The sequence below is a fragment of the Nocardioides sp. CER19 genome, from assembly GCF_029846275.1.
In the GTDB taxonomy this organism is placed as follows: Bacteria; Actinomycetota; Actinomycetes; order Propionibacteriales; family Nocardioidaceae; genus Nocardioides.
Genome location: NZ_JARVWS010000001.1, coordinates 388967 through 503656 on the forward strand (window position 1 = coordinate 388967; position 114690 = coordinate 503656).

Sequence of the window (114690 nt, forward strand, 5' to 3'; positions counted from 1 at the left end):
TCCGGCGAGACGGGGCCCGTGACGACCGTACGGTCGTGGCCGGGGTGTCGATGCGACGTGCTGGCGTCGGCGCCGGTGACGACGACGGAGGCGACTGCGGCGGCGGCGACGAGTGCTGCGAAAGAGAGATGCATGTGTCTGCCCTCCTCAGACGATGCTCTTCCGTCAGTGTGGACCCGTCCGACCCGGATGGCGCTCCGCCGGACCGGGTGATGTCAGTGCCGGTAGGCAGGAGGGCGGCTCGCCGGCGTCGCGCGCGTCTCGAGGAGGGGAAGCTGGCGCGGGGCGATCAGCTCGGACAGCACGACCACGCTCGTGGACCGGCGCACCGACGCCGCCTGGTCGATCCGGACGAGCACGTCCTGGAGCTGGGCGTGCGACGCCGTGGCGACCCGGCACAGCACGTCGAAGGACCCGGTCGTGACATGTGCCTCGAGCACCTCGGGGATCGCGACCAGGTCGGCACGGACCTCGTCCAGGGCTCCCTGTGCGATCTCGAGCGTCACGAGTGCCTGCACCGGGAAGCCGGCCGCGGCGACGTCGACGGTCGGCGCCCAGTCGCGGACGACGCCGCCCTCGGTGAGGCGGCGCAAGCGGCTCTGGACGGTCGCGCGGGCGACCTTCGTGATCCGGGACAGCTCCAGGTCGCCGATCCGCGGATGGTCGCGGAGCGCCTCGAGCAGGGCGACGTCGAGCTCGTCAAGAGATGTCATGGGATCAAACTAGGCAACCTGCGCAGCCCCTGACAGGTGCAGGGCGACAGTTTGGGCACTTTGGCCAGCATCGGATGGGCATGTTGCCGCCATCACACGACGATCACTTGACTGTCGCTCATGACGCTCGTGGACACCCTCACCAGTGAAGAGAAGCTCGCCGACCTCGACCTCGACACGCTCAAGCAGCTCGTCGGTCTCGTCGAGCACGACCCGGCCAGCGACCCCTTCCCGGTCAACGGCTGGGACGCCGCCGTCTGGGCGGTCGGCAACGCGACGCAGAGCGCGCACTTCTTCCAGTCGGCCTTCGGCATGGAGCTGGTCGCCTACTCGGGACCCGAGACCGGCAATCGCGACCACGTCGCGTTCGTGCTGCGCAGCGGCGGCGTGCGGTTCGTCGTCAAGGGCGGCGTCACCTCGGGCAGCCCGATCGCCCAGCACCACGCCCGCCACGGCGACGGGATCATCGACATCGCGCTCGAGGTCCCGGACGTGGACAAGTGCATCGAGCACGCCCGTGCCCAGGGCGCGACGGTCGTCGAGGAGCCCCACGACGTGACCGACGAGCACGGCACCGTGCGCGTCGGCGCCATCGCGGCGTACGGCGAGACCCGTCACACGCTCGTCGACCGCAGCCGCTACGACGGTCCCTACCTGCCGGGCTACGTCGCCCGCAGCTCCTCCTTCCGCAAGCGCGACGGCGCGCCGAAGCGCGTCTTCCAGGCCCTCGACCACATCGTCGGCAACGTCGAGCTCGGCAAGATGGACGAGTGGGTCGCGTTCTACAACCGCGTCATGGGCTTCACCAACATGGCCGAGTTCATCGGCGACGACATCGCCACCGACTACTCGGCGCTCATGTCGAAGGTCGTGGCCAGCGGCAACCACCGCGTCAAGTTCCCGCTCAACGAGCCGGCGGTCGCTGCGAAGAAGTCGCAGATCGACGAGTTCCTCGAGTTCTACGAGGGCCCGGGTGCCCAGCACCTCGCGCTGGCGACCAACGACATCCTCCAGACCGTCGACGTGCTGACCGCCGAGGGCGTGGAGTTCCTGTCGACGCCCGACTCCTACTACGAGGACCCGGAGCTGCGCGCGCGGATCGGTGAGGTCCGCGTCCCGATCGAGGAGCTGCAGAAGCGCGGCATCCTGGTCGACCGTGACGAGGACGGCTATCTCCTGCAGATCTTCACCAAGCCGCTCGGCGATCGGCCTACGGTGTTCTTCGAGTTCATCGAGCGGCACGGCTCGCTCGGCTTCGGGAAGGGCAACTTCAAGGCCCTCTTCGAGGCGATCGAGCGCGAGCAGGAGCGTCGGGGCAACTTCTAGGTCTCGACAGGCTCGACCAGCGATCCGACGGCTCGACCAGCGAACAGGAAGAGCGATGGCCTACTACCGGTCGGCGGGGGACGTCCCGCCCAAGCGCCACACCCAGCACCGCTCGCCCGACGGGCGGCTCTACTTCGAGGAGCTGATGGGCGAGGAGGGCTTCTCGTCCGACTCGGCACTGCTCTACCACGTCAACGTTCCGTCGGCGATCGTCGAGTACCGCACCTGGGAGCTGCCCGACCAGGCTCTCGTGCCGAACCACCCGCTGACGCCGCGGCACCTCTCGACGCACAAGCTGTTCGAGGAGGGCGCGAGCGGCGTGGACGGGGTGACCGGCCGGCGGCTGCTGCTGGGCAACGCCGACGTCCGGATCTCCTACGTCGTGGCCGACGTGGCCTCGCCCTACTACCGCAACGCCATCGGTGACGAGTGCCTCTACATCGAGGCCGGGTCGGCGGTGGTGGAGACGGTCTTCGGCGACCTGCCGGTGGGCGAGGGCGACTACGCGATCGTCCCGCGTGCGACGACGTACCGGATCGTGCCGGACGGCAGCGTGCGCATCTACGCCATCGAGGCCAACTCCCACATCGCGCCGGCCCGGCGCTACCTGTCGAAGTACGGCCAGTTCCTCGAGCACGCCCCGTTCTGCGAGCGCGACCTGCGCCCGCCGAGCGCGCCACGGGTCGTCGAGGGCTCGGACGTCGAGGTGCTCATCAAGCACCGCAGGCCGGGCCCGGGCGGGCTGGCCGGCACCGTCCACACGCTCCCGCACCACCCGTTCGACGTCGTCGGGTGGGACGGCTGCCTCTACCCGTACGCCTTCAACGTCCGTGACTTCATGCCGATCACCGGCAAGGTGCACCAGCCGCCGCCGGCGCACCAGGTCTTCGAGGGCAACAACTTCGTGATCTGCAACTTCGTGCCCCGCAAGGTGGACTACCACCCGCTGTCGATCCCGGTGCCCTACTACCACTCGAACGTCGACTCCGACGAGGTGATGTTCTACTGCGGCGGCGACTACGAGGCCCGCAAGGGCTCGGGGATCGGGCAGGGGTCGATCAGCCTGCACCCCGGCGGCTACCCGCACGGACCCCAGCCCGGCGCCTACGAGCGTTCGATCGGCGCCGAGTTCTTCGACGAGCTGGCGGTCATGGTCGACACGTTCCGCCCGCTCGAGCTGGGGGAGGCGGCGCAGGCCTCCGACGACGGCGTCTACGCCTACTCGTGGGCCCGCGGCGACCGCGGAGCCCTTCGAGACGCCTCGTCCCTCGGCTCTTCAGGGACCGATGGGGCGACCGACGGATGAACGTCTTCCGGGGACTGCTCGACGATGCAGCGATCTTCCCGCCGGGCGACCTGCCGCTCGACCAGGCGGTGCCCGCCCACCTGTCGCACCGTCAGGCCGGGTACGGCGAGCTGGTCGGTCCGTTCGTGGTCGGCGCGGCCGCCCTCGACGAGCTGGCGCGCGTCGTCGACGTGCTGCGGCCCGGTTGCTTCGAGGTGTCCCTCGTCGCGCCCGTCCCGGCGCTCGGCGAGGCGCTGGACCGGGCCGCCGCGATCCCGGCGGTCCGGGTCGTCGCCGTCGAGGTGGCGTTGCCCGAGGACATGTCGGCGGGCGAGGCGGTCGACGTCGTCGGGCACCACACGGACAGCCCCGGGGTCTTCGTCGAGCTGCCGCGCGACCAGCGCCGGGGCCAGCTGCTCGCCGCACTGGCCGAGGTGGGCTTCGCGGCCAAGCTGCGCACCGGCGGGATGAGCGCCGACGCTCACCCGTCGGAGAAGGAGCTGGCGTCGGTGGTCGTCGCAACGGTTCGGGCGGGCGTCCCGTTCAAGGCCACGGCCGGGCTGCACCACGCCGTGCGCAACACCGACCGCGCCACCGGTTTCGAGCAGCACGGGTTCCTCAACCTGCTCGTCGCGACGGCGGCGGCCCGTCGGGGCGCCCAGCCGGCGGAGGTGGCCCGGCTGCTCGCCGAGCGCGATCCGGCGCGGGTGGTGGCCGGCGTACGGCACGTCGACGCGTCGGTGCGCCGGTGGTTCCGGTCGTTCGGGACCTGCAGCATCATCGAGCCCGTCGGGGAGCTCGCCGAGCTCGGGCTCCTCGCCGAGCCGGCCGGGGCGCCCGCGTGACGCGCCTGTCCGTGCCCGAGGACGACCTCTTCGGGCTGACCAACCTGCCCTACGGCGTCTACTCGGTGCCGGGCCGGTCACCGCGGGTGGGGACGCGGTTCGGTGACTTCGTCGTCGACCTGTGCCTGCTCCTGGACGACCCGACGTTCGCGGCGCCGTCGCTCAACCCGTTCATGGCTCAGGGGCGCGGGCGGTGGGACGACGTGCGATCGCGGCTGCGGTCGGCGCTGTCGGGCGACGTACCCGACGAGGCGGTGCACGCGGTCTCCGACGTGACCCTGCACCTGCCGTTCGAGGTCGCCGACTACGTCGACTTCTACGCCTCCGAGCACCACGCCTCGAACCTCGGCCGACTGTTCCGGCCGGACAGCCCCGAGCCGCTGATGCCGAACTGGAAGCACCTGCCGGTCGGCTACCACGGCCGCTCCGCGTCCGTCGTCGTGTCCGGCACCGACATCGTGCGACCGTCCGGCCAGCGGCTGCCCGCCGGGGCGACCGCTCCGGTGTTCGGGCCGTCGACGCGGCTCGACATCGAGGCGGAGGTCGGCTTCATCGTCGGCCGCGGCAACCCGATGGGGAGCCCCATCCCGGCGTCGTCGGCCGACGACCATCTCTTCGGCGTCGTGCTCTTCAACGACTGGTCGGCGCGCGACATCCAGGCGTGGGAGTACGTCCCACTGGGTCCGAACCTCGGCAAGTCCTTCGCATCGACGGTGTCGCCGTGGGTCGTCCCGCTGGCGGCGCTGGACGCCGCCCGCGTGCCGGTACCGCCACAGGCGCCGAGCGTGCTGCCCTACCTCGAGATGTCACCGCCGTGGGGGCTCGACATCTCGCTGGAGGTCGAGTGGAACGGCGAGGTCGTCTCGCGGCCGCCGTACGCCGCCATGTACTGGTCGCCCGCCCAGATGCTCGCCCACCTCACCGTCAACGGCGCCCCGACGCGTACCGGCGACCTGTTCGCCTCCGGGACCGTGTCGGGCCCGTCGCGCCACGAGCGCGGTGCGTTCATCGAGCTGACCTGGGGCGGGTCGGAGCCGGTCACCGTCGCGGGTCGATCGCGGACGTTCCTCGAGGACGGGGACGAGGTCGTCCTCCGCGCCACCGCCCCCGGGGTCGGTGGGACGCGGATCGGGTTCGGGGAGGCGCGGGGGCGGATCCTGCCCGCTGTCCACTGAGCGGGGAGTGGTCAACCCCCCGGGGCGGGGTGGACGGTTGATGCTGGGTGGGCGCAGCGGCGATCGGAATGGGCGGACCGCGGGAGACGACGCAGGTCTCGATACGCCCTCGCCTAGCGGCTCGGGCTACTCGACCAGCGGAGGGCTGCGGTTCGCTGGTCGAGTAGCCGTCGCGAGGGACGAGCGACGGCGTATCGAGACCTTCCTCTGCCGTCGGCAGAAGTCGCTGGCCAGCAGCGGCCGTCGAATGCTGAGGTGAGCCATGCGCATCCTCGTCCTCGGCGGCACCGTCTTCCTCAGCCATGAGATCGCCGCGCAGGCGGTCGCCCGCGGGCACGACGTCGTCTGCGCCGCCCGCGGCAGCAGCGGACACGCGCCCGACGGCGCGCGGATGGTCCCGTGGGACCGGAGCGAGGAGCCGCCGGGCGAGCTCACCGCCCTGGAGCCCGATGCCGTCGTCGACGTCGCCCGGCTGCCGTCGTACGTGCGCCGCGCGGTCCACGCGTTCCCGGACGCGCACTGGTCGTTCGTGTCGACCTGCAACGTCTACGCCGACGAGGGGACGGCCGGCGGGACCGCGCGGTCGGCGCTCAAGGAGCCGATCGACGAGGACCTCGACCCCGCGTCCTCGCCCGAGGCCTACGGCCGGATGAAGGTCGCCTGCGAGCGGCTCGTGCAGCGGGGGGCGAGGCGGGCGTTCATCGTCAGGCCGGGCCTGATCGTCGGGCCGCACGACACGTCGGGCCGGTTCGCCTACTGGCCGTCCCACGCCGCGGCCGCCGCCGCTGACGGGGGTCCGCTGCTCGTCCCGGGCGAGCCCGACGACCCGGTGCAGGCGATCGACGTACGCGACCTCGCGGCGTGGATCCTGGACGCCGCGGAGGCCGGCTGGACCGGTGCGTACGACGGCAACGCCGCGCCGATCACGCGGGAGGCGTTCCTCGCGGCGCTCGCAGAGGGCGTCGGTGCCGACCTCGACACCCGCTGGGTGCCGACGAAGCGACTGGTCGAGGCAGGTGTGCGCGAGTGGAGCGGGCCCGGCTCGCTCCCGCTGTGGATCGGCGAGCCGGGCTACGAGGGCTTCATGGCCCGCGATGTCGGCGCCTCGCTGACCGCGGGGCTGGCCCCGCGGCCGCTCGCCGAGACCGTCCGCGACACGCTGGACTGGCTCCGCGACGAGCCGGAGGCGCCGGTCACCGGCATGAGCCGCGCCGAGGAGCTCGCGCTGCTCGACCGGGTCGCCGCGGACGAGGTCAGCTGAGCGACGCCCGGATCGGGCGACCCGGGAACGCCTCCGGGTCCAGGGCTCCGTCGCGCACCACGAACGTGCCGTCGACCAGCAGGTGGCGTACGCCGACCGAGGGCCGCGTCGGGTCGACGTACGTCGCGCTGTCGCTGATCGTTCGCGGGTCGAGCACGACCAGGTCGGCGTCCGAGCCGGCGCCGACCCAGCCCTTCCCGCGGGCCGACGGCGCGAAGCCGGCGACCACCTGCGCGGGCAGGTAGGAGCAGCGGCGGAAAGCCTCCGCCCACGACCAGGCACCGGTCTCGAGGACCATCCGCCGCAGGGAGCGGGCGAAGGTGCCGGCGGTGCGCGGATGGGTCTGACCGCCCGGCGGCAGCGGCCACTCGCGGCTGTCGGTCGACCCGTCCGACCACTCGACGTGCATCGCGTCGCTCGCGACGATCGAGTCAGGGAAGGAGAGCGAGCGCTGCAGCAGGGCGGCGTCCTCGGGGTCCTCCTCGTCGAGGAACGCGACGACGCAGACGGCACCCGGGTCGGCCGCCCGGAGCTCCGCCAACCGCGCGACCGACGCGATCCGCTCGCCGGTCGCGACCATCGTGAGCGACGACGGCGTCAGTCCCCACGCGGCCAGCCGTTCGGGGGCGAGGAAGAACGCGCCGATCGCGGTGCTGCCGGCGCCGTAGGGGTAGGCCTCGACCGTGACCCGGGAGCCGTTGGACCGGGCGGTGTCGAGCAGGCCGAGCACGCGGTCGACGTGGCGGCGCGAGGTGCTGTTGACGTGGCAGTGGTGCATGGCGGCACCGGTCTCGGCGGCGGCGCGGGTGATCTCGAGCGACCCGTCGATCGGCGTCGTGGGGTCAGCCTCGACGATCTCGCGCACGTGCGTGAACGTCGCCGTGCCGGTGCGTGCCGCCAGCCTCGCCACGTCGAGGAACTCGTCCGGGTCCGAGCGCGGCGCGTAGCCCATGAGGACACCGATGCCGAGGGCGCCGGCCTCCAGCTCGGCCTCGAGCAGGCGCAGCCAGGCGGCCCGCTCGCTCGGGGAGGAGGTCCGCTGCCAGGCCGGGTCGCCCAGCATGACCAGCGAGGCCTGCAGGTCGGCGTCAGGGGTGACGCCGAGATGGACCGCCGCCCGGGCGTCTCCCCACGAGGCCGAGAAGCCGTAGTGGAGCGGGCGCCCGTCGGCCGCGGCCCGGGCGTACGCCTTCTCGACGGGCATCAGCCCGGCCTCGAGGTCGAGGGTCGCCGTCACGCCGTCCAGCGCCTGCAGGCGCTGACCCGCGATGGAGTGCACGTGGCTGTGCAGGTCGACGAAGCCGGGCCCCACCACGAGCCCCGACACGTCGACCTCGGTCGCCCCGGGGTGGGCGAGCGAGGGGCCGACGGCCACGACCCGTCCGCCCTCCACCGCCACGTCGCCAACCTGCTCTGTCCCGGAGCGCGGGTCGACCACGCGTCCGCCGCGGAGAATCAGCACCCCGCTATCCAACACTGCGCGCCATCGACCCCTCACTGGACGTTTGGACAACTCGAGGCGCCGTGGCCTGTTCGATCCGACGAATACAGGCCACGCGCGGCGGACCTACGGTGGCCGCCATGTCAACAGTGCCCGAGAGCGCGGACGCGGCCGCCCGCTGGTTGGACGACAACTTCGCGCGCCTCGTCGCGGAGCACGACGTACCCGGCGCCACCGTCGCCGTGCTCGCCGAGGGTCGCGTCGCCACCGCCGTCGGCGGCGTCACCAGCCTCGCCACCGGAGTCGACGTCGACACCGACACCGTCTTCCAGATCGGGTCCATCACCAAGATCTGGACGACCACACTGGTCATGCAGCTCGTCGACGACGGCCTGCTCGACCTCGACCAGCCGCTGCTCGACTACCTGCCCGAGCTCGTCATCGGCGACATGGAGGCGGCCAAGGCGCTCACCACCCGCCGCCTGCTCACCCACACGGCCGGGTTCGAGGGCGACATCTTCACCGACACCGGTCGCGGTGACGACGCGATCGAGAAGTACGTCGCGACGCTCGCCGACCTGCCCCAGCTCTTCGCCCCGGGCGAGACGTTCTCCTACAACAACACCGCGTTCGTCGTCCTCGGCCGGCTCGTCGAGGTCCTCCGTGGCAAGCCGTACGATGAGGTGCTGCTCGAGCGGATCGCCCGGCCGCTCGGCCTGGAGCGCGTGAGCCCCAGCCCCTACGAGGCGATCCTCCACCGCGCCGCGACGGGCCACGTCGGCGGTGAGGGTGAGGCGGTGTCCCCCGCGCCGACCTGGGCGCTCGCCCGCTCCAACGCGCCGGCGGGCTCGATGCTCGCGATGACGCCGACCGACCTCGTCGGCTTCGTCCGGATGCACCTCGACGGTGGCGCGGCGCCCGATGGCACCCAGGTGCTCAGCGCGGAGTCGGTGCGCGCGATGCAGACCCGCCAGGTGGACCTGCCGCGGCTCTCCGGGATGGGCGACGCCTGGGGCCTGGGCTGGGAGCTGTTCGACACCCCGCAGGGCACCGTGGTCGCCCACGACGGTGGCACGATCGGCCAGGCCGCGTTCCTCCGGGTCGTGCCCGAGGCCGGGGTCGCGATCGCGATGCTCACCAACGGCGGCGACTTCTTCGGGCTCTTCAACGACGTGGTCGCCCGGCTGCTGACCGACCTGACGGGCGTCGTGCTCCCGGCCCGGCCGACCCCGCCCGCCGAGCCCGGGCTCCCGGGCTCGGTCGACGTCAGCCGCTACCTCGGCCACTACGCCGACACGATCTACGACATCACGGTCAGCCAGGACGCCGACGGCAAGGTCTGGCTCGACCGGGTGCCCAAGGACATCATCGCGGAGATCGGCGAGAAGCCGATGCGCTTCGAGCTGGTCCACCTCTCCGGCGACTCCCTCATCTCGGTCGAGTCCTTCCACGGCATCCACGTCGTCTTCGCGTTCATCGGCGACGTCGCCGGGAAGGCCAAGTACGTCCACTACGGCCGCGTCGTCTCGCGCGTCGAGTGAGCACCACCCCCCACCACCCCGAAGAAAGAGGAACGCCCATGAGGCCGGTCCGCTCGAGTGCCCTCCTGGCCCTCTCCCTCTCCGTGGCCGCCGTCGGCCTCGCCGCCTGTGGCGGCGGGTCCGACGACAACAGCGCCGGCGGCGGCAGCAAGTACGTCGACGGCAAGACGTTCACCCTCGCCGTCGCGACCGACCCCGGCGCGCTCGACCCACAGGGCTCGGCGGTCAGCGCCGCCCTGCAGCTCGGCCGGTTCGCCTACGACACCCTCGTCGCGGTGAACGCCAAGGGCGAGGTCCAGCCGCAGCTGGCCTCGAAGTGGACGGTGAACGGCACCACCGTGACGTTCGACGTCGCCGACGGCGTGACCTGCGCTGACGGCTCCGCCTTCGACGCCCAGACCGTCGTCGACAACATCAGCTGGGTCGAGGACCCGGCCAACAAGAGCCCGCTCCTCGGTGTCTACGCGCCCGCCGGCGCGACCGCCACCGCCGCCGGCTCCACCGTCACCGTCAAGCTCGCATCGCCGGCCCCGTTCGTCCTCAACGGCTTCGCGAACCTGCCCATGGTCTGCGAGTCCGGCCTCAAGGACCGCGCGTCGCTCAAGGACAAGACCGCCGGCACCGGCCCCTACACGCTGAAGGAGGCCGTCCCGGGCGATCACTACACCTACGCGGTCCGCAAGGACTACGCGTGGGGCCCGGGCGGCGCCAAGACGTCCGAGAAGGGCACGCCCGCGACGATCGAGGTCAAGATCGTCGCCAACGAGACCACCGCCGCCAACGAGCTGACCAGCGGCCAGATCAACGCCGCCTCGATCCTCGGCCCCGACGCGGCCCGCCTCACCTCCGCGAACGTCCCGGCGGAAGACACCCAGCTCGTCGTCGGCGAGCAGTGGGCCAACCACGCCGACGGTCACCCGACCAGCGACCCCGCCGTCCGTACGGCGCTCATCCAGGCGCTCGACCTGGCCCAGCTGCAGAAGGTGCTCACCTCCGGCACGGGCGCCGCGGCGACCGGGCTCGCGATCCTCGCGCCGGCCTCGTGCCCCGGCGACTCGGTCAAGGGCAACGTCCCCGGCACCGACGCCTCGGCCGCGGCGTCCTCGCTCGAGGGGGCCGGCTGGGCGAAGGGCTCCGACGGTGTCTACGCGAAGGACGGGAAGAAGCTCACCGTCACCTTCCTCTACGACAGCGTCCTCGGCAGCGGCGGCTCCGCGGCCGCCGAGCTGGCCACCAAGGCGTGGAAGGACCTCGGCGTCGACGTCAAGGCGAAGGGCGAGTCGACCACCGACCTGCAGCCGGTCCTCTTCGGCTCGGGGAACTGGGACGTCGCGTGGGAGCCGATCAACGTGAGCAGCCCCGACCAGCTCGTGCCGTTCTTCTCCGGCCCCGGTGTCAAGGACGGCGGCACGAACTTCGCCGGCATCGACAACGCCGACTACTCCGCCAGTGTGAAGACCGCGATGGGCAAGAACGGTGCGGACGGCTGCGGTGACTGGCACGCCGCCGAGGGAGCGCTCTTCAAGTCGGCCGACGTGGTGCCCTTCGCCAACAACGTCATGAAGACGTTCCACAAGGGCGCCGACTTCGACATCACCGGCTGGATCGAGCCGACCAGCATCCGGATGCTGGGCTGATCCGTCCGATGGCAGCTCTGACACCAGCAGTCGTCCCGACCCGCGCAGCCTGGCTGCGGAACCGGTGGGTGCGCTTCGCCGTACGCCGGACGGGGCGGCTGCTGGTGTCGCTGTGGGTCCTGGTGACCGCCTCGTTCCTGATGATCCACTTCGTCCCGGGCGACCCGGTGCGGGCCGCCCTCGGGCTGACCGCACCGGCCGACCTGGTCGCCGCGAAGCGCGAGGCCCTCGGCCTCAACGACCCGCTCCTCACCCAGTACGTCCACTACCTCGGCAACCTGCTGCACGGCGACCTCGGCGAGTCGATCCAGAGCCAGCTCCCCGTCGCGGAGACGATCGGCCAGCGGCTCCCCGCGACCGCCTCGCTGGCGTTCCTCGCGTTCGGGGTGGCGATCGCGATCGCCGTCCCGGTCGGCGTCGCGGTCGCCGTGGCCACCCGCCGCGGTCGCCGCCGGCGTACGGAGCTCGCCTTCGCCGGGACGAGCGTCGTGCTCGGGGCCATCCCCGACTTCCTCCTCGGCGTCGCGCTCGTCGCCGTCTTCGCCGTCAACCTCGGCTGGTTCCCCGTCGCGGGCCGCGACGGTGCCTCGTCCTACGTGCTCCCGGTCCTCGCGCTGGCGATCGGCCCGGCGGCCGTGCTCGCGCGCATCGTCCGGGTCGAGATGCTCACCGTGCTCGAGACCGACTACATCCGCACCGCCCGCGCCAAGCGGCTGCCGGCGCTGCGGATCCACCTGCGCCACGCGCTGCCCAACGCCGTCACCGCGACGTTGACCCTCGGGGGCATGCTGCTCGCCTCGATGGTCGCCGGCACCGTCCTCGTCGAGAACGTCTTCGCCTGGCCCGGTCTCGGCAGCACCATCGTGCAGTCGATCGTGAGCAAGGACTACCCGCTCGTCCAGGGCACCGTCCTCGTCTACGGCGTCATCGTGCTCATCGTCAACAACCTCGTCGACGTCGCGCTGGCCGTCCTCGACCCCCGCTCGACGATCGGCGACCTGTGATGACGAACCGCTGGTCCCGTGTCCTCAAGACCCCCGTCGGCATCGCTGGTGTCGGCCTCCTGACGCTCGTTCTCCTGCTCGCCGTCTTCGCCCCGATCCTGTGGGGCGACAAGGCGAACGCCGTCGACACCGACAACCTGCTCGCGGGCCCGTCGGCCGACCACTGGCTCGGCACCGACAACCTCGGCCGCGACCTGTTCTACCGCGTGCTCGTCGCGACCCGGCTGTCGGTGTCGCTCGCCCTGCTGGCGACGGCGCTGGGCACCGTCGTCGGCGTGCTGCTCGGCACGGCGCCGCTGCTGCTGGGCCGCCGGGCCGGGCGGCTGGTCACGGCGCTGGTCAACCTGCTCGTCGCCTTCCCCGGACTGCTGCTCGTGCTGTTCTTCGCCGTCGTGTTCGGCGTCGGCGCCAAGGGCGCGGTGCTGGCCATCGGCCTCGCCGGCGCGCCCGCGTTCGCGCGGCTGTGCCAGACCCTCGTCGCCGGGGTCGCCGAGCTGGAGTACGTCGCCGCCGCCCGCATCGCCGGGGTCGGCCGGTTCCGCATCCTCCTGCGGCACGTCCTGCCCAACGTCGCCGAGCCGCTCGTCGTCAACGTGACGATCAGCGCGGGCGGGGTCCTGCTCAGCTTCGCCGGGCTGTCGTTCCTCGGGCTCGGCGTGCAGCCGCCGTCGTACGACTGGGGCCGGCTGATGCAGGACGGCCTGGCCGGCATCTACACGCACCCGCTCGCCGCGCTCGCGCCGGGGATCATGGTCATCGTCGCCGGGCTGGCGTTCAACCTCACCGGCGAGGCGGTCGCCGGAGCCTTCGGCATGTCGGCCGTCACCCGCTTCGGGCAGGCGCTGCAGGTCGACACGGGCGAGACGCCGGCCAGCGACCTCAGGCACGACGCCGACGCCGACCGTGACCTCGTGCTCGACGTGCGCGACCTCCGGGTCTCCTTCCCGGGGGCGGCCGGCCCGGTCCACCCGGTCCGCGGCGTGTCCTTCGGCGTGGCCGCCGGCGAGGCCGTCGGCGTCGTCGGTGAGTCCGGTTCGGGCAAGTCGCTGACCGCGCTCTCGATCGCGCGGCTCGTCGAGGAGCCCGGCCTGGTCGACGCCCGGCACCTGACGTTCTGCGGCACCGACCTGCTGGCCGAGAGCGACACCGACCAGCTGCTCGGCACCTCGCTCGCCGTCGTCTTCCAGGACCCGATGACCTCCTTCAACCCGGCCATGCGGATCGGCGCCCAGCTCGCCGAGGTCGGCCGCCACCACCAGGGACTGGACCGCAAGGAGGCGTCCGACCGGGCGGTCGACCGGCTGCGCGCCGTACGGGTGCGGGAGCCCGAGCGCCGGGCCCGGCAGTACCCCTTCGAGTTCTCCGGCGGCATGCGCCAGCGGGCCATGATCGGCATGGGCCTGATGGGCAGCCCCCGGCTCATCATCGCCGACGAGCCGACCACCGCCCTCGACGTGACCGTGCAGAGCCAGGTGCTGGCGCTGCTCCAGGACGTCCGGCGCGAGGAAGGCGCGGCGCTCCTCCTCATCAGCCACGACGTCTCCGTCGTCTCCGACGTCTGCGACCGCGTCCTGGTGATGTACGCCGGCCGGATCGTCGAGGACCTCCCGACCGCCGACCTGCACACCCGGGCGCAGCACCCCTACACCCGCGCGCTGGTCGCCGCCGTGCCCGACATGGCCACCGCTCTCGACGCGCCGCTCGCGACGATCCCCGGCCATCCGGTGGACCCCGCGCAGATGCCCGTCGGATGCGCGTACGCCGCCCGCTGTCCGCTCGCCACCGCCGTCTGCCGCGAGCAGGACCCGGCGCTGGTGGCCGACACGAGCGGCCGCCGGGTCGCCTGCTGGCACGCCGGTGAGCCCATCGAGATGGTCACGGCAGAGGAGGCCACGGCATGAGCGAGCTGGTCTTCGACCACGTGACGGTCCGCTACGGCACGAGCACGGTGCTCGACGAGGTCAGCCTGACGGTGCCCGACGGCGAGGTCGTCGGCCTCGTCGGCGAGTCCGGCTCCGGCAAGTCGACGCTCGCGAAGGCGGCGGTCGGCCTGACCCCGGTCCAGGGCGGCCGGATCCTGCTCGACGGCGAGCCGATCCGGCAGCGCGGCCGACGACGCCCGGTGAGCATGGTTTTCCAGGACCCGTTCTCCTCGCTGGATCCCCGTATGACGATCGGGGAGAGCATCGCGGAGGCGATCCCCGAGCGGCTCTCGCGTGCCGACCGCCGCGCCGAGATCGTGCGGCTGCTCGAGCTGGTCCACCTCGACGCCGGCCGCGTGACGCAGCTGCCCGGCCAGCTCTCGGGCGGCCAGCGGCAGCGGGTCGCGCTCGCCCGGGCGCTCGCCGGCCGGCCGCGGCTGGTCATCGCCGACGAGATCACCTCCGCGCTCGACGTCTCCGTCCAGGGCGCGGTCCTCAACCTGGTCAGGGAGATGCAGCGCGAGCTCGGCCTCTCGCTGCTCTTCATCTCGCACAACCTGGCGGTGGTCCGCTACGTCGCCAGCCAGGTCGCCGTCCTCGAGGGCGGCCGGATCGTCGAGCACGGCCCCACGGCCGACGTACTCGAACGCCCCCAGCACGCCTACACCCGCCAGCTCCTGGCGGCCATCCCCGGCAGCAACCACACTCAGACGAAGGAGAACCGATGACCACCGCGACGAATTCTGGGATCGACACTGCCCACTGGGAGGCGCGCTTCGCCGAGCTGGTGAAGAAGCACGGCATCCCGGGCGCCCAGCTCGGCATCCTCCGCCTCGGCACCGACGGCGCCGAGGACGAGCTCTTCACGACCGCGACGGGCGTCCTGCACGCCGGCACCGGCCAGCCGGCCACCCCCGACTCCGTCTTCCAGATCGGCTCGGTCTCCAAGGTGTGGACCGCGACGGTCGTCATGCAGCTGGTCGACGAGGGCAAGTTCGCCCTCGACACCCCGGTCACCGAGATCATCCCCGAGCTGTCGCTGCGCGACCCCGACGTCACCAAGAGCGTCACTGTCTGGCACCTGCTCACCCACACCAGCGGCATCGACGGCGACGTCTTCACCGACACCGGCCGCGGCGACGACGCGCTCGAGAAGTACGTCGCCCAGCTCGGCGAGGCGGCCCAGAACCACCCGCTCGGCGCCACCTGGTCCTACTGCAACTCCGGCTTCTCGCTGCTCGGCCGGATCATCGAGGTCACCACCGGTCAGACGTGGGACCAGGCGCTGAAGGAGCGGCTCTTCACCCCGCTCGGCCTGACCCACACGACCACCCTCCCCGAGGAGGCGATGGTCTTCGGTCACGCGATGGGCCACCTCCAGGGCGGCGACGACCCGCAGATCGCCCCGGTCTGGGGCCTGCCGCGCTCGGTCGGCCCGGCCGGACTCATCACCTCCCGTCCCGAGGACGTCCTCGCGTTCGCCCGCATGCACCTGACCGGTGGTCTCGCCAAGGACGGCACCCGCGTCCTGTCGGAGGCCAGCGTCGCCGCGATGGCCGACTACCAGACCGAGTGCCCGGAGAAGATCCTGCTCGGCGACTCGTGGGGCCTGGGCTGGTTCCGCTGCGACTGGAACGGCCACCGCGCGATCGGCCACGACGGCAACACGATCGGCCAGGCCGCCTTCCTGCGCCTGCTGCCCGAGGCCGGCATCGCCGTCTCGGTCAACACGAACCTCGGCAGCGCGATCCCGCTCTACCAGGAGCTCTACGAGGAGATCTTCTCCGCCCTGGCCGGCGTCCACCTGCCGACGCCGTTCGAGCTGCCGAGCGAGCCCGTCGAGGTCGACCCGACGCCGTACCTCGGCAGCTATGCCCGCGAGTCGGTGCTCGAGGAGGTCTACGTCGAGGACGGCAAGACCTGGATGCGCACCACGGTCTCCGGGCCGGTCGCCGAGGCGTCGGGCGAGTCCGAGCCCGAGGTCCACGAGCTGATCCCGGTCGGCGACGCCCTCTTCGCGGTCAAGCCCGACAAGAGCGCCGCCTACTACCCCGTCCGCTTCTACTCGCTGCCGACCGGCGAGGAGTACATCCACTTCGGCGCCCGCGCCACCCCGAAGAAGACTGCATGATGACACTCTCCGCTCCTGCGCTCGACGCGCTCCTCGCAGACCTGCGGGAGCTCGTCGAGTGCGAGTCGCCGTCGAGCGACCTGGCCGCCGTCGAGCGGTCGGCCGACCTCGTCGCGCGGCTCGGTAGCGATCGGCTCGGCGTCGCGCCGGAGCGGCTCGTCATCGAGGGCGTCCACCACCTGCGCTGGCGGTTCGGCGAGCCGTCGACGCCGGCGGCGCCCACGGGGGTGCTGGTGCTCGCCCATCACGACACGGTCTGGCCGCTCGGCACGCTCGCCCGGCAGCCGTTCACGATCGAGGACGGCGTGCTGCGCGGCCCCGGCTGCTTCGACATGCTCGCGGGGCTGGTCATGGCCCTGCACGCGATCGCTGACCTGAGCGACCGGGAGGGCGTCACCCTGCTCGTGACCGGTGACGAGGAGCTCGGTTCGGGCAGCTCGCGCGGGCTCATCGAGGAGGAGGCACGTCGCGCCTCGGCCGTCCTGGTGCTCGAGGCCTCGGCCGACGGCGGGGCGATCAAGACGGCCCGGAAGGGGACGTCCCTCTACGAGGTCGACGCCGTCGGCCGCGCGGCCCACGCCGGGCTGGAGCCGGAGAAGGGGATCAACGCGACCCTCGAGCTGGCGCACCAGGTGCTGGCCGTCGCGGCCCTCGCCGACCCGGCGGCCGGCACGTCGGTGACACCGACCGCGGCCACCTCCGGGGTCACCATCAACACGGTCCCGGCGTGGTCGCGGTTCGCGGTCGACGTACGGGCGTGGAGCATGGCGGAGCAGGAGCGCGTCGACGCCGCGCTCCGCGCGCTGCGGCCGACCCTCCCGGGTGCCGAGGTGCGGATCAGCGGCGGGATCAACCGGCCGCCGCTGGAGGACTCGGCGTCCCTGCCGCTCTACGAGCGCGCCCAGGCGGTCGCGGCCCGGCTCGAGCTGCCCCTCTTGACCCGCGCCGCCGTGGGCGGCGCCTCCGACGGCAACTTCACCGCCGGCGTCGGCACCCCCACCCTCGACGGCCTCGGTGCCGTCGGCGGCGGCGCCCATGCCGACGACGAGCACGTGCTCGTCGACCGGCTGGTCGACCGGACCGTGCTGCTGCACGGACTGCTGGAGGACCTGCTCGCCGATGGGGGAGGCGTGTCATGACGAGCGGCATGACCAGCGAGGCGTGGGCGTCGTACGACGCCGCGGCCGCCGCGTCGCGCGTCGTGGTCCGCGAGCTCGCCGAGCTGCACGAGATCCAGGAGGCCGCCGCCGTGCTCGGCCGGATCTGGGGCAAGCCGGACAACCCGCCCATGGGTGCCGAGCTGCTCCGGGCGCTGGGCAAGGCCGAGAGCTACGTCGCCGCCGCCTACGACGGCACCGGCCCGGACGCCGCCATGGTCGGCGTCTGCGTCGGGTTCCACTCGACCCCGGCCGCCCGTGCGATGCACAGCCACATCGCGGGCGTGACCACGGCGGTCGCCGGCCGCCACGTGGGGTTCGCGCTCAAGCTGCACCAGCGGGCGTGGTGCCTGGACCGGGGCATCGAGCTGATGGAGTGGACCTACGACCCGCTCGTCGCCCGCAACGCCTACTTCAACCTCGCCAAGCTCGGGGCCCGGGTCGCCGAGTACCTCCCGGACTTCTACGGCTCCATGGACGACGACATCAACCGCGACGACGAGACCGACCGGATCATGGTCCACTGGTCGCTCGCGTCGGCCGAGGTGGTCGCCGCCTGCGCCGGCGCCCCGGTGCGCCCGGTCGTGCCGACCGGGGCCGCGGCGTCCTGGGTGCACGTGCCACGCGACATCGAGTCGCTGCGGCTCACCGATCCCGAGCAGGCCCGCGGCTGGCGCACCAAGGTGCGCGACCAGCTGCATCCCGCGCTAGCCGCCGGTGGCCGTGTCGCCGGCTTCGACAAGGAGCAGGGCTACCTCGTCCTGCCCCACGAAGGAGACCCGTCGTGAACGTGAAGCTCGAGGGCGTGGAGCTGCGCCGGATCGCGATGCCGCTGGTCTCGCCGTTCCGGACGTCCTTCGGCACCCAGACCGCCCGCGACATCCTGCTCCTGCGGGCCGTCACCGCCGACGGCGAGGGCTGGGGCGAGTGCGTCGCGATGTCCGACCCGCTCTACTCCTCCGAGTACGTCGACGCGACGGCCGACGTGCTGCGGCGCTTCCTGCTCCCGGCGCTGTCGGAGGCGTCCGACGAGCTGCTCCGCCACGGCGCGCACGCCGTGTCCTCGGTCCTGCACAAGTTCAAGGGCCACCGGATGGCCAAGGCGGCGCTGGAGATGGCGGTGCTCGACGCCGAGCTCCGCGCGGCCGACCGGTCGTGGGCGCGCGAGCTCGGGGCCGTCCACTCGCGGGTGCCGTCAGGGGTGTCGGTCGGCATCTTCGACAGCCTCCCGCGGCTGCTCGACGTGGTCGCCGGCTACCTCGACGCGGGGTACGTCCGGATCAAGCTGAAGATCGAGCCCGGCTGGGACGTCGAGCCGGTGCGCGCGGTCCGCGAGCGCTTCGGGGACGACCTGCTCCTGCAGGTCGACGCCAACACGGCGTACACGCTCCGGGACGCCCGCCACCTCGCCAAGCTCGACGCCTTCGACCTGCTGCTCATCGAGCAGCCGCTCGAGGAGGAGGACGTGCTCGGTCACGCCGAGCTGTCGCGGCAGATCAAGACGCCGGTGTGCCTGGACGAGTCGATCGTCTCGGCCCAGACGGCGGCCGCCGCCATCTCGCTCGGCGCCTGCTCGATCATCAACATCAAGCCGGGCCGGGTCGGCGGCTACCTCGAGGCCGTGCGCATCCACGACCTCGCCGCCGCCCACGGCCTCGCCGTGTGGTGCGGCGGCATGGTCGAGACGGGCCTCGGCCGAGCCGCGAACGCCGCCCTCGGCGCGCTGCCCGGCTTCACGCTCCCGGGCGACATCTCCGCCTCCGACCGCTTCTACCGGACCGACATCACGGCCCCGCTGACGATCACCGACGGCTACATGGACGTCCCCACCGGGCCGGGCCTCGGCGTGACGCCGATCCCGGAGATCCTCGACGCGGTCACCACCTCCCAGGAGTGGATCGCCCTCTGACCGCGCACCTGACCTTCCGAACGATCCCCCGGTGTGTCGCTGTTCGGAAGGTCAGGTGCGCGCACGCACGGCGCACCTGAAATATCCTGAACCCGTGAACCAGCGACCCCGCGCGAGCCTGGGACGGGTGCTCGACGACCTGGGCGACTCTCTGCTCGAGCTGGTCGTCGGCGACCCGGCGCACGAGGGGGAGATCGGCGGCATCGTCATCCACGACCCGGACGACGAGCCGGTGCAGCCGCCGGCGGCGCTGGTGCTCGGCGTGGGGATCCGGGGCAAGGAGCTGCCCGAGCTGGTGCGGGACGTCGGCAAGCGAGGTGCGGTGGGGCTGATCGTCCGCGCGCCGGTCGCGGTCACGCCGGAGCTCGACGCGGCCGTGGCCGAGTCAGGGCTCGCCCTGCTCGGCCTGCGCCGCGGTGCGACGTGGGCCCAGCTGACCGCGCTGTTGCGCTCGCTGCTCGCCGAGGGCGACATCGGGCCGGCGGAGGCGGAGTCGATCGGCGGGCTCCCGTCGGGTGACCTGTTCGCGGTGGCCAACGCGGTCGGGGCGCTGCTCGACGCACCCGTGACGATCGAGGACCGCAGCTCGCGGGTGCTCGCGTTCTCCGGCCGCCAGGACGAGGCCGACCCGTCCCGCGTCGAGACGATCATCGGCCGCCAAGTGCCGGAGAAGTACGCCAAGATGCTCACCGACCTGGGCGTCTTCCGTGAGCTCTACCGCGAGTACCGGCCGGTCGTCGTCAACCCTGCCGACCTCGGCGCCGACTCGATCAGCATGCAGCGCGTCGCGATAGCGGTGCGCGCCGGGGACGAGGTGCTCGGTTCGATCTGGGCGGCCATGGACGGCGACGTGACGCCCGAGCGCACCGCAGCTCTCCAGGACGCCGCCAAGCTGGTCGCCCTCCACATGCTCCGGGTCAGGGCCGGGGCCGACGTGCAGCGCCGGCTGCGCACGGACCTGGTCAGCACTGCCCTCGAGGGCGGCGCCGGCGCGCGCGACGCGCTGAGCCGCCTCGGGCTGGCCGGCAAGCAGGTCGTCGTACTGGCCGTGGCGCTGCGGGCCGAGCACCCCGTCGGCGAGCAGGCGGCCGGCGACACCAGCGACCTCGAGCGGGTGGCCGACGCCCTGGGTGTGCACCTGTCCGCCTCGGTGCCGTCGTCGGCCGTCGCGGTCATCGGAGGCATCGCGTTCGCGCTGCTGCCGGTCTCGTCGGGCGCGCACGGCAGCGACCCCGAGGAGCGCGTCGCGCGGCTGGCCGAGGAGTTCTGCGAGCGGCTCGGCACCCGCCTCCCGGTGGTCGTCGGCATCGGCGGCACCGCGGCCGACGTCAGCGGCGTCACCGAGTCGCGGGCCACCGCCACGCGGGTGCTGCGCGTGCTGCGGGAAGGCTACGCCAGCCGTCGCGTCGCCCGGCTCCCCGACGTGCACACGCAGTCGCTCCTGCTCGAGCTGCGCGACCTCGCGGCCGCTCGCGGTGAGCGGCCGGTCGGCCCGATCGCCCGCCTCCTGGAGTACGACGAGCGCAACGACTCGGGGCTCGCCGACACGCTCGAGGCCTGGCTGGACGCGCTCGGCGACGTCAGGGCCGCCGCGGCGGCGCTCTTCATCCACCCGAACACGCTGCGCTACCGCCTGCGCCGCCTCGAGGAGGTCAGCGGGCTCGACCTCGCCGATCCGGAGCAGCGCTTCTCAGCGATGCTGCAGCTGCGGATCCTCGCCCCGCGCTAGGGAGTCGGCACGAAGTCCTGCGTGCCGATCACGCGGAGGAGCTCGAGCTTCTCGGCAGCATCGGTCCCCTCGGCGGGGAAGTAGGCGATGAACTGGATGTCGGCGTCCTCGGTGAGCAGCACCTCGCACCGCACCTCGATCGGACCGACCTCGGGGTGCTCGAACGTCTTGCGGTCGATACGGCGTACGGCCACCTCGTGCCGCTCCCACAGCTCGCGGAACTCAGCGCTCCGCTCCAACAGGTCGTGGACGAGCGAGGCGACGTCGGCGTCGCCGGAGCGGCGCGCGTACGTCGCCCGGAGGTCGCTCACGTGCGAGGCACTGAGCCGCGCGGACTGTGCCTCCGGGAACGGCTGCGACTCGGGCTGCGTGAAGCGGAGCCAGATCACGTTGCTGGCCCGGCCCTGCCCTTCGAGCAGGTGTGGCGTCAGTGCGCGGCCGAGCGGGTTGCGCCAGACGATCTCGCCGATGTCGGTGCAGATGATCACGGGAACGTCGACGAGGCGGTCGGCGAGGCTGATCAGGCCGGGTCGGACGTGCCGGCCGGCGCGCCGCGGCGGCGGCGTCAGCCCGGCCAGGTGGAAGAGGTGGTCGCGCTGGTCGAGATCGCACTGCAACGCCCGCGCCACCGCGGAGACCACCGACGCCGACGGCGCCGAGCCGCGGGCCTGCTCGAGTCGCGTGTAGTAGTCGACCGACATCCCGGCGAGCTGGGCGACCTCCTCTCGCCGCAGCCCCGGCGTGCGCCGGCGCAGGCCGGGCGGGAGGCCGACGTCTGCCGGTCGGAGCAGCTCGCGCCGCCGGCGCAGGAAGTCGGCGAGATCTCGGCGATCGGTCACGCTCCCATCCTCCGCCCGCCGACGTCGGCTATCCAGGGAGAGGCGGTCCCTGGATGAGCCGGTCCTGCCGCGCGCCGGCCGGGCGCGGCAGCGTGGTTGCCATGACGAACTCAACCACGAACTCAACCACCGACCTCATGCTCCGCCGGCTCGGAACGACCGGCCCCACCGTCACGTCACCGGGCCTCGGCGGCCTGACCCTCGCCGGGGCGTACGGCCCCGTGGACGACGACGCGGGAGCCGACGTCGTCCACGCCTACCTCGACGCCGGCGGCACGCTCCTCGACACCGCCGACTTCTACGGCGCCGGCCGCAACGAGATGCTGATCGGCCGCGTCCTCCGAGAGCGGCGTCGTGACGAGGTGGTGCTGTCGGTGAAATTCGGCGCGCTCGTGACGCCCACCGGGATGCCGTCCGCGTTCGACGGTCGCCCCGAGGCGGTCAAGTCCTCCCTGACCTACTCGCTGCAGCGCCTGGGCACCGACCACGTGGACATCTACCGCCCCGCGCGCCTCGATCCGCAGGTGCCGATCGAGGAGACGGTCGGCGCCGTCCAGGAGATGGCCGAGAGCGGCTACGTCCGCCACATCGGGCTCAGCGAGGTCGGCGCCGAGACCATCCGACGGGCGGCGGCCGTGGCTCCGATCAGCGACCTGCAGATCGAGTACTCCCTGCTCACCCGCGGGATCGAGAGAAACGGGATCCTGGACGCCTGCCGCGAGCTCGGCATCGGCATCACCGCCTACGGCGTGCTCGGCCGTGGTCTCATCGGCGGCAACGCCACCGGCGGGAGCCGGGCGAACCACCCGCGCTTCCAGGCGGAGAACCTCGAGCACAACCGGGCGCTGGTGGCACGGCTGCAGGACATCGCGGATGCCAAGGGCGCCACCCTCGCGCAGGTCGCGATCGCGTGGGTGGCAGCCCAGGGCGAGGACATCGTGCCCATCGTCGGGTCGCGTACGCCGGCCCAGGTCGAGTCGATGATCGGCAGCACCGCGGTCACGCTGGACGACGCCGACCTGACGAGGATCGACGAGCTCGTGCCCGCCGGGTCGGCGCACGGCGACCGGTACCCGACCCGGTTCATGCACCAGCTCGACAGCGAGCGGTGAGACGGGGCGGCGCCATCGTGTGAGGCCCGTCTCTTTGGATCGATCCGATCCGTTCCTGCGACGAGACGGCCCTTCCCGCCTGGGTACTTCGCTGGCATGGTGCCTTCCACCCGCTCACCGGAAGCACCCATCGACGAAGGAGCCCTGGTAGATGCGCATCGGAGTGACCCGCGAGACCCGCCCCGGGGAGACCCGCGTCGCCGCGACGCCTGCGACGGTCAAGCAGCTGATCGGCCTCGGCTACGACGTGCTCGTCGAGCGCGGCGCCGGCGAGCTGTCCAGCTTCGCCGACCAGGCGTACGCCGACGCCGGAGCGACCCTCGGGTCGACCGCCGAGGCGTGGGGTGCCGAGGTGGTCTTCCGCGTCAACGCCCCGTCCGAGGGCGAGATCGGCCAGCTGCGCGCCGGCGCCGTCTTCGTCAGCCTGCTCGCCCCCGCGCTCAACGAGGACCTGGTCGACCGCCTCGCCGCCGCCGGCGTGACCGCGCTGGCGATGGACGCGGTGCCGCGGATCAGCCGGGCCCAGTCGCTCGACGTCCTGTCGTCGATGGCGAACATCGCCGGCTACCGCGCCGTCATCGAGGCGGCCCACGAGTTCGGCCGCTTCTTCACCGGCCAGGTCACCGCCGCCGGCAAGGTCCCGCCCGCGAAGGTGCTGGTCGCCGGCGCCGGTGTCGCCGGCTTGGCGGCGATCGGCGCGGCGAGCAGTCTCGGCGCCGTCGTACGCGCCACGGACCCGCGGCCTGAGGTGGCCGACCAGGTGAAGTCGCTGGGCGGGGAGTACCTCGAGGTCGTCGTCGACGAGGTGCAGGAGCAGTCCGGCACCGGCTACGCGACGGCGACGAGCGAGGCCTACAACGCGCGTGCCGCGGAGATCTACTCCGAGCAGGCGGCCGACGTCGACATCATCGTCACCACCGCGCTGATCCCGGGCCGCCCGGCACCCCGGCTCGTCACCGCCGCCGACGTGGCCGCGATGAAGCCCGGCAGCGTCGTCGTCGACATGGCCGCGGCCCAGGGCGGCAACGTCGAGGGCAGCGTCGCCGACCAGAAGATCGTCACCGACAACGGCGTCACGATCATCGGCTACACCGACCTGGCCGGCCGGCTGCCCACCCAGGCGAGCCAGCTCTACGGCACCAACCTGGTCAACCTGATGAAGCTGCTGACCCCCGGCAAGGACGGGAAGGTCATCATCGACCTCGACGACGTCGTGCAGCGTGGCATCACCGTGGCCCGCGACGGCGAGAAGCTGTGGCCACCGCCGCCGGTCCAGGTCTCGGCGGCCCCCTCACCTTCGCCGGTCGGGGAGCGAGCCCCGGCGAGCCTCGAACCCAAGAAGAAGATGTCGCCGGCCGTGAAGCTCGGCCTCGCGGCAATCGGCCTCGTGGCCCTCTTCCTCGTCAACGCGACGGCGCCGGCGCCCATCCCGCAGCACTTCACCGTCCTCGTCCTCGCCATCGTCGTCGGCTACTACGTCATCGGGAACGTCCACCACGCGCTGCACACCCCGCTGATGAGCGTCACCAACGCGATCTCCGGGATCATCGTGGTCGGCGCCTTCCTGCAGCTGGCCATCGACGACACCGCCATCCGCGTGCTCGCGTTCGTCGCGACGCTGCTCGCCTCCATCAACGTCTTCGGCGGCTTCGCCGTGACCCGACGCATGCTCGGCATGTTCCAGAAGGGCTGATGCGCCGATGAACGCCACCTCCGTCGCCACCGCCGCCTACATCGTCGCGGCCCTGCTCTTCATCCTGTCGCTGGCCGGCCTGTCCAAGCACGAGACCGCCCGTCGCGGCGTCTGGTTCGGCATCACCGGGATGGCGATCGCCATCGTCGCGACGTTCGCGCTCGTGGTCGACCTGGCCACCGGCTCGGACACCCACGGCGGCGGCGGGTCGCTGAGCGTCGTCCTCCTGCTCGTCGCCGTCGTCATCGGCGCCTCGATCGGCCTCTGGCGGGCCCGGATCGTGGAGATGACCGGCATGCCCGAGCTGATCGCGCTCCTGCACTCGTTCGTCGGCCTGGCCGCGGTGCTGGTGGGCTGGAACGGCTACCTGGAGTACCGCGGCGAGCCGCGCGCCGGCGACACGCTGCTCCACATCCACGACGCCGAGGTCTTCATCGGCATCTTCATCGGCGCGGTCACGTTCACCGGCTCGATCATCGCCTTCCTCAAGCTCAGCGCGCGGATCAAGTCGGCGCCGCTCATGCTGCCGGGCAAGAACCTCATCAACGTCGGCGCGCTGGTCGTCTTCGCCGCCCTCACCGTCGCCTTCGTCGCCGACCCCCAGCTGTGGGAGCTGATCGCCGTCACCACGGTCGCGCTCGCGCTGGGTCTGCACCTGGTCGCCTCCATCGGCGGCGGCGACATGCCCGTCGTCGTGTCGATGCTCAACAGCTACTCGGGCTGGGCGGCGGCCGCCTCCGGCTTCCTGCTCGACAACGACCTGCTCATCGTGACCGGTGCGCTCGTCGGGTCGAGTGGTGCCTACCTGTCCTACATCATGTGCCAGGCGATGAACCGCTCGTTCATCTCGGTCATCGCCGGCGGCTTCGGCATCGAGGCGACCGGCGGCGCCGAGATCGAGGGTGAGCACCGTGAGATCGACGCCGAGGGCGTCGCCGACCTGCTGACCTCCGCGTCGTCGGTGGTCATCACGCCCGGCTACGGCATGGCGGTCGCCCAGGCGCAGTACCCGGTCGCCGACCTCACGCGTCGGCTGCGGGAGCGCGGGGTCGACGTACGGTTCGGCATCCACCCGGTCGCCGGCCGCCTCCCCGGGCACATGAACGTGCTGCTCGCCGAGGCCAAGGTGCCCTACGACATCGTCCTCGAGATGGACGAGATCAACGACGACCTCGCCGCGACCGACGTCGTCCTCGTCATCGGCGCCAACGACACGGTCAACCCGGCCGCCGCCGAGGACCCGTCGTCACCGATCGCGGGTATGCCGGTCCTCCGGGTGTGGGAGGCCAAGAACGTCGTGGTCTTCAAGCGGTCGATGGCCGCGGGGTACGCCGGCGTCCAGAACCCGCTGTTCTTCCGCGAGAACACGCAGATGCTCTTCGGTGACGCCAAGGAGCGGGTCGGGGACATCCTCGCCGCGCTCGCCCGGGTGCCCGCGTAGGTCTCGACACGCCCTCGCCTAGGGGCTCGGGCTACTCGACCGGCGAGCCGTCGGTGGTCGAGTAGTGAGCGACCGCCAGCGAGCGTGTCGAGACGCGCGCCGCCAAGCGCCAGGGCTCCAGCGTCTCGTGGTCGGCGTCGGAGGTGTCGCCGGTCAGGGGTGTCCCACTCCTCACCCACCCCGGATCGACGCACGAAGGCCGTGCGGCAGACTCCTGCGGGTGAGCGTCACGCCCGAGGAGATCGCGAAGGCAGCCCAGCAGACCATCGCCCAGCGGACCCCGCTGGAGCGGTCCGCCCGCCTCAGTGAGCGGTACGACGCCGAGGTGCTGCTCAAGCGCGAGGACCTCCAGCTCGGCCGGTCCTACAAGGTCCGCGGCGCCTACCACCTGATGAGCTCCCTCACCGCCGAGGAGCTCGGGCGCGGCGTCGTCTGCGCCAGTGCCGGCAACCACGCCCAGGGCGTCGCGATCAGCGCGGCCCGGCTCGGCACCCAGGCGCACATCGTCGTGCCGACCAACACGCCGCGCCAGAAGCGCGAGCGGATCCTGGCCCTGGGCGGGCCCAACGTGGAGCTCAGTCTCATCGGCCGCACCTACGACGAGGCGAGCGCCGCGGCCCACGAGCTGGCCGAGAGCACCCGGGCGACGTACGTGCATCCCTTCGACGACCCGCGCACGATCACCGGGCAGGGCACCGTCGGGGCCGAGCTCACCCAGCAGGCGGGCGCACCGCTGGACCTGGTCGTGGTGCCCGTGGGCGGCGGCGGCCTCCTCGCCGGCCTGGCCACCTGGGTGCGGCACACCTGGCCGCGAACCCGGATCGTCGGCGTGGAGCCGGTGGGCGCAGCCAGCATGAGGGCAGCCGTCGCCGCGGGCGGGCCGGTCCGGCTGGACGCGCTCGACACGTTCGTCGACGGGGCCTCGGTGGGGCTGGCCGGGTCGGCGACGTACCCGGTCGTCCGTGACCTCGTCGACGACGTCGTCGCCGTCGAGGTGGGCGCGATCTGCGCGGAGATGCTCGAGCTCTACCAGGTCGACGGGATCATCGCGGAGCCCGCCGGCGCCCTGGCCACGGCCGCCCTCGCCCAGCTGCGGCCCACCGGCCGGGTCGGCGCGATCGTGTCGGGTGGCAACAACGACGTGTCCCGCTACGCCGAGGTCATCGAGCGGGCGCTGGTCCACCAGGGGCTGCGGCACTACTTCCTCGTGAGCTTCCCGCAGGAGCCGGGCGCGCTGCGCGGCTTCCTCGACCACGTGCTCGCCGAGGGCGAGGACATCGTCGTCTTCGACTACATCAAGAAGTCCAACCGCGAGACCGGGCCGGCGCTGATCGGGATCGACCTCGACAGCCCCGATGGCATCGACGGCCTGCTCGACCGGATGGCCGCCAGCAACCTCGTGATCGAGAAGATCCCGTACGACAGCCCGCTCTTCACGTTCCTGCACTGACCTGCACTGACGTGCACTGACCCCCGGCTGGCTCAGCTGTCGCCGGCCTCGCTCGCATAGAGCGCCGCGCCGACCACGCCCGCCCGGTTGAGCAGCGTCGCGGGGATGATCTCCGTCTGGATGTCGATGAGCGAGAGGAACTCCTCGCTGTGCTTCGACACCCCGCCGCCGACGAGGAAGAGGTCGGGGGAGAAGAGCAGCTCGAGGGTGCGGTAGTACTTCGTCAGCCGCTTCGCCCACTTCTCCCAGGAGAGGTCCTCGCGCTCCCGGGCGCTGTTGGCCGCCCGCGTCTCGGCGTCGTGGCCGTCGATCTCGAGGTGCCCGAGCTCGGTGTTGGGCACGAGCACGCCGTCGTTGATGAGCGCCGAGCCGATCCCGGTCCCCAGGGTCGTCACGATGATGACCCCCTTGCGGCCGGCCGCCGCGCCGTAGCGCACCTCGGCGAGCCCGGCCGCGTCCGCGTCATTGACCACGTGCACGTCGCGTCCCGTGGCCTCGGTGAAGAGCCGGTCGGCGTCGGTGCCGATCCACGACTCGTCGATGTTGGCGGCCGAGTGCACGACCCCGTGGCGTACGACGCCCGGCACCGTCACCCCGACCGGGCCGTCGCTCTCCGGGAACTGCGCGAGCAGCTCCACGAACACCTCCGCCACCGCGGCGGGCGTCGACTCCGCGGGCGTCTTGAAGCGCACCCGCTCCGCCCCGAAGTCGCCCGTGCCGAGGTCGACCGGTGCCCCCTTGATGCCGGTGCCGCCGAAGTCGATGCCGAAGGGCCGCGTAGTCCGCATGGGTCCAAAATAGGCGGCGCCGGCGGGATTCGACTGTCACGCTGGAGGCGTGCCCACTCAGCTGCTGCCGAACCGCCACCTCGAAGGGCTCCGCGAGGCCATGCTCGCATTCGTCCGGTACGGCGACCGGGCCGGTCTGGACGCACGCGTACCGACCTGCCCCGGCTGGAGCCTGCGCGAGCTGATCGCCCACCAGGGCATGGTCCACCGCTGGGCGACGGCCAACCTGCGCGGCGAGCGGACCGACCCCGACACGCTCGAGCGGGCCGGTCTGACCGATCCCGATCCGCTCGAGTGGCTCGCGGACGGCGCCATCGACCTGGTCACCGCGTGGACCCAGGCACCGGCCGACGTGGCGACCGTCGTCTTCCTCAACGACGCGCCCGGCCCGAAGCAGTTCTGGGCTCGTCGCCAGTGCCACGAGACGACGATCCACGCGGTCGACGCACTGGCCGCGTCGCTCGGCCGGCCGCCGAAGGCCGAGGAGGTCTGGGTCGACGCCGAGCTGGCCGCCGACGGCATCGACGAGCTGCTCTGCGGGTTCCTCACGAGGTCGAAGTCCCGGCTGCGCAGCGACGAGCCCGGCGTGCTGGTCGTCGCCCCCGACGATCGCGAGGAGTGGTGGGAGGTCAGCCTCTCCCCGCAGCCGGCGGTCAGCAGTCGGCGTACGGACCTGGCGCCTGCGGACGCCGACTGGGTCCTCACCGGTCCCGCCGTCGACCTCTACCTGCGGCTGTGGAACCGCGGCGCGGACGCCGTCGACGTCGCCGGCTGGGCCGAGCGGGCACCGGTCACCTGGGCGTGACGAGCGCCTGAGCCGCCGTCCGCCGCGTTGGCACGGCCTCTATCGTTGACCGCCGGGGAGGTCAGGATGGACAGGCGTCACGGGATGCGGCTGGCGGCCGCCGTGCTCGGCGTGCTCGGCGTGCTCACCCTGGCGGCCTGCCAGGACGCCGGCAACGACCCGACCGCCGACCCCGCCGGCGACCCCACGACCGCGAGCTCGCCGGCGGCCTCGACCACCAGGCCCGCGGCCTCCGCGACGCCGACCACGCCGGTCGCCGACCCGCAGCACGCCGTCCCACCGCCCGGCCCGCGTACCGGTCCGCTCGTCCCGGCGGACCTGCTCGTGCTCTCCCAGGACACCATCCCGGACGGGGTCGTCCAGCGGATCCGCCACACCAAGGGCGTCACCGGCGTCGCCCAGATCTCGATGGCCAACCCGTCGGTCGAGGACCGGCTGCTCAAGGTCGTCGCGGTCGACCCCGCGACCTACCGCAACTTCACCGAGGTGCGCTCCGCCGACAACCAGCAGGTGTGGGACCGGGTCGCCGGCGGCGAGGTCGCCGTCGACTGGAGCCTCCGCAAGACGCTCGCGCCTGACGCCAAGGGCTACCTCAAGCTCGGTGCCGACGCCGACGCGCCCCGCATCCACGTGGGCGCCTGGGCGCCCCAGATCGCCGGCACGGTCGACGCGGTCGTCAACCAGAAGTGGGGCAAGGCGCTCGGCATGAAGACCGGGAACGCCCTGCTCGTGACGACGACCAACTACGCCCCCGACCGGGTGGTCGGTCCGATCCAGCAGATCGTCGGCAAGGCGGCGTCCGTGCAGCGGCTCGACGCCGTCGCCAAGTTCGGCCTCGACCCGCAGGCCGTGCAGATGCCGGTGCTCTACGGCGCCCTCGCCCAGGCGGTCGGCAACTACACCTTCTCGGTGGCGGGTGGCCGGGTGACGCCGTCCGCCGCCTGGGTGAGCTCCCACATCACCACCGAGACGGTTCCGATCCTCGGCGCGGTGACCTGCAACAAGGCGATCTTCCCGCAGCTCAAGGGGGCGCTGGCCGAGGTCGTCAGCCGCGGGCTGACGGACAAGATCCACCCCGGGGAGTACGCCGGCTGCTACTACCCGCGCTTCATCGCGGGCACCCACTCGCTCTCCAACCACGCCTTCGGGCTGGCGCTCGACCTCAACGTGCCGGGCAACCAGCGCGGGACCGTCGGGCAGATGGACCGCAGCGTCGTCGCGATCTTCGAGAAGTGGGGCTTCACCTGGGGCGGTCGCTGGCACTACACCGATCCGATGCACTTCGAGATGAACCGGATCGTCCACCCCGGCTGACGGCCTCGTGCTCCCACGGTGCGGTTAGGGTTTCGACCGTGAGCACTCTCGACGAAGCCCGCGACGGCTACGACGTCTCGATCCGGCCGCAGGACGACCTCTTCGGGCACGTCAACGGCACCTGGATGGAGACGGTGGAGATCCCGTCCGACCGCTCGAGCTGGGGCCCGTTCATCCAGCTCGTCGACGTCGCCGAGGAGCAGGTCCACGCGATCATCGAGGAGCTGGCCGCCGGTGAGGCCGCCCCCGGCTCCGAGGCGCAGAAGATCGGCGACCTGTTCGCCGCCTTCATGGACACCGACGCGATCGCCGCCGCCGGGCTGACCCCGGTCCGGCCGATGCTCGACGTCGTCGGCGGCGTGCGCGACGTCCGCGACCTCGCCGCCTTCCTCGGCGAGCTCGAGCGGATCGGCGGCCGCGGCCTGTTCGGCTCCTACGTCGACTCCGACGACCGCAACTCCGACCGCTACGTCGTCAACCTGCTCCAGGGCGGCCTCGGCCTGCCGGACGAGTCCTACTACCGCGAGGACAAGTTCGCGGAGGTCCGCGACAAGTACGTCGCCTACATGGAGCGGCTGCTCGCGCTCGCCGACATCCCCGAGGCCGCCGACAAGGCCCGCACGGTCCTGGCGATCGACACCGCCCTGGCCGGTGGCCACTGGGAGCGCTCGGAGACGCGCAACGTCCAGAAGACCTACAACCTCAAGACGTTCGAGGAGATCGTCGCGCTGACGCCGTCCTTCGACTGGGACGCCTACGTCAAGAACGTCTCGGCCGGCCAGATCCCCGCCGCGGACCTCCTCTTCGAGGCCACGGTCCGCCAGCCGTCGTACTTCGAGCACCTCGAGACGGTGCTCACCAGCACCCCGATCGAGGACTGGCGCGCCTGGCTGACATTCCACGTGCTGCGGCTGGCCGCGCCCTACCTGCCCGACGAGTTCGTCGAGACCAACTTCGACTTCTACGGCCGCACCCTCAACGGCACGCCGGAGCTGCGGGCGCGCTGGAAGCGCGGCGTGGCGCTCGTGGAGGGCTCGCTCGGCGAGGCCGTCGGCCGCGAGTACGTCGCCCGCCACTTCCCGCCCTCGTCGAAGGCGCAGATGGACGAGCTGGTCGCCAACCTGCTCGCGGCGTACCGCGTCTCCATCGCCAAGCTCGACTGGATGACGGAGGAGACCAAGCAGCGGGCGTTCGAGAAGCTCGACACCTTCCGGCCCAAGATCGCCTACCCGGACAAGTTCCGCGACTACTCGGCGCTCCAGATCGTGCCGGGCGACCTGCTCGCCAACGTCTTCGCGAGCTCCGCGTTCGAGACCGACCGCCAGCTCGGCAAGATCGGCTCGCCGGTCGACCGCGACGAGTGGTTCATGCTGCCGCAGACCGTCAACGCCTACTACAACCCCGGCACCAACGAGATCTGCTTCCCCGCCGGCATCCTGCAGAAGCCGTTCTTCAACCCCGACGGCCGGCTCGCCGAGAACTACGGCGGCATCGGCGCCGTCATCGGCCACGAGATCGGGCACGGGTTCGACGACCAGGGCGCCCAGTTCGACGGTCTCGGCAACCTCAACGACTGGTGGACCGCCGACGACAAGGCCGCGTTCGAGCTGCGTACGAAGGCCCTCATCGAGCAGTACGACGGCTACGAGCCGCGCGACCTGCCCGGCGAGCGCGTCAACGGGGCGCTCACCGTCGGCGAGAACGTCGGCGACCTGGGCGGCTTGACGATCGCCCACACGGCGTTCCTCATCGCCCAGCCGGACGCCACGGTCGAGGAGCGACGCGCCCTGTTCAGCAACTGGGCGTTCTGCTGGCGCACCAAGCGCCGCAAGGAGCAGGCGCAGCAGTTCCTCGCCATCGACCCGCACAGCCCGCCGGAGTTCCGCGCCAACATCGTGCGCAACCTCGACGAGTTCCACGAGGTCTTCGGCACCGAGCCGGGCGACGGGCTCTGGCTGGACCCCGAGGCGCGGGTCCGTATCTGGTGATCACCGCCCCCGGGCTGAGCCTGCGAAGCCCGGGAGAAGGCGGGGAGGTCGAGGAGCGTCGACGCACCCGAGCGCAGCGAGGGGGCGTGACGCGTCTCGAAACCAGCGCGCTTCCGGAGTACCCGGTTGACCGGGTACTCCGGAACTCCGCGGGCTCCATGACACCCCGGGAGTTCCGTCCTTCCCTGGGTGCGGTGACCACTGTGACCGGTGGGTTCCAGGGACGCCGAGCGTCTGTGGATGGCAGCCGCCGCGCTGTCGGGCGCGGCTGGTAGACAGGTCGCCATGCCCGTCACCACCCTCCGCGACCGCGCCGAGGAGCACCTGCGTGCCCTCGTCGGACGTCCCGACGCCGAGCTCCGGGAGGACCAGTGGTCGGCGATCGCGGCCCTGGTCGAGGACAAGCGGCGCGCGCTCGTCGTCCAGAAGACCGGTTGGGGCAAGTCGGCCGTCTACTTCGTCGCCACGCTGCTGCTGCGCGAGGCCGGCTCCGGGCCGACCGTGATCGTCAGCCCCCTGCTCGCGCTGATGCGCAACCAGATCGCCGCCGCCGAGCGCGCCGGCATCCGCGCCGCCACCATCAACTCGACCAACATCGAGGATTGGACCGCCATCGAGGAGTCGATCCACGCCGGCTCAGTCGACGTACTGCTGGTCAGCCCCGAGCGGCTCAACAACCCCGGCTTCCGCGACGCGGTGCTGCCCCGGCTGGCCGCCGAGTGCGGGCTTCTCGTGGTCGACGAGGCGCACTGCATCTCCGACTGGGGTCACGACTTCCGCCCCGACTACCGCCGGATCCGGACGCTCCTCGGTGACCTGCCCGACGGCATCCCGGTGCTCGCCACGACCGCCACCGCCAACGCGCGGGTGACGGCCGACGTCGCGGAACAGCTCGGGCGCGACGTCCTGGTCCTCCGGGGATCGCTGGACCGGGAGACGCTGCAGCTGGGCGTCGTACGCCTCAGGACGGCGGAGCAGCGGCTCGCCTGGCTCGCCGACCACCTGGCGGAGCAGCCGGGGTCGGGCATCGTCTACTGCCTGACGGTGGCGGCCACCCAGGAGGTCGCCGACTACCTGCGCTCGCGGGGGCACGACGTGGCGGCCTACTCCGGTCGGACCGACACCGCCGAGCGGCAGGCGCTCGAGGAGGACCTCGCGTCCGGGCGGATCAAGGCGCTGGTCGCGACCAGCGCGCTCGGCATGGGCTTCGACGCGCCGCTCGGCTTCGTGGTCAACCTGGGCGCACCGTCGTCGCCCGTGTCCTACTACCAGCAGATCGGTCGTGCCGGCCGCGGCATCACGGGGCCGGCGTCCGTCGTGCTGTTGCCCGGCCTGGAGGACCGCGACATCTGGGCCTACTTCGCATCGCTCGCCTTCCCGCGCGAGGAGCTGGTCCGCCGCACGCTGGGCTCGCTCCAGGAGGCCGGACGGCCACTGAGCACGCAGGCGCTCGAGACGTACGTCGAGCTCAACCGCACCCGCCTCGAGACCATGCTCAAGGTGCTCGACGTCGACGGCGCCGTCCGCCGCGTGCAGGGTGGGTGGACGGCGACCGGCGAGGAGTGGGTCTACGACACCGAGCGCTACGCCCGGGTCGCCGAGGCCCGCGAGCGGGAGCAGCGGGCGATGCTCGCCTACCTCGACTCCACCGAGTGCCGGATGCGCTACCTGCGCGAGCAGCTCGACGACCCCGAGGCGGCCGACTGCGGCCGCTGCGACAACTGCGGCGGGCTCACGCTCGGGACCTCGGTGTCGGAGGAGTCGCTCGCCACGGCCGGTGAGCGCCTGCAGCGCCCCGGCGTCGTCATCGAGCCGAAGAAGATGTGGCCGACCGGGCTCGACCGGCTCGGGATCGCCCTCAAGGGCAAGATCTCCGGCGGGCCGGAGGAGGGCCGTGCGGTCGCCCGGCTGACCGACCTCGGCCACGGGCAGGCGCTGCGCGAGCTGTTCCGACCCGAGACGCCCGACGGGCCGGTCCCCGTTCCGCTCGTCAAGGCGGTCATCGAGGTGCTCGGCGAGTGGCGGCCCCAGATCGACGCGATCGTCCACGTCGACTCGGCGCGGCGCCCGACACTGGTCGCCGACCTCGCCGCCGGGCTCTCCCGCTACCTGCACCTGCCCGTCGTCGGCACCTACGCGATCGTCGACGAGACCGTCGAGCCCGACCGCGGTGCGGTCAACTCAGCCCAGCGCGTCGCCGCCGTGGGTCGTCGCTTCTCCCTGCAGGCCGACCTCCCGCCCGGCGCTCGCGTGCTCCTCGTCGACGACCTCGTCGGCACCGGCTGGACGCTCACGCTGGCCGCGAAGGCGCTGCGCGAAGCGGGCGCCGAGGCCGTCCTCCCGCTCACGCTGGCCGTCTCCGGCTGATCGGACGCCCGGCGGGGGCGCGCAAGGTCCTGCGCGGTGGTTGCCTTTCTCGACCGTCACGATGCCCGCTTGCGCGGCGCCCACCGCACGGATGTCCGCAACGCGCTCGGCGCGAGTCTTCGGCAATACGGTGCTCGGCGAGTCGGTCATGTCACGACGATCGCGCCCCGGCGCGGACCGCCGCCTCCGAGGTCGACGAGGCCTGTGGACAGCGATGCACCTGCGGCGTCGGTGGACCACGAGCGGCCCGGCGTACGCCCGACCCCCCCAGAAACGTCCTGCGCCCCGGCTGCCGGAGCAGCCAGGGCGCAGGACGCGGTGGACGAAGGTGTCAGTGCGACATCATCGCGGCCGGGTCGACCGGCTTCTCGGCCTTGGTGCGGGGCAGGAAGAGCGCGGGGATGATGCAGCAGCCGACGAGGATCGCCGCGATCCCGTAGACGTTCGCGAACGCGTCGCCCATGTCGTCGAGCGCGGTCGTGAACAGGTGCGGCAGCCCGCTCGGGTCGAGGCCGAGCTTGGAAGCGGCCTCGGCCAGGATGTTCGGGTCCTTCGACCCGTTGGTCTCGTGGTTGAGCGCCGTCACCGAGGTGATCGCGTCGCTGCGGTTGAAGTACGTCGTCAGCAGCACCGAGAACAGCGCGGTACCGGCGGACGCCGCCACCTGTTGGGTGATGTTCATCAGCGTCGAGCCGCGCGCGATGTTGTGGTCGCTGAGCGTCGCTAGGGCAGCCGAGAAGACCGGCATCATCGTGGCGCCCATGCCGAAGCCCATGACGACGAAGGCGATGAGGAAGTACCCGTAGGACGTGTCGGCGCCGGTGAACGCCAGCATCCCCATGCCGGCGGTGTCGAGGACGAGGCCGGTGAGGACGACCTTGCCGGGGCCCATCTTGTCGGCGAGCATGCCGGCGATCGGCATGGTGACCATGGCGCCGAAGCCCTGCGGGGCGATCGCCCAGCCCGACTTCACGGGCGAGTAGCCGCGCACCTCCTGGAAGTAGAGGGTGAACAGCAGCGAGGCACCGAAGAACGCCATCGCGAACAGCGCCATCGTGATGACGGCGACGGTCATGTGTCGATCGGCGAACAGCCGCAGCTCGACCAGCGGGTGGATGTTGTGCTTCCGCAGCGCCCACGGGACGAAGGCCGCGACGAGCACGATGCCGAGGAGGGTGGTGCTGACGACCTCGGTGGTCCAGATCGTGCCGTGGTCCTGCTTGGCGCCCGGGATCGAGGAGATGCCGTAGAGAAGCAGGGCGAGGCCCGGGGACAGCAGCAGCATGCCGACGAAGTCGAAGCTCTCCGAGGGGGAGACGTTGTCCTTCGGGAGGGCGAGGTAGGCGTAGACGAGCGCCGCGACGCCGATCGGCAGGTTGATGAGGAAGATCCAGTGCCAGGACGCGGCGTCGATCAGCCAGCCACCGAGGATCGGGCCGAAGATCGGGCCGAGCAGCATCGGGATGCCGAGCACCGCCATCACGCGGCCGACGCGGTCGGGGCCCGCGGCGCGGGTCATGATGGTCATGCCCAGCGGCATCAGCATGCCGCCGCCGAGGCCCTGGAGGACGCGGTAGGTCACCAGCAGCTCGAGCGAGCCGGCCGTGGCGCAGAGCACCGAGCCGGCGGTGAACAGGGCGAGGGCCAGCATGTAGAGCCGCTTGGTCCCGAACCGGTCGGCGGCCCAGCCGGTCAGCGGGATGACGGTCGCGAGCGCGAGGGTGTAGCCGGTCATCGTCCACGCGACCTGGGCGGTCGTCGCGTCGAACTCGGTCTGGAAGGTCCGCAGCGCGACGGAGACGACGGTGATGTCCAGGATGGACATGATGGCGCCGAGCACGACGACGCCTGCGATGATGAGGACTCCCTTGTCGAGCTTGTCGCTCGATTGCGCGGGCGGGTCCTGGGTCAGATCTGCGGTCACTTGCAAAACCCTAGGATGCGGCGCCGACACTGCCCAATTCGTTTTCGTGAACGATCCGTGAGCACTGGCATGATCTGCGCGCGTGACACCTCCCGCGGAAGGCGCCTCGATGCCGGCACTGGTGATCTTCGACTGCGACGGCGTTCTGGTCGACAGCGAGCGGATCGCGTTGCGTCTCAACGTCGAGATCGGGCCCGAGCTCGGTTGGGCGATCACGCCCGATGAGGTGATGCACCACTTCGTCGGCCGCTCCAGCGCCTCGATCCGCGCCGTGATCTCCGAGCGCCTCGACGCCGCGGCGGCAGCGCGCTGGGACGAGCGCTTCATCGAGCGTCATCGCGCCGCCGTCGACAGCGACCTGGAGGCGGTCGCCGGGATCCACGAGGCACTGAGCCGGATCACGGTGCCCACCTGCGTCGCCTCCAGCGGCAGCCACGAGAAGATGCGCCACACGCTCGGACGCACCGGCCTCTACGAGCACTTCGAGGGCCGCATCTTCAGCGCGACCGAGGTGCGCGACGGCAAGCCGGCGCCCGACCTGTTCCTGCACGCCGCCGCCCGCATGGGCGTCGACCCGAGTCGGTGCGTCGTCGTCGAGGACAGCCGGTACGGCGTCCAGGCGGCTCGGGCGGCCGGGATGCAGGCGCTCGGCTACTGCGGCGGACTCACCCCGCGGGAGTGGCTCGAGGGGCCGGACACCCGTGTCTTCGACGACATGAGCGACCTGCCGGCGCTGCTCGCCGCGACGCCGGTGACGTCTCCGACTAGTTGAGCGCCGCCTTGATCGCGGCCACGACCCGCTCGTCCTCGGGCTCGACCTGCGGCGAGAACCGCGCGATCACCTGGCCGTCGCCGGACACCAGGAACTTCTCGAAGTTCCACTGGATGTCGCCGTCGGTCCCCTTCTCGTCGGCCGTCTGCGTCAGGGTCGTGTAGATCTCGTGCCGACCCTCGCCGTTGACCTCGATCTTCTCCGTGAGCGGGAACGTGACGCCGTACGTCGCCGAGCAGAACTCGGCGATCTCCTCGGCCGTGCCGGGCTCCTGGCCGAGGAACTGGTTGCACGGGAAGCCGACGACCGCCAGGCCGTCGTAGCTCTCCGCGAGCCGCTCCAAACCGGCGTACTGCGGCGTGAGGCCGCACCTGCTCGCCACGTTGACCAGGAGGGCGGGCCGACCGCCGGTGAGCTCGCCCAGGGTCGTGGGCGTGCCGTCGAGGCGGCCGATGGAGGAGTCGAGGATGCTCATGCACCCGAGAGTAGCCGGGCTGTCGGGAGGGGCAGGTAGCGTCCGGCGGGTGAGCTTCCTCCCCTTGACCGGACCGGCGGTGCTGACCGTCGGCAGCCGGCCCAGGGACGGCTCGGTCACCTTCCGTGACGACCGTCGCTCGGTCTCACTGCCGATCGTCGCCGCGGTGCCCGTGCTCACCAAGGCGCTCGCGCGCGAGGCGACGCACCCCTCCGTGGGCCTGCTCGGCGCCTCCGCTCACTTCGCACTGCGACTCGTGGCCGCGGGGAAGTTCGAGCAGACCTCCACAGGCTGGGCGCCGGTCATCGTCGGTGACGACGTCCAGCGGCTCCGGCTGCTCGCCGAGTCGAGGACCTACGACGGCGTCGACAGCGAGACCGCCGAGGCGCTGATCTGGTCGATGGTGGCCGCGGTCGTGGATGCGATGCCGACCGGGTCGGCGCAGGGCGCGGCCCGTCGCGCGGCCGCCGCGGTGACCCCCGCGACGCCCACGACGCCCACGACGCCCACGACGCAGCGATCGATGGCCGAGCGCCTGCGCGAGCGGCTCGACCGGCAGCGGGTGATCGTCCCCGACGACGCCCCGGCCGAGGTGTCCATCTCGCTGCGCGTGGAGGCCGACGAGGAGTCCCTCACCGAGGGCGTCCTGCGCGTGGTGCTGCAGGTCCACGACGAGGCGAACCCGCTCCACCTCGCCGACGCCGCCGTCCTCTGGCGCGACGACCCGCGCGAGCACGGGTTCGGCCCGCAGACCCGTTCCCAGGTCGCACGGCGGCTGGGCGACGCGAGCCGGGCGTGGCCGCCGCTCCAGCGGATGCGGTTCCAGGCGTCCCCGACCGAGATGGCCCTCGAGGGTGACGACATCGGGTCGCTGCTGGGCGAGGGCGTCGCCGCGCTCCAGGAGATCGGCGTCGACGTCATGTGGCCCCGCGCTCTCGGGCGCGAGCTGACCGCCCGGCCCGTCGTCGACTCGCGGCCCCGACCCGGCGGCAGCCGCGAGGAGGCGCTCAACACCGGCCTGTTCGCCGTCGAGGACCTCTTCAGCTTCAAGTGGCAGCTGGCGATCGGCGACGAACCGCTCACCGACGAGGAGATGGACGAGCTGGCGCAGGCCACCGCCCCGATCCTCAAGCTGCGCGGTTCGTGGACGATCGTCGACCCGGGCATCGCGCGCAAGGCCCGCAAGCGGCTGCTGCGCCAGGTCACGCCGGCCGAGGCCCTCGGTGCCGCGCTCACCGGGGTGGCCGAGGTCGAGTCGGCGACCAGCGACGTCATCGTCGGCGCGACGCTGGCCAAGCTGCGCGATCGCGTCGCCGACGTGGGGCAGGGCGAGCTCGCGCCCGTCCCGGCGGGGCTCCAGGCCACGCTCCGCGACTACCAGCGGCGCGGCCTCACCTGGCTCGCCGACCTGACGGAGCTGGGCCTCGGCGGCTGCCTCGCCGACGACATGGGCCTGGGCAAGACGATCACGCTCATCGCGCTCCACCTCCACCGCGCCTCGACGAGCCCGACCGGCCGGGGTGGACCGACGCTCGTCGTCTGCCCGACCAGCCTGATGGGCAACTGGGAGGCCGAGATCGCGCGGTTCGCGCCGGGCGTCACGGTTCGGCGCCACCACGGCAGCGCCCGCGACCTCGACGGTCTGGACGAGCTCGACCAGCCGGCCGGCGCGATCGTCCTGACGACGTACGGGACCATGCGCCGCGACGCCGCCCTGCTCGCGGAGGTGCCCTGGGACCTGGTCGTCGCCGACGAGGCCCAGCACCTCAAGAACCCCGCGAGCTCGACCGCGCGGAACATCCGGCTCATCCCGAGCCGCGCCCGGGTGGCGCTCACCGGTACGCCGGTCGAGAACGACCTCTCCGAGCTCTGGGCGATCCTCGACTGGGTGGTGCCGGGGCTGCTCGGCAGCCGCAAGGCGTTCCGCAAGGCGTGGGCGGCGCCGATCGAGGCGGGCATCCAGGTGACGACGAAGCAGTTCGCCGACCTGATCGCGCCGTTCCTGCTGCGCCGGCGCAAGACCGACCCCGGCATCGCTCCCGAGCTCCCGGCCAAGACGGAGACCGACCACCTGCTCTCGCTCACCAAGGAGCAGACGGTCCTCTACGAGTCCTACGTCCGCGACACCATGGAGCGGATCGAGCGACTGCCCGGCGACGACCCGGCGCGGCGCGGGCTGATCCTCATGATGCTCACCGGGCTCAAGCAGATCTGCAACCACCCGGCGCAGTTTCTCAAGCAGTCCCAGGGCCGGATCGCCGGACGCTCCCAGAAGATCGAGCTGCTCGACGAGGTGATCGAGACCGCGACGAGCGAGGGCGGGGCGGTGCTCGTGTTCACCCAGTACGTCGCCATGGCACGGCTCCTCGAGGCGCACTGGGCGACGGCCGGCATCCAGCACCACTTCCTGCACGGCGGGACCCCGGTGCGCGAGCGCGAGCGGATGGTCGCGTCGTTCCAGGCGGGCGACGTGCCGGTGTTCCTGCTGTCCCTCAAGGCCGGCGGTACCGGCCTCAACCTCACGCGGGCCGACCATGTCGCCCACGTCGACCGGTGGTGGAACCCGGCCGTCGAGGACCAGGCCACCGACCGTGCCTACCGGATCGGCCAGACCAAGCCCGTGCAGGTGCACCGGCTCGTCATGCGCGGCACGCTCGAGGAGCGGATCGCCCTCCTGCTCGACCGGAAGCGGTCGCTCGCCGAGGCGGTCCTCGGTCGCGGCGAGGCGGCGCTCACCGAGCTCTCCGACGCCGAGCTGCGCGACCTCGTCACGCTGCGCCCCGCTCGCCCCTGACAGTTCGAAGCGCGACACGCCGGAGAACGGTTCGGACGGTCAGGTACGCCGGGAGGACAGCGCCCTGAGAGCCATGGCCGTGAGGACTGCCCGCATCTCCTCGTCCGGCAGCAGCCCGCTGTGCGGCGTGGAGTTGATCAGCCCGAACGCCGCGTGTGCCATCGCCCGGGCGGCAGCGAGGTCGAGCCCGGGGTCGAGCAGGCGGAGCTGGGCGGCCCACAGGTCGACGTACGACCGCTGCAGCCCGCGGACCTGCTCGCGCGACTCGGCCGGCAGGGAGGACCAGTCGCGGTCCTGGACGACGATCAGCGCCCGGTGCCGCAGCGCGAAGTCGACGTGCCAGTCGACGAGCGACGCGAGCGCCGCGCCCGGCGACGGTGCCGCCGCCACCCGGACCTGCCCCTCCTCGAGCAGCCGCTCGCTGATGGCGACGAGCATCTCCGCGAGCAGCGCCTCCTTGGACGGGAAGTGCTTGTAGAGCGCGGGACCGCTGATCCCGCACGCCGCGCCCAGGTCGGCCACCGAGACGCCGTGGAAGCCGCGGGCCGCGAAGAGATCGGCGGCGGTGTCCAGCAGCTGCTGGCGGCGGGTCTGCGTCTCGGTCACGGAAGCAGGTTAGCCGCCGCTAACCTTGCCGATGCTGGTTAACGATCGTTAACCTACGAACCGTGACCACCCTGCGCGAGCTCTCCGACGAGCTCCGGGAGCGCCTCGCGACCGTCCGCCTGGGCGGCTCCGAGAGTGCCCGGAAGAAGCACACCGACCGTGGCAAGCTGCTGCCGCGCGAACGCGTGGACCGACTGCTCGACCCGGGCAGCCCGTTCCTCGAGCTGAGCCCGTTGGCGGCGTACGGGATGTATGGCACCAGCGTCCCGAGCGCCGGGATCATCACGGGCATCGGCCGCATCGCGGGCCGCGAGGGCGTGGTCGTCGCGAACGACGCGACGGTCAAGGGCGGTACCTACTACCCGATCACCGTCAAGAAGCACCTGCGCGCGCAGCAGGTCGCGGCCGACAACCGGCTGCCGTGCGTCTATCTGGTCGACAGCGGTGGCGCCTTCCTGCCGATGCAGGACGAGGTGTTCCCCGACCGCGAGCACTTCGGCCGGATCTTCTTCAACCAGGCCAACCTGTCCGCTCGCGGCATCCCGCAGATCGCCTCGGTCATGGGCAGCTGCACCGCAGGTGGCGCGTACGTCCCGGCCATGTCGGACGAGACGGTGATCGTCAAGGACCAGGGCACGATCTTCCTCGGCGGCCCGCCGCTGGTGAAGGCGGCCACCGGCGAGGTCGTCAGTGCCGAGGACCTCGGCGGCGGGCTGGTCCACGCGACGAAGTCCGGCGTGGTCGACCACCTCGCCACCGACGACGCCGACGCGCTGCGGATCGTGCGGGGGATCGTCGACACACTGCCTTCAGGGCTTGGTCTCGAGGCTCGCTCCGCTCGCACCTCGCCCAGCGCCGGCACCGTGCCCGAGGAGCCGCTCGAGGACCCGCAGGGGCTCTACGACGTCGTGCCGACCGACAGTCGGACGCCGTACGACGTCCGCGAGGTGATCCGGCGCATCGTCGACGGCTCCCGGCTGCAGGAGTTCAAGCAGCTCTACGGCGAGACCCTGGTGTGCGGCTTCGCGCACATCTACGGCTACCCGGTCGGGATCGTCGCCAACAACGGCATCCTGTTCAGCGAGTCGGCCCTCAAGGGCGCGCACTTCATCGAGCTGTGCAACCAGCGCGGGATCCCGCTGGTGTTCCTGCAGAACATCAGCGGCTTCATGGTCGGGCGCGAGTACGAGAACGGCGGCATCGCCAAGGACGGCGCCAAGCTGGTCACCGCGGTCGCCTGCAGCGTGGTCCCGAAGTTCACGGTCGTGATCGGCGGCAGCTTCGGCGCCGGCAACTACGGCATGTGCGGTCGGGCCTACGACCCGCGGTTCCTCTGGATGTGGCCCAACGCCCGGATCTCGGTGATGGGCGGCGAGCAGGCGGCGTCGGTCCTCGCGACCGTCGCCGGCCGCCCCGAGGACGACGAGTTCAAGGCGCCGATCCGGGAGCAGTACGAGACCCAGGGCAACGCCTACTACGCCACCGCCCGGCTCTGGGACGACGGCCTGATCGACCCCGTCGACACCCGGCGCGTGCTCGGCATGGGCCTCGCGGCCGCCGCCAACGCACCCGTTCCGGCGCCCAACTACGGCATCTTCAGGATGTGACGGCGATGATCTCGACAGGCTCGATCAGCGAAGGCGGCTCGGTCGGCGACGGCGGCTCGGTCGGCGAAGGCGGCTCGGTCGGCGAAGGCGGCTCGGTCGGCGACGGCGGCTCGATCAGCGAACGTGGCCTCATCAGCGGCGGGGTCTTCATCGCCAACCGTGGCGAGATCGCCGCCCGCATCGCCCGCACCTGCGAGCGGCTGGGCATGCCGGCCGTGGTGAGCACCGGCGACTACCTCGACGGCGACGCTCAGATCGCCCAGGCCCGCGCGGCCGGCGCGACCGCCGTCCACCCGGGCTACGGCTTCCTCTCCGAGAACGCCGGCTTCGCCCGCGCGGTGATCGACGCCGGCCTGGTCTGGGTCGGTCCGCCGCCGGAGGCGATGGAGGCGATGGCCCGCAAGGACCACGCGCGCGAGATCGCGGTCGCGGCCGGCGTACCCGTGGTGCCGCGGGGCGAGGACGCCGGCTTCCCGGTCCTGGTGAAGGCGGCCGCGGGCGGGGGCGGCAAGGGGATGCGCGTCGTGCGCGCCGCCGCCGAGCTCGAGGAGGCGAAGGCGGCAGCCGCGCGGGAGGCGGCGAGCGCCTTCGGTGACGACACGCTGCTCATCGAGAAGTACGTCGAGCGTGGCCGGCACATCGAGGTCCAGGTGTTCGGCGACAGCCACGGCAACGTCCTGCACCTCGGCACCCGCGACTGCAGCGCCCAGCGGCGGCACCAGAAGGTCGTCGAGGAGGCGCCGGCGCCGACGCTCACGGACGACCAGCGCGACCTCGTGCAGGACAGCGCCGTCGCCCTCGCCCGGCAGGTCGGCTACACCAACGCCGGCACCGTCGAGTTCCTGCTCGACGAGGCGACCGGCGCCGCCTACTTCCTCGAGATGAACACCCGGCTCCAGGTCGAGCACCCCGTGACCGAGGAGGTGACCGGCCTCGACCTCGTCGCGCTGCAGCTGCGCGTCGCCGTCGGCGAGCCGCTCGGCCTCGCCCAGGAGGACGTCACGTTCACCGGCCACGCGATCGAGGTCCGCGTCTACGCGGAGGACCCCTACGCCGGCTTCCTGCCCCAGGCCGGCACAGCATCGCTCGTCAGGTGGCCCGCGGGCGCACGTGTGGACCACGCCCTCGAGAGCGGGCAGGTCGTCAGCACGTCGTACGACCCGATGCTCGGCAAGGTGGTCGTCGGTGCCGCCGACCGCGAGACGGCGCGCCGCGCACTGGTCCGTGCGCTCGACGACACCGCGATCCTCGGCATCACCACCAACACGGGCTTCCTCCGGCAGCTCGTCGCGAGCGACGAGTTCCGCGACGCGACCGTCGACACCGCCTGGCTCGACCGCCACGAGCCGGCCCGACCGGATCCGGGTGAGGCGCGGATGCTCGCCGCCTGGGCGCAGCGGCTCGCCGACCCGTCGTACGCCGACTCCGGACCGTTCGCCGCTGACGGGTTCCGGATCGCCGGGCCGGCCGCTCCGGTCGTCATCGAGCTGGACGAGCCCGTCGTCCTGACCGGCGAGCCGCCCACGCAGCCGCCGACCGCCCGGGTCAGCGTCCACGGCGTGGAGATCGCGCACCGCGGCCAGCGCTTCGTGTTCACCCGTCCGGACCCGGCGGCCGCCCACGAGACCGTCACCGACGGCACCGTCGCCAGCCCGATGCCCGGCACCGTGCTGGACGTCCGCGTCGGGGAGGGCGAGGCTGTCGAGGAAGGCCAGGTACTCGGCGTCGTGGAGGCGATGAAGATGGAGCTCGCGCTCAGGGCGCCGTACGCCGGCACGGTGACCCGCGTCGCCGCCGCGGTCGGCGCCCAGGTCGCGCTCGGAGCGCTGCTGTTCGAGGTGACCGCGCATGAGTGACCCCTCGACGAGCTCGGGCCGGTCTCTGCCGATGCGCGTCCCCGAGCCGGGGCTCCCGGAGCGGGTGACGATCTACGAGGTCGGCCCGCGCGACGGCCTGCAGAACGAGCAGGGGATCGTCGACACGGAGGTCAAGGCCGAGTTCGTCACCCGCCTCCTGGCTGCGGGACTGCCCACCGTCGAGGCGACCAGCTTCGTCCACCCGACGTGGGTGCCGCAGCTGGCCGACGCGGCCGACCTGATGACGCGCCTCGGCGAGACCGGGCGCGGGCTCCCCGTGCTCGTCCCCAACGAGCGCGGCCTCGACCGGGCCCTCGAGCTGGGGCTGGAGCACGTCGCCATCTTCGGCAGCGCGACCGAGACGTTCGCCAGCAAGAACCTCAACCGCACGCTCGACGAGCAGTTCGCGATGTTCGAGCCGGTCGTGCGCCGCGCCCGCGACGCCGGCCTCGACGTCCGCGCCTACGTCAGCATGTGCTTCGGCGACCCCTGGGAGGGCCAGGTGCCGGTCGACCAGGTCGTCACCGTCGGCCGCCGCCTGCTCGACCTCGGCGCCAGCCAGCTGAGCCTGGGCGACACCATCGGGGTCGGGACGGCCGGCCACGTCACGGCGCTGGTCGAGGCGTTCACCGCAGCCGGCGTCGGCACCGACCGGCTCGCCCTGCACTTCCACGACACCTACGGCCAGGCACTGGCCAACGCCTACGCCGGCCTGCGCGCCGGGGTGACCACCTACGACGCCAGCGCCGGCGGGCTGGGTGGCTGCCCCTACGCCAAGAGCGCGACGGGCAACCTCGCGACCGAGGACCTGGTCTGGTTCCTCACCGGGCTCGGGATCGAGCACGGCGTCGACCTCGACCAGGTGGTCGCCGCCAGCGTCTGGATGGCCGGCCGGCTCGGTCGGCCGAGCCCCAGCGCCGTCGTACGCGCCCTCGCGGGAGCGTGACCGACCCCTCAGCCTCACGCTGGGTCAACCCGGGCAGACTCTGGGCATGGCTGCGAAGGTCTTTCTACATGTCGGGGCGCCCAAGACCGGCACCACCTACCTGCAGGACAGGCTGTTCCTCAACCGAGCAAGCCTGGCCCGCCACGGCATCAAGTACCCGACCGGCTACCGCGAGGACATGTTCCTCGCTGCCGTCGACCTGACCGGCATCCGTTGGCCCGAGTTCCGCGACAAGTCGCACGGCGAGTGGGACGCGCTCGTACGCCGGACCAAGCTCGCCCACGGCACCGTGGTGCTGAGCCACGAGATCCTCGCCGTCGCCAGGCCCTCCCGGATCCGGAAGGCGGCCGAGGACCTCGGCGACGCCGAGCTGCACGTCGTCCTCACCGCTCGCGACATCGCCCGGCAGCTCACCGCCGACTGGCAGGAGGGCGTGAAGATGTATGGCACGAAGTCCTTCGCCCGCTTCCTCCGCGAGACCATGGCCGGCGACCCGCGCACGTCGAAGCAGTGGTTCTGGCGGGCCCAGCACCTGCCGCGCGTGCTCAGCAACTGGGGCAGCGTGGTCCCGCCGGAGCGGGTCCACCTCGTCGTGCTGCCGCGTTCCGGCGGCGATGTCTGGCAGCCGTTCAGCCGGCTCATCGGGGCCGACCCGTCCTGGGCCCCGCGCCAGACCGATCGGGCCAACTCGTCGTTGGGCGCGGCCGAGGCCACGATGCTCCGGCGCCTCAACAAGCGGCTGAAGGCGGCCGGGCTCGAGCGGTCGGACTACCGCAGCCTGGTCCTCAACGCGATCGTCTACGACACGCTCGCCGAGCGTGACAGCACCCGGATCGCGCTGCCCCCCGACGCCCACGAGTGGGCGACGTCGGTCGCGAAGGAGTGGGTCGACTGGGTCGGCGCGTCGGGGATCGACGTCGTCGGGGACCTCAACGACCTCGTGCCGGGGCCGGCCGTCGTCGACGACGACCGCGTGGACCCGGACCGGCCGGGGCCGCAGGCCGTGCGGGACGCCGCGCTCGACGCCCTGGTGGGCGTCATCCTCGAGGCAGCGCACCGGCCGGACCCCGAGGCTCGGCTGACCCGACGCGCGGCGCGCGCCGCGCGTCGACTCGCCCGCCGACCGCGGCACTAGTTTCTGCGACACCTGTCGCAGTAACCTGGGTCACCACGATTGTCGAGAGACCCAGGAGGAACCATGGTTCCCGTCCAGCTCGCGAAGCGTGTGGTCGGCTACCGCCCGCAGGGCAAGCAGTCCTACGAGGACACGCTGCGCACCCTGTCCGAGGCGTCGGTCGAGACCCACTTCGAGGCGTTCAAGGACATCGCGTGGGACAGTCCCGAGCTCGCCGTCGACCTGGACGACGAGCGCTGGATCCTGCCCGACGCCGACCCGCTCGGCCGGCACCCGTGGTATCGCTCGCTCCCACGGGAGCGCCGGATCGAGGTCGGTCGCCACCGGATGGCGGCCATCGTGAAGACGGGCTCGCAGTTCGAGCAGCTGCTGCTGGTCGGCGGCACGCAGTTCCTGGCGGGGTTGCGCAACGGCAACCCGGAGTTCCGCTACTTCATGCACGAGCTCACCGAGGAGACCCACCACATCCAGATGTTCCAGGAGTTCACCAACCGGGTCTGCCCCGAGGTGCGCGGCGCGCCCGGCTGGCTGGTGAAGGGGATCCCGCGGATCGGCCGCCTCGGCGAGCGCTTCCCCGCGCTGTTCTTCGCGATCGTCCTCGCCGGCGAGGAGCCGATCGACCACGTGCAGAAGGACATCCTCCGCGCCGGCGGCCACCACCCGCTGCTCGACCGGATCATGCAGGTCCACATCGCCGAGGAGGCGCGCCACATCGGCTTCGCGCACGCGTTCCTCGAGGAGCACGCCGCCGAGCTGCCGCTGGTCCGGCGATGGGTGCTCGGCGTCCTCGCGCCGCTGGTGATGCGGCTCGGCGCCGACGCGATCATGGTCCCGTCGAAGACGGACCGGGCCGCCATGGGCATCCCCGAGGACGTCGTGCGGGACGTGTGGGGGGACAACGCGGAGGCGGCGAAGTTCCGACGCGACCTGTTCGCCGACGTCCGGATGCTCTTCGACGGCATCGGCCTGCGGGGCTGGTCGACCCGGTGGGCCTGGCGGGCCCTCGGCGTCGACGGCCGCCCGGCGCGCTACCGCGCCGAGCCGGCCAGCGCGGCCGCCTGACCGGTCCCGGGCGCGCCCCTCAGCGTCGGCGCCACGGGAGCCGGCGCAGGGCGCTCTCCCGCAGCCGGCGGTAGGCCACCACACCGGACTCGCCGGAGTAGATGTCGCGCCGCAGGCCCTCCTCGACCTCCACGAAGCGACGGTCGATGAACTTCGTCAGGTAGAGCACGAGGCCGAGCCCGTGCTCCCCGACGTAGGACCGCAGCGCGGCGTCACGGACGAGGGCGTCGTACTTCTCGTGGTCGTTGCCGGACGAGATCACGCTGTTGCCGTCGACGCCGGTCGCGGCGGGGCGCTGGTGCCAGAAGGCGAGCGGCTCGTCGCCGAGGTAGTCCAGCGACCACTTGGCCAGGATCTTGAGGTTGAACGCCCAGTCACCGACGACCGAGAGGGCTTCGTCGTAGGGGCCGATCTCGTCGTGGAGCTCGTGGCGGTAGAGGAACCCGATCGGCACGAACCGGTTGAAGAGCAGCGTGTCGCCGAGCAGCGGGTCGTGGAGATGACCCTGGAACATCTCGCGGCCGGTCTCGCGGTAGCCGGCGGCCGCCGAGCCCTCCTCCCAGATGATCTCGATGCGGGAGACGACGCCGGGCGCGAGCGGGTGCTGGTCGAGGTAGCCGGCCGCGCGCTCGAGGAACGTCGGCGCCCAGCTGTCGTCGTCGTCGTGGAGGACCAGGTACGCCGCCCCCGACTCGGTCGCGGCCCGCACGCCGGCGTTCGCGCTCGGCCAGCGGCCCAGCGAGTGCGGGTGGTCCAGGACGGTCACCCGGGCCCGGTGCTCGGCCGGCAGGTCGCCGACCACGCCCGCGACGGCGACGGGGTCGCCGCCGTCGTTGACGACGAACGCCTCCCAGTCGTCGTAGGTCTGCGCGGTGATGCTGCCCAGCGCACGGGCGAGGAAGTGAGGGCGGTCCTTGGTCCTGACCACGATGCCGACGGTTGCCACGGGCACCGATCCTAGAGCCCTCTACGATGACGCCATGGCTGGCCGCGTGTTGCTCCACATCGGGACCCCGAAGACCGCGACGACCTATCTGCAGGACATCCTGTTCCGCAACCGCGACGTGCTGGAGAAGCACGACGTGCACTACCCGGCCGACCACTTCGACGCCCACTTCCGCGCGGCCCTGGATCTCACCCGCCGCGAGTGGGGCGGGCTCGAGGACGAGGTCGTCGGCGAGTGGGACGCCCTCGCGGCCCGGACCCGCTCCCTCGACGGCACCGTCATCATCAGCAACGAGATCCTCGCCGGCGCCACCGCCGAGCAGGCCGCCCGTGCGGTCGCCAGCTTCGGCGACGCGGAGGTCCACATCGTCGTCACCGTCCGCGACCTGGGGCGGCAGATCCCCGCGGAGTGGCAGGAGACGGTCAAGCACTACAACACCGAGACCTACGCCGAGTTCCTCCGGATCATCCGGGCCGACGAGGGTCGCAGCGCCGACCTCTTCTGGCGCGTCCAGCGGCTGCCCGAGATCCTGGAGCGCTGGACCGGCGACCTCCCGCCCGAGCGGGTCCGCCTGGTCACCGCGCCGCCGCCCGGCGCGGCGCCCGACGTGCTGCTCGGCCGGCTCGAGGAGGCGTTCGAGATCGACGAGATCCCGCTCGCCTACGAGAGCAACCGCACCAACGCCGGGCTCGGCGTCGCCGAGACCGCGCTCATCCGGTTGGTCAACGAGCGGGTCGACCGGACCCTGCCCGACATCAAGTACCGCTACCTCGTCCGCGAGGTGCTCGCCCATCGCCAGCTGGCCGAGCGGACCACCCGCACCGGGTCGTCGCGGGTCACCCTCCCGCCGGACTACCAGCCGTGGGCCGAGGAGCTCGCCGAGAACTGGATCGGCCGCCTCAGCGCGGCCGGCTACGCCGTCACCGGCGACCTGGCCGACCTGCGTCCGACGCCCCCGCGGGTCGAGTACGTCGACCCCGACCACGCCGACCCACGCGAGCTGCTCGCGGCCGCGGTCGAGTCGATCATGGCGCTGATCCACGAGGGGTCGCGGATGATCGTCGAGGAGGAGGAGCTCCGCGAGGAGCTGCACCACGCGCGCGCCGAGCTCGAGGTCCAGCGCAGCATCCCGCTGCGCCGGCGGGTCCGTGAGAAGGCGTTCGACACCCTCAACGGCAGTGCCGCCGGCCAGAAGGCGCTGGCGACCTACCGGCGCGCTCGCGGCAGGAGCTCCCGCGAGGCGTAGCGCCCGACGCGGAAGGTCTCCCAGCCGTCGACGGTGGCGCCCACGACGCCGCCGACGATCGGCACCTTGCGGGCAACCGTGCCCGCGACCCGCTTGCCGGCGACGCGGGTGATCAGCTCCGAGGTGACCTCGGCGGCGACGACGCGGTCGAGGTCGGGGTCGTGCACCGGCGCCGTGGCGATCGCCATCGGGGGCGCGGGGAGCTTCTTGCGCTTGACCTGCCGGTTGACCTTGTCCTCGCCGAGGAGGGTCACCAGGATCGCGTCGCGGACCCGCGGGTCGTCGAGGTCATAGCCGCGCAGGTGCGCGATGCCCGCCACCATGCGGCATTCGATGAGCGCCAGCCCGGCTACGTTCGCGGGCATCGTGACGGCGGCGGTGATCAGTCCGCCGATGTTGGTCGCGAAGCCGTTGACCGATGCATAGGCGACGTGGTTCTCGATCACCTCGCGGACGGCCTTCGTGCGGTCTCCGCGCTGCTCCTCGAGCTGCTTCTCAGCGGCGTGCGCCGCGCCGGGCAGCGGCCCGACCCCGATGATCGCGCGGTGGAGCGCCGTCTGCACGACGCCGGACGAGATGCCCGGCGCCAGCTCGACCAGCTTGGGCGCCAGCGTGGTCCCGACCGCCGCCGCGACCTTCTTCGTCGCCTTGCTCATGCGTTCGATCCTAGGGACCTGTCGGTAACTTCAGACTCGTGCCCATCGAGCCGCCGCCGTCACCGTGGCTCTTCGCCGACCCCGACGACGACCGCTACGACGACCTGGTCGGACTCGGCGCCGACCTCGAGCCCGGCACGCTGCTGGCGGCGTACCGGCGTGGGCTCTTCCCCATGCCCGGCGACCGCCGTCAGGACCCGCTGCTGTGGTTCTGCCCGGTCCGGCGCGGCGTCCTGCCGCTCGACGGCCTCAAGGTCTCGAAGTCCCTGCGGCGCTCGGCGCGCGACTTCGAGGTCCGGGTCGACACCGCCTTCGACGAGGTGGTCACCGCCTGCGCCGACCCGTCCCGGCCGCAGGGCTGGATCGACGAGCGGATCCGGACGGCGTACGGCGACCTGCACCGGCTCGGCTGGGCCCACTCGGTCGAGGCCTGGCGCGACGGGCGGCTGGCCGGTGGGCTCTACGGTGTCGCCGTCGGCGGCCTGTTCGCCGGTGAGTCGATGTTCCACCGGGAGACCGACGCCTCCAAGGTCGCCCTCCTCGGCCTCGTCTCGCTCCTGCGCGACGAGCACGCCGACCGCCGGCTGCTCGACGTCCAGTGGTCCACCCCTCACCTGGCCTCGCTCGGCGTCGTCGAGATCGAGCGCAGCGACTACCTCGCCCGGCTGCACGAGACGCTCGCGTTGCCGCTGCCGGGTGCGTTCGCGTAGCGAGGGGGCAGCGGAGTCCCCGGTCAACCGGGGACTCCGGAACTCCCTGGGCGCCATGCCACCCCGGGAGTTCCGTCCTTGCCTGGGCGGCGTGACCGGTGTGGCCGGTGGGACAACGCTCAGCCGGCACGCCGACGTGCTCATCCGGCATGCCTCATCCGGCGGCCAACGGGGAGCTCCAGGCGCACCCACCGCGCCTCACGCTCCCACGATCGATGGTCAGACGACCTGCGGCGCCTGACCGGTCTCGCTGACCATCGGGCGCCCAGCTGCCGACCAGTCGATCATCCCGCCCTCGAGGTTGGCGACGTCGTAGCCCTTGCCGGCGAGGTACATCGTGGCCTGCGCGGAGCGCCCGCCGATCTTGCAGACGATGAGCGTCTGGCCCTCGGGCAGCTCGTCGATGCGCGCGGGCAGCTCGCTGAGCGGGATGTGGACAGCACCCTCGATATGGCCGTGGACCCACTCGATGTCCTCGCGGACGTCGAGGACGCTGAGCCCCTCGGGGAGCGGGTCGGGGACCTGGTCGAGCGAGACGGTCGGGATGCTCACCCGCTCATTCCAACACGTCACGCCGCTCGGATCCATCGGACGATCGGCCGAATTTTTACTTGAGGAGCTTGGACATCCGGCGGTCGGCGAGCGGCTTGCCGCCGGTCTGGCAGGTGGGGCAGTACTGCAGGCTCGAGTCGGCGAAGCTGACCTCGCGGACCGTGTCGCCGCAGACAGGGCAGGGGAGTCCGGTGCGGCCGTGGACGGCCAGGTGGGACTTCTTCTCACCCTTGAGCTCGCTGGCCGCCAGGCCGCGGCTGCGCTCGACGGCGTCGGTGAGCGTCGTGCGGATCGCGTCGTAGAGCACGGCGAGCTCGTCGTCGGTCAGGTCGGCGGGCTTGAACGGCGACATCCGCGCCGTGTGCAGGATCTCGTCGGAGTAGGCGTTGCCGATCCCGGCGATGGTGCCCTGGTGGCGCAGCACGCCCTTGATCTGCTTCTTGCCCTGGGCCGCGAGGATCTCGCGCAGCCGCTCCTTCGTGAAGTCGTCCGTGAGCGGGTCGGGCCCGAGCGTGGCGATGCCGGGCACGTCCTGCGGGTCGTTGACGACGTAGAGCGCGAGCGACTTCTTCGTGCCGGCCTCGGTGATGTCGAGGCCGGCCTCCCCTGATCCTGTCGAGGGGTCGTCGAGCACCACACGCGCGGCCAGCGTCGACTTCGTGCTCGGGCGCGGGGGAACGGCGGGGACCTCGTCGCGCCACCGGACCCAGCCGGCCCGGGCCAGGTGCAGCACCAGGTGGACGCCCGAGGCCTCGAGGTCGAGGAACTTGCCGTGTCGGCGTACGTCGTCCACCAGCGTGCCCTCGAGCGCGCTCAGCGGCGGGTCGTAGGTCTTGAGTGCGCTGAACTGGACCAGGTGGATCTTCGTGATGGCGCGGTCGCGCAGCCGGCCCTTCAGATCGAGGGCCAGCGCCTCCACCTCGGGCAGCTCCGGCACGCGGACAGTGTAGGGACCTGCCGTTCGATCGGGTCGGCTAAAGGAATCTAAGAACAGCGCTAGAGAGCCAGATAGGGGCCGAGCGACTCGCGTCGATGCGACTCGCTAGCGAAATCTAGGGCGCGGTCTAGAAACGTCGATACGGTCCGATCATGGACCCGATCCGCAACCCGTACGCGCCCGGCGCCGGCCAGCGGCCGCCGGAGCTCGCCGGCCGCGACGACCAGCTGCGCGCGTTCGACGTGGTGCTGGAGCGGGTCGCGCGCGGCCGGCCCGAGCGCAGCCTCGTGCTCACCGGGCTGCGCGGGGTCGGCAAGACCGTGCTGCTCAACGCGTTGCGCAGCGCGGCGGTCCGCAAGGGCTGGGGGACCGGCAAGCTCGAGGCCCGGCCCGACCAGTCGCTGCGGCGGCCGCTCGCCAGCGCCCTGCACCAGGCGGTCCGCGAGCTGGGTCACCCCGCGGAGGACCAGGTCGACCACGCGCTCGGGGTCATCCGCGGGTTCGCGCAGCGCGACGCCGGGCCCAACGCCAAGCTGCGCGACCAGTGGTCGCCGGGCATCGAGGTGCCCGTCGTACGCGGTCGTGCGGACTCGGGCGACATCGAGATCGACCTCGTCGAGCTGCTCAGCGACGTCGGCGGGCTCGCGGCCGACGTCGGCAAGGGCGTCGGCGTCTTCATCGACGAGATGCAGGACCTCGGGCCCGACGACGTCTCGGCACTGTGCGCCTCGTGCCACGAGATCAGCCAGTCCGGCCTCCCGCTCATCGTGGTCGGCGCAGGTCTGCCGCACCTCCCCGCCGTCCTGAGCGCCAGCAAGTCCTACTCCGAGCGGCTGTTCTCCTACCAGCGCATCGACCGGCTGACCCGCGAGGCGGCCGACCGCGCGCTCCAGGCGCCGGCGGCCGAGGAGGAGGCGGAGTTCGTCGGGGCCGCGCTCGAGGCGATGTATGCCGCGACCGGCGGCTACCCGTACTTCATCCAGGCCTACGGCAAGGCGGTCTGGGACCTCGCGCCGCGCACCCCCATCACCCCCGACGACGTCGAGGTCGCCGCTCCCGAGGCGGAGCGCGAGCTCGCGGTCGGCTTCTTCGGCTCCCGCTACGAGCGGGCGACCCCCGCAGAGCGGGACTACCTGCGGGCGATGGCGGACGCGGCGATCGAGCTCGGCGCCGACGCGGACGCGGTCGGCTCCGTGGCGACCTCCGACGTCGCCGCGGTCCTCGGCAAGAAGCCGCAGTCGCTCTCGCCGGCCCGTGACGCGCTGCTCAAGAAGGGGCTCATCTACTCCGGCGAACGGGGGCGGATCGCGTTCACCGTGCCGCACTTCGGCCGTTACCTGCTCCAGCAGGGCTGACCGTTCGGACGGGTCTGCGCGAAGACGGCCCGGCGCGCGCCGCCCGGTGCTAGCGTTCGCCGGTCGCAGCGATCGGAGCGCTGCCGGGTCTCGGAAGGCAGTGCTCGGATGGTCGTTCGTCGTGCATCGATGACGGGCGCGCTCGCGCTCCTCCTGGGCCTCAGCGCCCTCGCGACAGCACCGGCCGCCCACGCCGGCGACGTCCTCGACGTGTGGGCGACGGAGCACGTCGTCGACACGACTGCCACCTTCACGGCGACCGGCTACACGGCGGCCGACGACTTCACCGTGTGGATCGACGACGGCGGGTCGACGACGGTCCATGCCCTTCCCTACGCGGTGGACACGACCGGCCTCGCGGAGGGCGTGCACACCTTCCACATGGACGTGAACGGCTTGACGGACTCCTACGACTTCGTCGTCGACCACGCCGCCCCCGCACTCACCGTCGCGCCGACGGACGGCGACACCGGCTCCACCGCCTTCTACCCCGAGGTCCGTACGCCGTCGTGGCACATCGCCGCCACCGACGCGGCCTCGTCGGTCACGGTCCGCTGCGCCACCAGGAGCGATCGCGGCGACTCGGGCAGCGGCGCCTGCTCGACCGCCACCGACTACGTGCCCGCCCTGTCGTTCGGCAGCTGGGTCCTCACGGTCACCGCGACCGACGAGGCGGGACACGCCACGACGGTCACGCAGCCGTTCACCTACGCGCGCCACCCCGACGCACCGGTGATCGACGGCCCGGCGGTGACCGGCGCGACGGCCACGTTCTCCTTCGGCTCGACCCTCCCGGACGTCACCTTCGAGTGCCGGCTCGAGGGCTCCGTGTGGCAGCCCTGCACCAGCCCCACGTCGTACGCCGGGCTGGGCGGCGGCTCGCACACCTTCTGGGTCCGCAACGTCGGCGCCGACGGGACGCCCGGGCTCTCCAACACCCTGGGCTTCACCGCCGACGTCACGGCGCCCACCTGGTTGATCACGAAGCCCGCCGACGTGGTCGGACCGCGTGACGCGCCGCTGAGCTGGTCGTTCACGACGGTGGAGTCGCATCCCACCACCAACGAGTGCAGCCTGACGCTCGCCTCGGCCGAGCCCGCGTGGACGCCGTGCAGGACCCCGTTCAAGGGCACGCCCCAGAACGGCAGCGGGGCCTACGTCTTCCGGCTGAGGATGACCGACGCGGTCGGCAACGTCGGGTCCGCCAGCCGCACGTTCACCTACGACGCCACGCCGCCGGGGATCACCGTCGGCGCGCCGGTCCGCCGAGCGTTGCGCCAGCGGGTCTTCAGCCTGACGGCCGACGAGGTGGTGACCGGCCAGGAGTGCCGGGTCGACGCCGGCGCCTGGTCCCCGTGCAGCGACGAGCTCGTGGCGCTCGGCCTGGCGGACGGACGGCACACCGTCCAGGTCCACGCGACCGACCGGGTCGGGCTGGTCGGCACCGCCACCCGTGACTTCGAGGTGGACGACACCGCGCCGAGGGCGACGTTCCTGGGACACCCGAGCCGGACGATGCACCTGCGTGGCAAGAAGGCCTCGCTGAAGGTCGTCGACCTCCGCGCCGGCGAGCCGGTCGTCTTCTCCTGCAGTCTCGATCGCGCCGCGTGGTACCGCTGCGGCGGCTCCACCGCGCGCCGGGTCACGGCGGCGACCGTGTCGGTGCGGGTCCGCCGGGGCACGCACGGCCTCCGCATCCGGGCCGTCGACGCCTCGGGGAACCAGGGTCCCGTGGCGCAGGCCCGCTGGTTCGTGAAGCCCTGAGTCCTGGCGCGTCAGGCCTTCTCGACCACCGTCCAGCCGGTCCAGCCCCGCTCGGCCAGCAGCCTCCGCAGCCGCTCGACCACCTCGTGGCCGTCGGCGAAGGAGTCCATCAACGCCACGAAGCCCTCGTCGGCGAACTCCTCGCTCTGCCGGCTGAGCGTCCCGGCGGCCTCGGCCTCCTCGAACATCGTGACCAGCAGGTCGGCAGTCTCCTGGAGGAGCCCCTCCTGCCCCCCGCCCTCGACCATCTGGCCGAAGAGCCCGTAGAGACGCAGCGTCCGCGGGTCGGAGAGCTGGGCGACCTTGTCGGCCATCATCTCGGGCATCGCCTCGGGCCAGCGCGCGGCCATCAGGATCCAGGCGTCCCGCTCGGCGTCGACCAGCACCGCCGGCGCTCCGGTGGCGCGCAGCCGGTCGAGGTAGTCGACCACGACGTCCGGGAGTGCCAGCGAGTCGCCGGCGGCCAGCTGGGCGATCCGCCGACGGTGCGCCTGCAGCTCGCGGATGTCCGCCCGCAGCTGGCGGTCGATGTCCACGACCGCCGCTGCGAACGTCTCCTCGTCGGCGTCGAGCAGCTCCTGGACCCGCGTGAGCGGCACGCCGGCATCGCGCAGGGTCCGGATCCGGATCAGTCGTACGACGGCCTCGGCGCCGTACGTCCGGTAGCCGGAGCCGTCCCGCTCCGGCTCCGGCAGCAGCCCGACCTGGTGGTAGTGCCGGACGGCGCGGATGGTGACGCCGGCGTAGGACGCCAGCTGTCCGATCGTGAGCACGCGCTCAGCCTGCCGTGCTCGTCAACTGATCTTGCGGCGGTACGTCGACATGGCGAGGGCGAAGGCGACCACGAGGATGCCGACGCACCAGCCCAGCGCGATCCAGAGGTCGTTGCCGATCGTCTGCTCCGCGAAGAGGTCGCGGATCGTGTTGACGATCGAGGTGACCGGCTGGTTCTCGGCGAAGGCGCGCACCGGACCGGGCATGCCCTCGGTGGGCACGAACGCGGAGCTGATGAACGGCAGGAAGATCAGCGGGTAGGAGAACCCGCTCACGCCGTCGACCGACTTCGCGGTCAGACCGGGGATCACCGCGAGCCACGTCAGCGCGAGGGTGAACAGCACGAGGATGCCACCCACCGCGACCCAGGACAGCACGCCCGCGCCGGTGCGGAAGCCCATGGCGAGCGCGACGAGGACGACGATCGCGAGCGAGATCAGGTTGGCCACGACCGAGGTCAGCACGTGCCCCCAGAGCACCGAAGAGCGGGCGATCGGCATCGACTGGAACCGCTCGAAGATGCCGCCCTTCATGTCCATGAAGAGCCGGTACGCCGTGTAGGAGATGCCGGATGCGACGGTGATCAGCAGGATGCCGGGCAGCAGGTAGTTCACGTAGCTGTCCGAGCCGGTGTCGAGCGCGCCGCCGAAGACGTAGACGAACAGCAGCATCATGGCGATCGGCGTGATGGCGGTGGTGATGATGGTGTCCGGGCTGCGCAGGATGTGGCGCAGCGAGCGGTTCACCAGGACGAGGGTGTCGGCGAAGAAGCGGGTGTTCATGGTCGGTCCTCAGTTCTCGGTGCCGGCGGCGGCCGTGTCCGCGGAGCGGTCGTGGCCGACGATGGCGAGGAAGATGTCTTCGAGGGACGGCTGCTTCTCGACGTACTCGACCTTGGTCGGCGGGAGCAGCTGCTTGAGCTCGGCGAGGGTGCCGTCGGCGATGATCACGCCTTCGTGGAGGATCGCGATGCGGTCGGCGAGCTCCTCGGCCTCGTCGAGGTACTGCGTGGTGAGCAGGACCGTCGTGCCGTTGGCGGCGAGCTCCCGGACGGCGTTCCAGACCTCGATGCGGGCCTGCGGGTCGAGTCCGGTGGTCGGCTCGTCGAGGAAGATGACCGGCGGGTCCCCGATCAGGCTCATGGCGATGTCCAGACGCCGGCGCATGCCGCCCGAATAGGTGGCGACCCTCCGTCCGCCGGCGTCGGTCAGCGAGAACCGCGCGAGCAGGTCGTCGGCGATCCGGCCGGGGTCGGCCAGATGGCGCAGCCTCGCGACGAGGACCAGGTTCTCGCGCCCGGTGAGGATCTCGTCGACCGCGGCGAACTGGCCGGTCAGGCTGATGGACTCCCGCACGCTCGCGGACTGGGTCGCGACGTCGAAGCCCTCGACGGTCGCCGTACCCGCGTCAGCCCGGAGCAGGGTCGAGAGGATGCGGACGAGGGTGGTCTTGCCGGCCCCGTTGGAGCCGAGCAGCGCGAAGATGCTGCCGCGCGCCACGTCGAGGTCGACGCCGCGGAGGACCGGCAGCTCCTGGTAGGCCTTCTGGAGGCCCCGCACGTGGATCGCGGGGGAGGGTGATGTGGTCATGACGAACAGCGTGGAGGGTTGACGCTACGTCAAGGTCAAGCCATTTCCGTGAAGTTCGTGCGCGGGCGTCCGCGCGGCCGCTTGCGAGGGATCACGGTCCCCTGTTGGAACAGCTCGCCGCCCCACACGCCGAGCGGCTCGCGCCGGGCCAAGGCGCCGTCGAGGCACCTCGTGCGGACGGGACAGCCCCGGCAGAGCGCCTTGGCGTGCTCCACGTCCTGCGGGGAGTCGGCGAACCAGAGCTCCGGGTCGTGGTCCAGGCACGGCAGCAGGTCGTCAGCGACCGTGCCGGCGGCTGTGTGCAGCAGGCGCAGGGTGACCGTCATCGCTCAACCGAGCTCGGCGGTGATGAGCCGGAGACCGACGTCCAGCTCGGAGAGGTGGCGCAGGTGCCCGTACCGCGCGTCCCAGGCGCCGGTGCGCAGGTCCTCCGCCAGCCCCTCGACCGCGGCGGCCTCGCGGGCCTTGTCCATGCGCGCGAAGCCGCTGGTCGCGGCACGCGCGCCGGGGTCGAGCACGGTCTCGGGACGGCTCCAGAAGGCGAGGCCGAAGCCGTCGAGGCAGTCGTGCGGCACCGGGAGGGGAGTCACGGTCGTGTTGCCGCCGAGGGCGGCGACCACATCGTCGATCGGCGGGAACTCCCTGCGGTCGCGCTCGCCGATCTCAGGGACGTAGTCGGCGAACAGCCACATGTCGGCCTGGACGTCGGCGTCGATCGTCATGAGGACGACCCGCCGGCGGGCGACCCGCTTGAGCTCGGCCAGTCCCCGCGACACGTCGCACCAGTGGTGCATCGTCATCATCGCCATCGCGGCGTCGGCCGTGCCGTCCGCCAGCGGCAGGCTCTCCGCGACGCCGAGCACGGCCGGCGGCAGGGCGTGGTCGCGCTGCAAGGCCATCGCCGTCGACGGCTCCACGGGTACGACGGGCCGGTCGGTGGGCTCGTAGGAGCCGGTGCCGGCGCCGACGTTGACGACGGTGCGCGCGTCCCCGAGGGCAGCCAGGACGGCGGCGGCGATCCGCGGGTCGGCCCGGCGGTAGTCGGAGTAGCCCCGGCCGATCGTGTCGTAGCGGACGCCGCCGGCGGACATCCGCGTGACCAGCGCCTTGAGCTGGGCCCACGAGACGAAGCCGTACTCCCGAGCGAGGACGCGCTGCGCAGTGCTCAGGGTGACCGGGAGGTCGGGTGCGTGCGTCTCGGCGCGCTTGAGCGCTGCGGGCTCGTCAGCCCTCAGGTCCTGCAGCAGCTGCTTGGCCTCGCGCCGGAGATGTTCCAGATCGGGGCGGCGAGGCAGGGAGAAACTGTTCACGATCGACCACTTCCTTGTGGCCCGACATGTCCGCATCGGAGATCGAGCGCATGGTTCACGTTCGGCCGAGCTCTTGAACACGGGGTGGGCGTGACACCCTGTCTGCGGACCAGACGCGGCCCCGACCGCGCGCCACGGAGTTTACAATATTCACGGCAGCCCCAGCACCCGTCTTTGGCGGTCCGCGTGGCATTTCCGGCCCTCGGCCTCCCCTGGGGACAATGGGCACATGAGACCTCAGGTCGTCGCGCACCGCGGCGCCAGCCACGAGATCGCCGAGCACACCCTGGGGGCGTACGTCGCGGCGCTGGATGTCGGTGCCGAGGCGCTGGAGTGCGACGTACGGCTGACCGCCGACGGTCACCTCGTCTGCGTCCACGACCGGACGCTGAAGCGCACCGCGCAGACGCGCGGCGTGGTGTCGACCATGGAGCTGGCGGACCTGGCCGAGCTCGACTTCGCGAAGTGGAAGAACCCCTGGATCGACCTCGACGACGAGGCGCCGGACCGCGACGAGAAGCTCGACCGGGTGCTCACCCTGCGCACCCTGCTGGAGACGGTCCGCGACTACTCGGCGCGCACCGGACGGCGCGTCGAGCTCGCCATCGAGACCAAGCACCCCACCCGCTACGGCGGTCTGGTCGAGAAGCGGCTCGTCGAGCTGCTCGCGGAGTTCGGCTGGGCCGGCCGCGACGCCCCGGTGCGGGTCATGAGCTTCAGCTACACCGCGCTGCAGCGGGTCGAGCGGCTGGCGCCGGGCCTGCGGCTGGTCCAGCTCATCGAGCACTCCCGCAACTGGGCGATGCTCAGCCGCGTCATCGGTCCCGAGTGGATCGTCGGCCCCGGCATCGAGGTGCTCCGCGACCACCCGAAGCTCGGCCGCCGCATCACCCGCGCCGGGCACGACCTCCACGTCTGGACGGTCAACAAGCCGAAGGACCTCGACATCTGCCTCGACCTCGGGGTGAAGGCGGTCATCAGCGACCGGCCGGCGTTCATGCTCGAGCTCCTCGACAGGTAGGGTCCGCGGGTGGCCAAGAAGTCCCGCAACCGCGTCGAAGAGCCCCTGCCCCTCTACGACGGGAAGGTGGTCGGTCCCCGCGAGCCCTGCCCGTGCGGAAGCGGCAAGCGCTACAAGGTCTGCCACGGCGCGCCCGGTGCACGGACGTTCGTGAAGCGTCCCTTCGAGGGGCTCCCCAACGAGTGCGACCTCATCGCGATGCGTGAGCTCGTGCCCGCCGCGACCGCGCCCCTCACGATCAAGGGCTACGAGGAGCGCACGGTGCTGCTCGCCTCGCTGCTGCCGCTCGCCGCGCCCGCGATGGCTCGTGACAGCGGCCAGGTGTGGGCCGGCCTGCAGGTGCAGCACGGGTTCGGCGACCCGTCCCGCGAGATCGCCGCCGCCCTGCTCACCGCGCTGGACGCGCCGGAGTCCGGGATCGTCGGCATGCTCGAGGCGCCCGGACCCGGTCCGCGGCTGCAGGACCTCGTCGTCAACGACACGATCGACGTGACGGTGCACGAGGGCTTCGACTTCTGGATCAGCGACATCGACAACCGCGACGGTCTCGAGGACGCACTCCAGCAGGCCAACGACGCGGCGTCGCCGACCACCCGGCTGAGCAGTGTCGAGGCGGCGTACTGGACCAACGTCGGGACCAAGGAGCACCTGCGCTGGGTGATGCCGGAGCCCGAGGACGACCTGCTCACCGCACTCGCGCGGCTGCACGTGACCGGCGCCGACGTGCTCGTGCCGGGTGCGCGGTTCGTCGGGATGTTCCGCGCGCTGGGGCTGCTCGCCCCGGTGTGGGACCTGCCGCTCGGCACCGGCGCGGAGGCGCTCGAGGAGCCGGCGGCTGCGTTCAAGGCAGCCCTCGACGAGGCGCTCGCCGTCGGGCCGGAGCTGACCCCCGAGGAGCGGTCCGCCCGGGCCGGGCTGGCCAACCGGCAGGTGACGATCCGCTAGTCGGGTGGCTGGCTGTTCATCGAGGTATGCAGCCGAGTCGTCACCTCCCGCGCGGAGTTCCGCACGGGAAGTGCGCGTTCGCCTGCATACCTCGACGAACAGTCACCGCAACCGCCGCAGCGCGAACGGCTGCAGCCGGGAGTACCCCTTGACCGACGTACGCCGGAGGCGGGCGAGCGAGTAGCCGCCGGTCAGCACGGCGGCGGCTCCCTCGTCGATCACCACGGTGCCGGGACGCGCGACGTCGGTGAGTCGCGAGGCGATGTTGACGGTCGGGCCGAAGACGTCGCCCAGGCGGGCCACGACCTCGCCGTGGGCCAGCCCGGCGCGGACGGCCGGGAACGCGTCGTCCGGGTCGGCACCGCGTTCCGTGGCGGTGAGCGCGACCTCGGCCGAGCCGACGGCGTCGTCGCAGACGAAGAGCACCGCGTCCCCGAGCGTCTTGATGACCCGGCCACCGTGGTCGACGACCAGGCCGGTGCAGGCGTCCTCGAACTCCTCGACCCACGCGACCAGCTCCTCCTCGCTCAGCGAGCGGCTGCGCGAGGTGTAGCCGACGATGTCGATGAAGCACACCGCCATCGTCAGGCCCGCCTCGGTGGTCGTCAGGAGGCGGGTCGCGGCGCTCGCGACGTGTCGGCGCCAGACGTAGGACTGCAGCGCCTCGAGATCCGGCACCACGCCGACGGCGAGCGAGCTGAGCTCGTCGACCGTGTCGCCGGGCCGTTCCGACGCGAGCTCGGCGAGCAGGGCCGTCTGCCACTCGGCGAGCCGGGCGAACGACCGGCCCCAGGTCCGTACCAGCGCCGCCTGCCGGTCGGGGCTGAGGATGCCGTGGCTGACCAGCTTGGCGCTCAGCTGCAGCGCCTCGACGTCGGCATGGGTGAACGCGGCCTCGTCCTCGCCCGCGCGCGGGAAGCCGAGCAGCCGCCACAGCTCGTTGGCGAGGTCGACGGGTACGCCGGCCGCGTCGGCGACCTGCTGCTGGGTGAGCGTCGGCGTCTCGCCGAGCAGGACGCTGTCGACCAGCTCGTCGAGCGCCGGGCCGTCGTAGTCGCTCAGCTGGACCTGAGCCTCTCCGCCGCCACCGTCTCGAGCGCCTCGTGGAAGCGCGGCATCTCGACCGAGAGCCGCACCAGTGACTCGGCGGAGAGGTGGATCAGCTCGAGCGGGGTGAGCGCGATGATGCTGGCGGTGCGCAGGGACTTGTTGAGGATCGCGGCCTCACCGACGATGTCGCCCTCGCCGAGCTGCGCCACCTCCCGGCCGTCCTTCCGGACCGAGACGGTGCCGGACAGGATGATGTAGGCCTTGTCGGCGGGGGTGTCCTCCCAGATCGGGGACCAGCCCTCGGGCAGGTTCACCCGGGTGCCGGAGGCGCTGATCTTGGCGATCTCCTCGGGCGTGAAGAGTGAGTAGAACGAGCCGTTCGCTGTGGCCACCTGGACCCCTTCGGATGAATGACGATCAGTGATGAAACGTCAACGAGCCAGGCGCGCGAGGGGTACGCCGACCGGGTCAGGCCGAGCTCGCGCGGAACTGGTCGGCCGGGTAGACGCCGAGGATCTTCACGTCGGTCGTGAAGAAGGCCAGCTCCTCCAGCGCCCGCTTCAGCCCAGGCTCGTCGGGGTGCCCGTCGACCTCGGCCAGGAACTGGGTCGCGGTGAACTCGCCGCCGACCATGTAGGACTCCAGCTTGGTCATGTTGACGCCGTTGGTGGCGAAGCCGCCGAGTGCCTTGTAGAGCGCGGCCGGGAGGTTGCGCACGTTGAAGATGAAGGACGTCACGACGGGCCCGTTGCCGGCCGGCGCCTGCACGAAGTCGGGGGAGAGGACCACGAACCGGGTGGTGTTGTGCTCCTCGTCCTCGACGTCGTGGGCGAGCACCTCGAGCCCGTAGATGTCGGCGGCCAGCGGCGGGCTGATCGCCGCCATCGTCGGGTCGCCGGCCTCGACGACCTCCCGCGCCGCCCCGGCCGTGTCACCGGAGATGACCGGCGTGAACCCGTGCTCGCGGATGATCTTGCGGCACTGGCCGAGCGCGTGGACGTGGCTGTGGACGGTGCGGACGTCCTCGATGCGCGTGCCCGGCAGCCCCATCAGGTGGAAGCGGATCCTCAGGAAGTGCTCGGCCACGATGTGCAGCGACGACGCCGGCAGGAAGTGGTGGATGTCGGCCACCCGGCCGGCGATCGAGTTGTCGATGGGGATCATCGCCAGGTCGGCGTCCCCGCCGTCGACGGCCGCGAAGACGTCCTCGAACGACGCGCACGGCACGGCCTCCCAGTCGGGGTAGTGCTGTGCGCACACCTGGTGGGAGTTGGCACCGGGCTCGCCCTGGTAGGCGATCCGCTTCACGGTCTCGGGCACCCGCTCAGTCTAGGGTTCAACGCGTGCTCGCCCTGACCCTTCTCAGCCTGCTGACCGCCGTCGTCGCGCTGGTCCTCGCCGCCCTCGCCTGGAGGCGTACGACGACCGCCGACCGCGCCGAGGGCCCCGACGCCCCGCCGGCCGACGTCCTCGGTCTGCGGCAGGAGGTGGCCGCGCTCTCCTCCGAGTCCAAGCAGACCTTCCGGCACCTGGCCGTCGTCCGCTACGACGCCTTCGGCGACATGGGCGGGCACCTGTCCTGGTCGCTGGCCCTGCTCGACAACGCCGGCAACGGGGTGGTCCTCACGAGCATCCACGGCCGCTCCGACGCGCGGACCTACGCCAAGAGCGTCACCGACTGGACCTCCGATGCCCAGCTGTCCCCCGAGGAGGAAGAGGCGATCGCCTCGGCACGCCCGAAGCGCTGACCCTCGAGTGTCTCGACCACCCAGGGGTGGTCGAGACACTCGAGGGTCGGGTGACGTGGCCTAGCGCGGGACGCGGACCAGCAACCGCCCGTGGACGTTGGTCATCCGCAGCTCCCGGCCGGTGCCGATCGTGTCGCCGTCGAGCTGCCGGGGGGTGTCGCGGTCGGCGCGGATGACGACGGTGCGGCCGGTCATCCGGTTGACGAGGTCGTCGGTCTGCGGCCGCTTGGCCAGGACGCGGAAGGCGAGCGGCACCCAGGACCAGAAGCGCTGCGGGTAGAGCAGGACCACGTCGAGCAGGCCGTCGTCGATCTCCGCGTCGGGGAGCAGCGGCATGCCGGCGGTGAGGGAGCCGACGTTGCCGACCACGATCGTGCGGGCGCGGTGCTTGGTGAACTTGGCGTCGTCGACGGAGATCTCGAGCCGCACCGCGGGGAACATGAGGGCCTTGAGCCCGGAGAGCACGTAGGCGACCCAGCCGACCCTGGCCTTGATGTCCTCGTTGACGCCCTCCATGATCGCGGCGTCGAAGCCCATGCCGGCCATGACCAGGAAGTGGGTGGGCTCGATGCCGTCGCCGTCGACCTCGACCATGTCGATCGCGCGGTCCTGGCCGGTGAGAGCCACGTCGATGGCAGCGCGCAGGTAGAGCGGGATGGCGAGGTTGCGGGCGAGCAGGTTGCCGGTGCCGGCGGGAATGATCCCGACCGGGATGCCGGTCCCGGCGAGCTCGGCGCACACCTCGCGCACGGTGCCGTCGCCGCCGCAGACCAGCACGAGCTCGGCGCCGTCGACGGCGGCCTGCTCGGCCTGGCCGGTGCCGGAGTCCTCGATGGTCGTGAAGTACCACCGCGGCGTCTGCCAGCCGGCCTCGATCGCCATCGAGTTCACGATGGACTGGAACTGGCCGACGCTGTCGACCTTGCTCGGGTTGAGCACGACCGCGCACTGCTTGTCGCCGTGGAAGACCTCGGGCAGCGGCTCCGCCTTGATCGCGTGCGAGACGGGGCGCGGCGAGTAGAGCGCGAGCCCGATGAGCACCAGCCCGAAGCCGAACAGCAGGCCGCCGATCACGTCGGTGATGTGGTGCCGCCCGAGCAGCAGGCGGTCGGCGCAGACCAGCAGGGTGAGGAGCCCCGAGACGGTGACGAGCAGCCGTCGCAGCGCCGTCCTGCGGATGAAGATGAGCGCCAGCGCACCGGTGACGCCGAAGAACGCGGCCGAGTGGATGACGTGGCCGCTGGGGTAGGCCAGGCCGGTGTAGGGCGACAACGGGTCCTGCCACGCCGGACGCGGTCGGTCGACGACGTGCTTCACGACCTGGCTGACGACGAGCGCGGCGGCGTTGACGCCGAGTGCGTAGAGGGCCGCGCGTCGGTAGCTCTTGAACCACAGCGCGCCGGCGAGCACGAGGTTGTAGGCGACGAACGGCAAGAACTCGAAGATCGCCTCGACCCACCGTGCGACGTGGTAGACCGGCCCGTGGTGGACGACCAGCGGTTCGCCCAGCGCCTTGTCGAACCCGTCGACCGCGCCGAGCCCGACCAGGACCGCGAGGACGATGCCGAGAACCAGACAGGTGATCCCGGCGACCAACGGGGGAGTACGACGGTCCGGCACGCGCGACAGGATACGGTCCCCGTCCCGATAGGCTCATGTCGTGATCGACCCCCGCATCCTCCGTGAAGACCCTGACCGCGTCCGTGCCTCGCAGGCCAAGCGTGGGCTGAGTGGCGAGGTGGTCGACCAGGCGCTGTCAGCCGACGCCGCTCGCCGGGCGGCCATCGTCGCCTTCGAGGAGAAGCGGGCCGAGCAGAAGCAGCTCGGCGGTCAGGTCGCCAAGGCCCAGGGCGAGGAGAAGCAGGAGCTGCTGGCGCGGACCAAGGCGCTCTCCGCCGAGGTGAAGTCGCTCGAGGAGGCGCAGCGCGCCGCCGACGAGGCGTGGGTCACCGCGCTCAAGAGCATCCACAACGTGACCGCCGACGAGACCCCCGCCGGCGGCGAGGACGACTTCGTCGTGCTGGAGCGGGTCGGCACCCCGCGCGACTTCGCCGCGGAGGGCTTCGAGCCGCGCGACCACGTCGAGCTGGGCAAGCTGCTCGGCGCCATCGACCTGGAGCGCGGCGCCAAGGTCTCCGGCAGCCGGTTCTACTACCTGACGGGCGTCGGAGCAGAGCTCGAGTTCGCCCTCATCAACCTCGCCATGGAGCAGGCCCGCGAGGCCGGCTTCACGCAGGTCATCGCGCCGGCGCTGGTCCGGCCCGAGGCCATGGAGGGCACCGGCTTCCTGGAGCAGGCGGAGGAGAACGTCTACCGGATCCAGGGCGAGGAGCTCTACCTCGTCGGCACCAGCGAGGTGCCGATGGCGGCCTACCACGCCGACGAGATCCTCGACACCGCCTCCCTGCCGCTCCGCTACGCGGCCTTCTCGTCGTGCTTCCGCAAGGAGGCCGGCTCGGCGGGCAAGGACACGCGGGGCATCATCCGGGTCCACCAGTTCGAGAAGGTGGAGATGTTCGTCTACACCACGCTCGAGGAGTCGTACGCCGAGCACCAGCGGCTGCTCGACTGGGAGAAGCAGTTCCTCGACAAGCTCGAGCTGGCCTACCAGGTGATCGACGTCGCCGCCGGCGACCTGGGCAACAGCGCGATCCGGAAGTTCGACTGCGAGGCGTGGATCCCGACCCAGGGCAAGTACCGCGAGCTGACCTCCACCTCCAACTGCCTGGACTTCCAGGCCCGCCGGCTCGACATCCGGGGCCGGTTCGAGAAGGGGACGGCCCCGGTCGCGACCCTCAACGGCACGCTGACGGCGGTCACCCGCGCGATCGTCGCGATCCTCGAGACCCACCAGCAGGCGGACGGCTCGGTCCGCGTGCCGAAGGCTCTGCAGAAGTGGCTCGGCCGCGAGGTGCTCGAGCCGGTGAAGCGCTGAGATGACGGTTTCCTCCACGCGGGGCTCCTGGAAGCCCCGCGTCGTCGCGCTCGACATCGACGGCACGTTGCTGAAGTGGGCCGAGGGGCAGAGCGCGCCGGTCGAGGAGATCCCGCCCGCCGTCTACGAGGCCGTCAACCGCGCCTACGACGCGGGCGCCGAGATCGTGCTCGCCTCGGGCCGTGCGCCGCACGGCATGACCCGGGTCGCCGACCTGCTCGACCTGCCCCACGGCGGCCGCGACCGGCTGTGGATCGTCGCCTCGAACGGTTCGGTGGTGCTGCGCTACCCGCCCATCGACGTGGTGCACGAGGAGACGTTCGACGCCCGCGAGGCCGTCTACGCGATCCTCGACCGGCACCCGTCGGCGCTGGTGGCCGTCGAGGAGCGCGGCATCGGCTACCGGCTCAACGACCACTTCCCGCCCGGCGAGCTCTCCGGCGACATGATCGTCACCCCGGTCGAGCAGCTCGTCGCCCAGCCGGTCTCGCGCGTCATCATCCGCGACCCGTCCTCGACCGCCGAGGACTTCGTGGCGCTGGGCCGCGACCTGGGCCTCCAGGGGACGTCGTACGTCGTCGGCTGGACCGCCTGGCTCGACCTGGCCCCGGTCGGCGTCTCGAAGGCGTCCGGCCTGTCCCACGTCGTCAACCAGCTCGGCCTCGAGCCCTCCGACGTCCTCGCGATCGGCGACGGCCGCAACGACGTGGAGATGCTGACGTGGGCCGGTCGCGGCGTGGCCATGGGCCACGCGCCCGACGAGGTCCGCGAGATCGCCGACGCCGTCACCGGGACGGTGGACGACGACGGCGCCGCCATGGAGATCTGCAAGTGGTTCTGACCCTCGCTCCCGTCGCGACGGAGCGCCTGTCGCTCCCGTTGTGGGACGCGCCGACCGTCGCGGCGATCCGGAGCGGTCAGCGGCTCGAGGGCTGGCACCCCGAGTTTCCCCGGGAGGACGACCGCGACGCCGCGTCGCTGTGGCACGACGGCGACGTGTGGGGTCCGCGCTCGATCGTGCGCGGGGTGACGACGCTCGGCTCGGTCGGGTTCTTCGGGCCACCGTCGGTCGCACAGGACGGCGTGCCGGAGACCGAGGTCGGCTACGGCCTGGTCGCCGAGGCGTGGGGCTGGGGGTTCGCCACGGAGGCGCTGCGCGCCCTGCTGGGGCACACCGACGAGGCCGGCGTCCGGCTCAGGGCGTCGGTGGCGCCGGAGAACGCCCGCTCGCTGCGGGTGCTGGCGAAGTGCGGCTTCACCGAGCTGCGTGGTCCGAGCGAGGACGGCGAGCTGGTGCTGGCCCGCCCGCTGCCCGGCGCGCGGACCTGAGCTGCTTGTCGGCGTACATGAGCGCGTCAGCTCGCGCGACGAGGGCGTCGACGGTCAGCTCCTCGGCCGACTCCACGGCGGCGAGCCCGATGCTGGCGCTGCCACCGGCCCCGGTCACCTCGGCGGCGAGCCGGTCGCGGAGCGCGTCGAGGCCGTCGGCCCAGCGGCAGAGGAAGACGGCGAACTCGTCGCCGCCGAGCCGGGCGACGACGTCGTCGGGGCCGGCGACGTTGAGCAGCGCGCCCGCGACGGCCCTGATGGTGGCGTCGCCGACCGCGTGGCCGTGGGTGTCGTTGAGCTCCTTGAGCCCGTCGAGGTCGAGGTAGGCCACCACACCGCCGGGGTGCGCGGCGAGACGTGCCGCGGCGCGGGTCCAGAAGCCGCGCCGGTTGTAGAGCCCGGTGAGCTCGTCGGTCTCGGAGAGCCGGCTCAGCTCGCTCTCGAGGTGCACCCGCTGCTCGAGCTGCTGGCGGACCTGCACGTGCGCGAGCGCGACGGAGGTCGAGTCGGCGAGCGCCTGGAGCAGCCTGATCTCGGACTCGGTCGCGACGTGCCGCTCGGCCCAGTAGTTGCCGATCGCGCCGATCGGGTCCATCGAGCGGATCGGCACCATCGCCAGCGACTTCACGAACGTCGGCCGGTAGGCCTCGTGCAGCACCCGCTCGTCGGCGTAGATGTCCTCGATCACGGCCGTCTGACGGTGGAGCATCGCCCAGCCGCTCACGCACGCCTCGAGCGGGAAGCGCATACCGCTCCACAGCGGCGAGACGGCGTTCTCGTCGACGTAGTAGCACTGCTCGCCGTCGCGGAGCACGAACGTCGCCCCGTCGGCGCCGGTGAGCTCGCGCGCGGTCACCCGGACGATCTCGACGACGTCGTCGAGGCTGTCGGCCAGCGCCAGTCGCTGGATGGCGTCGATGAGGAGGTCGGTGCTGGAGGGGGGCTCCGCACGAGGGGTCACCCGTGCCTCCTGACGTCGTTCGGTCCTCCCCGCGCCATGTTATCGCCGGGCTGCGGCAGAATACGGCCCGTGGTGCCACCCGCCGAGACGTCCCAGCGGCTCCCGCGGCTCGTCGCGACCGACCTGGACGGCACGCTCGTCCGCTCCGACGGCACGGTGTCGGCGTACACCGCGCAGGTCCTGGCCGACCTCGACGACCGTGGCGTGCACGTCGTCTTCGTGACCGGGCGGCCGCTGCGGTGGGCGCGGGACGTGTTCTCCTACGTCGGCAGCCACGGCCTCGCCATCGTGTCCAACGGCGCCCTCGTCTGGGACGTGGCCGCCGACCTGCCCTGGCTGGAGCGGCCGATGTCGCCGGCGGTGACGCTCGACGTGGCGCGGTCCCTGCGCGCCGCGATCCCTGGCGTGCGGTTCGCGGTCGAGACCGTGGCGGGCTGGGCGATGGAGCCGGACTACCTGCGCCACCGCGCCGACGACGACCGCGGGTTCAGCCCGCGGCGCGAGGTCGCGCTCGAGGAGCTCGCCGACGGGCCGGTGCTCAAGCTGCTGGCCCGCGGCGGCGGCCTGGCAGCCGACGAGTTCGTCGCCGCCGCGGTCGCGGTGGTCGGGGACCGGGTCAACGTCACGCACTCCTCGTTCCCGCTGCTGGAGATCAGCGCGCTGGAAGTGACGAAGGCGTCCACGCTCGCCCTCATCGCGGAGAAGCTGGGCGTCGAGGCAGCCGACGTGATCGCCTTCGGCGACATGCCCAACGACCTGCCGATGCTCACGTGGGCCGGGACGTCGTACGCGATGGCCGACGCGCACCCCACGGTGCTCGAGTGCGCGACCCACGTCGCGCCGGGCCATGACGACGATGGCGTGGCGCAGGTGCTGGCTGGAGTGCTCGACCGGTGATCTGGTCTGATGGGCGGATGCTCCGCCGTGCCCTCGCCCTCGTCTTCGTGGCGGTCTGCGCTGTGGTGATCGGGCCGCAGGCGTCCGACGCCGCGGCCCCGGCCTGCCCGCGGCCGGCGCCCGCCGTGGCCGTGCAGCGCGCGACCGTGGTCTTCACCGGAGTGGTGACCACGTCGGCGGCCAGCGGCACCTCGTTCGTCCAGACTGTGCAGGTCGACCGGATCTACAAGGGTCAGGTCACCACCGCCAACGTGCGCGTCCGGACCACCGGCGGCACGTGCGGCCTCGGGAAGCTCACCGCCGGCGAGAGGTACGTCGTCATGGCGACGCCTGACGGCGACAGCTGGCTCGCCGGCCCGCGTTCGGGCACGGCCGCCGCGAGCGACGCCCTGCTGGCGCGCGTGCAGGCCCTCCTGGGGCCGGGCACCGCGCCCGCCCCGACGCCCACCCCGACGCAGGTGAGCTATGAGCAGGTCGGGGCCACCCACCCGCGGCCGTTCCTGCGGATGGCGGCACCGGGCTTCGCGCTCGTCATCGTCGGGTTCCTCGGCCTGGTCGTGTCGCGGCGCTGGCGACGCTCGGCCGCGGAACGGGCCTAGAGGTACATCCCGCCCGCCTGGCCCGGCTGCGGCGGGCCCTGCGGCGCCCCCGGCTGCTGCGGCGGCTGGGGCTGCATCATCGCCTGCGGCAGGCTGCGGCGGATCTGCTCGAACTGGGCGCGGGCGGCGACCTGCTGGGCGTAGATGGCCGTCTGGATGCCGTGGAAGAGTCCCTCGAGCCAGCCGACGAGCTGCGCCTGGGCGATCCGGAGCTCGCCCTCGGACGGGACGCGGTCCTCGGTGAACGGCAAGGTGAGTCGATCCAGCTCCTCGACGAGCTCGGGGGCGAGGCCCTGCTCGAGCTCCTTGATCGAGGACTGGTGGATCTCCTTGAGGCGGGTGCGGGAGGCCTCGTCGAGCGGCGCGGCCTTCACCTCCTCCAGGAGCTGGCGGATCATCGAGCCGATCCGCATGACCTTCGCGGGCTGCTCGACGAGCTCGGTGATGCTGCGCTCGTTGTCGTCCTCCGGCCCCTCGGCGGCGGGCTGCGGAATGGCGACCGGCCGACCGTCCGGGCCGATGACGACTACCTGGTCCTCGCTCATGGCACCCACAGTAGTCAGACGGTCAGGAGCAGCTTCCCGCTGTGCGCACCCGACGTCATCCGCTCGTGCGCGGCAGCGGCGCGGGCGAGCGGAAACGTGGTGTCGACGAGCGGGCGGATCGTGCCCGCCTCCATCAGCGGCCAGACGTGCTCGACGACCTCGGCGCAGATCGCCGCCTTGCCGCGCGGGCCGTCGGTCGGGCGGCTGCGCAGGGTGGTGCCCATGACGGAGCCGCGCTTGCGCATCAGCCCGTTGATGTCGAGCTCGGCCTTGGCGCCGCCCTGCAGCCCGATGATGGCCAGGCGGCCGCCGTCGGCGAGGGCGTCGAGGTTGCGGGCGAGGTACTTCGCGCCCATGTTGTCGAGGATGACGTCGGCGCCGCCGTGCTCCTGGGCGACCGCGACGAAGTCCTCCTCCTGGTAGTCGATCGTCACGTCGGCACCGAGCTGTCGGCAGAGCTCGCGCTTCGCCTCGGTGCCCGCGGTCGTGAGGACGGTGACGCCGAGCGCCTTGCCGAGCTGGATCGCGAAGCTGCCGATCCCGCCCGCGCCACCGTGGACGAGCAGCGTCTCGCCGGGCTGCATCCGCGCCGTCATGACGAGGTTCGACCAGACGGTGCAGGCCACCTCTGGGAGGGCCGCCGCCTCGACCAGGGGTACGCCGGCCGGCGCCCGCATCACCTGGCCGGCCGGGACGACCACCTTCTCGGCGTACCCGCCGCCCGCGAGCAGCGCGCACACCTCGTCACCGATCGTCCAGCCGGTGACGCCCTCGCCGAGCGCGGCGACGGTGCCGCTGCACTCCATGCCGATGATGTCGGAGGCGCCGGGCGGCGGCGGGTAGAACCCCTGCCGCTGCAGCAGGTCGGCCCGGTTGAGGCCGGCGGCGACCACGTCGAGGAGGACCTCGCCGGGTCCGGGCGACGGGTCGGGCAGATCGGTGACGGTGAGGACTTCGGGGTCTCCGGGCTCGGTGACGACGATCGCTCGCATGGACCTCAGGCTAGGAGGCGGGTCCTGACGTCGGCTCGGTGCCGGGGCGCTCGACCGCGTCGGGACGCGTCGGGCCGGTGCTCCGTCCGGGAACGCGGGCCGCGGTCGTCACGGAGTAGGCGGGGGTGAAGGGCCGCAGCGGCGGCTTGCTGGGAATCGCTTTGGACATGCGGGAGGGCCTCGGGGGAGTGGTGCGGGGTGGTGCACTTGGTGCCAATAAGTCGGCAGACTCTACGTCCGACCTGAGGGGTCGTGCGAAATCAGGTGCCGTCCTCGCGAGGCGATCTGCATCACGCCAGGTCGCGCAGGTCGGTCCACGTGTCGACGTCGCGGTGCTCGTCGCCGACGGCGGCGACCTCCGCGAGGTCGAGCGGCCCGAGCAGCCGCCACAGGGCGAGATCGTGCTGGTGCTCGTGGTCGGGACGGATCTCCCGCAGCCGGCTCGTAGCGACCACCAGGGCGAGCTGGCGTCGCCCGTCGGGTCCGACGAGGACGCTGCCGTCGCGCCCGTCGGCGGCGTCGGTGAGCCGCCGCAGGGTGCCCATGGTCAGTCGCGGCATGTCGACGGCCACCGCGGCGACGTACGCCGGCGGGTCCAGGAGCGCGTCGACGCCGGTGAGCAGCCCGGCCGCCGGGCCGCCGTAGCGGGGGCTCTCGCGGGTGAACGTCACCGGCCGCTCGGTCGGGACCGGGTCGCCGACGACGACCACCTCGCGGGCGTCGACCACGGCGTCGAGCGCCCACTCGAGCAGCGTGCGGCCGCCGACCTCGATCCCCGCCTTGTCGACGCCGTCGAGCCGGGAGCCACGTCCGCCGGCGAGCACGACGGCGGACCAGGGCAGCAGCACGGGACCACCCTAGAGTGGCGGCATGACCGCGTGGGACTCGCTCGACGTCGCCCTGGTGCAGGCCGCGGCCGACCTCGTGCCGGACAAGAACCGGGCTCGCCTCGACGAGCTCGCCCCGACCGGGACGGACCTGGTCGTGCTCCCCGAGGCGTTCGCCCGCGACTTCGGGCCGATCACCGACGACCTCGGGCCCGACGCCGAGCCGCTGGACGGGCCGTTCGCGACCGAGCTGGCCCGAGTGGCCGCGGACCGAGGCAGCACAGTGGTGGCCGGGATGTTCGAGGCGACCGACACCCACCCGTTCAACACGCTGCTCGCGACCGACGGCGCCACGCAGCGCAGCTATCGCAAGATCCACCTCTACGACTCCTTCGGCTACCGCGAGTCCGACCGGCTCAGCGCCGGGTCGATCGAGCCCGCGCTGGTCGAGGTCGGTGGCGCCACCCTCGGCCTGATGACCTGCTACGACCTCCGCTTCCCCGAGCTCGCCCGCGCGCTGGTCGCGGCCGGCGCGGAGATCCTCGTCGTGCCGGCGGCCTGGGTCGCCGGCGAGCGCAAGGTCGACCACTGGCGGACACTGGTGCGGGCGCGAGCCATCGAGAACACGGCCTACGTCGTCGCGGCCGGTCAGCCCGCCCCCCGCTACTGCGGCCACTCGCTGGTCGTCGACCCGCTCGGCGACGTCCTCGCGGAGGCCGGCGACGGCGAGGAGACCGTGACCGCGCGGCTGGAGCGGTCGGTGCTCGACCGAGCGCGGGAGGTCAATCCCAGCCTCGCCAACCGGCGCATGTGACCAGTCGGTAGTGGTCCTCTAACCTTGGCTGCCGTGAGCAGAGCCGCCCCCCGTCGTCGAGCCGAACCGGTTCGCGGTCGAGGCGGACGGCGAGCCGCCCAGCGCCGCCCGGCGAACGGTCACCCGACCGATGTGCGGCGGACGGAGCGGGTACCAGCGGTCATCGACCACCTCGATCCGCCGGTCCGGCGCAACATCGCGCTCGAGGGCCCGGCCGCGCCGGCCGCCGTCGAGCCGGCCGAGAGCACCCAGGCCCCGATCTACGAGATCGTGCTCTGGGTCCTCGTCGTCGCCGGCGGGCTCGCCGCCCTTGCGGCAGGCATCCTCCCGCGGGGGCCGGAGTGGCTCCCCGGCGCAGGCTCGGTGGCCATCGCGACCGCCTACACCTGGGTCCTCGCGGCCCGTACCGGCGGGCGCCCGGTCGTCTTCAGCGCGCTGACGCTCGCCGTCGGGGCCCTCACGCTGGTGCTCGACCGCGCTGACCTGCGCACCGGAGCGGCGGTCGTGACGGCCGCGGTCGCGGCGGTGCTCGGCGTGGTCATCACGGTGCCGGCCGTGCGGTTCTGGGACGCCGTACGAGAGACCTGCATCGCTGTCGTCGTCGCCGGTATCGGCGCGGTCGCGGTGCTCGGCTTCGAGCCGGAGGTCGACGTGACCAGGTTCGAGTACGCCGCCCTCGTCCTCGCCCTGCTGTGCGCGTTCACGCTGGTCTACCGGCTCGGCGCCGGTCTCCACGGGCTCGGCTCGCGCGGGCTCTTCATCGTGCTCTTCGGCGCCGTCGTCCTCGTGGTGACGCTGCTCTACGCGGAGATGCTGCGCCGCTACGGCACCCACGATCTCGTCAACACGCTGCTCGAGGGTGTGCACTGGAGCCGCGACCACCTCGGCGCTTTCCCGCGCCCGATCGAGGCGGTCCTGGGCGTGCCGGCGCTGGTCTGGGGCACCCACATGCGGGCCCGCCGCCGGCAGGGCTGGTGGGTGTGCGCCTTCGGCGTCGCCGGCACCGCCGCCGTCGCCGACTCGCTGGTCAACCCGGCGATCTCGGTCACCGAGTCCGCGCTGTCGGTGCTCTACGGCCTCGTGGTCGGTCTGCTGATCGGGTACGTCGTCATCCGCATCGACCTCGCCCTGACCGGGGCCGGTGGCGGGAAGCGCGCCGTCGGCCGCCGTGGACGTCGCGCCGAGGAGGCCGAGCACGCCGTCCGGCCGGAGCCCAAGCGGACCGACGCGCTCCTCTGAGCCTGCTCTGCTGACCGGCCGGTGACGCCCTACGCGCCGGTAACGGATAGCGTCCGGGGTGTGCCGAGGGAGAGTGTGACCGCGATCGTCGCGGAGATGGTCGCCAATGTCATCGAGGTGTCGGTCGAGGTCGGCGCCTCCGTCGCGGCCGGTGACGCCGTCGCGTTGCTGGAGTCGATGAAGATGGAGATCCCCGTCATCTCCGAGCACGGCGGCGTCGTACGCGCCATCAAGGTCGCGCCTGGCGACGTCGTCCAGGAGGGCGACGTGCTGGTCGAGCTGACCACCTGACGCCCCTGTTCCTCCCGCTCAGAAGCCCCTGTCGCAGCCGCGCGCGGGGGCTTCCGATCATGGGGTCCCGGGCCGGACTAGTCCTTTCTTGTGTCGATGCCTGAACCGTCAACAACAACCGGATTGCCGCGAGTTCTGCTCCTTATGGTTCCGGGAGCCTGGCTCGAAGCGTGAGCCATGTGCCACGTCTCTCGGGACGTTGCCACCGGGGAAATTCCCGGCATGGCTCACACATCCGGAAGGAATCACCAAGAATGAACAGCAGCGGCATCAAGCGGGGACTCGCGGCTTCCGCGATCTCTGCGCTCGCGGTTGTCGGCGTTCCGTGCGCGGCCTTCGCCGCCCCGTCGACTGACGCTTACACCATCACCCTGACCCCCTCCGCCACGTCGGTCTCCACCGGCGACGCGGTGTCCTACAAGGTCGAGGCCAAGAAGGCTGACGGCACCGCCGCCACCGGCGACGTCACCATCAACCTCTCGGCGGCCGTGTCCGGCACCGAGGCTGCGGGTGACGTTGTCATCAACGGCACCGGCGTCGCTCTGGACGGCACGCAGGACAAGAACATCGTCGCCCCGTCGTTCGACGTCGCGGCCGGCAGCACCTTCACGGTGTCGTCGAAGGTCACCGCCACGGTCTCCGTCAAGGCGACCGCCAACGGCGCGGCCAAGAGCTCCTCCTTCGTGGTCGGTGGCGACAAGGTCGGCAACGACAACATCAAGACCATCTCCGCCTCGTCGGTGCCCGCCTCGCTCTACGCCGCGGACAGCGCGACCGTCGACCTGAAGGCGCTCGACGCCAGCGGCTTCGGCGTGCAGGGCGCTCAGCTCTCCTACACCCTCGACAACGGCGCCAAGACGGCCGTGCCCGGCGGTGCCACCGCCGAGGGCTCGTACACCCGCAGCATCACCCTCAGCAACGCCGTCGGTTCGCACACCCTCAAGGTGTGGGCCGACCAGACGACCGGCGACAACACCCCGGCCGCGGACGCGTCCGAGCCGGTCGCGACCATCAGCTGGACCGTCGTCGCCACCCCGTCGCTCGCCCTCAACACGGCTGGCTTCTCGTCCACCGCTCCGGTCGCCGGGCTGCTGCCCGCCGACGAGGCCGTCACCGTCCCGGTGACCGTCAAGGTCGACGACGTCTCCGGTACGCGCAAGGTTGCCGCGGGCACCCCGGTCGCCATCGACGTGACCGTCGGCGGCGGCGACACCGTCCGTTACCCGGCCACCACCGACGCCAACGGTCTCGCGACCGTCTCGGTGCAGGTGACCAAGGCCCAGGCGGTCGACGGCGACAGCGTCTACGCCGAGCTCTACGCGTCCAAGAGCCCGCTCGCGGGTCAGGGCAGCTTCGTCGACGACGCCACCATCGCGACGTTCGATGCCCGCCAGGCCGAGGTCAAGCTGCTCGGCAACGGCGGCCTCACCAACCTGCAGGCCACGCGCGGCGGCACCGTCAGCGTCCAGGTCGAGGTCTCCGACCAGTTCGGCAAGCCCGTTGCTGGCGACGTCCTCAGCGCCGTGATCACCGGTGCGAACCCGACCGCGGCCGGTACGCCGAAGCAGGTCACGACCAACGCCGCCGGCCAGGCGACCCTGTCCTACGCGGACACCGCGACCGCTGGTGGCGACACCATCGTGTTCTCGGACACCACCCACACCGGCACCACGGGCGCGACCTTCACGGTCCAGTTCGTCAAGTCGACCGCCGTGGCCGCCATCACCGCGACCGCCGTCGCGGCTGGCACCCACACGGTCGACTCGGTCAACACCGGCTCTGCCTACACCGTCCGTGTCGCCAACGCCGACGGTGTCGCGCTGACGAACACGAACGTGACCTTCACGACGAACCTCGGCTTCATCGAGGACGCCAAGGGCAACAAGGGCACGTCCGCCACGGTCAAGACCGACGGCAACGGTGACGCCACCGTCAAGGTCGGCTCGACCAAGGTCGGTGAGCAGACCGTCAGCGTCACCGCCGGTGCGGCTCCCGCCAAGGCCTTCGACAAGCAGACCTACACGGTCGGCAACTTCTACGGCTTCACGGTCAACGCTCCGGCGGAGCTCGTCGAGGGTGGCACCGCCAAGGTGACCGCCACGGCGACGGACCGCTTCGGCAACCCGCGCTCCAACGAGGACGTCTACGCCACGCAGACCGGCGCCGGCTCTTTCAGCAGCGGCGTTTCGTCGCTGTGGGGCACCACGGGCCCCGACGGCTCGGTCTCCTTCACCCTGTCGGCGGGCTCCGCTGCGGGTGCGGGTTCCGTGACGCTGGACCCGGGCTACGCCGCGATCGGCACCCCGGCCGCGGACGCCACGGTGTCGGCTTACGCCGGTCCGGTGACCTCGAAGTACGCGGTCAAGGCCCCGGTCGTCGTGACCCCGCCGGCCAAGCCCACCCCGGTGACCCCGAAGGCGATCTCCGCGTCGCTCAAGGCCACCAGCGGTTCGGCTCGTGACATCCTCGCCGTCTCGGCCGCTGCGCCGAACGGCACGACCGTCACGCTGTACAAGAAGGTCAAGGGTCAGTTCGTCAAGGTGACCGCTGGCACGATCTCCGCCGGCAAGAAGGTGTTCCGCATCAAGGACGCCAACGGCAACAAGAAGTCGACCACCTACAAGGCCGTCGTCTCCGCCAGCAAGACCACCAAGGCCGCCTCGACCGCCGCCAAGTCGGTCAAGTGACCTACGGAGTGGGGTTCCGGAGCTGAGGCTCCGGAGCCCCACTCCTCATGCCGGGGGACCCATCTCCCGGAGTCCCCCTGCTGCACCACAAACGAATAACCCCCGGGACCAAGGACGCGGTCCGGACCGTTCAACAGTTTGCCGCTGCGAGAGATCGGTCCGGACCGCCCCTGTCACCTTAGTGGTGGATTTCGCCGTTACACAGGCGAAGACCACCTGCGAGTTTCGGTATCCGGTTTCACGGGCCTTCATGTGGAGGCCCATTTTCCGTGTCTCGAGGGCACTCAAGAGAGATCTGTCCGGCCTTTCGGCCTGGGCGCCTCTCAGCGGGCGAGCCGGGGCCCCTGGTCCAGCCACCACTGCGCGGCGGCGTCGAGCTGCGGGTCGACGCCCCTGACCTGGTCCGCGTGGCCGTGCATGCCGAGCATCGCGACGGCGGCGCGGCGCACCTCGCCCGCCGCGTCCGAGAGGCAGCCCACGACGGTCTGGATCACCTGGGCCGACGGGTCGGACGGCAGCCGGCCGAGCGCCGAGAGCGCGAGCCGTCGTTCCGACGGCGGGCGCGAGGACGCGGCGACCTCGGCGAGGGTGTCGGCGTGGCTGTCGTCGACGAGCCACGCGATCCCCTCGAGCGCGCTCTCGACCACCGCGTGGTCGCGGTGTCCCAGCAGCTCCAGGAAGCCCTGGCCGACCCGGCCGGCGTACTGGCTCGCTGCCAGGACCCCCAGGGCGGACGCCCGCCGCCTGAAGTGGGAGTGGAAGAGTCCGTCGCGGATGAGGTGCGTCAGCATGCCGTCGGACTCGATCCGCGGGCGTGCGCTCGTCGGGTTCGCGGTGGCCGTCACCTGGCGGGCACAGGTCGCCGCCGTGTCGCGCGCGACGATCTCGTGCGTGGCGAGGACCTGGTGCAGCGCCTTGCTGCGTACGGCGGCCTGCACCTGCTCGAGCTCGCCCTGCGGCAGCTGTGCCGCGGCGTCGGCGAGCTCGAAGCTGCCGGGATCTTGGCGGAGCTGGCGCACCAGCGTCTCGACGAGCCGGCTGTCGGCGCCGTCGAAGCCGCCGTCGGCCAGGAGCGCCGCCAGCGTGCGGGTGGCGTGGATGCGGACCGGCGGGTCCTCGCTCTCGACGAGGCGCAGCGCCAGCCGGCTCGCGTGGCGACCCGGGATGCGCGTGAAGAGGTGCACGGGCTCGGCCCGACGGGCGACCCGCTCGTCGAGGATGACCTCGCCGATCGCGAGCAGCAGGTGGCGCTGGGCGCGCGGGTAGGCGATCAGCTTGCGCAAGGCGCTGGTCCGGGCGATGAAGCCGGTGGAGGCGGAGCGGCAGAACTCGTTGACCAGGACACGCGCCAGCACCTGCCAGTCGGCCTCGCGCAGGTAGACCGCGTCGGTCTTGATCACCCGCTGCGCGAGCTCCAGCCACTCCAGGCCGCTCGCACGGCCCTCGAGCGCCGCGTTGAGCAGCTCGTCGAGCCGCGGGTGCAGGTCGACGTCGTCGTCCTCGACGATGACGCCGTAGGCGGGGGTCCGCGGCGCGCGGACGAGGTCGAGGGCGCCGCGCATCTGGTAGGTCGGCACGCCCAGGACGTCCTCGTACGCCGCCAGGACCGACGTGCCGACACCCTGGGTGCCGGACTCCCACCGGCTCAGCCGGCTGGCGTCGCAGCTGACGCCGCGGTCGGTGAGGGCGGCCACGAAGTCGCGCCGCTGGGCGAACGACCCACCCCGGGCGAGCATCCGCGTCGTGCCCAGGAGCCACGCGGTGCGCGTACGCCGGTCGACGACCGAGGCCTCGGGGGCGACGCGCTCCTCCGGCGGACGGTAGGGGCGACCGTTGCGCGACTCGCGCGCCGGCAGGTCTCCCGGTGTCGTGCTCATGGCTCCGTCTCTGGCCGCGTCGGCCATTTACTCGTCTTAAGGTCTTCTTAACGTTCTCTCATGTAAAGGCCTGAAAACGAATTCCTGACCCCTCACGAGGTGAGGCGCGATCCTGCGGTCTGCCACCACTTCGCGTTGGCGAGGGCCCGGTCGAGGCCCTCGCGCCCGTCGCCGAGCTGCCGCAGCCTCTCCGGATCCGTGACCAGCCCGCCGAGCCCGTGCATCCCGAGGGCGTAGGAGACCGCGTCGACGTGACGCCGCGTCGACCACGGCGCGTCGCTGGAGAGGAGCACCTGGGCCTGCCGCTCGGTGAGCGGGTAGGGGTTGTTGCCCAGGGCGACGAGCGCGACGCGCTGCGTCTCCCCGTCCGAGTCGGCAGCCATCCCGAGCAGCGTGGGCAGCTGCGCGGTCGTCGTGCAGTAGCGCATCAGGCGCGCGACGGCCGTCCTCACGCGAGCGTCCGGGCCGCCGACGACCACCGCGCAACCCGCGGCGACGGCGTCGCGGTAGGGGCTGGACATGAGGAGGTACGCCGCCTGACGGCGCCGCTGGTCGTGGGAGTGGAAGAGCGCTTCGCGGAGCAGCCGCTCGAGCATCGAGTCCGGTTCGCGCAGCGGCGCCGGCGCCGCGGCCTGGACCGCCTGGACGAGCTGCCGCGCGCTCGACTCGGCGAGCTCGGCCGGGACCGTCTCGCTGTTGCGGTCCACCGTCGCCAGGGCCGGGTGGTCCGGGAGGGCGGACCGGACCCGCTCGGCGGCCGCCGGGGGCAGTCGCCGCGCGACGTCGGCCAGGTGGACGGCCGCGCCGGACGCTCGCAGGCCGTCGAGGAGGACCGGCTCCAGCTCGGGCAAGGCCTCCTCGTCGAAGTGTCCGGTCGCGAGCAGCCAGCCGGCCGCGCGGAGAGCGCCCCGCCGCACGCTGTCCGAGCCCTCGCGCAGCAGCCGCATCGCGAGGGCCGTCGCGTCCGGGCCGGGCACGGCGGCGGCGAGCGAGGCCGCGTCGGCGCGGCGCACGGCGCCGGGCTCGGCGACGTACTCCTCGAGCGCGGAGACGAGGTGGGGTCCGACGACGGGGTGGGCGAACAGGCGGCGCAACGCGGCGCGACGGGTCAGGTAGGCGACGTGCAGGGAGCGGCTGGCCTCGTGGATGAGCTGGCGGCTCAGGGTCGCCCAGAGCTCGCGGCGGAGGTAGATCGGCGGGCGGTGGCTCAGCTCGTCGGCCAACGTGAACCAGTCGGCGCCGTTCGGGGCACCGTCGAGGACGACCTCCATGAGGCGGTCGAACTTCTCGTCGGTCGGCCGCTGGCGGACCGCCGTCGCAGGCAGCGCGGGGCCCAGCGTCAGCGCGGCGGCACGCAGCGAGTGCCGCGGGAGGCCGAGCACCTTCTCGTAGCCGGTCAGGACGGCGGCCGGCACGGGTCCGCTCCCGGACTCCCACCGGCTGACCCGGCTCTCGTCGCAGGCGAACCCGCCGCTCTCGGCGAGCGCCGGGACGAACGTACGTCGGGTGGCGTACTCGCCGTCGAGCGCGCTCAGGCGCCGCGTGCCGAGCAGCCACGCGATCCGCGCGTCGGCGCCGCCGGTCGGGTCGGCGTAGGGCGAGGAGTCGACGGGCGGTCGGAAAGGGCGACCGCGCTTGCGTCGCTCGCGCGACGTCTGATCCACCCGCCAACCCCTTGAAACCGACACACCGGAAGGGGTCCAAACTCGCCGGATCGGGTGGGGGCGACGGGGTTGTTGCAGAAGGTAAAAACCCGGTGCAAAAAACTCAGGTGGAAATCTGGGCAGAAAGGCCCAGGTCCGCTCGAGCGGTGGGTTCCGTTGTCGGAGCGGGTGCTACCGAGTCTGCGCGTCGTGGCAGAGGGGGCGGGATTCGAACCCGCGGTAGGTCTCCCTACGACCGCTTTCAAGGCGGTTCCGATCGGCCACTCCGGCACCCCTCCGTGGCTGCCGGGGCAGCGCACCAGGGGAGTCTAACGGCGGCTCACTCCTCGCCGCCGAGCTCCATCTCCACGTCGTCGTAGACCAGGTCGTGCACGTGCTGGACATGGTGCGCGATGTCGATGACCAGGCGCTTCAGGTCGCGACGTACCTCCTCGGCATCGTGCTCCTCGAGCACCGCCGGGGTGAGCGCGCTGAGCCGGGTGAGCAGGCTGTTGCGCTCGCGGAACGCCGCGCCGCCCCGAGCGGCGAGCCAGCCCTCCTGCGGGCCGAGCGTCTCGGCGACGAGCCTGTCGCGCACGGTCGCGAGCCGCTGCCGCACCGCCCAGCGCCAGTTCCCCAGCGGTACGCCGGCGCCACGGGGCGCGTCGAGGGCGTGGTCGAGGGCGCGCAGAGCATCGGAGGTGCCCCCGGCGACAGCCATGCCCCAAGTGTGAGCCACGTCACTCGGCCGGACAACCCCGATGCCATCCCGGCGCGGTGTCCGGGAGACAATCGCGCCATGTCAGAGCAGGACCCGCAGCAGCAGTACGTCGACTACCGCCTCGCGCCTCTCGTGACGGTGCGCTTCATCGGGTTCTACCTCTGCCTGCTGGCCGTCGTCGTGTTCATCGTGACGCCCCTGGTCATCCTGGCGGACTGGTCGCTCGACGTCATTGTCATCGTCGCGATCCTCGGGCTGATCGGGCTCGCCGTGACGGGCTGGTGGCTGCGCTCCCGCGCCTACATCATGCGGGCCGCGCCCGACGGCTACAGCGTGCGGATGGTGCGCGGAGCCGGGGTGAAGGCGGCGCGCTGGACCCAGGTCGAGGACGCGATCACGACGACCATCCACGACGAGCCCTGCGTCGTCCTGCGCCTCAAGGACGGCGGCACCACGACGATCCCGGTCTCGGTGCTCGCCGTCGACCGGGAGCAGTTCGTCCGCGAGCTGCAGCAGCACCTTCAGCACGGTCACCGCCTGAAGTAGCCGGCACCGCGCTCAGCCTGCGTGCAGGTGGGGCCGTCGACCGCGGTCAGGCTCCGCGCGGCGCAGCACCTCACGGGTGACGGGCGCGACCTCGCCGGCGCCGAACAGCAGGAACTTGAGGAGCTGCGCGACGGGACTGCCCTCCGTCCACTCGAAGTAGATGTGCGGCCGCACCCCGGTCTTGTTCCGCAGGTCCAGGACCAGCGCCGCCAGCGCGTTCGGCACCGACGGCGCCTCCAGGGTGAGGACCCGGTAGTGCCCGTGCATCACCGCGCCACGCACCTGCAGGGCCCCCTCGAAGTCGCTGTAGTCCTTGACCGTCACCTCGACGAAGACCAGGTCCGAGGTGTCGGCCAGGTCGTGGTCGTCCGTGATCTGACGCAGCTTGTCGCGGTACTCCTCGACGTCGCGGGAGCCGGGCTCGTTGGCGACGAGCCGGAGCGCACGTCGCGAGCAGTCGCGGATGAACCGCTCCGCCTTGGCGTCGTACTCGATGTCGAGCGTGCGCAGCTCGAACGCCCGCACGACCCGGGAGAGCAGCGAGACCAGGATGATCGCCGCGATGAAGCAGGCGCCGATCTTCACGCCGTCCGGCCGCTCGGCCACGTTGACGACCGTCGTGTAGACGAAGACCAGGGCGACGACGCCGAACAGGATCGTCTGGAACCGTTGCCGGGCCTTCCGGGCGGCCAGCGTCACCGCGACCGCCGCCGACGTGATCAGGACCAGGACGCCGGTCGCGTAGGCGCCACCCTGGGCGTCCACGTTGGCGTCGAAGATCCAGGTGATGAGGAAGCCCACGGCGGTCAGGACCAGGACGAGCGGCCGTACGGCGCCCGCCCACTCCGGCGACATGCCGTAGCGCGGCAGGTAGCGGGGGATGAGGTTGAGCATGCCGGCCATCGCGGACGCGCCGGCGAACCAGAGGATCGCGATGGTCGAGACGTCGTAGACGGTGCCGAAGCTCTCGCCGAGGTAGGTGTGGGCGAGGAACGCCAGCGCGCGGCCGTTCGCCTTCCCGCCCGCCTCGAACTCGTCCGCCGGGATGAGCACGGTGGTCAGCAGGCTCGAGCAGAGCAGGTAACAGCTCATGATGATCGCCGCGGTCGTGAGCAGCTTCTTGGTGTTGCGGATCCGGACGGCGGGCCGGCGCGGGCGGTCGTCGACCGCCCCGCGTACGTGCGGCATCACCGCGACCCCGGTCTCGAAGCCGGACAGGCCCAGTGCCAGCTTCGGGAAGAGCGTGAGCGCGACCGCCACCATCACGAACACGTTGCCGTGCTGCTGGGTGAGCGCGCTGCTCCAGTCGGTGACCAGGTGCCCGTGCTCGACGACGTGCGCCGCGGCAGCCACCATCACGACGAGGTTGAGGGCGAGGTAGCTCGTGACGAGCACGAGGGCGATCCCGATCGCTTCGCTGAAGCCCTTGAGGAACACGGCACCCAGCAGCGCCAGCATCGTGAGGGTGATCAGCATCTGGTGCCCGTCGAGGAACGTCGGTGCGTGTGGGTTCTCGATGAGGTGGACGCTGGCGTCGGCGGCCGAGAGCGTCGTCGTGACGATGAAGTCGGTCAGCGCGAAGCCCAGCAGCGCGAGCACGAAGAGCTTCCCGCGCCAGAACGGCAGCAGCCGCTCGAGCATCGCGATCGAGCCCTGGCCGTGGGGACTCTCCTCGGCCACCCGGCGGTAGACGGGCAGGGCGCCGAGCAGGGTCAGCAGCACGAGGATGACGGTCGCGATCGGGCTGAGCAGTCCGGCGGCGAGGAAGGCGATGCCGGGCTGGTAGCCCAGCGTGGAGAAGTAGTCCAGGCCGGTCAGGCACATGACCTTCCACCACGGCTCGGGCCTCTCGCCCTGCGGCTGCGCAGCGTGAGGGCCGACCTGGGTCGCGGGCTCCGGCCGGTAGAACAGCCAGGCCTTGAAGCCGGCGCGCACGGGCTGGCGCAGGGTGATGGACATACCACCATCCAAGGTGCCCGGAGCCGTTCGAGGTCGGTTCCTAACGCGTTCCTAACGCCGTTCCCGCGCTCGTTCCCGCGCTGCCGATCCGGCCCGGCGTTAGGGGCGCGTTAGCCGTCGTTAGAGCCGCGTTAGGAGGCCCCCGCTCGCGGTCGCCGCCGCCTTCACTGGGAGCCGTGACCAACCGACCCCACCCCCTCGACCAGGTCGAGTTCCGCTTCGGCATCGGTGCCGGAGGGCTCGTGCTGGCCGTCATCGTCGCCCGCCTCGCCGGCCTCGACGAGGCACACGCCGCCGTGCTCCTGCTCGGCGTCACCGCCGCGCTCGGTGCGACAGTCAGCCGTGCCCTCGCCGCGCTGCTCGGCCTCACGGCCTGGGCGCTGCTCACCGGCTTCGTCACGCACCGGTACGGCGTCCTGACGTTCGCGCTCTCCGACCTGCTGCTGATGACCGCGCTGCTCGCGGGCGCGCTCGGCGGCAGCTCGGTCGCGACCCACGCGGTCCGTCACCACCGGACGCCGCACCGGTCGACGTACGGGAGGACCGCATGAGCGACGTCCTCTACCTCGCCATCACGATCGCGTTCTTCGTCCTCGCCGCCCTGCTGACCAAGGCGGTGGGGCGACTGTGAGCGCCGAGAACCTCGTCGGCCTGATCGTCAGCGCCCTCCTCCTCGGCTACCTGCTGCTGGCCCTCGTCCTCCCGGAGAAGTTCTAGAACATGAGTGACACCACCGCCGGCCTGCTCCAGGTCGGCCTCCTCCTCGCTGCCCTCGCCCTCTGCTACCGCCCGCTCGGCGGCTACATGGCGCGGGTCTTCACCTCCGAGCGCGATCTGCGCGTCGAGAAGGTGATCTACCGCCTCGTCGGCGTCGACTCCAAGGCCGACCAGCGCTGGTCGGCGTACGCCGTCTCACTGCTGGCGTTCTCCTTCGCGAGCGTCGTGCTCCTCTACGCCCTGCTGCGGCTGCAGGAGCACCTGCCGCTGTCGATCGGCATGGCCGGCGTCGACCCGGCGCTCGCGTTCAACACCGCCGCGTCGTTCGTCACCAACACCAACTGGCAGGCGTACTCCGGCGAGACCGCCATGGGCCACCTCGCCCAGATGGGCGGCCTCGCTGTCCAGAACTTCGTCTCCGGCGCCGTCGGCATCGCCGTCGCCGTCGCACTGATCCGCGGGTTCACCCGGTCGCGCACCGACCGGCTCGGCAACTTCTGGGTCGACCTCGTGCGGGCGTGCTTCCGCATCCTGCTGCCGATCGCCGTCGTGTCGACGGTGGTGCTGATCGCCAGCGGCGTCGTCCAGAACCTGTCCGGCGGCACCGACATCGCGACGCTGGCCGGCGGACACCAGACGATCACCGGCGGCCCGGTGGCGTCGCAGGAGGTCATCAAGGAGCTGGGCACCAACGGTGGCGGGTTCTACAACGCCAACTCGGCCCACCCGTTCGAGAACCCGACCCCCTTCACCAACCTCTTCGAGATCTTCCTCCTCCTGCTCATCCCCGTCTCCCTCACGCGGACCTTCGGCCTGATGGTCGGGGACCGGAAGCAGGGGTACGCCGTCCTCGGTGTGATGGCCTCGATCTGGGCGGTCCTCGTCGTGGCCGTCACCACTCTCGAGGTCCGCCACCCAGGGGTCGCCCTGCAGGCGGCCGGCGGCGCGATGGAGGGCAAGGAGACCCGGTTCGGCGAATGGGCGTCGTCCCTGTTCGCCGTCTCCACCACCGGTACGTCGACCGGGGCCGTGGACTCGTTCCACTCCTCCTACACCGGTGTCGGTGGCGGCCTGCTGATCTTCAACATGGGTCTCGGTGAGATCGCTCCCGGCGGTGTCGGGACCGGGCTCTACGGGATGCTCGTCCTGGCGATCCTCACCGTCTTCGTCGCCGGCCTGATGGTCGGCCGGACGCCGGAGTACCTCCGCAAGAAGATCACCGCCCGGGAGATGAAGCTGGTCTCCCTCAACATCCTCACCATGCCGCTCCTGGTGCTGATCGGCACCGGCATCGCGATGTCGTTCGCGGCTCCGCGGGCGTCGATGCTCAACGCCGGACCGCACGGGTTGTCCGAGGTGCTCTACGCCTTCGTGTCGGCGTCCAACAACAACGGCTCGGCGTTCGCCGGCCTCTCGGCGAACACCGACTTCTACAACATCGCCCTCGGCCTGTGCATGCTCGCCGGGCGCTTCGTGCCGATCGTGCTGGTGCTGGCCCTGGCCGGCTCCCTCGCCAGGCAGGCGGAAGTGCCCCGCACCGGTGGCACGCTCCCGACCCACGGCCCGCTCTTCGCCGGCATGCTCGGCGGCGTCGCGGTCATCGTCGCGGGCCTGACCTTCTTCCCCGTCCTCGCTCTCGGTCCCCTCGCGGAAGGCCTCGCATGACCACGACCATTCCCGCCCCTGCGCCCACACCCCCCGCTCCTGCAACGGCGCCTCGTCGTGTCGGCGGTGGGCTGCTCGACCCGCACCTGCTGCTGACGGCGCTCCCGGACGCGGTGCGCAAGCTCGACCCGCGGGCGATGGTCCGCAACCCCGTGATGTTCGTCGTCGAGGTCGGTGCGGTCTTCTCGACGGTCTCCGCGATCTTCGACCCCGGCGTCTTCGCGTGGACGGTCGTCGTCTGGCTGTGGCTCACGGTCGTCTTCGCCAATCTGTCCGAGGCCGTCGCCGAGGGCCGCGGCAAGGCCCAGGCCGCCACCCTGCGTCGCGCGAAGACCGAGACCACGGCGCGACTGCTTCTCACCGGTCGGGTAGCGAGCGCCGGCGAACGTGTCGAGGCCGAAGAGGTCCCGGCGACCCAGCTCAAGGTCGGCGACCGCGTCGTCGTGGAGGCCGGCCAGGTCATCCCCGGCGACGGCGACGTGGTCGAGGGTGTCGCGAGCGTCGACGAGTCGGCCATCACCGGCGAGTCCGCGCCGGTGATCAGGGAGTCCGGCGGCGACCGCAGCTCGGTCACCGGCGGTACCCGCGTCCTGTCGGACCGGATCGTCGTGGAGATCACCGCCAAGCCCGGCGAGAGCTTCATCGACAAGATGATCGCCCTCGTCGAGGGCGCCAGCCGGCAGAAGACCCCCAACGAGATCGCGCTCAACATCCTGCTCGCGTCCCTGACGATCGTGTTCCTCGCCGCGACGGCCACCCTGCAGCCGTTCGCGATCTACTCCGGCGCCGAGCAGTCCATCGTCGTCCTCGTCGCCCTGCTGGTCTGCCTCATCCCCACCACGATCGGCGCGCTGCTCAGTGCCATCGGCATCGCCGGCATGGACCGACTGGTGCAGCACAACGTGCTCGCGATGTCCGGACGTGCCGTCGAGGCGGCGGGCGACGTCAACACGCTGCTGCTCGACAAGACCGGCACGATCACGCTCGGCAACCGGCAGGCCGCCGAGCTCATCCCGGTCGGGGAGTGCAGCCACGCCCTCCTCGCCGACGCTGCCCAGCTCTCCTCGCTCGCCGACGAGACGCCCGAGGGCCGCTCGATCGTGGTGCTGGCCAAGCGGGAGCACGGCCTGCGGGAGCGCACCGCCGGTGAGCTGCCGACGGCACAGTTCGTTCCCTTCACCGCCCAGACCCGGATGTCCGGCGTCGACCTCCCGGGCCGGCGGGTCCGCAAGGGCGCGGCCGCTGCTGTCATGAAGTGGGTCCGCGAGAACGGCGGCCATCCCACCGAGCAGGTCGGCGCGATCGTCGACGCCGTCTCGACCGCCGGCGGGACGCCGCTGGTCGTCGCCGAGCACGTCGACGGCCGCCCGGCACGGGCGCTGGGCGTCGTACACCTCAAGGACATCGTCAAGCAGGGCATGCGGGAGCGCTTCGACGAGATGCGCCGGATGGGTATCCGCACGGTGATGATCACCGGCGACAACCCGCTCACGGCGCGCGCCATCGCCGAGGAGGCCGGCGTCGACGACTTCCTCGCCGAGGCGACGCCCGAGGACAAGATGGCGCTCATCAGGAAGGAGCAGGAGGGCGGTCGGCTGGTCGCGATGACCGGCGACGGCACCAACGACGCGCCCGCTCTGGCCCAGGCCGACGTCGGCGTCGCGATGAACTCCGGCACGTCCAGCGCCAAGGAGGCCGGCAACATGGTCGACCTCGACTCCAACCCGACGAAGCTCATCGAGATCGTGGAGATCGGCAAGCAGCTGCTCATCACGCGCGGCTCGCTCACGACGTTCTCGATCGCCAACGACGTGGCGAAGTACTTCGCCATCATCCCGGCGATGTTCGCCGGCGTGTACGCCGGCCTCGACAAGCTCAACGTCATGCGCCTGGCGACGCCCGAGTCGGCCATCTTGTCGGCCGTCATCTTCAACGCGCTGATCATCGTCGCCCTCATCCCGCTGGCGCTGCGCGGCGTCCGCTACACGCCCTCGTCGGCCGCATCCATGCTGCGCCGCAACCTCGGCCTCTACGGACTCGGCGGCATCGTCGCGCCGTTCGTCGGTATCAAGCTCATCGACCTGCTGGTGTCCCAGATCCCTGGCATCGGCTGAGAAACTCGGAGACCTCCCATGACCACCCCTGTCCTTCCCGCCTTCCGCCACGGCTGGGCCGGCCTCCGGATGATCCTCGTGATGACGGTGATCCTCGGGCTCGCCTACCCGCTCGCGATGACCGGCTTCGCCTGGATCGCCTTTCCCGGCAAGGCCGACGGCTCGCTCGTGAGCCGCGACGGCAGCGACGTCGGCTCCGCGCTGATCGGCCAGTCCTTCACCGGCAGGCCCGACTACTTCCAGGGCCGCCCGTCCGCCGCCGGCGACGGCTACGACCCGCTGGCGTCGTCGGCCTCCAACCTCGGCCCGACCAGTCCGGTGCTCCTCGCGGACGTCGACCAGCGCCGCGCCGCCGTGGCGAGGCTCGACGGGACGCCTGCGACCGAGGTCGCCCCCGACGCGGTCACCGCCAGCGGGTCGGGTCTCGACCCCGACATCAGCCCCGCCTACGCCGCCCAGCAGGTCGACCGCGTCGCTGCCGCGCGCCACCTCGACCCGGCCGTCGTACGTCGGCTGGTGGAGGAGAACACGGACGGCCGCCAGCTCGGGTTCCTCGGTGAGCCGCGGGTCAATGTCTTGATGCTCAACCTGGCGTTGGACGGGGCGGGCGGCCGGTGACTGTTCGTCGAGGTATGCAGGGAACTGCGCACTCCCCGGGCGGAGTTCCGCGTGGGAAGTGACCACTCGGCTGCATACCTCGACGAACAGCCGGTAGCAGCCCCCCACGGTGACAGGATTGCCCCGTGACGAAGGGACGGCTGCGGGTCTACCTCGGTGCCGCTCCCGGCGTCGGCAAGACCTACGCGATGCTCGGCGAGGCCAGGCGCCGCGCCGACCGGGGCACCGACGTGGTCGTCGGCTTCGTCGAGACGCACGGGCGCAAGCACACCGCCGACATGCTCAGCGGCCTCGAGGTGGTGCCGCGGCGGACGGTTCCCTACCGCGGCACCACCCTCGAGGAGATGGACGTCGACGCGGTGCTGCGTCGTCGGCCACGCGTCGCGTTGGTCGACGAGCTCGCGCACACGAACGCACCCGGCGTCCGCAACGAGAAGCGCTGGCGTGACGTCGAGGAGCTGCTCGACGCGGGGATCGACGTCATCACGACGGTCAACATCCAGCACCTCGAGTCCGTCAACGACGTCGTCGAGAAGATCACCGGCGTCCCCCAGCGGGAGACGGTGCCGGACGCCGTCGTACGCGCCGCCGATCAGGTCGAGCTGGTCGACATGTCGGCGGAGGCGCTGCGTCGCCGGCTGGCGCACGGCAACGTCTACGCGCCCGACAAGGTCGATGCGGCGCTCTCCAACTACTTCCGGGCGGGGAACCTGACGGCACTGCGGGAGCTGGCCCTGCTGTGGGTGGCCGACCGGGTGGACGACGCGCTGCAGGACTACCGGCAGCAGCACGACATCAGCGGCACCTGGGAGGCCCGAGAGCGGGTGGTCGTCGCGCTCAGCGGCGGCCCGGAGGGCGAGCACCTCATCAGACGAGCCGCACGCATCGCGGCGCGGTCGGGAGCGGGCGACCTGCTGGCGCTCCACATCAGCCGCTCCGACGGCCTCACCGGCGCAGACCCCGCGCACCTGAGCGCGCAGCGCCGGCTGGTGGAGTCGCTCGGTGGCAGCTTCCACCAGGTGCTGGGCGACGACGTGCCGGAGGCGCTGCTCGCGTTCGCGCGCGCCGAGAACGCCACCCAGCTGGTCCTCGGGGACAGCCGGCGACCGCGCTGGCAGACCCTGTTGAGCGGAACCGGAATCGGCAGCCAGACGATCAGACGCTCCGGCGACATCGACGTCCACATCGTGACGCACGCCCACGTCGGCCGCGGGCGGCTGCTACCCGATTCGCGGGGCAGCCTCAGCGGTCCGCGCCGCGCCCGCGGCTACCTGCTCGCCGTCGTCCTGCCGCTGGCGCTCAGCGGCCTTCTGACGCTCGTCGACGACCTCTTCGAGCTCAACTTCGCGAGCGACATGATGCTCTTCCTCATCGTCGTCGTCGGGGTCGCGCTCGTGGGCGGCCTCGGCCCGGCGCTGGTCGCGGCGCTGTTCGGCTCGATGCTGCTCAACTACTTCTTCACACCGCCGCTCTACGCGCTGACGATCCAGAGCAGGAACAACGCGCTCGCGCTGGTGGCCTACATCCTCGTGGGACTCATGGTCTCGTCGGTGGTCGACGTCGCGGCCCGGCGTACGCGCGAGGCGGCGCGGGCCGTCGCTGAGTCGCACGTGCTCGCCAACCTCGCCGCGACGCCCATCGTCGGGCGCCAGGCGCTCGACGACATGTTGGAGCGGTTCCGCGAGACCTTCAGCCTCGACTCGGTGGCCCTCCTCGAGGAGGACCAGGGCGGTCGCCGGCTGGTCGGGGCGGCCGGCACGTCCGCGGCGCGTACGCCGGACGAGGCCGACCAGCTCATCGAGGCCACCGACACGGCGGTGCTCGCGCTCCGAGGACAGCCGCTCACCGACTCCGACCAGCGCATCGCACAGGTCTTCGCGGCGCGGACCGGACAAGCGATCGAGCAGATCCGCCTCGCTCGCGCGGCTGCCGAGGCCGCCCCGCTCGCCGAGGCCAACCGCGTCCGCACGGCCCTGCTCGCCGCCGTCGGCCACGACCTCCGCACGCCGCTCGCGACGGCCAAGGCTGTGGTCTCGGGCCTGCGGAGTCCCGATGTCGAGATCGCGCCGCACGACCGGGCCGAACTGCTGGAGACGGCCGACATCGCCCTCGACCGGCTCTCCGGGCTGGTCGACAACCTGCTCGACATGAGCCGCCTGCAGGTGGGGGCGATGCCGGTGCACCTGCGCCGGATCGCGGTCGAGGAGGTCCTCACCCGGGCGCTCGACGACCTGGGCGTCTCGCCGCGGTCGGTCGTGCTCGAGCTCGCCGAGGGACTGCCGCCGGTCCTGGTCGATCCGGGGCTGCTCGAGCGCGTCATCGTCAACCTGGTCTCCAACGCCCAGCGGTACGCGCCACCCGGCGCCCCGCCCCTGGTCGGCGGCAGCAGCGTGCCGGGACGGGTCGAGCTGCGCGTGGTCGACACCGGGCCGGGGATCCCGTCCAGCGAGCTGGAGAGCGTCTTCCTGCCGTTCCAGAGGCTGGGCGACACGGACACGACGACGGGCGTCGGCCTCGGCCTCGCCGTGTCGCGCGGCCTCGTCGAGGCGATGGGTGGCACCCTCGAGCCCGAAGAGACGCCCGGAGGTGGGTTGACCATGGTGGTGTCGCTGCCGACGGACGCGACGTCGGGGGAGGGGGCGACATGACCCGGGTCCTCGTCGTCGACGACGAGCCGCAGATCCTGCGGGCTCTGGCCATCAACCTGCGCGCCCGCGGCTACGAGGTGACGACCGCCGGAGACGGCGCCGAGGCGTTGGCCGCGGTAGGGGCCCAGCCTCCGGACGTCGTCGTGCTCGACCTCGGCCTGCCCGACATGGACGGAGTCGCCGTCATCGAAGGACTGCGGGACTGGTCGAAGGTGCCGATCCTCGTCCTGTCGGGTCGCTCGGACAGCGCCGACAAGGTCGACGCCCTGGACGCCGGTGCCGACGACTACGTGACGAAGCCGTTCGGGATGGACGAGCTGCTCGCCCGGCTGCGGGCGATGGTGCGGCGCAACGCGCCGGACGACCCCGAGGAGTCGGCCGTCGCCTTCGGCGACGCCGTCGTGGACCTCGCGGCGAAGAGGGTCACGGTCGCGGGGGTGGAGGTACGGCTCACCCCGACCGAGTGGCACCTCCTCGAGGTGCTGGTGCGGCGTCCCGGTCGTCTCCTGAGCCAGAAACAGCTGCTCACCGAGGTCTGGGGACCCGGCTACGAGACCGCGCAGGGCAACCTGCGGCTCTACATGGCCCAGCTGCGGCGCAAGCTGGAGCCGGATCCGGCCCGCCCGCGCTACTTCCGCAACGAGCCCGGAATGGGGTACCGGTTCGAGCCGTAGGGCTCCTGACGACAGCGATTGGCCGCGCGCGGTCGGTGCCTTGTAACGTGTCCCACGCTGTCGGGGAGGCGTCGCCTAGTCAGGTCTATGGCGCCCGCCTGCTAAGCGGGTTTGGGGCTACAACCCCATCGAGGGTTCAAATCCCTCCGCCTCCGCCAGCTGGATGTCTTGCTGGCATCTGCGAAGGCCCGGATCCGCGGAGCGGATCCGGGCCTTCTGCCTTACCGTGGAGGGGACGTCCAGCGAACCCAGCACCAGGTTGCAACTTTATGCAGTGCAACTTTTTGAGGGACTAAGGTCCTGCATGGTTTGCGTCGGGCCCGGGGAGACTTGGGCCGACGAAGGCGTCTCGGGCCCGCCCCCCAGCATGACAAGGACACAACCATGAAGTTTGTTCGCAAGATCGGTGTTGTCGCGGCTGCTTGCGCCGTCAGCTTCGGCCTCCTGGGCATCTCCGCCCCCGCGCACGCCGACCTGACCTGGGGCCTGTCGGTCCGGAAGTGACGAACGAGGACTTGCACGGCGCCCGCACCAACCCCCTCTAGCGGGCGCCGGAAGCAGACGACGAAGGCAGTGACCTCAGGGTCACTGCCTTCGTCGTCTTGATGAGCCGTGGGGCTCAGTCCTCCGACGCCTCGTCGGCGGCGCTGACGCCGAGCTTCCCGAGCGTGTAGCCGAGCTGGAACCGGGTCTCGGCGTCGAACTCCTCCTTCAGGTCCGCCACGTAGCCGGCGTAGGTGCGAGGGCTGACGCCCAGCCGCTTCGCCGACACCGGGTCGGAGTGGCCCTCGATCAGCATCCGCATGGTCATCGCGCGTTGCTCCCGGGCGATGTGGCGCATGACAGTGGCATCCCGTGCCGTGAAAGGACGGGCCCGCTCCCAGGAGCGCATGAACACGTCGACGAGGTAGCCCACCACCGTCGGCTCGCGGACGGCGAGCGCGACCTGGATCCCTTCCGGAGAGGGGATCACGGCGACGCGCCGGTCGACGATGATCATCCGGTTGAAGAACTCGTCGAGTGTGCGGACCTCGCCACCGAGCTCGGTCACCGCGCCGACGTACTCCCGCGTGGCGGTGCTGCGGCGGGCGCTGTGCTGGTAGAGCGTCAGCAACCGCACTCCGCGACTCAGCAAGGTGCGCTCGATCTCGGTGGCCTCCTCGAGTGCCTCGCCGGTCTCGCGCCGCTCCTGGGGCTGGGCGGTGAGCAGCTCCTCCTGAGCCTCCGACCCCAGGCTGACGATGTAGGCCGGGATGTTCTTGCCGCGCAGGTAGGTGAAGGGGCCGCGATCCTCGGCGACCGCTGACTTGCGCCAGGCCTGAGAGAGGATGCCGAAGTGCTGCGCCCAGTGGGACGACTCCTCCAGGAGTCGGGAGCCCTCCGTGCTCAGCGGAGTCACGACGCGGGACTGGACGCCCGTCGGGTCCTCGGGGATCCATCGGTTGACCTCGTCGTCGAAATGGACGAGGCCCATGCCGACAAGCAGGTCGAAGGCGGCGCGCTGCGCCGAGCCCTCTGCGACGCGCTCGTCCTCGGGAGCGAGTCCTCCCTCCGCGGCGAGCGCCTCGTAGAGCGGAATCGACTCGCTCTCGAACAGCGCACGCTCGTCCGCGCCGTACCCGCTCAACCCATCGCCCCTTCCCGACGTGAGGGATCCTTCCACAACGGTTGGTGCGTCCGCCCTGCTCTCCTGGCGATTTCGGTATCGCTCAGAGCGTCCGCTATCCTCAACCAGTCTTGTGCGCAGCACAGGGCATGCGCCCGTAGCTCAACGGATAGAGCATCTGACTACGGATCAGAAGGTTTGGGGTTCGAATCCCTACGGGCGCGCAGACGGCGAAGGCCCGGGTCACCGACCCGGGCCTTCGCCACTTCCGCTCAGCCGCTGGTCTCGATCAGCGCTCGGGCCCGCGCGTCGGCGATGGCCGCCGACAGCGTCTCCAGGTTGAACGACCCGTGGTGGCGTCGACCGTTGATGAAGAACGTCGGCGTGCCGGCGACGCCCGACATGTCAGCCGACGCCACGTCGCGGGCGATGCGGGCGGCGTGGCGGTGCTCGATCATGTCGTCACGGAACCGGGCGAGGTCGAGGCCGAGCTCACGCGCGTGCTCGAGCAGGTCGTGCGGCTCCAGCCGGTCCTGGTGGTCGAGGAGCCGGTCGTGCATCTCCCAGAAGCGGCCCTGGGCCCCGGCGGCCTCGCTCGCCTCGGCGGCCAGCTGGGCGTGGGGGTGGACGTCGGTGAGCGGCAGGTGCCGCCAGACGTAGCGCAGGTCGGTGTCCTTGAGCAGCTCGCGCACGACCGGCTCGGCGCGGCCGCAGTAGGGGCACTCGAGGTCGCCGTACTCGACGAGCGTGACCTTCGCCGTCTCTGACCCGCGGACGTGGTCGTGCTCGGACCCGACCTCGCAGTAGAGGTCGACGAGCGGGGTCGAGTCGCCCAGCAGGGCGCGGGCCCGGCGCACCTCGGTCATGTGCTTGGTGCGGGCGAAGACGACGACGGAGACGCCCGTGCTGATCACGGCCGCCGTCAGCACGCCCAGCTTGGCCTCGGCGAGCTGGGGCCCTTCGAGCGCCATGTCGGCGACGATGAACGACACGGTGAAGCCGATCCCGGCGAGCGTGCCGCTCCCCACCACGCCGGTCCATCCCACCGCCGGCCGCACCGAGCCGCCGGTCAGCCGCTCGACCAACCACGACGCACCGACGACGCCGATCGGCTTGCCGACGACGTACGCGACGACGATGGCCCAGACGAGGCCGTGGGAGTAGGCCGTGCGCAGGAAGTCGGGGTCGAGGTCGATGCCGGCGTTGGCCAGTGCGAAGAGCGGTACGACGACGTAGCCGCTCCACGGCTGCAGCCCGCTCTGCAGCAGCGCGTTGCCCGAGACGCTGCGCAGCACGCCTGCCTTGGCCGCGAACGCGAGCTCCGCTGTCGGCTGCTCCCGGAACCCCAGGAACAGGGTGCTGGCCTGCTCGAGGTCGTCCCTCGACGGCGCGTACGCCGACGTGGCGAGGCCGACGACGAGGCCCAGGATGATCGGGTCGACGCCGCTCTGCATCAGCGCCACCCAGGCGACACCGAGCAGGAGGACGGGCACGAGGAGGGGCCGGACGGGGGCGAGCCGGCGTACGACGAGGACGAGGGTGAGCGCGACCAGGGCGATGAGCACGGGCCGCAGCTCGACGTCCTCGGTGTAGGCGAGCGTCACCACGACGAGGGCCACCACGTCGTCGACGACGAAGACCGTCACCAGGAAGACCCGCAGCCGCTCGGGCAGACCCCGGCCGACGACGCTGAGCAGGCCGAGGGCGAGCGCGGTGTCGGTCGAGATGACCATTCCCCACGCGTCCGCACCGGTCTGGCCGTGCCGGAGGAGCGCGTAGATGACGGCGGGGACCAGCATCCCGGCCAGCCCCGCGGCGCAGGGGAGCACGAACCGACGGCGCTCACGGAGGTCCCCGAGATCGAACTCGCGGCGCGCCTCCAACCCGACGACCAGGAAGAAGATCGTCATCAGGCCGCTGTTGACCCAGACGCGGAGCGTCTCGCTCAGCTCGTGGCCACCGACCGCGATCCGCAGGTGCGTCGACCAGAACGACTGGTAGCCGTCAGGCGACGCGGTGCACCAGACGAGCGCGACGACGGCCGCTGCGACCAGCACCGCCGCGCCGGAGGACTCGGCGGCGGCGAACGCTTTCAGCGGGGCCGCGACGCGGTTGACCCAACGGGTGGACTCGGGCTCGGCGTAGACCACGGGCACATGGTGCCAGCAACCTGGCTCAGCGTGTCGTGATCGTCCCCTGGTCGGACGCGTCGAGGCTGCGCGAGATGACCATCCGCTGGATCTGGTTGGTGCCCTCGAAGATCTGCATGACCTTCGCCTCGCGCATGTAGCGCTCGACCGGGAAGTCCTTGGTGTAGCCCGCCCCGCCGAGCACCTGGACCGCGTCGGTCGTGACGCGCATGGCGTTGTCGGTGGCGACCAGCTTGGCGACCGACGCCTCGCGGGCGAAGGGCAGACCCGAGTCGCGGAGGTACGCCGCATGCTCCAGCGTCGCCCGGGCCGACTCGATCGCCGCCTCCATGTCGGCGAGCACGAACGCGAGGCCCTGGTGGTCGATGATGCGCTTGCCGAACGTCTCGCGCTGCTGGGCGTAGGCCACCGCCTTGTCCAGCGCGCCCTGGGCGAGACCCGTGGCGACCGCTGCGATGCCGAGCCGGCCCGAGTCGAGGGCGGAGAGAGCGATGCGCAGGCCCTCGCCCTCACCTCCGATCAGCCGGTCCGCGGAGACGCGTACGCCGTCGAGCCGCATCGTCGCGGTGGCGGAGCCCGTCAGCCCCATCTTGCGCTCGGGCGCGTCGGCCGTGAGGCCGGGGGAGTCGGCGGGGACGAGGAAGCAGGAGATGTCCCCGCCCCGCCGCTCCGAGCTCGTCGCGGGGTCGCCGGTGCGGGCCATCACCGTGTAGAAGTCGGCGTGGCCGCCGTGGGTCGTCCACGCCTTCGCGCCGGTCAGCACCCAGTCCTCGCCGTCCCGTACGGCACGCGTGCGCATCGCCGCAGGGTCGGAGCCGGCGTGCGGCTCGGAGAGGCAGTAGGCGCCCAGCAGGTCGCCACCGAGCATCTCCGGCAGCCAGCGCTTGCGCTGCTCGTCGGTGCCGCGAGTGACGAGCGGGTAGCACGACAGCGCGTGCACGCTGACGCCCACGCCGACGCTGGCCCAGACCGCGCCGATCTCCTGGAGGACGCGGAGGTAGTCGGCGTAGGACACGCCTCCGCCGCCGTACTCCTCGCCGTAGGGAAGACCGAGCAGCCCGGTGCGGCCGAGCAGCCGGAAGACGTCGCGGGGAAACGCCTCCTCGGCCTCCGCCTCCGCGGCGCGTGGGGCGAGCTCGTCGGACGCGATCTGGCGCACCAGGCGGAGCAGGTCGGCGGTCTCGTCGCTGGTGACGACGTGGCGTGCGGGCATGCCCCCACGCTAATAGATGGACGTCCTAGGAACTACTGGGCAGGGCGGTCATCACGCCGAAGCCGGCGATGTACTCCCGGATCGGCCGGTAGTAGGACGACGTCACCGCGTAGGGCCCGGACGCCGCGAGCGCCGCGAACGCCGCTACCCATGTGCGGACCTCGTGTGCCGAGTTGCCGGCGTCCCGCGCCATCTGGGCCGGGTCCATCGCGTCGAGGGCGGTGAGGTCGCCGGTGGCGAACGTCGCCATCAGCGCTCGGTCCCACTCGGGGTTGAGGTCCTGGATCGTCGCGGTTCCGGCCGCGAACGCCTTGCCCGCGTCGATGACGTTCTGCTGCCGGGCGTCCCGCGCGGCAGCGGTGGGGTGCCGCCCGTTGAGCAGGAGCGCCCGCTGGGCGTCGTTCGCGGTCGCCCACTGCGGCACCGGCGGGTCGTGCGAGAGGCCGCCCGATCCGATGACGAGGACGCGCTCGTCCTCGAGGCTGGCCAGGAAGGACCCGACGGCTTCGCCGAGGCGGCGTACGCGGGACATCTTCACGAACGGCCGGGCGACCCCGTTGACGAAGACGGGGATGGTCGGGACGGTGTCGATCCCGCCGAGGAGGATCTCCAGCGGCTGGATCGCGCCGTGGTCCACCTCCATCCTGCGCGAGATCGCGATGTCGAGGTCGCGCTCGGCGACCCACTGGGCCAGCTCCTCGGCACGAACGGTGGGGACGTCGAGCGGACCCTCGGCGGTGCCGTAGTCGCCGACGCCGAGCGCCTCGTAGCCGATGCAGAACGGTGGCATCAGGTCGTAGAAGAAGCCGTTGTAGTGGTCGGGCGCGAAGGAGACGACCAGCGTCGGGTCGTAGGCGTGGACGAACGCGCGGGCCGTCGCGAACGCGCTGTCGACCTCGGCCTTCACCTCGGCCGGCGGGTCGTTGAACTCGAGCAGGGGGCTGTGCGACATGCACACGAGGGCGACGCTCATGCGAGCGCTCCTTCCGGGACGGGGGTGGTGAGGGAGCCCGCCGTCACGACGGCGGCCAGCGCCTGCGACGCCTGCTGGGCGAGCGCGGCGGCGGCGACGAACCGGTCCGGTCGCAGGATCACCAGGCCGCAGGCGCGGAGGTCGAACCAGTCCTTGAGCGCCCCGGTCGTGTCGCCGGCGACCGTCACCGGCACGGCTGCGTCGGCGTACTGCTTCTCGGCCCAGGTCCGCTGGGTCTCCGGCATGAAGGACACGAGCGCGATCCGGTGCCGGCGGACCAGCTCGAGGTCGGCGGGCGTGAGGTACGCCGTCGGATCGGTGCCCCACGTCGCGAGGGTCCACCAGTCCCCGCTGACCTCGTCGAGCAGGGCCCCGGTCCGGGCGGCCGTGTTGACCCGCGGCTGGATGAACTGCAGGCCGACGGGTGAGACCGCCCCGGCGGAGTCGACGAACGGCACGAGTCGGCTGCGCTCGAGGCCGGCCTCAGCGGTGCCGGGGGTCAGGGTCGCCTGGTCCACGACCACGCCGGTGGCGTAGCGGGGCATCGGCTTGAACCGGAGCTCGGTGAAGTAGGACTTCCACCTCGGCACGAGGTTGAGCGCCGAGGCGGCCCGGTCGCGCACCCAGCCGCCGAGCGGCCTCATCTTCATGACCGTGCCGGCGGCCATGTTGACGTCGATCATGTCGGCGGCGTGCCGGCGACGCTCCTCGGTGTAGGTGTCGAGGAGCGCCTCGCCGGCGTCGCCGTGAAGCACGGCCGTCAGCTTCCAGGCGAGGTTGGTCGCGTCGCGGATGCCGGAGTTCCAGCCCTGGCCGAGCCAGACCGGCATGAGGTGGGCGGCATCGCCGGCCAGGAAGACGTTGCCCTTCCGGAAGGAGCTCGCCACGCGGCCGTGGTGGGTGAACGTGCGCTGGTTGATGATCCGCAGCGCCGCCGGGTCGGGCACGTGACGCTCGAGCAGGGACCGCATGAAGCCCGCGTCCTCGACCAGCTCGGTCGGCTCGTCGTCGTGCAGCATGAACTCCCACCGGCGGATGCCCTGCGGCAGGCCGATGGAGACGTAGGGCCGGCGGGGGTCGGCACCGAGGTAGACCGACGGCGTCCCGATCGGGTCGTTCTCGACGTCGACCACGACCCAGCGGGTCGAGGGCGACTTGCCCTCGAACTCGACGCCCATCCACTTGCGGGTGAACGAGCTGCCGCCCTCGCAGCCGACGGCGTACCGGCCGGTGACCGTGACCGTGTCGACCACTGCCCCGGTCTCGTCGAGCCGCTCGGCCGTGACGACGACGTGGTCACGGTGGTCCTCGATCCCCACGACGCGGTGGCGGAAGCGCAGCGCGTGGCCGGCGAACCGGCTCAGGCCGGCCGCCAGCTCCTTGTCGACGAGCGGCTGGATGAACCCGTGCTTGCGCGGGTAGCCGAACTCCTCGGTCTTCGGGTCGTTGGTCGCCAGCACCTGGCCTGCACCGTTCACCAGCCGGACGACGTGGTGGGGCACGGTGAAAGGCCGGACCTGTTCCCACAGCCCGGCCGTGCACAGCGTGCGGATGGCCTCGTCGTCGAGCCCGACACCGCGGGGGTAGTCGATCAGCTCGGCGCGCGCCTCGAGCACGATCGCGCGGCGGCCGCGGACGCCCAGGAGGTTGGCGAGGGTGAGCCCGACCGGACCGGCGCCGATGATGACGACGTCGGTGTCGAGGTTCTGCGTGGTGCTCATCGTCATGCCCCGGTCAGTGGTGGCTCAGGAAGTCGACGACGAGCCGGTTGAACTCCTCCGCGTGCTCGATCATCGCCCAGTGCCCGCAGTGGTTGAGGAGCACCGCGCGCGAGTCGGGGATGTTGGCGAGCAACCAGAGGGTGATCTCGAAGTGCAGGACCCGGTCGTCCTTGCCGTGGATGAGCAGAGCGGGCGCCTGGATCCCGGGGATCTTGTCGCGGTCGACCCGGATCGGGATCGGGGCGCCGAGGGGAAGGCCCTCGACGTAGTTCTTCAGGTGGTCGGGACGCGCGGAGGCCGCCTCGGAGCGGGCCCGGGTGAGCTCCGGGGTGGCGAAGCGGGCCTTGTCGTAGGTCATGATCTCGACGAGCGCCTTCATGTTCTCCGGGCTCGGGTCCCGGTAGGCCCTGACGAGGACCTTCAGCCCCTCGCTCGGGCCGTCGCCGGCACCGAAGAGGCTGGTGGCGCCGCGGCCCAGCGAGGCGCCCATCGTCACGAGGTGGGTGATCCGCTCGGGGTGCAGGGTCGCGAACCGGATCGCGGTGTGCGCGCCCATCGAGTTGCCGACGAGCGCCGCCTTCTCGATGCCCAGGACGTCGAGGAGCGCGACGAGGTCCTTGTCGTGGTCCATGTCCTGGGTGGCCACGGCGTCGGAGTCGCCCCACCCGGGCATGTCCGGCGCGATGACGCGGAACCCGGCGTCGGCGATCACGCCGATGTTGCCGGAGAAGTTCGACCACCCGGTCGCGCCGGGACCCGAGCCGTGCAGCAGGACGACCGGCGGCGCGGTCGCACTTCCCGCCTCGTAGTAGCGGAGGTACGTGCCGGAGGGCAGCGTCGTCTCCCGTGCAGCGGATTCCTGGGTGAGGGTCATGGCCGATGCTCCTGTGCGCTATCTGCATGGAGGAGGGCGATAATTACACCCGCCTGTGCAGCATGTGAGCACGCTCACGGGAGCGCTGTCAAGCCGTCTCAGGCCAGGGAGCGGCCGATCCGCTCGGCGGCGCGGACGAGCGCGGGCGCCGCCGAGGTCGCGATGTCCTCGCGGTAGGTGATCAGGTTGAGGCACGCGGTCGGCATGCCCGCGGCGGCGGCCAGGGGCACCGCGACGCCGTACGCGCCGGGCTCGACCTCGCCGAACGTGGCGGCGTAGCCGCGCTCGCGCGCCTCGGTGACGTCGGGGGTCTCGCCCGCGAGGGCCGGCTGGGCGGCGAGGAGAGCGACGCCCGCGGACCCACGCCCGATGGGGTGGCGGCTCCCGGTCTTGAACGACAGGACGTAGGACGCCGCCGGCGGTTCGACCACTGACAGCGCGACCGCCTCGCTGCCCTCCACGACCAGCAGCGAGATGGTCGCCTTGAGCTCCTCGGCGAGCTCCCGCATGAGCGGCTCAGCGGCCGCCCGGAGCGTGGCGTGGATCCCGGCCGAAAGCGCCGCGAGCCCCGAGCCGGTGCGGTAGCGGCCGTCCTCGCTGCGCACGACCAGGCCGAAGTCGGCGAGGGTCGCGAGCAGGCGCGACGCGATCGAGCGGTGTACGTCGAGCCGGGTGGCGATCTCCTGGATCGTCGCGCCGTCGCGGGCGGTCGCGACCAGCTCGAGGGCGCGCAGGCCCCGGGCGAGGGTCTGGGAGCCGACGGCGGGGCGGGCGGATTCCATGCGCCGAAGCGTAGGGCGTCGAGGCGCCCCGGGCCGCGAGCAGTCGGTCAGCAGCCTCTTGACAAGGTCCTGTGATGGCAGTCACGCTGTGCGACATTCGCACATGACCGTGCATTAAATGCACGTGGAGGAGAGCGCATGGACCTCAGAGACGCCATCCGGAACAACCCGATGACCCGCTTCCAAGGGCTGGTCGTCGCGATCTGCATCCTGCTGACGATGATCGACGGGTACGAGATCCTGATCACCTCGTACACGCTCCCGGCGCTCACGGCGCACTGGGGTCTCGACTCGAGCGAGCAGGGCCTGGTCGCCTCGTTCGGCACCCTCGGCATGGGAGTCGGCGCGGTCTTCCTGAGCCCGATCGCCGACCGGATCGGCCGGCGCAAGCACATCCTCGGCGCGCTGGCGCTCATCGTCGTCGGGATGGTCCTGAGCGGGCTCGCGCCCTCCTTCGGGACCTTCCTCGCGTTCCGTTTCTTCGGGGGCCTGTTCCTGGGTGCGATCGTCCCCAGCGTGAGCGTGCTGGTGGCCGAGTACGCCAACCAGCGGCGCCGCGGCACCGTGATGGGCGTCTACGGGATCGGCCTGCCGCTGGGTGCGGCGATCGGCGGCTTCCTGTCGGTGCAGCTGATCGACTCGTTCACGTGGCGCGGCCCGTTCTTCTTCTCCGCCGTGGTGACCGCCGTGCTGCTGCTCGTCGCCGCCGTCGCGCTGCCCGAGTCCGTGGGCTACCTCGTCGAGAAGCGCCCGGCCGGCGCGCTGGAGTCCTACAACCGGATCGCGGCCAAGGTCGGCGTCCCGGCTGCCAGCGCGCTGCCCGCCCCTGTCGACCTCGTCGCGCAGCGCACCGGCGCCGGCGGGATGTGGCGGGGGATCATGCTGCCCCGCACGCTCCTCCTCTGGATCTCGTACGCCCTGATGATCGGCGCGTTCTACTTCGCCAACGGCCTCACCGCCAAGCTGGTCACCGAGACCACCGGCAACCCCGACTTCGGCATCCGCGCCCAGTCGCTCGTCGCGACCGGCGGCGTGATCGGGGCGCTGCTCTTCGCGCTGGCGGCACGCAGGCTCCACCCGCGGCTCGTGACCGCGCTGATCGCGCTCGCGGGCTTCGGCATCTTCTTCGCCTTCGCCGCGAACTTCACCGACCGGACGATGGTGCTCGTCCTCGCCGTGCTCGTCGGCCTGGCGGTCAACGGCGGCGTCGCTGCCTACTACGCGATCAGCCCGTCGATCTACCCGCTCGCGATCCGTGCCGCCGCCGTCGGCATGATGATGGGCGTCGGCCGGATCGTGGCGTTCTTCGCGCCCAACATCGCGACGTTCCTCCAGGCGCACGGCTTCACGCCTGAGGAGCTCTACCGGCTCTACGGCGTGGTGCTGCTCGTCTCGGCGGTCACGGTGACCCTGCTGCACGCCACCTACCGCGGGCTCAACAGCAGCGACGCCATGGAGGCCGAGGACGTCGAGGCCGCGGAGGAGGCACCGCTCCCGGTCGCGAGCTGAGCGTCAGCCCTCCGCGAGCCGGTCGCCGATGATCCAGCCCGTCCCGAAGGCGGCGAGCAGGCCGTTGCCCGACAGGTAGCCGTCGGAGGACGGCCCGGCGAGACCGCAGGCGGTGCCGCCGCCGGCGAAGAGCCCGGGGATCGGGGTGCCGGTGGCGTCGAGGACCTCGCCGGCCGGAGAGACCACCAGGCCGCCCTGGGTGGTGAGCAGGCCGTGGGTCACCCAGGCCAGATGGTACGGCGCCTCGAGCGGGCGGCGCCCCGGAAGCGGGGCTATCGCCCGCTCGACGTCGGCGACCGGCAGGGCCAGCGCGGCCGCGAGCTCCGGCAGTGTCGCCAGGTCGCGGATCGCCCCCGCGGCCAGGCACTCCCGCATCATCTCCGAGGTGCGGGTGGCGGCCATCGCGGTCGCGTCCCACACCATCGCGGCGCGCTCGCCGGGCTGGGCCTGGAGGACGCCCGCGAGCGAGGAGTAGCCCTTGGACTCCTCGTCGACGAACCGACGGCCGGTGGTGTCGAGGAGGACCGCGCCGTTGAACTGCAGGGCGGGAGAGACGCGGGTCCCGTGGTCGACGACGACCAGTCCCGAGCGCAGGCCGGCGCCCATGTTGCGCACCTGCGCCCCCAGCGCGAGCGCCCACGGCAGGGCGTCACCGGTCGAGGTGGACACGCCGCCGTAGAACGGGTTGCCCAGGTGGGCCAGGTGCTCCTTGACCAGCGCCGGGCTGCCGGCGAAACCGTCGGCGGCGAGGACGACCGCGCGGGCACGTACCCGCTGCAGCGAGCCGTTCTGGGAGACCACGACCCCCGCCACGCGATCGTCCACGACGACCAGCTCGGCGACCGGCGCCTCGTCGACGAAGGCCACGTTGTCGTGGCCGTCGACCAGGGCGCGGAGGTGGCGGATCAGCCGGCCGCCGCCGAGCCGCCCCACGTCGGTGTGCAGCCGGGGCACCGACATGCCCGCCCGGGGCATGTCGGCGCCGATCTCGACGGGGTAGCCGGTGTCAGCGATCCACTCGACCAACAGGGGGGCGACCGCGCACACGGCCTCGACCACGGGCCGCCACTCCTCGTCGCCGCTCGCACGCAGGATGTCGTCGGCGTGTGCCTGCGGCGAGTCGACGATGCCCGCCGCGGCCTGGAAGCGGGTGCCGCCGGCGGCCAGGGAGCCCGAGGAGATCGCCGCGTTGCAGCCCTCGCGGCTCGACTTCTCGAAGACGGCGACCACCAGGTCGGCGTTCCGGGCGGCGCGCAGCGCCGTCATCAGGCCGCACGCGCCGCCGCCGACGACAGCGACGTCGACCTCGGAGTCCCAGGTCGTCATGCCAGTGCCGCGGGGGTGCCGTAGAACGCCCGGGCCGCGTCGACGAGCTCGCGCCGGGGCTGCGCGCCGTAGAACCCGACGCGTGACGGCCTGAGCCCGGTCGCGGCGTGCTGCGCCGCCCGCAGCTCGGCCATCCGGACGCAGGTCCCGATCGAGTCGAGCACCGGTACGTCGTCGACCCGGGAGATGCCCTGGTCGGCGAGGAAGACGTTGAGCGGGGCCTCGCCGGGCACGATGACGTTCGCGCCGGCGGCGATGGCGCGCCGCGCGGCCCGCTCGAAGGCGTCGACGAGACCCTCCGGCGCGGCGTAGGCGGCCATCACGTCGTGAAATGCGGCCTCCACCTGCAGGATCGGCCCGACGAGCGCGTCCAGCCGGTAGTTGCGCAAGTTGCGCCGCAGCTGCGGCTCCAGCGCGGCGATGAAGTTGACGATGCCGACGCGGTCCCCGAGCTGGGCAGCGGCCAGCACCGAGGTCTGACCGAACGTGACCACCGGGATGTCGACGAGGGTCCTGACCTCCTCGTAGGCGGTGTCGGGGATGGTGGCGATGAAGAACGCGTCGTAGCCCTCGTCCTGCGCTCGGAGCGCCGCGTGGACGAACTGCTCCCGGTGCAGGCCGGCGAGGTAGGCGTAGCCGATGTGGGTGCCGGGGTAGTCCGACGGGTACGTCCCCGGCTTCATGCCGTGCAGGTCCACCTCGGTGCCCGGCTGGGTCTGCGCCTGGAGGTGCCGGGCGAGGGCGTCGCGGTAGTGCGGGACGTGGTCGAGCACGGTGAAGGACTGGTGCCAGATCCGCACGCTCACACCCCTGCCTCGAGGGGCTGGCCGTCACCGACGGACGCACCTGCGGCGCGGAGGGCCGCGGCTCGCTCGCCGGCGATCCGGCCGAACGTCGCGCCGCGGAGCACGGACGTGGAGCCGGTGTAGTTGGAGTAGTAGAGGCCGGTGAGCTCGCCGGCCGCGTAGAGACCGCGCATCGGCCGGCCGTCCCGGTCCACGACCTCGGCGTCGGCGGTCGTCTTGAGTCCGCCGAAGGTGAACACGTTGGCCGCCATGACCGGGTAGGCGACGTACGGGCCGTGCTCGAGCGGCAGCGACCAGTTCGACTTCGGCGGCACCAGGCCGGTGGTGGCCAGGCCGTCGGGGGCGAGCGGGTCGTAGCCGGCGGGGTCCGGGCACGCCGCGTTGTACGCCGCCACGGTGGCCTCGGTCGTCCCGACGGGCAGGCCCAGCCGGGCGGCGAGCTCGCCGATCGTCGCGCCGGTGACCGGAGCGATGTCGGTCCGGACGCCGGCCATGATGTTCGGGACCGCGAGGCCCTGCTGGTCGAGGATCACCCAGGCGATCCCCTCGGTCTGGGCCTGGATCGAGCGGGTGGTGCGCTCGTACCAGGCGTCCACGGTGCCGCGGGCCTCGTCGACGAAGCGCGTGCCCTCCTTGTTGAGGAGGACGCCGTAGGGGAAGCAGAAGATCGCCGCCTCCGGCTCGCCGCTGCGCGGGTCGACGGGCTCGGCGTGGAAGAGGGAGAAGTTGCCGGCGGTCGCCGCGCCCAGCGCCAACGCCATCTCGAGCCCGTCGCCCTTGTTGTAGTTGCCGCCGCGGGCGACCGGACGCGACGTCATCGCCCGGTCGCCGTGATAGCGGGCCATCATCTCGAAGTTGCCCTGGTAGCCGCCGCAGGCGAGGACCACCGCACCCTGGAAGAGCGCTGACCCGTCCGGGCCCTGGGCGAGCACGCCGTCGACCCCTGCCTCGGAGACGGTGAGCCGTCGCGCGGTCGTCTCGAAGTGGAACTCCACCCCGAGTGCCCGGGCTGCGCGGCCCATCGTCTCCACGATCGCGAGACCGCCGCCGACCGGCGCCATCCGCGTGGTCGACTGGGTGAGGAAGGGCGTCGGCACGAAGTCGAAGCGGACCCCGTGCCCGGCCATCCACCGCAGTGCCTGCGGCGCCTGCTCGGCCAGCGTGGCGACGTAGTCGGGGTTGACCGTGTGGGTGGCGCGATAGAGCGGCTCCTGGCGGGCGGGAGCCAGCGCGGCGTCGTTGACGATCGACGGGTCGGGGTGGCCCATGAAGTCGTCGACGAGGATCTCCTCGAAGCCGTCGGCGACCTCGTCGAGGGACTGCATGCGCAGGAACGCCTCGGTGTAGCGGGTGTTGCCGCCGGTCTCGGCCGCGGTCGAGCGCTCGAGCAGGGCGACCCGGGCACCGCTCTCCGCGGCCGAGACGGCGGCAGAGAGGCCGGCGACGCCGCCGCCCACGACGACGACGTCGTAGGTGTGCGTGTTGGTCATGGCGGGTCCTCTCAGAAGGTGACGTCGGCGGCGCGGGTGACGGTGCCGAACAGCGGCAGCACCTTCTCCATCGCGAAGGTGTGCAGCTCGGGCGCGAACGAGGCACACATGTCCTCGACGACGCTCACCTGGAGTCCGGAGTCGGAGGCGTGCCGGGCGGCGGACTCCACGACGAGGTTGGTGGCCACGCCGCCGAGCACCACCTCGGTGACACCCTCGGCGGCGAGCAGCTCGCGCAGCGGCGTACCGATGAACGGGTCGACGCACCCCTTGTCGACGACCGGCTCGGTCTCGATCGGCGCCAGTGCCTTGACGATCTGCGACTCGGGGGAGTCGGCCAGCATGGTCCGGTTGGTCTCGTAGGGATCGAACCGGGGCAGGCGGTTGGTCCGCAGCTTGTAGGACGGGTCGAAGGCGAGCCGCACGTGCACGACCAGCGCACCGGCGGCCCGGGCCTTCTCCAGCACCCGCTCGGCGGTGGCGAGCACGTCACGCTGGGCGACCTGCGCCTGGAGCGGCGGCGCCTTCAGGTGCGGCCCGTCCTCGCAGAGCGCGACCTGGTAGTCGAGCATGAGCAATGCCTTCTCGGTCATCATCAGTCCTTCGTGTTCGGTTCGTTGGTCGTCACCACGCGGACCAGCCGCCGTCGACGTACACGACCTGGCCGGTCATGTACGACGACGCGGGGCTCGCGAGCAGCAGGAGGGGGCCGGCGAAGTCGGTGTCGGGGTCGCCGAGCCGGCCGAGCATGGTCCGGTCCCCGAACCACTGCAGGCGCTCGGGGTCGGCGCCGAGCGCGGCGGTCATCTGGGTCGGGTAGAAGACCCCGGGGGCGAGGCAGTTGACGGTGATGCCGTGCCGGCCGAGCTCGCTGGCGAGGGAGCGGGTCACGTTGGCGACGCCCGCCTTGGAGGAGTAGTAGGCCGACTCCGGGACCGGGCCGACCCGTTCGGCGTAGACGGTCGTGAGGTTGACGACCCGTCCGCCGTGGCCCTGGGCGGTGAGCGTCCGGCCGGCCTCGCGGCCGACCAGCCAGGTGCCGGTGAGGTTCACCCGGATGACGCGCTCGAACTCCTCGAGCGAGGTCTGGTCGTACGCCTTGCGGAGCATCACGCCGGCCGCGTTGACGACGACGTCGAGGCGGCCGTGCCTCGTGACGACGTCAGCGAAGAGCGCGCTCACGCTCGTCTCATCGGTCACGTCGACCTCGTGGACGGTGGCGCCGGTGACTTCGGCGGTGGCGGCGAGGTCGTCCTTGCGCAGCGCGAGGTCCGCGGCGGCGACGGTGGCACCCGCCTGCGCCAGGGCGCGGGCGGCCTGCTCGCCGAGGCCGCCGGCTGCCGCACCGACGACGAGGGCCACCTGGCCGGTCAGGTCGAAGGGGCTGGTCACCACTCGAGCTCACTCTCCTCGTCGGCCGCGTGGGTCCCGGCGAGCCGGCCGAAGATGCCGGCCTTCCCGATGGACGTCCCGGTCATGTAGCCGGCGCCGTGCAGACCGCCGACGAGCTCACCGGCGGCGTAGAGGCGCTCGATCGGCTCGCCCCACCAGTCGAGGACCCGCAGCCGGGTGTCGACGGTGAGCCCGCAGTAGGTGGCCAGCACGACGGTCCCGGACGGGTGGGCGAAGAACGGCGGCTGCTCGATCGCGAACGGCTCGCCGACACCGCCCGAGAGGTGGGCCCGTCCGAGCGGGTCCGGTCGGCCCTCGCGGATCGCGTCGTTGTAGTCGGTGACCGTGCGCTGCAGTGCGCCGTCGGGAAGGCCGACCTGCCGCTCCAGACCCGCGATCGTGTCCGCCTCGAGCAGCATCCCGGCGCGGCGGCGGCCGGCGAACTCGTAGATCGGCACCTCGTCGTTGGAGAGGGACATCGTCCGGGAGTCGAAGACCTGCCACGTCGTGACGCCGGGCTGCGCCAGCGCGGCGTCGCCGATCTCCTTGTAGTTGCGCGACTCGTCGACGAAGCGACGGCCCTCGCGGTTGACCGCGATCGCGCCCTTGTAGACGGCGAGGATGCCGGTGCCGTCCTCGTCCGGGTGCTCGGTGTGGAAGTGCCCGTAGGTGCCCTTGATGTAGGGCGTGTCCCGCAGCCCGGCGCCCAGCGCCATGGCCATCATCAGCCCGTCGCCGGTGTTGCCGGCGCCACCCTGACGCAGGGCGTGCTCCATCTGCGGGGCGAACCGCGCGAGCAGGTCGGGGTTCATCGAGAAGCCGCCCGTCGCGAGGACGACGGCATCGGCGGCGATCCGGTGGAGGGAGCCGTCGCGCCGCCGTACGTCGACACCCGTCACGCGGGTGCCGTCGTGGACCAGCCGGTGGGCGGGTGCGTCCAGGACGAGGCGCGCGCCGAGCCGGCCCGCCGCCTTGAGCAGGTGCACGAGCATGCCAGTGGTGTCGCTCGGGTGGCTGCGCGGCGCCGACTGACCGGAGGCGGCGTGGATCTCGCCGTACTCGACGCCGTGCTCCCGCAGCCAGCGGTAGGTCTCCAGCTGGCGGGCGCAGTAGAGGTCGACCAGCGCCTCGTCGTTGCGGTGCCTGCCGACCTCGAGCAGGTCCTTGCGGAGCAGCTCCACGGAGTCGGCGATGCCCTGGGCCGCCTGCTCGTCGGTGCCGGCGAACGCGGAGAGCCCGGCCGACCTCACGGTGGACCCGCCGATGGACCCGGTCTTCTCGATCAGCACCGCGTACCGGCCCGCCTCGGCGGCGGCGAGCAGTGCGGCGCAGCCGGCCAGGCCGGCGCCGAGGACCAGGACGCCGACCTGGGCGGGGAGCTCGGTCTCGAGGGGGAGGCCGGGGATCTGCAGCTGCTCGGTCACCGGATCTCGCCCAGCTCTCGGTCGAGCTGCGCCTGCGCGGCCGCGAAGGCCGGCAGTCGGAAGAGCGTCTGCCGTTCCGTCCAGCCGGCCATGCGGTCGGCGCGCGACGCGGTCTCCCCGTGCGCCTTCAGGTGCGCCAGGGCCTCCCGCCCGGCGAGGTGCAGGGAGCGCATCAGGTAGTTGGCGTAGAGCACGACGCCGAACCCGAGGTCGACGTACTCCTCGAGTCTGAGCTGTGGCGTCTTGCCGCCCTCGACGACGTTGACGACGAGGGGCGTGCCGGCGAGCTCGCGGCCGACCAGGGCGAGCTCGTCGACGGTGCGCGGTGCCTCGATGAAGAGCACGTCGGCGCCGGCCTCGACATAGGCCCGGCCGCGCTCGATCGCCTCCTCGATGCCGTACGCCGACCGGGCGTCGGTCCGGGCGATGATGACGAGCTCGCCGTCGGTGCGCGCCTCGCACGCCGCGGCGATCTTGGTCTGCATGTGCCCGGCGGGGATCAGCGTGTGGTCGTCGAAGTGGCCGCAGCGCTTCGGCATCTCCTGGTCCTCGAGCTGCAGGCCGGCGACGCCGGCGCGCTCGAGGAGGCGGACCGTGCGCATGGCGGCGAGCGGGCCGCCGTACCCGGTGTCGGCGTCGGTGATGAGCGGGATCCGGATCGCGTCCGCGAGCCGGGCGGCGTGGTCGACGACCTCCGTCTGGGACACCAGCCCGAGGTCGGGCATGCCGAAGCCGGCGTTGGCCAACCCCGCGCCCGTGGCGTACGCCGCCTCGAAGCCGGCCTCCTCGACCAGACGCGCACCCAGCGCATCGGTGACGCCCGGCAGGACAAGCGGCGTCCCGGTGAGCGTGTCCTCCAGTGCGCGGCGGAGGGAGCGTCGCCGCTCGGTCGGTCCGGCGAGCGTGCCGGACAGCCCGGCACGGGCAAGCGTGTCCCTGAGGTCGAAGGAGATGGGCATGCGCCGACCCTGGCATCGGGGACCGGACGGAATCCCGTCGGTCGTCCCGTCGGCTGGCACAGCGTCCTACCTGTGCCGCGCGCCGGGACGCTCTACTCGTCGGCATGGAACTGACCGAAGAGAGCACCAGCAGGTTCGTCGAGCTGCCGACCCAGGGCAAGCTGCACTACAACGAGGCCGGCAGCGGCCACCCCGTGATCCTCATCCACGGCAGCGGGGCCGGCGCGAACGGCTGGTCCAACTTCCGCAGCAACATCGGCCCGCTGGCCGAGAGCTTCCACGTGTTCGCCATCGACTGCATCGGCTGGGGCAGGTCGGACGCCGCGACCGCCGACAAGTACGACCACGTCGCCATGGTCGTCGAGTTCATGGACGCGCTCGGGCTCGAGAACGCGGCCCTGGTCGGCAACTCGATGGGCGGCATGATCGCCATCGCCGTCGCAGCCCGGCACGGCGACCGCGTCTCGCACCTGATCACGATGGGCCCCGGTGCCTTCATCTCGACGCCGACGATGTTCGGCGCCGGCGACGGGCCCACCGAGGGGATCAAGATCCTGCTCGAGGGCTACGCCAACCCGACGGCCGCGACGATGAAGAAGCTCGTCGAGATCATGGCCTTCGACGAGGAGTTCGCCACCGACGAGCTCGCCGAGCTGCGGGCGACGGGCGCGGCGGCCCGTCCCGACCACCTGGCCAACGGCCTGAAGTCGTTCGTCGAGGGTGGCCCGGTGCGCAACCAGGCGACCTGGGAGGAGGCGAAGGGCATCACGGCCCCGGCGCTGCTCATCCATGGCCGCGACGACCGGGTGGTGCACTTCGAGCACACCCTGCGGCTGGTCTCGACCATCCCGAACTCGCGCGCGGTGCTGCTCAACCGCTGCGGCCACTGGGCGCAGATCGAGCACGCGGACGAGTTCAACCGACTGGTGCGCGACTTCGTCCTCAGCGCCTGATCGCATGGACCTCACCTACGAGAGCACCAGCCGCCTGGTGCAGACAGCCACCTGGAAGATCCACGTCAACGAGGCTGGTGAGGGGCATCCCCTGCTCCTCCTCCACGGCAGCGGTCCGGGCGCCACCGGATGGTCGAACTTCGGGCACAACCTGCGTGCGCTCGCCGACCGGTTCCACGTCATCGCCGCCGACATGCCGGGCTGGGGAGCCTCCGACGCCGTCACCGTCGACGAGCGGGACCACGTCAGGGCAGCGGTGGAGCTGCTCGACGCCCTCGGCATCGAGAAAGCGGCGCTGGTGGGCAACTCGATGGGCGGGATGACGGCGCTGCGCTTCGCCTACACCCACGCAGAGCGCATCACCCACCTGGTCACCATGGGTCCGGGTTCACCCGGCCCCGTCCTCTTCGGACCGGGGGACGGTCCCACCGAGGGCCTCAAGGTGCTCAACGCCGCGTACGTCGACCCGTCGCCGGAGCGGATGCTGGAGCTCGTGCGGATCATGACGTTCTCCGAGGAGATGGCCGACCCGGCCATCGCGCAGCAGCGGTCCCAGACGGCGCGGTCACGCCCCGACCACCTCGCGAACTTCATCGCGGGAGTCGGCCGTCGACCGTTCGTCGACGCGCACCGGCTGCCCGAGATCGCCGTCCCGACGCTGCTCTTCCACGGTCGGGACGACCGGGTCGTGCACTTCGAGCACTCCTTGAGGCTGTGCGCGGCCATCCCGGACTCGCGGCTGGTGCTGCTCAACAGGTGCGGGCACTGGGCGCAGCTCGAGCACGCCGAGGAGTTCAACGAGATGGTCGCCGACTTCGTCGACCGCTGATCCCCGCCCCACGAGCGCTCTGGAGATCTTTCTCCAGAGCGCTCGTTCCATTCGCGGGCGCCTCGCCCGCGTCCCCCGAACTGTTTCCCGGCAGAACGCTTGTCCTATCTCTGTATCGATCGTTACAGTGACGCGCATCACCCTGTGAACGCCGTCACGCACCAGTGGCGGAGAAGGAGAGAGCGACATGACCGCCGCTGTCGTCGAGAACCCGACCCGCGCCTCCCTGGCCGCCGACGAGTCCGACCGGACCGTCCCGTCCGTCACGAAGGCGCTCCAGCTGCTGGACGCGTTCCGCGATGCCCGCGGAGCCCTCGGCGTCAGCGAGATCGCGCGGCTGGCCGGCGTACCGAAGTCCACGGCGTTCCGGCTGCTGTCCTACCTGGAGAAGGCCGGCTTCGTGGAGCGCGCCGGCAAGGAGTACCTCCTCGGCGGTCGCCTCTTCGAGCTCGGCAACAGCGTCCCGATGTGCCGCCGCGGTGGCCTCCGAGAGGTCGCGATGCCCCATCTGTCCGAGCTCTTCGTCGCGACCGGCAAGGTCGTCCAGCTCGGCATCCTGGAGGGCACCGACGTGGTCTACCTCGAGAAGATCATCGCCCGCGACACCGTCGACGTCCCCACGGCGGTGGGCCAGCGGATGCCGTCGGCGTGCACCGCGCTCGGCAAGGCGATGCTCGCCTTCAGCGATCGCGACACGATCGGCGCGGTCCTCGACAACGGCCTCGTCCGGCG

103 protein-coding genes, 3 tRNA genes and 1 pseudogene (2 of these 107 only partly in view) are annotated in these 114690 nt (G+C 71.9%); 60 read left to right on the top strand and 47 right to left on the bottom strand.

Going from position 1 to position 114690, the window contains the following annotated elements; all coding sequences use genetic code 11:
• Positions 1-134, bottom strand: partial view of a hypothetical protein gene (locus tag QDS12_RS01970; RefSeq protein WP_279876527.1) — the start only. Its footprint begins 619 nt before the window's first position; 134 of the gene's 753 nt are visible here — the first part of the coding sequence; its start codon is at positions 132-134; its stop codon lies beyond the left edge, outside the window.
• Positions 135-215: 81 nt separating this feature from the next.
• Positions 216-713, bottom strand: coding sequence for an Lrp/AsnC family transcriptional regulator (locus QDS12_RS01975; RefSeq protein WP_279876528.1), 498 nt, complete (start codon positions 711-713; stop codon positions 216-218).
• Between the two features lie 120 nt (positions 714-833).
• On the opposite strand from QDS12_RS01975, the gene hppD reads away from it, so the two are divergent.
• The 5 genes from hppD to QDS12_RS02000 all read left to right on the top strand — a co-directional run bounded on the left by hppD (position 834) and on the right by QDS12_RS02000 (position 6605).
• Complete coding sequence (gene hppD, locus QDS12_RS01980) at positions 834-2039, top strand: 4-hydroxyphenylpyruvate dioxygenase (protein WP_279876529.1); 1206 nt, start codon at positions 834-836, stop codon at positions 2037-2039.
• Positions 2040-2094: 55 nt separating this feature from the next.
• Positions 2095-3345 (top strand): homogentisate 1,2-dioxygenase domain-containing protein, encoded by a 1251-nt coding sequence (locus QDS12_RS01985; protein ID WP_279876530.1) that lies wholly within the window; start codon positions 2095-2097, stop codon positions 3343-3345.
• Positions 3342-4169 (top strand): hypothetical protein, encoded by an 828-nt coding sequence (locus tag QDS12_RS01990; protein ID WP_279876531.1) that lies wholly within the window; start codon positions 3342-3344, stop codon positions 4167-4169. The genes QDS12_RS01985 and QDS12_RS01990 overlap by 4 nt, the downstream gene beginning before the upstream one ends.
• Positions 4166-5344, top strand: a complete 1179-nt coding sequence (fahA, locus tag QDS12_RS01995) for a fumarylacetoacetase (protein WP_279876532.1) — start codon at positions 4166-4168, stop codon at positions 5342-5344. Before QDS12_RS01990 ends, fahA begins: the two co-directional genes overlap by 4 nt.
• Positions 5345-5606: 262 nt before the next feature.
• Positions 5607-6605 carry an NAD-dependent epimerase/dehydratase family protein gene (locus QDS12_RS02000; RefSeq protein ID WP_279876533.1) on the top strand — a complete coding sequence of 333 codons (999 nt, stop codon included), beginning with the start codon at positions 5607-5609 and terminating at the stop codon, positions 6603-6605.
• On the opposite strand, the gene QDS12_RS02005 is transcribed toward QDS12_RS02000, so the two are convergent.
• Positions 6598-8067: an amidohydrolase family protein gene (locus tag QDS12_RS02005; protein WP_279876534.1), complete on the bottom strand. Its 1470-nt coding sequence runs from the start codon at positions 8065-8067 to the stop codon at positions 6598-6600. The two genes, QDS12_RS02000 and QDS12_RS02005, sit on opposite strands and share 8 nt — an antisense overlap.
• A 119-nt stretch (positions 8068-8186) precedes the next feature.
• On the opposite strand from QDS12_RS02005, the gene QDS12_RS02010 reads away from it, so the two are divergent.
• From QDS12_RS02010 to QDS12_RS02055, 10 genes are all read left to right on the top strand, one after another.
• Complete coding sequence (locus QDS12_RS02010; RefSeq protein WP_279876535.1) at positions 8187-9587, top strand: serine hydrolase; 1401 nt, start codon at positions 8187-8189, stop codon at positions 9585-9587.
• 38 nt (positions 9588-9625) lie between these two features.
• Positions 9626-11224 (top strand): ABC transporter substrate-binding protein, encoded by a 1599-nt coding sequence (locus QDS12_RS02015; RefSeq protein WP_279876537.1) that lies wholly within the window; start codon positions 9626-9628, stop codon positions 11222-11224.
• 8 nt (positions 11225-11232) lie between these two features.
• Positions 11233-12228: an ABC transporter permease gene (locus QDS12_RS02020; RefSeq protein ID WP_279876538.1), complete on the top strand. Its 996-nt coding sequence runs from the start codon at positions 11233-11235 to the stop codon at positions 12226-12228.
• Positions 12228-14129, top strand: coding sequence for a dipeptide/oligopeptide/nickel ABC transporter permease/ATP-binding protein (locus tag QDS12_RS02025; RefSeq protein WP_279876539.1), 1902 nt, complete (start codon positions 12228-12230; stop codon positions 14127-14129). The genes QDS12_RS02020 and QDS12_RS02025 overlap by 1 nt, the downstream gene beginning before the upstream one ends.
• Complete coding sequence (locus QDS12_RS02030; protein ID WP_279876540.1) at positions 14126-14878, top strand: ATP-binding cassette domain-containing protein; 753 nt, start codon at positions 14126-14128, stop codon at positions 14876-14878. The genes QDS12_RS02025 and QDS12_RS02030 overlap by 4 nt, the downstream gene beginning before the upstream one ends.
• Positions 14875-16281 (top strand): serine hydrolase, encoded by a 1407-nt coding sequence (locus QDS12_RS02035; protein ID WP_279876541.1) that lies wholly within the window; start codon positions 14875-14877, stop codon positions 16279-16281. The genes QDS12_RS02030 and QDS12_RS02035 overlap by 4 nt, the downstream gene beginning before the upstream one ends.
• Positions 16278-17420 (top strand): M20 family metallopeptidase, encoded by a 1143-nt coding sequence (locus QDS12_RS02040; RefSeq protein WP_279876543.1) that lies wholly within the window; start codon positions 16278-16280, stop codon positions 17418-17420. Before QDS12_RS02035 ends, QDS12_RS02040 begins: the two co-directional genes overlap by 4 nt.
• The gene (locus QDS12_RS02045) at positions 17417-18226 is read left to right on the top strand and encodes a GNAT family N-acetyltransferase (protein WP_279876544.1); all 810 of its coding nucleotides are present in this window, start codon (positions 17417-17419) and stop codon (positions 18224-18226) included. Before QDS12_RS02040 ends, QDS12_RS02045 begins: the two co-directional genes overlap by 4 nt.
• A complete protein-coding gene (menC, locus tag QDS12_RS02050) occupies positions 18223-19347 on the top strand; it encodes an o-succinylbenzoate synthase (RefSeq protein ID WP_279876545.1) in 1125 nt (374 codons plus the stop codon). Before QDS12_RS02045 ends, menC begins: the two co-directional genes overlap by 4 nt.
• A gap of 94 nt (positions 19348-19441) precedes the next feature.
• A complete protein-coding gene (locus tag QDS12_RS02055) occupies positions 19442-21076 on the top strand; it encodes a helix-turn-helix domain-containing protein (protein WP_279876546.1) in 1635 nt (544 codons plus the stop codon).
• Here QDS12_RS02055 and QDS12_RS02060 read toward each other — a convergent pair.
• The gene (locus QDS12_RS02060) at positions 21073-21915 is read right to left on the bottom strand and encodes a helix-turn-helix transcriptional regulator (protein ID WP_279876547.1); all 843 of its coding nucleotides are present in this window, start codon (positions 21913-21915) and stop codon (positions 21073-21075) included. The two genes, QDS12_RS02055 and QDS12_RS02060, sit on opposite strands and share 4 nt — an antisense overlap.
• A gap of 101 nt (positions 21916-22016) precedes the next feature.
• On the opposite strand from QDS12_RS02060, the gene QDS12_RS02065 reads away from it, so the two are divergent.
• The 3 genes from QDS12_RS02065 to pntB all read left to right on the top strand — a co-directional run bounded on the left by QDS12_RS02065 (position 22017) and on the right by pntB (position 26161).
• Entirely contained in the window at positions 22017-23027 is a 1011-nt protein-coding gene (locus tag QDS12_RS02065) for an aldo/keto reductase (protein WP_279876548.1), read from the top strand.
• A 151-nt stretch (positions 23028-23178) separates the two neighbouring features.
• Positions 23179-24720, top strand: a complete 1542-nt coding sequence (locus tag QDS12_RS02070; protein ID WP_279876549.1) for a Re/Si-specific NAD(P)(+) transhydrogenase subunit alpha — start codon at positions 23179-23181, stop codon at positions 24718-24720.
• A gap of 7 nt (positions 24721-24727) precedes the next feature.
• Positions 24728-26161: a Re/Si-specific NAD(P)(+) transhydrogenase subunit beta gene (gene pntB / locus QDS12_RS02075; RefSeq protein WP_279876550.1), complete on the top strand. Its 1434-nt coding sequence runs from the start codon at positions 24728-24730 to the stop codon at positions 26159-26161.
• Positions 26162-26192: 31 nt separating this feature from the next.
• Here pntB and QDS12_RS02080 read toward each other — a convergent pair whose 3' ends face one another.
• Positions 26193-26336, bottom strand: a complete 144-nt coding sequence (locus tag QDS12_RS02080) for a hypothetical protein (protein WP_279876551.1) — start codon at positions 26334-26336, stop codon at positions 26193-26195.
• 45 nt (positions 26337-26381) lie between these two features.
• Between QDS12_RS02080 and ilvA the strand changes: the two genes are divergently transcribed.
• A complete protein-coding gene (gene ilvA / locus QDS12_RS02085) occupies positions 26382-27611 on the top strand; it encodes a threonine ammonia-lyase IlvA (RefSeq protein WP_279876552.1) in 1230 nt (409 codons plus the stop codon).
• Between the two features lie 32 nt (positions 27612-27643).
• On the opposite strand, the gene ppgK is transcribed toward ilvA, so the two are convergent.
• Positions 27644-28399: a polyphosphate--glucose phosphotransferase gene (gene ppgK / locus QDS12_RS02090; protein ID WP_279876553.1), complete on the bottom strand. Its 756-nt coding sequence runs from the start codon at positions 28397-28399 to the stop codon at positions 27644-27646.
• Between the two features lie 49 nt (positions 28400-28448).
• Here ppgK and QDS12_RS02095 point away from each other — a divergent pair, with 49 nt between their 5' ends.
• From QDS12_RS02095 to QDS12_RS02110, 4 genes are all read left to right on the top strand, one after another.
• Positions 28449-29204: a maleylpyruvate isomerase family mycothiol-dependent enzyme gene (locus tag QDS12_RS02095; protein ID WP_279876554.1), complete on the top strand. Its 756-nt coding sequence runs from the start codon at positions 28449-28451 to the stop codon at positions 29202-29204.
• A gap of 66 nt (positions 29205-29270) precedes the next feature.
• The gene (locus tag QDS12_RS02100; RefSeq protein ID WP_279876555.1) at positions 29271-30518 is read left to right on the top strand and encodes a M15 family metallopeptidase; all 1248 of its coding nucleotides are present in this window, start codon (positions 29271-29273) and stop codon (positions 30516-30518) included.
• A gap of 38 nt (positions 30519-30556) precedes the next feature.
• Complete coding sequence (locus QDS12_RS02105) at positions 30557-32506, top strand: M13-type metalloendopeptidase (protein WP_279876556.1); 1950 nt, start codon at positions 30557-30559, stop codon at positions 32504-32506.
• Between the two features lie 285 nt (positions 32507-32791).
• Positions 32792-34873 carry a DEAD/DEAH box helicase gene (locus QDS12_RS02110; RefSeq protein ID WP_279876557.1) on the top strand — a complete coding sequence of 694 codons (2082 nt, stop codon included), beginning with the start codon at positions 32792-32794 and terminating at the stop codon, positions 34871-34873.
• Between the two features lie 331 nt (positions 34874-35204).
• On the opposite strand, the gene QDS12_RS02115 is transcribed toward QDS12_RS02110, so the two are convergent.
• Complete coding sequence (locus tag QDS12_RS02115) at positions 35205-36797, bottom strand: DHA2 family efflux MFS transporter permease subunit (protein WP_279876559.1); 1593 nt, start codon at positions 36795-36797, stop codon at positions 35205-35207.
• A gap of 109 nt (positions 36798-36906) precedes the next feature.
• Between QDS12_RS02115 and QDS12_RS02120 the strand changes: the two genes are divergently transcribed.
• Positions 36907-37569, top strand: a complete 663-nt coding sequence (locus QDS12_RS02120; protein ID WP_279876560.1) for an HAD family hydrolase — start codon at positions 36907-36909, stop codon at positions 37567-37569.
• On the opposite strand, the gene QDS12_RS02125 is transcribed toward QDS12_RS02120, so the two are convergent.
• Positions 37562-38044 (bottom strand): glutathione peroxidase, encoded by a 483-nt coding sequence (locus tag QDS12_RS02125; protein ID WP_279876561.1) that lies wholly within the window; start codon positions 38042-38044, stop codon positions 37562-37564. The genes QDS12_RS02120 and QDS12_RS02125 overlap by 8 nt on opposite strands.
• Positions 38045-38093: 49 nt before the next feature.
• On the opposite strand from QDS12_RS02125, the gene QDS12_RS02130 reads away from it, so the two are divergent.
• Complete coding sequence (locus QDS12_RS02130) at positions 38094-40838, top strand: DEAD/DEAH box helicase (protein ID WP_279876562.1); 2745 nt, start codon at positions 38094-38096, stop codon at positions 40836-40838.
• Between the two features lie 39 nt (positions 40839-40877).
• On the opposite strand, the gene QDS12_RS02135 is transcribed toward QDS12_RS02130, so the two are convergent.
• On the bottom strand, positions 40878-41444 hold the full coding sequence (locus tag QDS12_RS02135) for a TetR/AcrR family transcriptional regulator (protein WP_279876563.1): 567 nt from the start codon (positions 41442-41444) through the stop codon (positions 40878-40880).
• A gap of 44 nt (positions 41445-41488) precedes the next feature.
• On the opposite strand from QDS12_RS02135, the gene QDS12_RS02140 reads away from it, so the two are divergent.
• From QDS12_RS02140 to QDS12_RS02160, 5 genes are all read left to right on the top strand, one after another.
• Positions 41489-43051 carry a carboxyl transferase domain-containing protein gene (locus QDS12_RS02140; RefSeq protein WP_347882178.1) on the top strand — a complete coding sequence of 521 codons (1563 nt, stop codon included), beginning with the start codon at positions 41489-41491 and terminating at the stop codon, positions 43049-43051.
• A 5-nt stretch (positions 43052-43056) separates the two neighbouring features.
• A complete protein-coding gene (locus QDS12_RS02145; protein WP_279878448.1) occupies positions 43057-44907 on the top strand; it encodes a biotin carboxylase N-terminal domain-containing protein in 1851 nt (616 codons plus the stop codon).
• Complete coding sequence (locus QDS12_RS02150; RefSeq protein ID WP_279876565.1) at positions 44900-45853, top strand: hydroxymethylglutaryl-CoA lyase; 954 nt, start codon at positions 44900-44902, stop codon at positions 45851-45853. The genes QDS12_RS02145 and QDS12_RS02150 overlap by 8 nt, the downstream gene beginning before the upstream one ends.
• Before the next feature lie 46 nt (positions 45854-45899).
• Positions 45900-46988, top strand: a complete 1089-nt coding sequence (locus tag QDS12_RS02155) for a hypothetical protein (RefSeq protein WP_279876566.1) — start codon at positions 45900-45902, stop codon at positions 46986-46988.
• 63 nt (positions 46989-47051) lie between these two features.
• Positions 47052-48050 (top strand): diiron oxygenase, encoded by a 999-nt coding sequence (locus QDS12_RS02160; RefSeq protein WP_279876567.1) that lies wholly within the window; start codon positions 47052-47054, stop codon positions 48048-48050.
• A 19-nt stretch (positions 48051-48069) separates the two neighbouring features.
• Here the strand turns inward: QDS12_RS02160 and QDS12_RS02165 are convergent, their stop codons facing one another.
• Positions 48070-48996: a glycosyltransferase family 2 protein gene (locus tag QDS12_RS02165; RefSeq protein ID WP_279876568.1), complete on the bottom strand. Its 927-nt coding sequence runs from the start codon at positions 48994-48996 to the stop codon at positions 48070-48072.
• Positions 48997-49030: 34 nt separating this feature from the next.
• Here QDS12_RS02165 and QDS12_RS02170 point away from each other — a divergent pair, with 34 nt between their 5' ends.
• Positions 49031-50242, top strand: a complete 1212-nt coding sequence (locus tag QDS12_RS02170; RefSeq protein WP_279876569.1) for a hypothetical protein — start codon at positions 49031-49033, stop codon at positions 50240-50242.
• On the opposite strand, the gene QDS12_RS02175 is transcribed toward QDS12_RS02170, so the two are convergent.
• Entirely contained in the window at positions 50203-50898 is a 696-nt protein-coding gene (locus tag QDS12_RS02175) for an EcsC family protein (RefSeq protein ID WP_279876570.1), read from the bottom strand. The genes QDS12_RS02170 and QDS12_RS02175 overlap by 40 nt on opposite strands.
• 38 nt (positions 50899-50936) lie before the next feature.
• Between QDS12_RS02175 and aat the strand changes: the two genes are divergently transcribed.
• Positions 50937-51608 carry a leucyl/phenylalanyl-tRNA--protein transferase gene (aat, locus tag QDS12_RS02180; protein WP_347882172.1) on the top strand — a complete coding sequence of 224 codons (672 nt, stop codon included), beginning with the start codon at positions 50937-50939 and terminating at the stop codon, positions 51606-51608.
• A gap of 219 nt (positions 51609-51827) precedes the next feature.
• Here the strand turns inward: aat and QDS12_RS02185 are convergent, their stop codons facing one another.
• Both QDS12_RS02185 and QDS12_RS02190 read right to left on the bottom strand, forming a co-directional pair.
• Positions 51828-52160 (bottom strand): rhodanese-like domain-containing protein, encoded by a 333-nt coding sequence (locus QDS12_RS02185; protein WP_279876571.1) that lies wholly within the window; start codon positions 52158-52160, stop codon positions 51828-51830.
• Between the two features lie 55 nt (positions 52161-52215).
• Positions 52216-53097 carry a DNA-formamidopyrimidine glycosylase family protein gene (locus QDS12_RS02190; protein ID WP_279876572.1) on the bottom strand — a complete coding sequence of 294 codons (882 nt, stop codon included), beginning with the start codon at positions 53095-53097 and terminating at the stop codon, positions 52216-52218.
• 152 nt (positions 53098-53249) lie between these two features.
• Between QDS12_RS02190 and QDS12_RS02195 the strand changes: the two genes are divergently transcribed.
• Both QDS12_RS02195 and QDS12_RS02200 read left to right on the top strand, forming a co-directional pair.
• Positions 53250-54452: an ATP-binding protein gene (locus tag QDS12_RS02195; protein WP_279876573.1), complete on the top strand. Its 1203-nt coding sequence runs from the start codon at positions 53250-53252 to the stop codon at positions 54450-54452.
• Between the two features lie 108 nt (positions 54453-54560).
• The gene (locus tag QDS12_RS02200) at positions 54561-56216 is read left to right on the top strand and encodes a hypothetical protein (protein ID WP_279876575.1); all 1656 of its coding nucleotides are present in this window, start codon (positions 54561-54563) and stop codon (positions 56214-56216) included.
• Between the two features lie 11 nt (positions 56217-56227).
• On the opposite strand, the gene QDS12_RS02205 is transcribed toward QDS12_RS02200, so the two are convergent.
• Genes QDS12_RS02205 through QDS12_RS02225 form a run of 5 tightly spaced genes read right to left on the bottom strand, consistent with a single transcriptional unit; the run spans position 56228 to position 59889 of the window.
• Positions 56228-56989 carry a MerR family transcriptional regulator gene (locus tag QDS12_RS02205; protein WP_279876576.1) on the bottom strand — a complete coding sequence of 254 codons (762 nt, stop codon included), beginning with the start codon at positions 56987-56989 and terminating at the stop codon, positions 56228-56230.
• Between the two features lie 21 nt (positions 56990-57010).
• On the bottom strand, positions 57011-57772 hold the full coding sequence (locus tag QDS12_RS02210) for an ABC transporter permease (protein ID WP_279876577.1): 762 nt from the start codon (positions 57770-57772) through the stop codon (positions 57011-57013).
• Between the two features lie 9 nt (positions 57773-57781).
• The gene (locus QDS12_RS02215; RefSeq protein ID WP_279876578.1) at positions 57782-58579 is read right to left on the bottom strand and encodes an ATP-binding cassette domain-containing protein; all 798 of its coding nucleotides are present in this window, start codon (positions 58577-58579) and stop codon (positions 57782-57784) included.
• Between the two features lie 35 nt (positions 58580-58614).
• Positions 58615-58905: a WhiB family transcriptional regulator gene (locus tag QDS12_RS02220; protein WP_279876579.1), complete on the bottom strand. Its 291-nt coding sequence runs from the start codon at positions 58903-58905 to the stop codon at positions 58615-58617.
• 3 nt (positions 58906-58908) lie between these two features.
• Positions 58909-59889, bottom strand: a complete 981-nt coding sequence (locus QDS12_RS02225; RefSeq protein WP_279876580.1) for a methyltransferase domain-containing protein — start codon at positions 59887-59889, stop codon at positions 58909-58911.
• A gap of 229 nt (positions 59890-60118) precedes the next feature.
• Between QDS12_RS02225 and QDS12_RS02230 the strand changes: the two genes are divergently transcribed.
• Positions 60119-60910 carry a glycerophosphodiester phosphodiesterase family protein gene (locus QDS12_RS02230; RefSeq protein ID WP_279876581.1) on the top strand — a complete coding sequence of 264 codons (792 nt, stop codon included), beginning with the start codon at positions 60119-60121 and terminating at the stop codon, positions 60908-60910.
• Positions 60911-60919: 9 nt separating this feature from the next.
• Entirely contained in the window at positions 60920-61855 is a 936-nt protein-coding gene (locus QDS12_RS02235; protein ID WP_279876582.1) for a DUF5926 family protein, read from the top strand.
• Positions 61856-61957: 102 nt separating this feature from the next.
• Here the strand turns inward: QDS12_RS02235 and QDS12_RS02240 are convergent, their stop codons facing one another.
• The 4 genes and pseudogenes from QDS12_RS02240 to QDS12_RS02255 all read right to left on the bottom strand — a co-directional run bounded on the left by QDS12_RS02240 (position 61958) and on the right by QDS12_RS02255 (position 64225).
• Positions 61958-62533 carry an adenylate/guanylate cyclase domain-containing protein gene (locus QDS12_RS02240; RefSeq protein WP_279876583.1) on the bottom strand — a complete coding sequence of 192 codons (576 nt, stop codon included), beginning with the start codon at positions 62531-62533 and terminating at the stop codon, positions 61958-61960.
• A gap of 18 nt (positions 62534-62551) precedes the next feature.
• A pseudogene (locus tag QDS12_RS02245) lies at positions 62552-62917 on the bottom strand (adenylate cyclase regulatory domain-containing protein); the annotation flags it as partial.
• A complete protein-coding gene (locus tag QDS12_RS02250) occupies positions 62914-63297 on the bottom strand; it encodes a cyclic nucleotide-binding domain-containing protein (protein WP_279876584.1) in 384 nt (127 codons plus the stop codon). The gene QDS12_RS02250 and the pseudogene QDS12_RS02245, both read right to left, overlap by 4 nt.
• Positions 63298-63373: 76 nt before the next feature.
• Positions 63374-64225 (bottom strand): prephenate dehydratase, encoded by an 852-nt coding sequence (locus QDS12_RS02255; RefSeq protein ID WP_279876585.1) that lies wholly within the window; start codon positions 64223-64225, stop codon positions 63374-63376.
• Positions 64226-64248: 23 nt separating this feature from the next.
• On the opposite strand from QDS12_RS02255, the gene QDS12_RS02260 reads away from it, so the two are divergent.
• The gene (locus QDS12_RS02260; RefSeq protein WP_279876586.1) at positions 64249-64653 is read left to right on the top strand and encodes a DUF4446 family protein; all 405 of its coding nucleotides are present in this window, start codon (positions 64249-64251) and stop codon (positions 64651-64653) included.
• 60 nt (positions 64654-64713) lie between these two features.
• Here QDS12_RS02260 and QDS12_RS02265 read toward each other — a convergent pair whose 3' ends face one another.
• Positions 64714-66273 carry a YegS/Rv2252/BmrU family lipid kinase gene (locus QDS12_RS02265; protein WP_279876587.1) on the bottom strand — a complete coding sequence of 520 codons (1560 nt, stop codon included), beginning with the start codon at positions 66271-66273 and terminating at the stop codon, positions 64714-64716.
• Positions 66274-66313: 40 nt separating this feature from the next.
• Here QDS12_RS02265 and serS point away from each other — a divergent pair, with 40 nt between their 5' ends.
• From serS to QDS12_RS02280, 3 genes are read left to right on the top strand one after another with little or no spacing between them, the layout of a single operon-like run.
• Positions 66314-67588, top strand: coding sequence for a serine--tRNA ligase (gene serS, locus QDS12_RS02270; protein WP_279876588.1), 1275 nt, complete (start codon positions 66314-66316; stop codon positions 67586-67588).
• Position 67589: 1 nt separating this feature from the next.
• Complete coding sequence (locus tag QDS12_RS02275) at positions 67590-68429, top strand: HAD family hydrolase (RefSeq protein WP_279876589.1); 840 nt, start codon at positions 67590-67592, stop codon at positions 68427-68429.
• Positions 68420-68917, top strand: coding sequence for a GNAT family N-acetyltransferase (locus QDS12_RS02280; protein ID WP_279876590.1), 498 nt, complete (start codon positions 68420-68422; stop codon positions 68915-68917). The genes QDS12_RS02275 and QDS12_RS02280 overlap by 10 nt, the downstream gene beginning before the upstream one ends.
• Here QDS12_RS02280 and QDS12_RS02285 read toward each other — a convergent pair.
• Positions 68844-69878 carry a sensor domain-containing diguanylate cyclase gene (locus QDS12_RS02285; protein WP_279876591.1) on the bottom strand — a complete coding sequence of 345 codons (1035 nt, stop codon included), beginning with the start codon at positions 69876-69878 and terminating at the stop codon, positions 68844-68846. The two genes, QDS12_RS02280 and QDS12_RS02285, sit on opposite strands and share 74 nt — an antisense overlap.
• Positions 69879-69947: 69 nt before the next feature.
• Between QDS12_RS02285 and QDS12_RS02290 the strand changes: the two genes are divergently transcribed.
• Both QDS12_RS02290 and QDS12_RS02295 read left to right on the top strand, forming a co-directional pair.
• Entirely contained in the window at positions 69948-70775 is an 828-nt protein-coding gene (locus QDS12_RS02290; RefSeq protein ID WP_279876592.1) for a Cof-type HAD-IIB family hydrolase, read from the top strand.
• Between the two features lie 17 nt (positions 70776-70792).
• Positions 70793-71374, top strand: coding sequence for a hypothetical protein (locus QDS12_RS02295; protein WP_279876593.1), 582 nt, complete (start codon positions 70793-70795; stop codon positions 71372-71374).
• Here QDS12_RS02295 and QDS12_RS02300 read toward each other — a convergent pair.
• The 4 genes from QDS12_RS02300 to QDS12_RS02315 form a co-directional block, all read right to left on the bottom strand.
• Positions 71371-71919: a bacterial proteasome activator family protein gene (locus tag QDS12_RS02300; RefSeq protein WP_279876595.1), complete on the bottom strand. Its 549-nt coding sequence runs from the start codon at positions 71917-71919 to the stop codon at positions 71371-71373. The genes QDS12_RS02295 and QDS12_RS02300 overlap by 4 nt on opposite strands.
• Positions 71920-71933: 14 nt before the next feature.
• Positions 71934-72911, bottom strand: coding sequence for an NAD(P)H-quinone oxidoreductase (locus QDS12_RS02305; RefSeq protein ID WP_279876596.1), 978 nt, complete (start codon positions 72909-72911; stop codon positions 71934-71936).
• A 10-nt stretch (positions 72912-72921) separates the two neighbouring features.
• Positions 72922-73080, bottom strand: coding sequence for a hypothetical protein (locus QDS12_RS02310; RefSeq protein WP_279876597.1), 159 nt, complete (start codon positions 73078-73080; stop codon positions 72922-72924).
• 121 nt (positions 73081-73201) lie between these two features.
• Complete coding sequence (locus QDS12_RS02315) at positions 73202-73759, bottom strand: NTP transferase domain-containing protein (protein ID WP_279876598.1); 558 nt, start codon at positions 73757-73759, stop codon at positions 73202-73204.
• 22 nt (positions 73760-73781) lie between these two features.
• On the opposite strand from QDS12_RS02315, the gene QDS12_RS02320 reads away from it, so the two are divergent.
• The 4 genes from QDS12_RS02320 (at position 73782) to QDS12_RS02335 (ending at position 78769) form a co-directional block, all read left to right on the top strand.
• Positions 73782-74552: a carbon-nitrogen hydrolase family protein gene (locus tag QDS12_RS02320; protein ID WP_279876599.1), complete on the top strand. Its 771-nt coding sequence runs from the start codon at positions 73782-73784 to the stop codon at positions 74550-74552.
• 132 nt (positions 74553-74684) lie between these two features.
• Positions 74685-75791, top strand: a complete 1107-nt coding sequence (locus QDS12_RS02325; RefSeq protein WP_279876600.1) for a hypothetical protein — start codon at positions 74685-74687, stop codon at positions 75789-75791.
• A gap of 60 nt (positions 75792-75851) precedes the next feature.
• Complete coding sequence (locus QDS12_RS02330) at positions 75852-76082, top strand: biotin/lipoyl-binding carrier protein (RefSeq protein WP_279876601.1); 231 nt, start codon at positions 75852-75854, stop codon at positions 76080-76082.
• 254 nt (positions 76083-76336) lie between these two features.
• Complete coding sequence (locus tag QDS12_RS02335) at positions 76337-78769, top strand: hypothetical protein (RefSeq protein ID WP_279876602.1); 2433 nt, start codon at positions 76337-76339, stop codon at positions 78767-78769.
• Positions 78770-79092: 323 nt separating this feature from the next.
• On the opposite strand, the gene QDS12_RS02340 is transcribed toward QDS12_RS02335, so the two are convergent.
• The 4 genes from QDS12_RS02340 to QDS12_RS02355 all read right to left on the bottom strand — a co-directional run bounded on the left by QDS12_RS02340 (position 79093) and on the right by QDS12_RS02355 (position 83010).
• A complete protein-coding gene (locus QDS12_RS02340; protein WP_279876603.1) occupies positions 79093-80646 on the bottom strand; it encodes a hypothetical protein in 1554 nt (517 codons plus the stop codon).
• Between the two features lie 92 nt (positions 80647-80738).
• Positions 80739-82310, bottom strand: coding sequence for a hypothetical protein (locus QDS12_RS02345; RefSeq protein WP_279876604.1), 1572 nt, complete (start codon positions 82308-82310; stop codon positions 80739-80741).
• 190 nt (positions 82311-82500) lie between these two features.
• Positions 82501-82588 (bottom strand) — tRNA-Ser (locus tag QDS12_RS02350).
• Between the two features lie 41 nt (positions 82589-82629).
• Positions 82630-83010, bottom strand: coding sequence for a hypothetical protein (locus tag QDS12_RS02355; protein WP_279876605.1), 381 nt, complete (start codon positions 83008-83010; stop codon positions 82630-82632).
• A gap of 78 nt (positions 83011-83088) precedes the next feature.
• Here QDS12_RS02355 and QDS12_RS02360 point away from each other — a divergent pair, with 78 nt between their 5' ends.
• The gene (locus QDS12_RS02360; RefSeq protein ID WP_279876606.1) at positions 83089-83556 is read left to right on the top strand and encodes a hypothetical protein; all 468 of its coding nucleotides are present in this window, start codon (positions 83089-83091) and stop codon (positions 83554-83556) included.
• Positions 83557-83568: 12 nt separating this feature from the next.
• On the opposite strand, the gene QDS12_RS02365 is transcribed toward QDS12_RS02360, so the two are convergent.
• Positions 83569-85515, bottom strand: a complete 1947-nt coding sequence (locus QDS12_RS02365) for an amino acid transporter (protein WP_279876608.1) — start codon at positions 85513-85515, stop codon at positions 83569-83571.
• Positions 85516-85691: 176 nt separating this feature from the next.
• Here QDS12_RS02365 and QDS12_RS02370 point away from each other — a divergent pair, with 176 nt between their 5' ends.
• From QDS12_RS02370 to QDS12_RS02405, 8 genes are all read left to right on the top strand, one after another.
• Positions 85692-86066, top strand: coding sequence for a hypothetical protein (locus tag QDS12_RS02370; protein ID WP_279876609.1), 375 nt, complete (start codon positions 85692-85694; stop codon positions 86064-86066).
• A gap of 76 nt (positions 86067-86142) precedes the next feature.
• On the top strand, positions 86143-86232 hold the full coding sequence (locus QDS12_RS02375) for a potassium-transporting ATPase subunit F (protein ID WP_279876610.1): 90 nt from the start codon (positions 86143-86145) through the stop codon (positions 86230-86232).
• A 3-nt stretch (positions 86233-86235) separates the two neighbouring features.
• A complete protein-coding gene (kdpA, locus tag QDS12_RS02380; RefSeq protein WP_279876611.1) occupies positions 86236-87897 on the top strand; it encodes a potassium-transporting ATPase subunit KdpA in 1662 nt (553 codons plus the stop codon).
• Positions 87894-90011: a potassium-transporting ATPase subunit KdpB gene (gene kdpB, locus QDS12_RS02385; protein ID WP_279876612.1), complete on the top strand. Its 2118-nt coding sequence runs from the start codon at positions 87894-87896 to the stop codon at positions 90009-90011. The genes kdpA and kdpB overlap by 4 nt, the downstream gene beginning before the upstream one ends.
• Before the next feature lie 18 nt (positions 90012-90029).
• Positions 90030-90629, top strand: coding sequence for a potassium-transporting ATPase subunit KdpC (kdpC, locus tag QDS12_RS02390; protein WP_279876613.1), 600 nt, complete (start codon positions 90030-90032; stop codon positions 90627-90629).
• 125 nt (positions 90630-90754) lie between these two features.
• Positions 90755-93277 (top strand): DUF4118 domain-containing protein, encoded by a 2523-nt coding sequence (locus tag QDS12_RS02395; protein ID WP_279876614.1) that lies wholly within the window; start codon positions 90755-90757, stop codon positions 93275-93277.
• Entirely contained in the window at positions 93274-93951 is a 678-nt protein-coding gene (locus QDS12_RS02400; RefSeq protein ID WP_279876615.1) for a response regulator, read from the top strand. Before QDS12_RS02395 ends, QDS12_RS02400 begins: the two co-directional genes overlap by 4 nt.
• Before the next feature lie 64 nt (positions 93952-94015).
• Positions 94016-94109 (top strand) — tRNA-Ser (locus QDS12_RS02405).
• A 461-nt stretch (positions 94110-94570) separates the two neighbouring features.
• Here QDS12_RS02405 and QDS12_RS02410 read toward each other — a convergent pair.
• Positions 94571-95578: a LuxR family transcriptional regulator gene (locus tag QDS12_RS02410; protein ID WP_279876616.1), complete on the bottom strand. Its 1008-nt coding sequence runs from the start codon at positions 95576-95578 to the stop codon at positions 94571-94573.
• 130 nt (positions 95579-95708) lie between these two features.
• Between QDS12_RS02410 and QDS12_RS02415 the strand changes: the two genes are divergently transcribed.
• Positions 95709-95781: transfer RNA gene (locus QDS12_RS02415), tRNA-Arg, on the top strand.
• 48 nt (positions 95782-95829) lie between these two features.
• Here the strand turns inward: QDS12_RS02415 and QDS12_RS02420 are convergent.
• The 6 genes from QDS12_RS02420 to QDS12_RS02445 form a co-directional block, all read right to left on the bottom strand.
• On the bottom strand, positions 95830-97707 hold the full coding sequence (locus QDS12_RS02420; protein WP_279876617.1) for a Na+/H+ antiporter NhaA: 1878 nt from the start codon (positions 97705-97707) through the stop codon (positions 95830-95832).
• 25 nt (positions 97708-97732) lie between these two features.
• Positions 97733-98920 (bottom strand): acyl-CoA dehydrogenase family protein, encoded by a 1188-nt coding sequence (locus QDS12_RS02425; protein ID WP_279876618.1) that lies wholly within the window; start codon positions 98918-98920, stop codon positions 97733-97735.
• A gap of 25 nt (positions 98921-98945) precedes the next feature.
• Positions 98946-99893, bottom strand: coding sequence for a 3-carboxyethylcatechol 2,3-dioxygenase (locus tag QDS12_RS02430; RefSeq protein WP_279876619.1), 948 nt, complete (start codon positions 99891-99893; stop codon positions 98946-98948).
• The gene (locus QDS12_RS02435) at positions 99890-101614 is read right to left on the bottom strand and encodes a bifunctional 3-(3-hydroxy-phenyl)propionate/3-hydroxycinnamic acid hydroxylase (RefSeq protein ID WP_279876620.1); all 1725 of its coding nucleotides are present in this window, start codon (positions 101612-101614) and stop codon (positions 99890-99892) included. The genes QDS12_RS02430 and QDS12_RS02435 overlap by 4 nt, the downstream gene beginning before the upstream one ends.
• Before the next feature lie 13 nt (positions 101615-101627).
• The gene (locus QDS12_RS02440) at positions 101628-102488 is read right to left on the bottom strand and encodes an alpha/beta hydrolase (RefSeq protein ID WP_279876621.1); all 861 of its coding nucleotides are present in this window, start codon (positions 102486-102488) and stop codon (positions 101628-101630) included.
• Positions 102489-102586: 98 nt separating this feature from the next.
• The gene (locus QDS12_RS02445) at positions 102587-103270 is read right to left on the bottom strand and encodes a helix-turn-helix domain-containing protein (protein WP_279876622.1); all 684 of its coding nucleotides are present in this window, start codon (positions 103268-103270) and stop codon (positions 102587-102589) included.
• A 138-nt stretch (positions 103271-103408) separates the two neighbouring features.
• Here QDS12_RS02445 and QDS12_RS02450 point away from each other — a divergent pair, with 138 nt between their 5' ends.
• Positions 103409-104779, top strand: a complete 1371-nt coding sequence (locus QDS12_RS02450; RefSeq protein WP_279876623.1) for an MFS transporter — start codon at positions 103409-103411, stop codon at positions 104777-104779.
• Between the two features lie 3 nt (positions 104780-104782).
• Here the strand turns inward: QDS12_RS02450 and QDS12_RS02455 are convergent, their stop codons facing one another.
• From QDS12_RS02455 to QDS12_RS02485, 7 genes are read right to left on the bottom strand one after another with little or no spacing between them, the layout of a single operon-like run.
• Positions 104783-106105 (bottom strand): FAD-binding protein, encoded by a 1323-nt coding sequence (locus QDS12_RS02455; RefSeq protein WP_279876624.1) that lies wholly within the window; start codon positions 106103-106105, stop codon positions 104783-104785.
• Entirely contained in the window at positions 106102-106905 is an 804-nt protein-coding gene (locus QDS12_RS02460) for an aspartate/glutamate racemase family protein (protein WP_279876625.1), read from the bottom strand. The genes QDS12_RS02455 and QDS12_RS02460 overlap by 4 nt, the downstream gene beginning before the upstream one ends.
• A 2-nt stretch (positions 106906-106907) precedes the next feature.
• Positions 106908-108401 carry an FAD-dependent oxidoreductase gene (locus tag QDS12_RS02465; RefSeq protein WP_279876626.1) on the bottom strand — a complete coding sequence of 498 codons (1494 nt, stop codon included), beginning with the start codon at positions 108399-108401 and terminating at the stop codon, positions 106908-106910.
• 11 nt (positions 108402-108412) lie between these two features.
• The gene (locus QDS12_RS02470; RefSeq protein ID WP_279876628.1) at positions 108413-108997 is read right to left on the bottom strand and encodes a cysteine hydrolase; all 585 of its coding nucleotides are present in this window, start codon (positions 108995-108997) and stop codon (positions 108413-108415) included.
• Between the two features lie 28 nt (positions 108998-109025).
• Entirely contained in the window at positions 109026-109793 is a 768-nt protein-coding gene (locus QDS12_RS02475; RefSeq protein ID WP_279876629.1) for an SDR family oxidoreductase, read from the bottom strand.
• Positions 109790-111217, bottom strand: a complete 1428-nt coding sequence (locus QDS12_RS02480; protein ID WP_279876630.1) for an FAD-dependent oxidoreductase — start codon at positions 111215-111217, stop codon at positions 109790-109792. Before QDS12_RS02480 ends, QDS12_RS02475 begins: the two co-directional genes overlap by 4 nt.
• A complete protein-coding gene (locus QDS12_RS02485) occupies positions 111214-112176 on the bottom strand; it encodes an isocitrate lyase/PEP mutase family protein (RefSeq protein WP_279876631.1) in 963 nt (320 codons plus the stop codon). Before QDS12_RS02485 ends, QDS12_RS02480 begins: the two co-directional genes overlap by 4 nt.
• A 104-nt stretch (positions 112177-112280) precedes the next feature.
• On the opposite strand from QDS12_RS02485, the gene QDS12_RS02490 reads away from it, so the two are divergent.
• The 3 genes from QDS12_RS02490 to QDS12_RS02500 form a co-directional block, all read left to right on the top strand.
• Positions 112281-113129, top strand: a complete 849-nt coding sequence (locus QDS12_RS02490; RefSeq protein WP_279876632.1) for an alpha/beta hydrolase — start codon at positions 112281-112283, stop codon at positions 113127-113129.
• A 4-nt stretch (positions 113130-113133) separates the two neighbouring features.
• Positions 113134-113958 (top strand): alpha/beta hydrolase, encoded by an 825-nt coding sequence (locus QDS12_RS02495; RefSeq protein WP_279876634.1) that lies wholly within the window; start codon positions 113134-113136, stop codon positions 113956-113958.
• Between the two features lie 187 nt (positions 113959-114145).
• On the top strand, positions 114146-114690 hold the 5' portion of the coding sequence (locus QDS12_RS02500; protein ID WP_279876635.1) for an IclR family transcriptional regulator. Its footprint extends 247 nt past the window's final position; only the first 545 of its 792 coding nucleotides appear in the window; the start codon lies at positions 114146-114148; its stop codon lies off the right edge, out of view.

Coding starts and splice junctions, on each gene's coding strand:
- ppgK (WP_279876553.1), bottom strand. CDS start 28,399: ATGCGGACTACGCGGCCCTTCGGCATCGACTTCGGCGGCACCGGCATC.
- QDS12_RS02320 (WP_279876599.1), top strand. CDS start 73,782: ATGACCGCGTGGGACTCGCTCGACGTCGCCCTGGTGCAGGCCGCGGCC.
- QDS12_RS01975 (WP_279876528.1), bottom strand. CDS start 713: ATGACATCTCTTGACGAGCTCGACGTCGCCCTGCTCGAGGCGCTCCGC.
- QDS12_RS02300 (WP_279876595.1), bottom strand. CDS start 71,919: ATGAGCGAGGACCAGGTAGTCGTCATCGGCCCGGACGGTCGGCCGGTC.
- QDS12_RS01990 (WP_279876531.1), top strand. CDS start 3,342: ATGAACGTCTTCCGGGGACTGCTCGACGATGCAGCGATCTTCCCGCCG.
- QDS12_RS02360 (WP_279876606.1), top strand. CDS start 83,089: ATGTCAGAGCAGGACCCGCAGCAGCAGTACGTCGACTACCGCCTCGCG.
- QDS12_RS02000 (WP_279876533.1), top strand. CDS start 5,607: ATGCGCATCCTCGTCCTCGGCGGCACCGTCTTCCTCAGCCATGAGATC.
- hppD (WP_279876529.1), top strand. CDS start 834: ATGACGCTCGTGGACACCCTCACCAGTGAAGAGAAGCTCGCCGACCTC.
- QDS12_RS02175 (WP_279876570.1), bottom strand. CDS start 50,898: ATGAGCAAGGCGACGAAGAAGGTCGCGGCGGCGGTCGGGACCACGCTG.
- QDS12_RS02100 (WP_279876555.1), top strand. CDS start 29,271: ATGGACAGGCGTCACGGGATGCGGCTGGCGGCCGCCGTGCTCGGCGTG.
- QDS12_RS02435 (WP_279876620.1), bottom strand. CDS start 101,614: ATGAGCACCACGCAGAACCTCGACACCGACGTCGTCATCATCGGCGCC.
- kdpC (WP_279876613.1), top strand. CDS start 90,030: ATGACCACCCCTGTCCTTCCCGCCTTCCGCCACGGCTGGGCCGGCCTC.
- QDS12_RS02110 (WP_279876557.1), top strand. CDS start 32,792: ATGCCCGTCACCACCCTCCGCGACCGCGCCGAGGAGCACCTGCGTGCC.
- QDS12_RS02340 (WP_279876603.1), bottom strand. CDS start 80,646: ATGAGCACGACACCGGGAGACCTGCCGGCGCGCGAGTCGCGCAACGGT.
- QDS12_RS02195 (WP_279876573.1), top strand. CDS start 53,250: ATGGACCCGATCCGCAACCCGTACGCGCCCGGCGCCGGCCAGCGGCCG.
- kdpA (WP_279876611.1), top strand. CDS start 86,236: ATGAGTGACACCACCGCCGGCCTGCTCCAGGTCGGCCTCCTCCTCGCT.
- QDS12_RS02145 (WP_279878448.1), top strand. CDS start 43,057: ATGATCTCGACAGGCTCGATCAGCGAAGGCGGCTCGGTCGGCGACGGC.
- QDS12_RS02010 (WP_279876535.1), top strand. CDS start 8,187: ATGTCAACAGTGCCCGAGAGCGCGGACGCGGCCGCCCGCTGGTTGGAC.
- QDS12_RS02045 (WP_279876544.1), top strand. CDS start 17,417: ATGACGAGCGGCATGACCAGCGAGGCGTGGGCGTCGTACGACGCCGCG.
- pntB (WP_279876550.1), top strand. CDS start 24,728: ATGAACGCCACCTCCGTCGCCACCGCCGCCTACATCGTCGCGGCCCTG.
- QDS12_RS02455 (WP_279876624.1), bottom strand. CDS start 106,105: ATGACGACCTGGGACTCCGAGGTCGACGTCGCTGTCGTCGGCGGCGGC.
- QDS12_RS02485 (WP_279876631.1), bottom strand. CDS start 112,176: ATGCCCATCTCCTTCGACCTCAGGGACACGCTTGCCCGTGCCGGGCTG.
- QDS12_RS02465 (WP_279876626.1), bottom strand. CDS start 108,401: ATGACCAACACGCACACCTACGACGTCGTCGTCGTGGGCGGCGGCGTC.
- QDS12_RS02230 (WP_279876581.1), top strand. CDS start 60,119: ATGAGACCTCAGGTCGTCGCGCACCGCGGCGCCAGCCACGAGATCGCC.
- QDS12_RS02120 (WP_279876560.1), top strand. CDS start 36,907: ATGCCGGCACTGGTGATCTTCGACTGCGACGGCGTTCTGGTCGACAGC.
- QDS12_RS02295 (WP_279876593.1), top strand. CDS start 70,793: ATGCTCCGCCGTGCCCTCGCCCTCGTCTTCGTGGCGGTCTGCGCTGTG.
- QDS12_RS02150 (WP_279876565.1), top strand. CDS start 44,900: ATGAGTGACCCCTCGACGAGCTCGGGCCGGTCTCTGCCGATGCGCGTC.
- QDS12_RS02400 (WP_279876615.1), top strand. CDS start 93,274: ATGACCCGGGTCCTCGTCGTCGACGACGAGCCGCAGATCCTGCGGGCT.
- QDS12_RS02305 (WP_279876596.1), bottom strand. CDS start 72,911: ATGCGAGCGATCGTCGTCACCGAGCCCGGAGACCCCGAAGTCCTCACC.
- QDS12_RS02125 (WP_279876561.1), bottom strand. CDS start 38,044: ATGAGCATCCTCGACTCCTCCATCGGCCGCCTCGACGGCACGCCCACG.
- QDS12_RS02470 (WP_279876628.1), bottom strand. CDS start 108,997: ATGATGACCGAGAAGGCATTGCTCATGCTCGACTACCAGGTCGCGCTC.
- QDS12_RS02025 (WP_279876539.1), top strand. CDS start 12,228: ATGACGAACCGCTGGTCCCGTGTCCTCAAGACCCCCGTCGGCATCGCT.
- QDS12_RS02210 (WP_279876577.1), bottom strand. CDS start 57,772: ATGAACACCCGCTTCTTCGCCGACACCCTCGTCCTGGTGAACCGCTCG.
- QDS12_RS02030 (WP_279876540.1), top strand. CDS start 14,126: ATGAGCGAGCTGGTCTTCGACCACGTGACGGTCCGCTACGGCACGAGC.
- kdpB (WP_279876612.1), top strand. CDS start 87,894: ATGACCACGACCATTCCCGCCCCTGCGCCCACACCCCCCGCTCCTGCA.
- QDS12_RS02365 (WP_279876608.1), bottom strand. CDS start 85,515: ATGTCCATCACCCTGCGCCAGCCCGTGCGCGCCGGCTTCAAGGCCTGG.
- QDS12_RS02215 (WP_279876578.1), bottom strand. CDS start 58,579: ATGACCACATCACCCTCCCCCGCGATCCACGTGCGGGGCCTCCAGAAG.
- QDS12_RS02490 (WP_279876632.1), top strand. CDS start 112,281: ATGGAACTGACCGAAGAGAGCACCAGCAGGTTCGTCGAGCTGCCGACC.
- QDS12_RS02070 (WP_279876549.1), top strand. CDS start 23,179: ATGCGCATCGGAGTGACCCGCGAGACCCGCCCCGGGGAGACCCGCGTC.
- QDS12_RS02425 (WP_279876618.1), bottom strand. CDS start 98,920: ATGCCCGCACGCCACGTCGTCACCAGCGACGAGACCGCCGACCTGCTC.
- QDS12_RS02440 (WP_279876621.1), bottom strand. CDS start 102,488: ATGACCCTCACCCAGGAATCCGCTGCACGGGAGACGACGCTGCCCTCC.
- QDS12_RS02355 (WP_279876605.1), bottom strand. CDS start 83,010: ATGGCTGTCGCCGGGGGCACCTCCGATGCTCTGCGCGCCCTCGACCAC.
- QDS12_RS02170 (WP_279876569.1), top strand. CDS start 49,031: ATGGCTGGCCGCGTGTTGCTCCACATCGGGACCCCGAAGACCGCGACG.
- QDS12_RS02200 (WP_279876575.1), top strand. CDS start 54,561: ATGGTCGTTCGTCGTGCATCGATGACGGGCGCGCTCGCGCTCCTCCTG.
- QDS12_RS02015 (WP_279876537.1), top strand. CDS start 9,626: ATGAGGCCGGTCCGCTCGAGTGCCCTCCTGGCCCTCTCCCTCTCCGTG.
- QDS12_RS02310 (WP_279876597.1), bottom strand. CDS start 73,080: ATGTCCAAAGCGATTCCCAGCAAGCCGCCGCTGCGGCCCTTCACCCCC.
- QDS12_RS02040 (WP_279876543.1), top strand. CDS start 16,278: ATGATGACACTCTCCGCTCCTGCGCTCGACGCGCTCCTCGCAGACCTG.
- QDS12_RS02275 (WP_279876589.1), top strand. CDS start 67,590: ATGACGGTTTCCTCCACGCGGGGCTCCTGGAAGCCCCGCGTCGTCGCG.
- QDS12_RS02220 (WP_279876579.1), bottom strand. CDS start 58,905: ATGACGGTCACCCTGCGCCTGCTGCACACAGCCGCCGGCACGGTCGCT.
- QDS12_RS02035 (WP_279876541.1), top strand. CDS start 14,875: ATGACCACCGCGACGAATTCTGGGATCGACACTGCCCACTGGGAGGCG.
- QDS12_RS02335 (WP_279876602.1), top strand. CDS start 76,337: ATGAACAGCAGCGGCATCAAGCGGGGACTCGCGGCTTCCGCGATCTCT.
- QDS12_RS02450 (WP_279876623.1), top strand. CDS start 103,409: ATGGACCTCAGAGACGCCATCCGGAACAACCCGATGACCCGCTTCCAA.
- QDS12_RS02445 (WP_279876622.1), bottom strand. CDS start 103,270: ATGGAATCCGCCCGCCCCGCCGTCGGCTCCCAGACCCTCGCCCGGGGC.
- QDS12_RS02155 (WP_279876566.1), top strand. CDS start 45,900: ATGGCTGCGAAGGTCTTTCTACATGTCGGGGCGCCCAAGACCGGCACC.
- QDS12_RS02160 (WP_279876567.1), top strand. CDS start 47,052: ATGGTTCCCGTCCAGCTCGCGAAGCGTGTGGTCGGCTACCGCCCGCAG.
- QDS12_RS02020 (WP_279876538.1), top strand. CDS start 11,233: ATGGCAGCTCTGACACCAGCAGTCGTCCCGACCCGCGCAGCCTGGCTG.
- QDS12_RS02495 (WP_279876634.1), top strand. CDS start 113,134: ATGGACCTCACCTACGAGAGCACCAGCCGCCTGGTGCAGACAGCCACC.
- QDS12_RS01985 (WP_279876530.1), top strand. CDS start 2,095: ATGGCCTACTACCGGTCGGCGGGGGACGTCCCGCCCAAGCGCCACACC.
- QDS12_RS02065 (WP_279876548.1), top strand. CDS start 22,017: ATGACGAACTCAACCACGAACTCAACCACCGACCTCATGCTCCGCCGG.
- QDS12_RS02430 (WP_279876619.1), bottom strand. CDS start 99,893: ATGAGCGTCGCCCTCGTGTGCATGTCGCACAGCCCCCTGCTCGAGTTC.